The sequence below is a fragment of the Xanthomonas sp. NCPPB 1062 genome, assembly GCF_041481705.2.
Lineage (GTDB): Bacteria > Pseudomonadota > Gammaproteobacteria > Xanthomonadales > Xanthomonadaceae > Xanthomonas > Xanthomonas euvesicatoria.
Map to the genome: position 1 here is coordinate 2451655 of NZ_CM192987.1, position 113067 is coordinate 2564721.

The window sequence follows — 113067 nt, forward strand, 5'->3', positions numbered from 1 at the left end:
CGGTGCAGGTCATGGCCGTGTCGGGTCGCGATGTCTGGATCGGCGGCGAAAAAGGCCTCGCTCGTTTCGATGGCAAGCGGTTTCACTCGGTACTCAACAGCGAAGGACTTCGGTTCGGCAGCATCGCCGGGCTCATCCAGCGGGCAGGGGGGGAACTGTGGTTGAACACCAGCGATGGCGCGGTCTTCATCGATGCAAATGAAGTTCGCAATATCGTGGCAAACCCGGCACATCTGGCAAGGTCCAGGCTGTTCGACCACAACGATGGCTTTCCAGGTGCCGTACAGCTCCTGAGCACATGGCCAACTGCCATCGAAAGTACTGATGGACGGTTGTGGTTCACGACCTCCAGCGGCGTGGTTACGCTTGCGCCGGGGCCACTGCCACGCAATATGGTGACGCCCAACGTCTACCTAAAATCCATCACGGTGGATGGCCAGCGCACCAGTATCGAAGGACAGAGTCGCTCACTGATAGCGCTGCCTACCAAGCCGCGGGTGATTCAGCTCGCCTATACCGCACCCAGTTTCACCATGCCCGAACGCGTGCAGTTCCGCTATCGCCTAAAAGGATCGGCCATGGGCTGGGAAGACGTAGGCACCAGGCGCGAGGTCTTTTTCACCGGTCTGCGCCCCGGGAACTATCGTTTCGAGGTTGTTGCAGCAAACGAATCGGGGGTTTGGAACAACGCTGGCGCAAGCGTGGACTTTGTCGTTCCGCCCACCTTCGTGCAGTCACGCACCTTCCTGGCCCTGTGCATTGCAGCGATCGCCTGCGCCCTATGGGTGCTGTTTTTCCTGCGCATGCGCCAGGTCAAGGCAAAGCTACAATGGCGAAGTGAGGCGCGATTGTTGGAACGCGAGCGCATCGCACGCGATTTGCACGAAACGTTTCTGCAGGGCGTGCAAGGGCTGATGCTGAGATTCCAATCGGCTGCCGAACGGATACCGGACGGAGAGCGCGCACGCGAACTGATGGAAGATGCGTTGGATCGCGCGGACAGAATTCTGGCCGATGGTCGCGACAAGGTGGCCGAATTGCGCACTTCGGTCTGCATGGACCTGCCGGATGCATTGGCGATGTCCGGAAGCGAACTGGCGCGCGATTATGGCGTGGCCTTCCAGGCCTCGGTGGAGGGCAGCCGACGCGCACTGGATCCGCTGGTTCTGGATGAAGCCTTCCATATCGGCAGCGAAGCGATGGCCAATGCCTTCCGCCATGCGCGTGCCACCCGCGTGCAGGTCGTCACCGTTTTCGGGCGCCGGCAACTTGAGATACGCGTCAGCGACGATGGATCTGGCTTCGATCTATCGGGAGTCAAGGATGGGCACTGGGGCCTGAAAGGCTTGCGCGAGCGTGCCGCCAGGGTGCGCGGCAATCTCAGCATTTCGAGCAAACCGGGTGTTGGGAGCACCGTGCAATTGCAGCTGCCTGGCAGCTGGGCGTATAAAGACGCCCGAAGACGGCGCTGGAACTGGCGCAAGCTCCTTGGCATGCATCAGGAGGACCCGACGTGAATCGGGCTAGAGACACCTGGCCAGCGTTGATTACCGTCATGGCCGTTGACGACCATCCGCTGCTGCTCGACGGCATCAAGGCCGCGTTGAGCGAGCAGCCGGACATCGCCTTGATCGCCGAGGCCACAAACGGCCGCGAGGCGATCGAACAGTTTCGCGTGCATGGGCCGGACGTCACGCTGATGGATCTGCAGATGCCTGGCATGGGCGGGCTGGAAGCGCTGCGCGGCATCCTCAGCGAATGGCCGGAAGCGCGCATCGTGATTCTGACCACCTACCGCGGCGACGCGCAGGCGATGAGCGCGCTCAAGAGTGGAGCCAGGGGCTTCATGCTCAAGGGAATGATGCGCAAGGAATTGCGCGATACGATCCGCGCAGTCCACGCAGGGCGGCGTGTGGTGCCTGCGGAAATCGCTATGGAACTGGCACAGCATGCCGGCGAGGACGACCTGTCACCACGCGAGATGGAAGTCTTGCGAGAGCTGGCGCGTGGCAACGCGAATCGGGAAATCGCCGAAAGCCTCAGCGTCACCGAGGGCACGGTGAAAGCGCATATGAAGCGCATCCTGTCCAAGCTTGGTGCCAAGGACCGTACGCACGCGGTGTTACTCGCCCTCAAACGCGGCATTCTCGAGGTGTGAATCGGGGCGATCTTGCGTCGCCTGCAACCCATCGGTCACCAGAACAAGATGGAGGCAAGGCGAAGGGGCCTTGCTCTGCAAGACGACTCCACCTAGGCGTGAGGGCGGCGCCTGACGGTCAAAGGCATAAGGAAAGATCATGGCGCTGCGTTGGTTATTGCTACTGCCGATCCTCTTGGGCGGCTTTCTCATTGCCGGCGTCCTCGGCAGTCTGTCGACCGCAGTGGTTGGCGTCTGGCATCTTCCTGGCGCAGGCTTCAGCGCCGCGCTGGCGGTTGTCATTCTTGCCTATGTCGCTGCGCCTGCAGTCAAGCTGCAGACCGCGCTCTGCGCGCTGCTGCTCGGCGGCGGCGTCGCCTGGTGGTTGCTGGAACCCTCGTTTTATCCAGAAAGCTACCGCGATCGGGGGGCCTATATGCCGACGCATCTGCCTCTGCTGGCGACCTGCCTTGGCGGACTGCTTGGACTGTTTACCGTGCTTGTCCATCACCAGCGGCGCCGTGTCGCGCATCGAACGCCAGGCTGATCAGGGCCATTCAATGCGCCCCCATGTCGACCAGGGCGAGGTGGACATGCCTACCTACGGAGAGTCCGGTCACGTCGGCATGCTTTGCTTTGAATTACAACGCATCTGACACTGCTTCGCCAACGTTGAGGCGGTGAACCACGCACATGCCAGGTGATAAACGATTGAGCTGGAGATGGTCGACCATGCCCGACTCACTGGCTTTACACGGGTAACTCTTGCAATCTTGCAATGCGCTTGAGCTTGCTATCAAGTCAAGGGCTTTGGGTGATATCACGTAATCCGGCGGCATGAGATACAGTCACGCAGCCCGTGACGCACAGAAGCGCTTTGGCCATCACCGCGATCGACGTGAGAGGCCAGGGCTGCAGAACGCTCTCCGATTCGGAGTGGGCCTGGTCTATCCACCCTGAGATAGGAGATGGCGGCGTTGCGTCGTCTGACACCCTTATGGATGCGCTTCATCCTGCACTGCTGCATCGCGGGTGCAGGATTGCTGTTTGCGCTAAATGCGCATGCGCTCGACCGCGAGCGCAACCTCGCGCAGCTGCATCACACCGCCTGGACTGCGCGCGATGGCGCGCCGAGTCAGGTACGTGCGCTTGCCCAGACCAGTGATGGCTACCTGTGGATCGGTGGAGCAACCGGCTTGTTCCGCTTCGATGGCGTGACCTTCGAACGCTACGACAGCATTGGCGGCTCGCAGCTGCCGTCGCCCAATGTCACCGCGCTGCTGGCGACCCGAGAGGGCGATCTCTGGATCGGCTTTCGCAATGGCGCAGTGGCCTGTCTCCGAGACAAGACCTTGCAGGTGTATTCGGGCAAAGATGAGCTCCCACCCGACATCGTGTTCGGATTCGCACAAGATCATGACGGGGCTATCTGGGCCGGCACCGCGCGTGGTTTGGCTGTCCGCGAGGGCAAACGCTGGAAGACGGTCGGCGTAGTGCAGGGCTTTCCGGAAGGCGAGCGCGCGCGGGTGCTGGGCGTCGATCGGACGGGCACGCTGTGGGCCGCCGGCATCGAGAAGCTGCTGTTCCTGCCGCGCGGCGAGCAGGTCTTCCGGGATACGGGCCAGCGATTGAATGATGCCGCTCAAATCGCTCAGGACGCAGCGGGACGCCACTGGATTGCCGAGACAGCGCGCGCGGTGCGGCCGCTCGCGTTGGCAAGCAGCGGCCGTGTCGGCAAGGACGAAGAAATCTGGGTGGGGTCGCAGGCCATCACGTTCGACCGAGATGGCGGGCTGTGGATCGCCACCGTGGGTGACGGCCTGCGCAGGATCAGCCACCCCGAACAACCCAAACCGGCTTCCAGGGTCGAGGTGTTTACGCAAGCAAACGGACTCAGTTCGGATTTGCTGATTGCCGCCCTGGAGGATCGCGAAGGCAATCTTTGGTTTGGCAGCGATAAGGGAGTCGATCGTTTCCGCCATGGCGATGTTGTACCGGTGAGCATACCTGGCGGACACGCCGGGTTCACCCTGATGGCGGGAGAGGGCGGTGATATCTGGGCTGCCAGCTTCTCGGCCAGACCTCTGCTGCAAATCCGCGGCAACGCAGTGATTCCGCATGCGCAGGTCGTCAATATCGACAGTGCCTATCGTGATCCCGTCGGTGCCATTTGGTGGCCAGGATATGTTGGTCTCTGGCGCTACTATCAAGACCGTTTCGTGCTGATGCCCTGGCCCGCTGGTGTGCGTGGAGGCGATTGGTTCTTGCACACGCTTCACGGCGATGGCAGTGGAGGACTGTGGGCCGACATCGGAGGCCATGGGTTCAAGCACTTCCGCGACGGCAAATGGGAAGACACCACACCGGGCGGATATCCTGCAGGCGCCACAAGTGCGGTATTCGAAGATACCCAGGGGCGCGTCTGGCTGAGCACGCTGCCCGATCGCTTGCACCGCATCGAAGGTGGCAAAACCCATACCTATACGAGCGAACAGGGGCCTCAGGTGGGCCGGGTGATGGCGATCGGTGGCCGCGGACCTCATCTTTGGGTTGCCGGCGAACTCGGACTGGCGCTGTACCACCAAGGGCGCTTTTCCAAGATTGTTTCCGCAAAAAATGACACGTTGGGCAGCATTTCTGGCCTGGTCGAAACTGCCTCTGGCGACCTATGGCTCAGCGATGTGCAAGGGGCGATTCGCATACCGGCTGCAGAAGTCTCGCAGGTGCTCGCTAATCCGACACATCCGGTGCGTTACCGAAGGTTCGACTATCTCGATGGCTTGCCTGGCGCCCCGCAGATGGCGCCGACCAACTTCACCGTAGCCGAAGCCAGCGATGGGCGGGTGTGGTTCGCCACCGACAACGGTTTGGCCTGGATCGATCCCAACCGCTTGCACCACAATCCGTTGCCACCGCCGGTATATCTGCATGCTGTGGAGGTGGATGGTCGTACGTTCTTGCCCGGAGCGTTGCTGCAATTGCCCGTCGGTGCACAACAGTTACGCATTGCCTACGCCGCGCTGAGCCTTTCGATTCCAGAACGGGTGCGGTTTCGCTATCGGCTCGAAGGCGTCGATCAGGGTTGGCAAGACGCCGGCACGCGGCGCGAGGCGATCTATACCAATCTGCGTCCTGGCCACTATAGATTTCGCGTTCTTGCCGCCAACGAGGACGGGGTCTGGAACACGCAGGGTGCAGCGATGGAGATCCAGATTCCACCGCCCTTCTATCTGACGAGCTGGTTCTTGACGTTATGCGTGCTCGTTGGAACCGGGCTGCTTTGGCTCATTTACCTGCGCCGACTGCGGGTTATGGAGGCACGCTTGCAGGCGCGGCTGGCCGAGCGCCATCTCGAACGCGAACGGATCGCGCGCGAACTGCACGACACCTTGTTGCAGGGTATCCAAAGCCTGATCCTGCGCTTCCAGGCGGCGATCGAAAAACTCCCCGTGAAGGAGCCGGCACGCATTGCGATGGAGGGCGCGCTCGAGCGTGCCGATGATGTGCTGAGCGAAGGGCGTGATCGCGTGCAAGGGTTGCGCGCCGCTGCCGCGCCGGTCAGCGACTTTCCGCAGGCGTTGGCCAGCGTGGGCGCCGACCTGATGCACGACGCTGCACCGAACTTCCAGATGCGCGTCGAAGGTACGCAGAGACCGCTCGATCCACTGGTACATGACGAGATGTTCGGCATCGGACGCGAGGCCCTCATCAATGCGTTCAACCATGCACAGGCGGGCACCGTAACGCTCGAACTGCATTACGGCGCCAAGGCGTTGCGCCTGTGTATCAGTGATGATGGCCGCGGCATCGCGACCGAAGTGCTTGCCGCGGGCGTGCGGCCCGGTCACTGGGGATTGGCCGGCATGCGCGAGCGCGCTGCACGCATCGGTGCCACGCTCGCATTTCGAAATGGCGTTGCCACCGGTACCGAAGTGGAACTACAGGTTCCTGCAAAAATTGCGTATCGGCCTGCGGTGGCCGGCTGGCGAGGTTGGTTTGGCCGCATGGGTAAAGACCAATAGTTCCATTTTGGAGACAGGATAAACATCCTGCTCAAGAAAAAATCCAGCTCCTCTCGCAAGGGCCGCAATGAGGCTTTGCGCTGTTGAATTGCGAGAAAAACTAGGGTGATAACCCTTTTCGACCGGAAGCGCATGACGGGCCCTACTTCCAGGCGATCAGCCAAGAGTGGAGGGGCGACGCGACGAATACCTTGCTTGGCGCCGCGCTCCGCCTCGACGGCGGCGGCCTCGCGAACAGCGGATGCTGACGGCGAAGGGGATTAGGGATGTTTATTTGGGGTAGGGAAGGGTAGCTTCTGGGCTACCCCTGATATCTCGGACACCCAAAAGCGAGGACAATCCTCGCACGGAGGTGTTCGATGCAGAAGCGTCAGCAATTCACTGCCGAGTTCAAGCGCGAAGCCGTTCGACTGCTTAGGGCCGGCGATCGACCAGCAGCCGTGATCGCGCGTGAGCTGGGGATTCCGCGTAACCGGCTCTACAAGTGGGCTACTGATCTCGATGCGAAAGGGGCCTCGGCGTTTGCTGGGAGTGGGCGCCCCAAGGCAAGTCAGGACGAGTTGGCCGTGCTGCAGCGCGAGTTGGCTCGCCTGCGTGAAGAGAACGAGATCTTAAAAAAAGCGGCGGCGTATTTCGCGCGAGCACTGCCATGAAGTACGCCTGGATCCGTGAGCAAGGCGAATACCGGGTGCGTCGGCTCTGCCACGCACTGGGGGTATCTCCGAGCGGCTATTACGCGTGGCGCGGACGTCGTCCTGGAACGCGTGTGCAAGAGAACGCGCGGCTATTGGAGCGGATCAAAGACATGCACCTGCAGACGTATCAAGCCTATGGTGCCCTGCGCATGTGGCAAGCCCTGCGCCAGCAAGGTGAAACCTGTGGCCGGCATCGGGTAGAGCGACTGCGTCGAGCGCACGGCATCCGCAGCAAGCGCCGTCAGCGCTATCTGCGCACGCGTAGCACCTACCAACGCACCATCGTGGCGCCGAACCGCTTGGCATGGCCCTTCGTCAGCCCTGGACGCGATCGGGTCTGGGTCGCCGATATCACCTTCGTGCCCACCCGCGGCGGTTGGCTGTACCTGGCAGCGATACTGGACATGCACAGCCGTCACCTTGCGGGCTGGGCGATGGGCGCTCGTGCCGACCAGGCCCTGGCCAGTGCGGCGTTGGAGATGGCACTACAACGCCGTCGACCATCAAAGGGCACCATCCATCACAGCGATCAGGGCTCGCAGTACACCAGCGGCGCGTATCAGCGGCAGTTGCAGGCGGCGGGCTTGGTGGCAAGCATGAGCCGCAAAGGCATGCCGTACGACAACGCAGTGATGGAAAGCTTCTTCAGTTCGCTCAAGCAGGAGCTGACGCACCACGAGCAGTTTGGAAGCCTCGACGAGGCACGCGCAAAGCTATTCACATACATCGAGGTGTTCTACAACCGCCAGCGCCTGCACAGTGCTTTGGGCTATCGCTCGCCGGTCGAGTTTGAAAGGACGGATGTTCCTTAATTAACCTGTCCGAGAAATCGGGGATGGTCCATTCCGACCCCAAGCAGAATCTAGCAGGCAAGTTGATCTGAAGACGACGTTATTTGGTCGTGGCCGTGGCCGTGTCGGACCCATGCCTTCGTGACGCTTGAGCGGTGCGTTCCTGCCGACGCTCACAGGCCTGCTTATGCCGGCGCGCCAAAACGTCAGTGCAAGTGGCTCCGGGCAAGCTCGCGAGCTGCGCATGACCGGCGCGGGTCAGCACGATCGCCGCGCCGCTGCTCGGCCGATTGGGGGCTCAAGGTCAGTCCCCAGCGAGGGATGGCTCTAGCGTCGGCTGGTGAGCAGTGCGAATGAATCTGTATCTCAAAGCGCCAACGTCTTGTCCTGCGATCTTGCCGAAGTGCTGCTCTCGCCATTCGCCAAGATCCACCACGACGACCTTGACCAATGAATGCTGAACCGCTTTTCGTTTGGCGTTCCGCCTACGCACCGAAGCCCGGATGTCGGTGGCATTCGCATGCCAGAGCAATCCGCGCAGCCGGCGTTCTGGGATCCGTTCGCCGCTCGGTGCAACCAGATCGCGGCCAGCCAATCGCCAGCCCGCCCAGAGGCCGGTCAGTTCTACATGGTTCGTGACCCCGCGCCGATGTAGATCTGCCGCGCAGCTGTTTGGGCATTGCTCGCCAACAGCCAGCATGGTGGGCGACGGTCTAGATTGTAGGTGTCAGTCATGCGGCGAGTTCCGTTTCGCTAGGGGAACGGCTCGGCAGGCAAGTCTTGATCCAAAGCCAGATCCAGCGGAGCGGCAACCGCACCGCCCTCAATGTCATTTCGCATAATGTATAGAAGGTGCGGCGTTATTAGCCTCCAAAGCGTGATGCAGTGCCGCTTCTGCACGGCCTGGTAGGGCGGCGCTTATGCACACCACTAGTGCCATGGCTGCCATGCCGAGCCGCTTGTAGAGCTTCGCCCATTCTCTGCCTAGCTCACCCTGATCTTGTTCGGAGTGGATCAGCAGTAGCCACTCGCCTGGGTCCTGACCTGCGATTTTTGCGATTTGCTGTATCCGCTCGTCCGGCACTGGCTTCTTGCCGTCGCGCCATTCGTACAGCACTCCGTGGGCTATCCCCATACGTTCAGCTAGGGCACGCACACTCTTCCTGTCTAGACGCTGAACGGCCAGCCCAATGAGTGCTTTTATGTACATCTGTTGTCTCCATTCGGTGGACAGTTGTCTCTGTTAAGAGTACATTTAGAACTGTCTCCTAATAGAGACAGCCCGCCCCCGGCCCCGCCCGGTGCCGGTGTGGCGGGATCTACCGGGCACCGGGCAGGGGATACACCGTGAAAGCATTTATCCAGTTTTGCCGTGAACTCGGCCCGCTTGTCTGCATGGCATGTGCTACCGGGTTTGGCATCGGCGGATTCGCTGGCTTTATCGCTGGCACAGGCGCTGCAAGTAGTGTTGAACATCAGGTTCAGCGCGATGAGGCGCTTCAGCAGCTTTGCATCGACGGTAACGAAGGCGCCTGCCGCGTTATGGAGTTCCGCAGATGAGCCGCCCAACCGACACCGAACGCGGCGCACGCATTGCTTATGAAGAAGCCGTGCTTTCCTTGCAGCCTGATTTATTCGGTTATATCAATGGTGATGACGGTCCCTTGGACCAGATCAATGCCATGTGGTGGGGTATTTATCACGCCGCCATTGATCAGCTTGCCGAATGCAAGGCATTACGCGAGGCCCGCGCATGAATCCGGGCGAATTGAAATTCTGGCAGCTGATCGAGCTGAAAAAGAAAGCCGAAACCGACGACGAACGCGCCGAGCTAGACCGACTGATAGAGGAACGCATCAGGTGGGTAGGCTCGGGGCAGGGCGATGAGCCATGAAGACGCAGCCGTCCAGGCTAGCCCATTACCCGAACAGCCCTTGCTATCAGTGCGGGGGAGCGCAGTTTCAGACGTTGAACGCGTGGGATGCGAAGTTGACGGTCTGCACCGATTGCGGCGTGCTGATCTCGAAGCGCAGGGATATGCAGAGCTCTTACAGCGCATGCAGTGGCAACAGTTCTGGACCCTCACCTTTCGCATCGAAGAAGCCGGCCGCACCGGTGGTGTCCATCCGGAAAAGGCTGATAAAGCGTTCCGATTCTTCGCCAGCTGCATCAACCGGGAGATATACGGACCGAAGTGGAGTACCAAATCGCACGGCGGCATCCAGTGGGCACGGGGGCAAGAGTTCCACAAAGACGGTCGATTGCATTTCCACGCCGTCGCAGCTGCACCTACCGATGATTTAAACCGGCTAATGAGCCGCTATCAGTGGCATGAGTTTTGGTTCAAGGAATTCGGACGTAATCGCATAGAGGCACCACGCAGCCAGCTGGATATAACCGGTTACGTGTCGAAGTACGTAACGAAGGGGGGAGTGGTGGACGTGTCGAAAAACTTCGGCGCCTGGACACCACCACCGATCGACTACACGCGCCGCCCTGTGCAGCCCGAGTTCGATCAAACAACGCGCAAGGGGAGTATCGACGCATTGGACCGGGGTGTAGGGGCGGCGCCCCTACGGACTGGTCAACGAAACCGCCGGTGATCGCTCACCGGGACATGCAATACCGCCCCCGGTCTGGGAGGCACCGAAGCCGCAGCCTGTTCGCCTACGCGCAACCAGCACGGCAACGTCAGGAATCCACCCCTGAAGACCCGCCTTCGAACGCAGGCGACCTAAAGCGACCGGTAGGCAGACACCGTGACAGTCAGCCCCCGGCGGTCTGATGCAAGCATCGCGCAAGGGTCCTTGCTACGGCACCACACACCCCCCGCATGGGGGGTAAGGGGGGCCTTAGCTTGACCCCACAGTACCGCCCGAATTTCGCAGTAACCCAACCGACGCAAGCCCAACCACAGAGAGAACGAAGACCATGAGCAACGCACCGAAGATCACGATCAATAGCGCCGTCGAGACCCGCACCGTCACCACCTCGAAGGGCATGCCGAAGGCCATTTACAGCCAGCGCGCTACGCTCGAAACCGAAGCGATGCGCATCCAGATCGAAGTCGAATGTGATGGCCCGGATAAGGGCTACCCGGTCGGCACGGTTAAGGAATGGGATTTGGTCACCGATCTTGTGCCGGGCCGTTTCGGTGTCGAACTGGCGCGCCGCATGACGCTGGTCGATCCGCAGAGCGGCAAGCCGCAGCAGCGGCAGGCGGCATAACCGATGGCCGTGCTGATCCCCGCATGCCTGGAGGCCGACTTGGACACGGCATCGGGGACGTGCACGGCCGTTATCTGGATCCCTCAGCCGTCATTGCTGCCGGAACTGCCGGTTGAGGGTGCCCAGGCCATTGGCAGTGCAATCGCGCTGCTGTGGGCCACGGCGTATGTGTTCCGGCTCATCCGCAAGAAAATTCAACAGTCCTAGGAGGACATGCAATGCGCAAGCTCAAGACCCTGTTCAAGAACAAAACCGCTGCACTGGCCGCTGTCGGTTCGGCCGCTTTCGTCTCCGCTCCGGCCTTCGCAAGTGGCGGCGGCGGTGTGGATGTCGGCGACGTGGTTGCTGCTATCCAGGGCGCCGCAGCGCCGATTGCCGCCATCGGTGGCGCAGTGCTGACCGTGATGGTCGGCATCAAGGTCTACAAGTGGGTGCGTCGCGCCATGTAACGACCGCCGGCGGACAGGGCCAATACCCTCCCGCCGGTCTTTGATGGGCATAGGGCAGGGGAACGGGCGATGGAAGGGTGGATTTGGTTAGGCGCGTGGCTGGTGGCCTGCGCGATTGTGTTTGTGGATTTCGAGTGATGCGTTGGCTAGTGCGCGTGTTTGCCTCCGCGATAGCCCGTCGAGTGGCCTACGTGATTGTGGCGCTCATTTTTTCAGCGATTGGGATCAGCAACGCACGTGCAGCTGACCAGGCGACGACATACGCGCAGTGCCTGAAAGATGGCGACGCGATGGTCAAAAGCGCTCCGCAACAGTGGCGCAACCCGCGTTGTGTTGCGTACGCCGGCCGGCGTGTTTATCAAGGTCGCATTGATCGCAATTTTTCTGACGGCTGGGCGATGACTACCTACGGCGATTACCCGTGGGATGAGGGTCAAGGGTGTGATGCTCGGCCGGACTACAACGGTCCGTTTCCAAGTGTGTACGGTACGCCTCGCAACGGGTCAGTGCAGTGTTTCAGCGGCTGTCAAATGGCGTGGTACGACAACGGCGATGGAACCTTCAACGGCAAGTACACATCAGTGCCCGCCGCCTGTGGCCCTGATGATTTGGGTGACGATGCTGATTGCAAGGCGAAGTTCGGCAACAGCTACTACTACAACGGTGCGCTCGGTGTATGCGAGCCGGAACCGCCTAAGGAGTGTCCAGCAGGACAGGTGAAAGACGCCAAGGGCAATTGCCAGCCGAACACCTGCCCTGAAGGCATGACGCAACAGCAGGATGGTACGTGTAAGCCCAGTGAGAACGAGTGCCCGGCCGGTCAAATCAAGTCGCCTGCCGGTGGTTGTCTGCCCGGCGAAGGCCAATGCGCAGAAGGCGAGGCGAAGGGTAAGGACGGTACGTGCAAACGTGACGCCGATGGTGACGGTAAACCCGATGAGGGCGAAGACGATGGCGAGACGAAGCCCACGTTCTCCGGTGGCGATAGCTGCGATGCGCCGCCAGCCTGTAGTGGCGACGTCATCATGTGCGGACAGGCGCGTATTCAATGGCGCATTGATTGCAATACCCGCCGCAATGTCAACATTCAAGGCGGCTCATGCGGCGCAGCGCCTGTATGTGTTGGCAAAGACTGCAAGGCGATGGAGTACTCCCAGCTGCTCATGCAGTGGCGCACGGCGTGTGCGTTGGAGAAGGCCGCAGGCAAGCCCGGCACAGGTGGTGACAACGCTGATGTAAAAGCGATTCGCGATGCCATCACTGGCACCAATGGGCAGGCAAACATTGGCGAGGAGGGCAGCAATGCAGGCGCGTTTTCCGACGAATCCGGTTACGGCCAGGGCGGCATGCCTGATGGCAAGTTGGATACGTCAGGGTTCGGCTATAGCCGCAGCTGTCCCACGATTCCCGACGTTGCCGTATTCGGCCAGACACTCCACTTTGATACCTCTCGGTTTTGTCAGTGGATGGTGTTAGGTGGGCAAATTGTGTTGGTGATGGCCGCGCTGCTGTCGCTGCGTCTGATGAGTCAAGGGGGAAGCACCTGATGCCGTTTCTAATTGCACAACTTGTTACCGCTCTCGCGTGGCTGTTTAAGTCCCGCATCGGCCTGTGGATCATGACCGCGCTTGTGTGGCTTGGCATCAACTTCGGGACTATCAAGATGGTTGTCGAGCCGGCCATTGATCTGCTCAAGAACTACGCCCAAAGCATGGGTAATGGCAATGGCCAGCTCGGCGCAGATGCAATGGCATGGTTCGGCGTCTTGCAGTTCGACAAGGCACTCACGATGGTGATCTCTGCCATTGCGGCTAAGCACGCGATCATGCAGGGCCGCCTGTTCCTGTTTAAGCGTGGATTCGGAGCCAAGCCCTAATGCCAATCGAGCTATACACCGGGCAACCCGGCAACGGTAAAACGGCGCTCATGATGGAGCGTCTGGTCGAAGAATCGAAGCGCGCCGATCGACCGATTTTTGCAGCTGGCATCGCAGGGTTGCAGGATGGCCTAGCAACTACGCTCGAAGATCCACGTCACTGGAACGCGGTCAAGGGCGGCGAGGTCTGCACCTGCAACGACACGTCTGTGCAAGCCGAGTGCACGGCCCATGTCGTGCCAAATGGCTCTCTGATCTTCGTCGATGAGGCCTGGAAGTGGTTCGGCCATCTGCACGACGCAACGCGGCAGCAGACGCCGCTACACGTTTTGCAACTTGCTGAGCATCGGCATCGCGGTCTCGACTTCGTGTGGACCACACAGCAACCCAACCAGCTCTATCCGTTCGTGCGTGGCCTCATCGGTGCACACACGCATGTCGTGCGTCGCTTCGGTACGAAGATGATCGATGTGTTCCGCTGGGGTGAGTTGAACGAGGAAATCAAGTCGTCTGCGAAACGCGATCTTGCCCAACGTACGACCCGGTTACTGCCTGCATCGATCTTCGGCGCGTACAAGTCGGCAGAGGTCCACACGATCAAGCCGCGCATTCCGTGGAAAGTGTTGGCGCTGCCGGGATTGGTCATCCTGGCCATCGTGCTTGGATGGCTCGCCTACACGATGCTTAAGCCCAGCGCGATGGCCGCGAAGGCAACCGTAAAGGGGACGCAATCGGCGTCAGCCGATGCGGCCCCTGGCGCATCCGCGAACACCGCAAAGCGCGATGCACCGCGCTGGGAATCCCCCACGCAATATGCCCAGCAACACCTTCCCCGGTTCGGCACCATGCCGTGGACAGCGCCGATTTTCGATGATCGTTCGCCCACTGCTGACCCGCTGTTGGTGTGCATGTCTTCGCCTGGCGGGCGCGATGCGCAGGGCGATTACAAGGCGGCATCCTGCACTTGCCTGACAGAGCAGGGCACGTTGTACGACCTCGATCAGCCGCAGTGCCGCACGCTTGCGAAGCGTGGCCCCGTCTACAACCCATATCGCGAGCGGCAGCACGACGCCCAGCAGCAGCCACAGCAGCAGCAGGCCGCGCCGGGGCAGGGCGCACCTACCCCGATAGCAGGCACTGTTGTCGGCCGCAGCACACGCGCACAGGGCACGTTCCCAGAGCATCCGCAGGGCAGCACAAGTACGACCGTGCCGTCGACGACCTTGGAGATGTGACATGACCAGCAGCGGCCGTGAGGCATTGAAGTGGATTGCGCTGGTGTTGATGACCGGCGATCACGTGGCGAAGGTTTTGTTCGGCGGGTACGTGCCGGTCCTATCCGAACTGGGGCGGATCGCGTTCCCGGTGTTCGCGTTGGTCATGGCCTACAACCTTGCACAGCCACGGGCCGATTATGCGAAATCGGTGTTGCGTCTTGCCGGCTGGGGGTTGCTGGCGCAGCCATTCCACGTATGGGCGTTCGGCTACTGGTTGCCGCTCAACGTGCTGCTGACCTTCGCGCTCGCTGCGCTTCTGGTCTGGACGTTGCACGCTCGGCATTGGCTTTACGTGGTCGTGTTCGGCGTCATTGCACCGTTGGCTGTCGATTACCAGTGGTCGGGCGTCTGGTTGGTGCTGGCGGCCTGGGGCTGGTTCCGTACTGGTCGTTTGGAATGTTTCGCCGGCGTGCTGGCCAGCATTGCCGCGCTGTGTTGGTACAACGGCAACGTCTGGGCGTTGGCGGCGTTGCCTGTCCTGGCGCTCGGTTACGTGTGGTGGCCACTCCCGCGGCTGCGCTGGGCGTTCTACGGCTATTACGTTGGCCACCTCGGCCTGCTGGTGCTCATCGCGTCGCTGCCGGCGTTTCAGCAGCACCTCGCGTAGGTAGATGACGTTGTTTCCTGCAGAAATGCGAGAGCCTGGAACCCTTGTGGCAGTAGGCGTTCCCGGTAGGTTTCGCCGGCAGTGCCTTTCGGTGGCCATGAGCAAAGACCACTCACGTGCGATGCAGCAGGTTAGCGACCAGAACCTCATATCGCACGGCTCGATGGTCTTGCCTTCAGGCGTAAAGAAGTGGTGGCCCTGGAAACCAAAACCGGCCCAAGGGCCGGCAAGGTCTACGCGGTCGTAGGTGTCGATCACGCTGCGATTTCCGTATCAGAAGGACCCCGGGACGGTAGCAACGAGGTGATCCACAGCCAGACAAGGCGCGCCCGCATCTTGATCGCCGCCACAGCCGATTTCGCATAATGTATATTATGTAAAATCCCATGACTGGTCTGAAGCCGTCACAAGCTAGATTTCCGCCACATCCGCGGCGAGTGCCCCACTTGCGCCTTGAATGCACGCGAAAGCGCTGCCTCGCCGGCGTAGCCCACCTCGTCGGCCAGTTGCTTGAGCGGCCGGCCCTGGCGCAGGCCGCGTTGCACCAGCGCGATGCGCCAATCCTGCAGGTACTGGCCTGGAGTGCAGCCCACCGTGTCGTGAAAGCTGCGGGCAAAGGCGCTGCGCGACATGCCGGCACGGGCGGCCAGCGACTCCAGCGACCAGGGCTGGGCGGGATGTTCGTGGATGCCGACCAGGGCCAGGCGCAGCCGCGCGTCGGCCATGCCGGCCAACATGCCGCCCTTGGCGTGGCCTTGCTCCATCAGTTCGCGGATCACGTGCACCAGCACCACTTCGAAGAGCCGGTTGAGCACTGCCTGCCGCCCGCAGTGCTGTGCGAAGGCTTCTTCGAACAAGGCATGCACCAGCACCGCACCTTGGCGCAGCGCTTCCAGCGGCAGGCAAATGCACGCAGGCAGTGCGCGCACCAATGGATTGGCCGCGCCGCCGCTGAAACTCAGGTGCGCGCAGGCAAAGTCGGCCCCGTGCACCGGGTCGGTGTCGAAGCGGTGCGCAAGTGCGCGCGGATACAACAGCAAACTGGGCCGGTCGATCTGCAGGTGGCTGCCGTCGCCGTTGTGGACCACCACCGCGCCCTGGCGAATCAGGTGCAGCTGGCCCCGGTCACCACTGTCGAGCTGGTTGATGCCGCACAGCGCGCCGGCATGGAAGACCTCGGCGGTTACCGAGAAATGGCTCAGCAAGGCGGCCAGACGGTCGACCATCTTGGACTCCAGGTAAAGTTTCATGGACGATTTGCGGCCTATCGTATCGCCTTGACGCGCAAAGTCACTCCTGTCGCCGGCACCCTGCCCGGCTTGTCCAGGAACCGCATCATGAAGACTCCCCTCGCCCTTATTGCCACCACGCTGCTGGCGGCATCGATTGGCACTGCTGTCGCGGCCGCACCCAGCGACCAGCCGGCGCCATTGCGCCCGGTCGCAGACTTCCTCAAGGCGCTCAACAGCGGTGGCGGCACGCCGATCGAGCAGCTGAGCCCCGCGCAGGCGCGTCAGGTGCTGACCAACGCCCAGGCCAATACACCCCTGCCGGCGGCCGATGTAAGCCCCAAGACCATCCAGGCCAACGGCAAGCCGCTGAACCTGGTGATCGTGCGGCCGCCGCATAGCACTGGCCAGGTGCTGCCGGCTTTCATGTTCTTCCATGGCGGCGGCTGGGTGCTGGGCGACTTCCCGACCCACGAACGCCTGATCCGCGACCTGGTCAATGCCTCCGGCGCAGCGGCGGTCTACGTCGATTACACGCCCTCGCCGGAGGCGCACTACCCGGTGGCGATCCATCAGGCCTATGCCGCCACGCGTTGGGTTGCCGAACACGGCATGGAGATCGGCGTGGATGGCCAACGCCTGGCACTGGCCGGCAACAGCGTCGGTGGCAACACGGTGGCGGCAGTGGCGCTGCAGGCCAAGGCAGCAGGCACGCCGGCACTGCGCTACAACCTGATGCTGTGGCCGGTCACCGACGCCGCGTTCGACAATGACTCGTACCAGCGCTACCAGAGCGGCTACTTCCTCAGCCGCAACATGATGACCTGGTTCTGGGACAACTACACCACCGACCCCAAGGCCCGCGCCGAGATCACTGCTTCGCCCCTGCGTGCTACCGCCGCCCAGCTGGAAGGCTTGCCGCCGACCCAGATTCAGACGGCGGAGCTGGACGTACTGCGCGATGAGGGCGAAGCCTTCGGTCGCACGCTAGATCAAGCAGGTGTCGAGGTGACCGTGACGCGCTACAACGGGCTGATCCACGATTACGGCCTGCTCAATGCGCTTCGGGACGTATCGGCAGTCCGTGATGCGATTCGCCAAGCCGGCGATGGATTACGCGAACACCTGAAGTAAGCGCGATAGCGGAATGGCTCTGTGGCCGCCGCATCCGCAGTTGGCCCGGCCGGTAGACGATGGCAAGGAACCGTTGAACTGTCAGGAAGGAAACCGTGACTGAGCCGTGCCACGTTTCAACGTGCCAACTCGTCCAGGGCGCGGATGACCCGTGCCGAGTGCAAGCTGGTGTGGATTCAACTTCATCGATCCGCGATTGCAGTCATCGTTGATGTTGAAGGTGCGGAAGCGGCGGCCAGGCCATGAGGCGGCGTCGGACATGAAGTCTGCCTGCCAGGTGTGGTTCGCCGCTTGCGGGATCTCCAGCGGCGCGGATGCGATCAGGTCGCCGACGCTTGCCGCGACATGGAAGAGTGAGGTTCAGCGCGGTCTGGACCCGCCAGGCACGGTTTTTGCCCCGACCCCGCGACCGCCACGCCGACTCCATAGGCAGGTCAAATCCGTGTCCGGGGTCGTCCGTCAGATGCGCCTGGATTACGGCGATGAGCTAGCCAGCGTCGCGCGGCGCGGACGGCAATGCTGCGCAGATCGGAGCAGCTGCATCCATAGCGCATTACTCAGGGACGCGATCGCCATGGTCATCCTCCGCACAAAAGATCGCATGCATGGCGCTCAGCAAGGCTGCCACTTTTGGGTCGGCCAAACGATAAATGATGGATCGAGATTCGCGGCGAGTCAGGACCAACTGCCGCTGACGCAGGTCGGCCAGTTGCTGGGACAAGGCAGGCTGCCGAATGCCTGTCGTCGCTTCCAGGCCACTGACGGTGGATTCGCCTTGCGATAACTGGCACAGCAACAGCAGGCGTGACGGTGTGGCCATGAAACGGAGCAGCTCGGCCACGTCTGGCACGCGCTCCTTCATGGCGGCAAGAGCATCGGTGGAGAAAGCAGATTCGGTCACGAGGCGTGGGGACTGCGGATCAGGAATGTAGAGGGTAACGGCTAGGCACTGCGGCTGAACGAAAACGGCCAGCGCCAATTTGATATTTGCACAGTATATGTAACTATGAGATTTTTTCCTTACTCCTCTCGACGCTGCCATCGTGAGTCATCCAACACGCGACACCTGCCTGGCAGCGGCCTGCGCTGTCGTGGAAGACACCCGCTCCGGTCGCATGAGCGCGCCGCACGTGGCGACATTCTTCGACCCGGTGACCTTTACCGCCAGCCACGTGGTCCGAGACCCTGGCTCGTCGGCCTGCGCCATCATCGACAGCGTGCTCGACTTGGACATGGCGTCAGGCCGAACTGCGACCGGCTCCGCTGAAGCGCTTGCGCACTACGTGCGTGACGAGGCGTTACAGGTGCAATGGCACCTCGAAACACACGCCCATGCCGACCACCTGTCGGCTGCGCCGTGGCTGCAGCAGCAGGTGGGCGGACAGCTCGCCATCGGCGAGCGCATCACGGCCGTGCAGCAGACCTTTGGCAGCCTTTTCAACGCCGGCAAGGAATTCAGCCGGGACGGCAGCCAGTTCGATCATCTGTTCGCCGACGGCGCAGCATTCACGATCGGGCATCTGCACGCAGTGGCGCTGCATGTTCCCGGACATACGCCCGCATGCATGGCTTACCTCATCGGCGATGCGCTGTTTTTTCAGGCGATACGTTGTTCATGCCGGACTACGGCACGGCGCGCTGCGATTTTCCGGGCTGCTCGGCACGCCAGCTCTATCGCTCCATCCACCGGCTGCTGAAACTGCCCGATGCCACGCGTGTCTTCGTCTGCCACGACTACAAGGCCGCAGGCCGGGACCATTTCGCATGGGAAACCACGATTGGCGCGCAACGCAGCGCGAATGTGCATCTGCATGCAGGCGTTTCCGAAGCGGACTTCGTGAAGATGCGCGAGACACGCGACGCCACGCTTCCCATGCCGCGCCTGCTGCTTCCATCGGTGCAAGTCAACATGCGCGCCGGTCATCTGCCCACGCCGGAAGACAACGGCGTGCGTTATCTGAAACTGCCATTGGACGTGCTATGACGCTCCCGCACCTCGCCTGGTATTGGCCGCTGATTGGTGGGCTGATGATCGGCACCGCCTCTGGCGCGTATTTACTGCTGGTCGGCCGCATCGCCGGCATCTCCGGCCTGCTCGCCGATGCGCTCGGTCTGCACGCGGGCGGCGCGCGCTCGCTGTCCATCCTGTTTCTGGCCGGGCTTCTGACAAGCGCAGGTGTGGCATTGGCGCTCAAGCCCATCACGCTCGCGCCGCTGAGCGGCACCAGCATGCCGGTGCTGATCGTGGCCGGCGTGCTGGTGGGCTATGGAACCCGTCTGGGTGCCGGCTGCACCAGCGGGCACGGAGTGAGCGGCCTGGCAAGACTGTCGCCGCGCTCGATCGTCGCCACCACCGTGTTCATGCTGCTGGGCATGGCAACAGTGACGGCCGTGCGGGCTGTCGCTGGAGCGGGCGCATGATCCGCGTGGCGGCTTTTCTCTGCGGCGCCTTGTTCGGGTTGGGCCTGGTGATTTCGGACATGGCCAATCCTGCACGCGTGCTTGCCTTCCTCGATGTCACCGGTGCCTGGGATGATTCGCTGGCCCTGGTGATGGCAGGCGCGCTGATCCCTTCGGCCATCGCCTACCGATGGGCGCGCGCACGCCGCACTCCCTTGCTCGCCCCGACATTGCAGCTGCCGCAGCAGCGGCGAATCGACCGCAAGCTGGTAATCGGTGCGGCGCTGTTTGGCATTGGCTGGGGTCTGGCCGGAGTCTGCCCTGGTCCCGCCATCGCGCTGTTGGCGACCGGCCAGGCGTTCGCCTTGGTGTTCGCTGCCTCGCTGGTGGCAGGCGTCTTCCTCCACAGCTTTCTCCATCGCGCCGGCGCGGGAAAACACGTCGCATGAAACTGCGATCGCTTTCGCCTGCCCTGCTGGTGGCCGGCCAATTGTTGCCTGCCGATCTTCCTGCCCTTGCCAGCCTGGGTGTCGCCAGCGTTGTCTGCAACAGGCCAGACAACGAGCAGCCGGATCAACCCGATCATCTGACCATGCAATCGGCCTGCGCGCAGGCGGGCATGCGTTTCGCTTATCTGCCCGTTGTCGCCGGCGCCATTTCGGAGGACGACGTGCAGCAATTTTGCGAAATGCTGGAGCAACTGCCCGCGCCCGTCGTCGCGTATTGCAGGACGGGAACGCGCTCGACGTCGTTGTGGGCGCTGGCACAAGTCCGCACCCTCGGGCTCACCACAGACCAGGTTCTGTCGATCGCCGCCGGCGCAGGTTACGACCTTTCCTCACTCGCTCCGCGTCTCATTCGCGACGCGCCATCCAGTCCTGAGTAAATACCGGTCATGCAAACCCTTTCATTGCTGCAGCTCGTGCTGGGCGGGCTTTCCGGCGTGTTGGTCGGCTTCGTGCTGGGACTGGTCGGTGGCGGCGGCTCCATTCTCGCTGTCCCGCTGATGCTGTATCTGGTCGGTGTGGATAATCCGCATGTGGCCATCGGGACCAGTGCATTGGCCGTCGCTGCCAATGCGCTGTCCAACCTGTTCGTGCATGCCCGCCGTGGCAATGTCAGGTGGCCGTGCGCCTCGCTCTTCGCCCTGGCCGGCGTTGCCGGCGCCTACCTTGGTTCGAGTCTGGGTAAGGCCGTCGACGGACAACGGTTGCTGGCGCTGTTTGCGGGATTGATGGTGGTGATTGGCCTGCTGATGCTGCGCAAGCGCAACGCGCAAGAGAATGCGGCTGCGCGCATCAGCAAGGAAAATGCACCCGCGTTGGTCGGGCTGGGAACGCTCGCTGGCGGATTTTCCGGCTTCTTCGGCATCGGCGGCGGTTTCCTGATCGTGCCGGGCTTGATGACCGCCACCGGGATGCCAATGTTGGCCGCGGTAGGCAGCTCGCTGGTGGCGGTGTCTGCCTTCGGTCTGACCACCGCGGTGAACTACGCGTACTCCGGGTTGGTGAACTGGCCACTGGCTGCCGCGTTCATCGTTGCCGGCAGCGTAGGTGGCATGGCGGGAGCACGTGCTGCAGCGGCGCTAGCCGGGCATCGGGGATTGCTCAATAGCGCATTTGCATGCCTGATCTTCCTCACTGCGGGCTACATGTTGTGGCGGGTGGTCTGACCGGTTGTCGTCTCATCTGACAGCCCCACGCAGCTTCACCATCGGTTCGAGAGCGGCCACCGACGATCTGCCCCGCCCTCGCCAATTGCACGGGGATTTGCTTGGATAAGACATGCGGCGGACAGTTGGGCAATGCACGTGCTTGCCGCTGCACAGCGCCGCCCGCCTCAGCCGGCGATGGTGAATACCGAGCCCGAGTCCACGCGCACGCCGGCGCCGTTGATGAAACTGGCGCGCTCCGAGCACAGGAATGCGACGACGGACGCCACTTCCTCTGGCCGGCCGCGCCGCTTCAGCACCATGCCGGGGCGTTCTTCATCCAGGAACGAGGCGATGGCTTCTTCGACACTGGTTCCGTTTTCTTGCGCGCGCTTTTGCATCATCTTGTCGGTCATCGGTGTTGCGATGAAGGCAGGCGACACCGTGTTGACCAGCACATTGTCGGCGCCATAGGCCTTTGACAGCCCCTTGGCCAGGCTCAGGATGCCGGCCTTGGACGCGCAGTAGGCCAACTCATCCACGTACGGCTGCACTGCATCTTCGGACGCGAACAACACAATTCGCCCCCACTGCTTGCGACGCATGGCAGGAATGGCCTGGCGGCACATGCGCACCGCGCCCATCAGGTTGATGTCCAGCGTTTCGAGCCAGCCGGCATCGCTGACCTCCAGGAAATCGCCGGTGGCGCCGGTCACGCCGGCGGCGTTGACGTAGATATCCGGTTCCCCCAGTTGCGCGCGCACCTGGGTCCAGATGTGGGCGACATCCTGTTCCTGCGTCACATCGCCTTCGACGGCGATGATCTCGCCCAGGCCGGACAGCTCGGCCACTGCCTGGTCGAGCGTGCCATTGGGAAGATCGGTGATCGCCACGCGCACGCCGGCTTCGAGCAGCTGGCGCGCAGTCTCCTTGCCCATGCCGGAGTCGCCGCCGCTGATGAGGGCGATCCGCTGTTTGATTCCGAGATCCATGTTGAGCTCCTGGTCGTTGAATACGTGATGGCGCAGTGCTGGCGCAGCTACCGCTAGCGCGCAAGGAAACGTTCTGCGGTGCGCAGCGCGAGTGCCATCTGGGTCAGTGCCGGATTGGCTGCCAGTGCGCTGGGAAACACCGAGTTGTCGCAGATGTAGAGGTTCGGCACGTCGAAGGTGCGGCCATCGGGATCGACCACGGCCTGTGCAGGATCGGTCCCCATGCGGCAGGTCCCGAGCGTGTGGGCCGAGCGCGCAGCCGCAAAGATGTTGCGGGCGCCAGCGGCTTGCCAGATCGATCCAAGCACTGCGCGCGCATGGGCGTCGATGGCCTGCTCATTGGGGCCGTAACTGAAATCGATGCGCGCCTTGCGCTGCCCGAAGGCGTCCCGTTCGTCGGACAAGGTCAGGCGATTGGCGTCCTGCGGCAGGCATTCGCCATTGATGCCGATACCGGCCAGGCGGTTGTAGCGCCGCAGCGTGGCGACCAGGTCCCTGCCCCACAGGCCGGCACCACGCGCCAGCGTGTTCGCCAGCGTGATCGGCTGCACGCCCAGGCTCTGCACCAGATAGCCGCCAATGAAGTTGGCGTCGGCCGGGCGCAGCATGTCTTCGCTAATGAGCGAAGACGGGTAGCCGCGATTCATGCGCATGTCTGTGTCGAACTCGCCCCACACCTGGGTTGCCACATGCGCCATGAAATTGCGGCCCACCTGCCCGCTGGAGTTGGCCAGCGCCAGGTTGAGCAACAAGCGCGGTGTCTCCACACCCCCTGCGCACAGGAAGACGGTGCTGCAGCGCTGGCGATACTCCTGCCCATGCTGGCGGTAGATCACCGCGGTCACCGCGCTGCGGCCGTCGCATTCAAGATCGACCACCCGGCTGTCAGTGCGCAATTGCGCACCATGCGCCCTGGCCAGCGGGAGCCATGTGGTGTCCACGCTCACCTTGGCGGCGTTGCTGCAGCCCTGGTGACAGGCACCACAGTTGTTGCACGCCGCACGTTGGCCCCAATGCGCCTGCTGATGCGGCCTGGTGACCAACGCGGCGGGTGCATCGGTGGTCCGGATGCCAAGCGCGCCGCAACCGTGCGCCATGGCCGTGGCCGACGCATTGCGTTGTGGTGGCCGATACGCATAGCTGCGCTCGGGGTCCCACGGGTAGTGCACGGGACCGGAGACCCCGATGAAGGTCTCCACGCGACGAACGTAAGCGACCAACTCATGGTGCGGGATCGGCCAATCGGCGCCCTGCCCGGTCTGGGTCAGAAGGCTGAAATCGCGCTTGTCCGGCCGCGGGCAGAACGCGCCCCAATGCAACGTCGAACCGCCCAGTCCGCAGCCCGAATTGTTCGGCCCGAACGCAGTGGGCGTTTGCCCACCGCTCAGACGCTCCTCCATCCAATAGATGCCGGTGGTCAACTCATCGGGAATATGCGAATCCGGCGTAAATGCCGCGCCGGCTTCCAGCACGACAACCGAGACGCCGGCTCGCGCAAGCCGCGCCGCAAGCGGGCCGCCCCCCGCTCCGCTGCCGACCACCACCACATCGACGCTGTCCTGGCCACCCGCGTTGCTCATTGGGCAGTCTCGGGCGCACGCAATTGCCAGTGCTCATCCCGGCCCGCTGCCGTCTCTACATAGCCGACGGGGCCACTGCCCGTGTCGTTGCCGACCGCAAAACCGTCGTAGCCCAGCGCAGCCATGGTGGCGGGAAGGCTGGTCCAGGTGCGCACCACATCCGCACGTACATCCTCGAACCAATGCGCGAATTGCCCCGCATCCAGGCCGTGCGCAGAGGTATTGCCCACCACCGAGTGCGCGATCTCCTGCAGCCAGCGGTCCTGGTCCTTGGCCGACTGTTCGGCAAAGCCGCCGGCCAATGCATCGAGTGCATCCAGGCCAAGCGCCATCGCCAGGCGATCGTCTGGCAAGTCTGCGTACCGCCAGCCATCTCCCGTGCCTTCTGCAAGCTGCAGGTCGATGCGCCGCGCAATCTGCGCCGCATCGCCCGCGCCATCCAGCACGCGTGCAGCCACGGCGGCGAGCACGTTCAACTGCCGCGGGTTCAACACGCCCTCGCCCGAGGCCGGCGGCCCCGCGTGCCGCGCGAGCAAGGTCTTGCGCATGCGCGGCGCAACGCGCTCGGAGTTCAGCAAGGCAATGAAGTCCTCAGGCAGGCAGTTCTCAATGCAGCGGTCTACATGCGTTGCGATCAACCGCGCCAGTTCCTGCGGCTGTTCATAGGGAATCAGATGCGCGGCGTCGGCCACGATGGCGAACTGCGCATGCGCATAGTGCGGCGCATTCAGGCGCCGCTGCGCAGCCTCACCTAGATCACCATCCTGGCTGCCCGCGACAATCAGTGCCGGCACGCCGATGCATCCGGTCTGCGCCGTGCAGTCTTCGCGACTGCCGTGTGTGAGCCATGCCATCCATGCACTGGGTGCGGTGCGCAGAACGTCGTTGATCGCAGCGTCCCTGATTTCATCAGGCAGCGGGCAGGCGCAGTTGGCATCCACGAACTGCGCTGCCTCCACGCGCGCAGGCTGCCCTGTTTCGAACCAGGCAAGCATGGTGCGCCGTCGCGGTTCCTGCATCGGTTCGGGGGCTGGCGGTGACGCGGCAACCAGCACCACGCCAGCCAGCCCGGCAAGGCCCGCCACACCGTCGCGTGCCCGGGCCGCCGTCAAGGTAGCGATCTTTCCGCCCATGCTATGCCCCACTGCAAACCAGCATGCTGGTTGCCGCCTGATGACTTCAGCGCTAAACCAGTCAACAAGCGCGTTCGTGTCGAAGTGGTCCAGCGCAGGTGCATCGCCGAATCCTGGGATGTCCAGGGCAATACAGTCGAAGCGGCTACCCAACTGCGCGATGACATGGCTCCACTCCTGTCGGCTGGCGCCGAGCGCATGCAGGAAGAACAGCGTTGGCTTGGCCATGTCGCACCTTGTGAGTCGGTTCGGCATGGTGGCGTACGCTTCGTCCACGCCCCGTGCAGATGAGGTCGACAGCCGGTCAGCAGGTGTCAGGCGCTGGGCCGCGACATGCCGTGGTTCGACTGCGGCGATGCCGCGGATGCGCTTCAAGTCGCTGGTCTTGCCTGGCCGTAGCCCTGCAGTCGTTGAAGCAAAGACACGTTTTAGCTAAAGCGCATCTGCTTGGCGAATCGAAGACATGCGGTATGGCTATGACATCTTGCAAAGACGGCTCAAAGCGTTGCGTTACCGACTACGCAGGCACGCAGGTCGAGGCTTCCAGCTGCTTCAAAAAATCCGAGAATCCGCCAATTGCCCGTGCCTGCCTGCGGGCACTGGTCCACACCACCGAGCGTGGCGACCAGGCGATGGACGCGTTGATCGCCTGCAGCGCGTGGACCAGCGCAACGTCTTCGCTGCAGGTCAACGCAGAGAACCCACCGCATTGTTGATAGAGGGCGGTGCTCACACCGAGGTTGGCGCCGTGAATGCGGCCATGACCTTGCCCAGTTGCCTGGGTCTGTTCGAACCTGCAACGCATTTCATCGGAATAATCCAGCCAATCCTCCACCTGCACGACACCGCAGAACACGTCCGCGTCGGCCCTGCGCTGTTCCACCAGCCAATCGGCCGGGACGCGCGAATCAGCGTCGGTCACGGCCAGCCAATCGGCGCCCAGTGCAATGGCCTTTGAGGCCGCGGCGGCCCGTGCGATGCCGACGCCGCCGGGCACGGGTACGTCGATCACGTGCGCGCCCAACGCCAGTGCCAGCTCTGCTGTTGCATCCGTGCAACGGTCCACCGCGACGATCACCTCCACAGCCTCGTGCAGTTCGGGGTGCGATGCGGCGAGAAACACCGATGCAAGGCAGGCGGCCATGCACTCGGCCTCGTTATGTGCCGGAATGATGACGGCGATCATCGCAAGCCTTCGTGCTGTGCTACCGACAATGGCTGCGCGGTCCACGCTTCCAGCAGAAAATCGCTGTCTTCATAGCGATAACTCAGCGGCAAGGTGAGCCGTCGGGCAATACAGGCATGGACCGCGATGCCATCTTGCTGTGCCTGTTCGAAAGGATGCTTCCAGTGGCAGGCCACCAGCAGTCCCTCCGGCGTAAGCGCCTGCTGCAGACGCGCGATCAGCTCGTCGAGTTCGGGGGCGGCGAGGTAGTAGCCGATCTCGCTCAGCACGATCAGATCGAAACTTCCCACCGGCCAGTGCTGCGGATGGCAAGCCTGCACGATTTCGACATTGCTGCGCTCCCCCACGCGTTGCTTGGCGTGGTGTACCGCGGCGGCGGACATATCGGTTGCCAGCAAGCGCTCGCAGCGGGCAGCGAGCCCACAGGTTGCTTCGCCGTTGGAACACCCCAGCTCCCATCCCCGTGCAAATCCCTGCCGAGGCAAGGTTGCCAGCAGGATGTCGCGTTTGCGTTTTTCGTACCAACGTGTCCCATAGCCGAAGGGATCTTGCTGCTGGTAGATGCTGTCGAAATAATCGGCGTTGGCCTGGGCGTTCATGGGAGATAGACCTCGAAGTCGCGCCGAAACCTCGCCAGCGCCCAGTCGGGAAGGATGGGGTTGCGCAGCGCAGGCGTGACGTGGCCGGTCTGCGTCTTGAACGCGGACATCGCCTGCAGCTTTGCAACGTGAGCATCGGCAGAAAGCACCAGACGCGTGGCCGATGCCAGCATCTGACTGTGGTCGGGGTCGTCCCAATGCCATGCCCATATCGGAAACTGGATCAACCGCGCTCCGCATCGTGCAACTGCGGCACTCGCTGCATCTGCGCAGGCTTCGTGATCGGGGTGGCCATCGCGCGCATACGTCACCAGCACCACGTCGCGTGGTTGCAGCAGGTCGGCCAGCCGTGTACCAAGTGCGTCAATTCCGGCACGTACCTGGCCATCTCCCGCATCCAGCCTGACGATGCTGGATGGATCGATACCCAGGCACGCCAGCGCGTCACGCAACTCCTCACGACGCGCAGCTGCCAGCCGCGCGGGCGGCCATGCGTCGTCCTGCGGATAGGCGGCTTCGCCATCGGTCACGGAGATGATCAGGACCTGCCTTCCCGATGCGATCGCCATCGCAAGCAGCCCGCCACACCCCAGCACCTCGTCATCCGGATGCGGGGAAACCACCACGACACGTGTGGCGGTGCCCAGTAGCTGGTCGAGGCTGCTGGTGAGCAGCGCATTCAACTGGCTCGATGCACGCCAGCGCTGTTCGCTGATGCCTTGCCCTGCGATCTGCTCGCCCCTCACAGCCGCCATGGGTTGACCTCGCGTGCATGCAGTTGTTCCCCCAGCCACTGCTCGTCTTTTTCCCCGTGGGATTGGCGGATGAAGGCAGCCAGGTCGGCGCACCGTTGCGCGTGCCCGGCATCGCAGCACAGCGAGGCAGGCCCCAGGGCCAAGGCGGCGCGTTCGATCACGTCCCGGCAGACGCGATCCATCACGCTACGTAACCGAATGACAGGCAGTTGATGGCTTTGGGTTGGAGCGTCGTCGATCGTTTTGGCCAGGTCCTGCAGCATCAGCCGTGCACCCGTCAGCCGTTCGTCGATTGCGCCCAGGTGTGCTGCGGCAAAAGGATTGTTTGCCACTCGTGGCGAGCGGCGGACATGCTCGGCAATGGCTGCGGCGGCGCCATACCAGCAGGCCGCGATGCCCGCCCCGCCATGCCAAAAACCCGGCCGCTGCAAATAGAATCCCGGCTCACCCAGCAAACGTGCCGGCGCATTCGCGAAATGGCCGTTGCCAGTTGGAATGCCGAGCATGCCTGGTCCGTGCCACTGACTTGCATCAAGCTCGAAGCATCCTTGCCTCAGCGTCACCGCGGCAAGCGGCTGCCGATCGCCGTTTCGGACGGTCACCAAGGCGTGCGTCACAACGTCCAACTCCGCGCTGCACCACGGCTTGATACCGGACACCGTGCTTGAGCTCGCTTCATACGCCACGGTGTCACGCGGCCCGCCCGCTGCCCACACAGCCCACACCGCTCCATTGGAAGCTAATGGCTGGCCGGCCTCGGAAAAAATCGACACCGCGTCGTAATGCGCTTCCAGCACCTTGGCAAGCGGCAAGCTCGCAGCCCCCAGCTTGCTCAGCGCCTGCCATCGCGCGTACGTGCGCCCTGCGCCAGGATTGGGAAGTTGCGGCGTCAGTCGCAGGTACTCACGCACGCATTGCGCGAGCGCTGGATTTGGCGATAGCAAAGGTGTACCCGGCAGATCGTCGCGGGCGAGTGCTGATTGATACATACGTCAATCTAGGCGATGGCTCGTCAAACTCAAGTGAGCCAACGGCCAAGTGCCTCACCGCGACGGCAGCTGGATAAAGAACAATGCTTTGCCGCTTGACGATGGGCGCAAGTCGTCGATGCAAGCCTGGCTTCGCCAATCAACACCGATCGCAATGCCACGCGTCAGGAATGTCACGCCGTGTTTGCGTCCGTTCAAAGGCGGAACAGAGTTTTGGTCAAGCGTTGTAACCGGACTCAGCCGATGCGAAGAATCAGTCGTGCTACCGAATGTCACTTCAAGCCGGAAAGAATCGACGGCCCGAACGCTCAGCAGAATAGGCGTGCATCAGCCTCAGTTGGAATCGTCGGGCGCTAGCCGCTGCGCAAACGCCGCTAGCGATTCAGTCTGCGACGCGCACTGCCATGAACTGTCCGTTGCCGACTGGCACCTCGCTGCATCGGAAGGACATGTCGGCACGGACAGCCTGCATGAAATCTGCCATCTCCGTCGCGTGCGAGGTGGCGTTGTCCACCACCATCAGGCCGGTGCCGCGCTTGAGCACGCGGCGCAGCTGCGGCCACCACCGTGCATAGGCGCTGCGGTCCGAGTCCAAAAACAGCAGATCGACGCTGCCATCGTCGGCGGTCTCCAACCACGTGCCTGCATCGCCCAGCACCTGCGTGATGTGCGCCTGTAGTCCGGCACGCACGAAGTTCGCCGCCGCCAGGGCGGCCTTGTCTTCGGCATGTTCCAGCGTGATGACGTGTCCACCGACGGCGATGACAGCTTCGGCCAGCCACAGCGTGGAGTAGCCATTGGAAGTACCCACCTCTAGCACCTGCCGTGCCCGCGTCGCGTGTACCAGCAGGGCGAGCAGTTCGCCGGTTTCGGGGGTGATATTCAGCATGCGTTTGCCACGTGCGGTTTCTACCGCATCGTTGTTGGCCCCAAAGCGCGACAGCTCCTCTTTCAGATCCTGCAACGTGCTCATGCCTTGAGTGCCTGTTGATTGCTGCAATGTGGGCAATGACCCTGGCATCGCCCTTCAGTGCCTGGTGCGCTGCGCCGTGATGCGAGCGAATCGGATGCTCGATGCGCCTGCCTGATACAGCGTGCTCGCTATTTGCCATTCGCCATTCGCCATTCGCTCTTCGCCGAAAAGAACGCTCTACGTCGCTTTCGATATCGCTTGCATCAAGAGGACTGAAGGCATGGCGGACACAAATCGGTCGCGGGGGCCTCCCAGGCTGGCGCCCTAGCGATGCAGTAGACGTTCACGCTCGCCTGGTCATACATCAGCTGTCGGCGGCATGGCGCCCTCCCAGAACTCCAGCAACCGGGACACAGGCTCCGGCTTATTTCCCGCAGACCACAACGCAAGGCGTGTGCGCGACCAGCGTTGTGCGCTGAGCTCGACGATCGACCCGGGAAGCACCTTGCGGCACGCCATCTGCCAGTCGGGAAAGTAACGCTCGACGATGGAGCCGTTGTAGACCTCTGCGATCACGTGATGGCGCGCAGACTGCTTGATGCGATCGTAGGTATGCTGCACCCCGGCAGGTGGGCCCTCGAAATACTGAAAAAATCGAGCGCCGTCGTAGAGCAGGACGCCGGTGATGGCGGCCAGCGCGTTGTGTGCACTGGAAGAGACAAGCAGCCGGTCGACCTCCCCCATCGACATGGGACGACGCACCTCGCTCACGTAAGCGATGGCCTGCAACGGTGGATTTGCCAAGAACTCATCCCGATAGGTGATCTGCTCCAACGTCCATTTCTGCAGAGTCGTCAGCGCCGGCTCCTCCTGAGATCGCTGCGAGCGCAGTATCAGGGTGTGATGCACCAATTAGCAATGCAGGCATTACAATTTGATTATACAGGGCGGCAACGCGCGTTCATGGTCAGCACGCTCAAGCCGCCTCGGCGCGGCGGTGCCATGCTGGCAGGTCAGTCGATCCGCTGCCCGGTGAGCGAAGACGCTGACGCGTCGCAGTGGCTGGCCGAAGACGTGGTTCGGGATCTCATCTAAAGGACGTCGATCAATGCGCGCATCGCTCCAAAGCCACCCGCAACCTCAATCGTGCCAGGCGAGGACTGCCGGCAAGCATGACCTTCATCGCGCCCCTTTACTGTCTCTGGCAGTGCTCGCCGTCATGTCGCTTGGAGGATGCGCCACCACGCCCCCGGCGACGGGTCATCTCATTGAAGGCCCTGTGCGCCTAGGCGAGATGGCAGCGGTCGATGGTCCCAGGGTACGGCCCGACCGAGTCGTCGAAGACAGCCGTTGCCCTACTGATGTTCAATGCATCGTGGAAGGCCGACTGATCGTACGTGCGACGGTGCTGGGTGGTGGCTGGTCCAGACAGGTTGACCTTACGTTAGGCATTCCGGTGCCTATTGCCGATGGCATGTTGACGCTGGTGGAGGCCACGCCCGTGCCCATCGCCCCGCAAACCGCCGACCGCTCTGCGGCGCGCTTCACCTTTACATTTCAAGGCGGTCGCTAGCCAAGCATGTCCTCAGGCTAACGATCCGCCTCTTGCATCAGCCGCCACGTCCCGCTGGCTCGAAGTTGTCCGCCCTCCCTTCGCTAAATAGCTCATCGCAGCCGAATGCACTGGATTGCCGCTGCAAAGCCCAATCAGCTAGTCGGACTCGATAAGATCCCGCAACCATTACCGCAGCGATTGAAAGGTGTCTCGGAGGTGGTCGACAAATGCCGGCGGATTTTCCATCGCAGCAAAATGCCCGCCCCGCTCTGCCTCTGCAAAAAAGCGCAGATCTGCAAAGCGTCGTTCTGCCCAGCGCCGCGAAATGCGTACTTGTTCTCCGGGAAACATGCTGATCCCGGTTGGCGTGGGCATCGGGTGCATGGGCATCGCTGTCCCAGCTTCCTGCGCAGCTTCCCAGTAAAAACGCACCGAGCTGGGCCCGGCATTGGGGAGCCAGTACAGCATGATGTCGTCGATGAGATGGTCCAGCGCGATCACGTTTTCCGGTTCGCCGCCGCTTTGGGAAACATCCTGGAAGAGCGCATAGATCCATGCGGCAATGCCGGCTGGAGAATCAGCCAGGCTAAACCCCACCGACTGCGGTCGCGTGCTTTGCAGGTGCATGTAGCCTGAAAATTCTCTCTGATAGCGCTTGGCATCGTCGAGCATCCGCTGCTCTGCTGGCGTGGCGTTGGCAATTTCTTCGGCGCTCGGGTCGAACATCACCATGTTCAGATGGATGCCCACCAAGCCGGGCGGCTGCATGAACCCAAGCGCGGTCGTGATCGCGCTGCCCCAATCGCCGCCCTGGGCGGTCCAGCGTTCGCCATAACCCAGGCGGCGCATCAGTTCGACCCATGCCGCAGCCGTTCGCCCCACTCCCCAGCCGCGGAAGGTGGGTTTCCCAGAGAAACCAAAGCCGGGCAACGATGGGATCACCAGATGAAACGCATCCGACGCCTTCCCGCCGTAGGCCACCGGGTCAGTCAGTGGGCCGATCACGTCGCGAAATTCCAGAATTGATCCCGGCCATCCATGCGTCAACAGCAATGGAAGCGCGCCCGGCTCTGGTGAACGCACATGCAGGAAATGGATATCCAGCCCGTCAATAGCCGTGCGACTGCTATTCCAGCCATTAAGCAATCGCTCGGTGGCGCGCCAGTCGTAGCCCGTCCGCCAGCGCTCGACCAGGCGTCGAATGCGCGCCGATTTTGGGCCCTGGCTGTGATCACGCACGGTTTCCTGACTGGGCCAACGCGTGTGCCCAAGACGTTGGTTGAGATCATCCAGCTCAGCCTGCGCGATGTTGATCCGAAACGGTGTCATGCCGTCAGTCATCTCAAGCCTCCGGTGCGTAGGTGTTCGCCAAGGTCTGGCGAGCTGACTGCCACGCGCGCGCGCCGTAGCGATCATTATCCAGATGGATCAACTTGCCGCGTCCACTCATCATGTCGCGCAGGTATTGCATGCCTTGCCAGGGTGGGAACGGGTCATCGCTGGTCGGCGTCAATGCGCGCACGACGCGGATGATTGCCGACATCGTGCCGATTCCGCCTGGCCTGAGGGTGCGATATCGCTCGCCCGTGAGCTCGGTGAGCAGGTGTGCGATGTCGTTGGGCGAAATGCTGTTGCCGGCAATCCGCAGATCGCGTGGAGCATTGGGATCCAGCGCCGCCGCTGCCGTGTAGCGGGCGACATCGTCTTTGGCAGTGAAATCGAGTTTCTGGTCTGCGTCGCCAAAATGCAGGACCCGGCGGCCCGGTACAACCAGGCGCGCACTGCCCTCAAGCAATTCCAGAAAGCCGCCACACAGAATCGATGTGGCCGAAATGGGCGTGGCGTTCAGTTGCTCTCTGAAGCGGCGCCGCAGGTCCAGATTGCGATTGTCGCCTGGCCGCGTCTTCGTGTAGTCCAGCGAGAAATCGGACGGAACAAAACGCGGGACGCCCGCAGAAACCGCTGCATGCAACAGGTTTCCCTGTTGACCCAACATGACCTCTTCCAAGCCGTTCAGTGCGCAAACCACACAGTCCGCGCCCATGAGCGCCTCGCGTAACCGCTCGGCGTCGTCGAGCTCAACATGTCGAACCTGGATGCCCTGCCCCTCCAACGACGCGACGCAGCTCTTCCCTGCCCCGTGCCGCACCAGTGCAACCACGGCCGCGCCCTGATCTTTCAGGGCCACCGCGATCCGGTAACCGAGATCGCCGGTGGCTCCAGCAACAACGACCTGCGAACTCGTCTGTGTGTTCACCACGTGCTTCTCGCTTGAGTCTTCGGGTGCCGAAAGCGGCGGGCAGCCAACGCACCAGGGGGGCAGCAGCGCCCTGTTACATCGGCTCTCATGCATCGTGCTGGCGGGAAAGACCATGCAGCGAACAACTGAACGATATCGTTCAGTTGTTGAAAGCACAAGTGGCGTGTAACGTTTCGTCGATGAAGGCGGTCAAGCAAAAATCCAAAGGCGGCAGGCCGCCACCCGATAAAGCCGGCGATGTCGATCGGCGGCTTCTGGATGCGGCACTACAGCTCTTCCTGGAACGCGGCTTCGAGCACACCTCATGCGACGACATCGCGCGACTGGCAGGTGCCGGCAAGGCCAGCCTCTACGCGCGCTATGCCAACAAGGACGCCATTTTCGAGGCAGTGATTCGCCGTGATGTGCAGACCCAGCCCCTGCCAGCCGCTCCCAGCGCCCCGCTGGATCTTGAGGGGCGGCTAAGGCTCGCAGGTCGAGGAATACTTGCGCACGCGCTGCAGCCGCAGACCGTGGCAATGATGCGCTTGGTCGTCGGCACCTCCATCCGGGCGCCGGAGCTTGCTGCGGAGGTCAACCGCATCGGCTGGGAAGGCGGGCTGCAACGTGTGCGCATGGCGATCCTCGATGGCCAAGATCAACCCGCCGATCCCTCTGCGTTAGCAGGCCACTTCGTCGATCTGGTGTTTGCGCCGCATCAACTTCGTGCGCTGCTGGGAGAACACCCGGCACGCCTGATCGACTCCGCAGCAGAGCGCGTGGAGTGGGCGCTGGGACTGCTCAGCGCTGCGGGCCAGCTAAAGACGAAACGTCCGCGCTGAGACGCGCTCAGCGCCCGCAAACAGGCCCAGGGCTTTGGAGCGCCTGCCGGTCGATTGCTGGCGCCGTCAGGTCGGCACGAACGCTATCGCGATTACTGCCGCCCTCTTCTCACGATCGACCGATGCCGCATGCAGTTGCCCGGCATGATCATGTGGAGGGCTCCGCCGGGTTTGCAGCTGCACTCCTGCGGGCAGCCACATACGCCATCACCCAGGTAAAAAAGATCGGGGTGAACACGACACCAAGCGTACTGGCCGCCAGCATGCCGCCGATCACGCCGGTACCCAACGCATTCTGGCTCGCTGCACCCGCACCGCGTGCGATCACCAGCGGAATCACGCCGAGAATGAAGGCCAGCGACGTCATCACAATCGGGCGAAAGCGCAGCCTGGCCGCCTGCATTGCAGCGTCCGGCACGCGCGCGCCCTGCGCATGCAGTTCCTTGGCGAATTCCACGATCAAAATCGCATTCTTGGCGGCCAGGCCGATGATGGTGATCAGGCCGACCTTGAAGTACACATCGTTGGAAAGGCCGGCCACCCACACCGCGGCGGTTGCGCCAATCGCGCCGATCGGCACGATCAGCATCACCGAAAACGGAATCGCCCAACTCTCGTACAGCGCGACCAGCAGCAGAAACACCACCAGCAAGGCCAGGCCGAGCAGCAGTGGCGCCTGTGTGCCGGCAGCTTTTTCTTGATACGACAGTGCAGACCATTCGTAGCCGATGCCCTGGGGAAGCGCAGTCGCCAGGCGTTCCATTTCCGCCAGCGCGTCGCCTGAGCTGATGCCTGGCGCAGCCTCGCCGGTGAGATTGACCGACGCATAGCCGTTGTAGCGGGCAATCTGCACCGGCCCCTGCTCCCACCGTTGCGTGGTGAACGCCGTCAACGGCACCTGCTTGCCGGTGCTGCTGGTGACAGACAGCGTGTCCAGTGATTGGGGCGTGGCGCGATCGCTTGCATTGCCCTGTACCACCACCCGTTGCAGACGACCGCGGTTGACGAAATCGTTGACGATCGTCGAGCCGAACGCGCTGGACAGCACCTCCATCGCACTCTGAAAGCTCACGCCCAGCGCTTCGGCCTTGCCGCGATCCACTTCCAGGCGCAGCTGCGGCGCATCGGCAAGACCTTCCACCATCGCGTATGCCAGCTTGGGCGACTGATTGGCCGCATGCAGCAACTGGTTCACCGACTGCATCAGCGCGTCGCGCCCAAGATTGCCGCGGTCCTGCACGCGCAGCGAGAAACCGCCGGAATTGCCCAGGCCTTCGATCGGTGGCGGCATCACGGCCATGATGGTCGCGTCGCTGATGCGTCCCAGCGCCGCGTTGGCGGCCGCCACTTCGCTGGCCACCGATTCGCTGTCGCCGCGTTCGCTCCAGTCTTTCAGTGACGGAAAGGCCATGGCCGCATTGGCGCCGCTTCCGGAGAAACTGAAACCGTACACCAGCGTCACGTCCTGCATGCTCGGCCGCGCGGCGAGGTAATCGTTGACCTGTTGCCCGGCCGCGCGCGTACGGCTGTAGCTGGCGCCGGGCGGCAACTGCATGTCCACGATCATGTAGCCCTCGTCTTCCTGCGGTACGAAGGCCTCCGGCAGCCGCACGTATGCCAGCCCAAGCGCGCAAAGCAGCACGGCGTACACCAGCATGTAGCGTCCGGCACGGCGCACCAGGCGATGGTTCAACTGATCGAAACGCGACGTCAGCACGCTGAAGTTGCGGTCGAACCAAGCGAAGAATCCCTTCTTCTCATGGCGGCCGTCGATGGGTACCAGGAACGTCGCGCACAGCGCCGGTGTCATGGTCAGCGCCAGGAAACCGGAAAACAGGATCGAGACGGCGAGCACTGCGGAGAACTGTCGGTAGATCACGCCGACCGAACCGCTCATAAAGGCGAGCGGCAAAAACACCGCGGTGAGCACCAGGGTGATGCCGACGATCGCACCGCCCACCTGCGTCATCGCCTTGATCGAGGCATCGCGCGGCGACAGGCCTTCCACGGCCATCAGGCGCTCGACGTTCTCAACCACCACAATCGCATCGTCCACCAGGATGCCGATCGCCAGCACCATCGCGAACATGCTCATCATGTTCACCGAGAAACCCAGCAGCTTCATCATCGCGAACGTGCCCAACAGGCACACCGGCACCACGATCGCCGGGATCAAGGTGTAGCGGATGTTCTGCAGGAACACGAACATCACCAGAAACACCAGCGCCATCGCTTCGAGCAAGGTGTGAAGCACCTTCCTGATTGCCACATTGACGAAGGTCGAACTATCGAAGGGCACCGAGTAGGTGATGTCTGCCGGAAAACGCTGCGAGAGTTCTTGCAGGCGCTGGCGCACCGCCGCCACGGTGGCGACGGCATTGCCGCCTGGCGCCAGCTGCACTGCCGCGCCGGCGGCCGCGCCACCGTTTTCCTGCACATCGAACTGGTAGTTCTCCAATCCAAGTTCCAGCTTCGCCACGTCCGACAGATGCACCACCGCGCCATTGGTCTGGGCACGCAGGATGATCTGGCCAAATTCCTGCGGCGATTCCATCAGGCCGCGCACCACCAGCGTGGTGGTCAATTCCTGATCATGCGCGCCTGGGCGTTCGCCCAGGCTACCGGCTGCCACTTGCAGGTTTTGCGCACGGATCGCGTTATTGACGTCGACAATGCTCAGCCCATAGCCGCGCAATGCCTGGGTGTCCACCCACACCCGCATCGCCGCTTCGGCGCCGAAGAACTGCACGCGTCCCACGCCGGGAACACGGCGGATCTCGTCGTTGACCACTCTGGCCGCGTAGTCGTTCAGGCGCACCACGTCCTGCGCGGCGGTCGCATCCTTGTAGACCAGCGAATACAGCATCAGGAAGCCGGCAGTGGTCTGTTCGACCTGCAAGCCAAGTTGCGTCACCGCTGCCGGCAGTCGCGATTCGGATTGACGAATGCGGTTCTGCACGTCCACCTGGGCGATGTTGGGATCGGTGCCGGGCTGGAACGTGATGGTGATCTGCGCACTGCCGTTGGAGCTGCTGGAGTCGTAATACAGCATGTCGCGCGCGCCGTTGAGCTCCTGCTCGATGACACTGGTCACCGCGTCGTTGACGACCTGGGCCGACGCGCCGGGATAGGTGGCAGAAATGCTGATCTGCGGCGGCGCCACTTCCGGATATTTTTCGACCGGCAAGGTGCGCAAGGCCAGCAGGCCGGCGAGCGAGATGAAAATCGCAACCACCCACGCGAAGTTGGGGCGGTCGATAAAGAATCGGGACATGGACGGTCACCGGGGCGCCACGCGCCCGCACAGGCGGAATGAAGGAGTGGTTCAGTGCGCGGCGTTCAACACGGCACCAGGCTGGATCCGCGTCGCGCCTGAGGCGATGTAGCGCTCACCGGCCTTCAGGCCTTCGAGTATCTGCCAGTCGGTGCCGACCATCGCGCCGGTTCGGACATCGCGCAGTTCGGCCCTGCCGTCGGCGCCCACGACCATCACCGCAGCGCTGCCGCCCGGTCGCCGCTGAATCGCCCGCTGCGGCACGTAGACCGCGTCGCTGGCGGTACCGTTCGGCGTGCGCACGCGCACGAACATCCCCGGCAGCAACAGGTTGTCGCGATTGTCGAATTGCGCCCGCAGCGACACCGTATCGGTTGTTTCGTCCACCCGCATGTCCGCGAACAGCAGGTCGCCCTCGCGTGTTTCGCCGAGCTCAGGAATGTCGATGACGACCTTGAGCGGCGCCTCGCCTTTGCGGGCGCGACCGCGCAACTTCAGCGCTTCGGCGACCGGACGATTGAAGTCGGCGAAGATCGGATCGAGCTGTTGTATCAGCGCCATGTCTGTCGCCTCGCCCCCCTGCCCGACCAGCGCGCCCTCGGTGACCAGCGCCCGCCCGATGCGGCCGTCGATCGGCGCACGCACCGTGGCGAAGCCCAGCTCCAGTTGCGCGGTTTTCAGCGCCGCACGCGCCGACGCCACGGCTGCCTGGGTGCTTTTGAAATTGCTGCGGGCGGTGTCGAAATCCTGCCGGCTGATCACCTGCCGCTGCACCAGTTGCTGGCTGCGTTCGAACTGGGCGGCGGCATTTTCCAGCTCGGCGTCGCTACGCCTCAGCTCCCCGCGTGCGCGTGCCACCGCGGCCTCGAACGGCGCGGGGTCGATCTGAAACAACACCTGCCCTGCCCTGACGTCCGAACCTTCTTCGAACCGGCGTGCCAGCACCACGCCGGCCACGCGCGCACGAACCTGTGCTACGCGCATCGGCGAAACACGGCCGGGCAGATCGGTGGTCTGCAACACCTTGCGCGCCTGCGCGGTGGCGATTTCCACCGCTGGTGCAACCGAAGACTCAGCGGGTGGAGCGGCTTTGCCGCAGGCGGCCAGTGCGAACGGGAGAAAGGCGCACAGCGGAAAGAAACGGTAAGCGCGTTGGGGTGTCACAGCGCGGGGTCCAATGGATGACGCGGGAATGATGCGCCATAGATCCTTATGAATCAAATATGATTCATAAGGATCATTTCCACAGAACCTGTATCATCCCTGCTTCACTCGTTTTTCAAGCGTATGAGCCAGGACGACCAACGCCTTATCCGCCTGCTGGCCGCAACGCTGACCCGCCGCCCACGCAGCAATCTCACCGAGCTGGCCGCTGGCGCGGGGATCAGCCGCGCGACGCTGTACCGCTTTGCCCCGACCCGCGCGGCAATCGTGGAGAAGGTCACCGCCGAAGCGTGGCTGCGTCTGCAGGCGGCCCTGCCCGACGACGACGCCCTGCCCGATCCCATGGCAAGCCTGCGACGCATGACGCACGCCTTGGTGGAAGACCTGGATCTGGTCATCTACATCGTCAACGAGATGGGCATGGAGGGCGCCGAACGCGGCAACACCTATTACGCCGCGCCGGAGTGGGAGTCGTTCCAGGCGCATCTGGATGCTTTCTTCTTGCACGGCCAGCAGCGCGGCGTGTTCGGTATCGAAATGCCGGCGTCCTGGTGGAGCGACTTCTACCTCTCGTGCCTGTTCGGAGCCGGTTGGGCAGTGGCCACCGGCCGTCTGGCACAGGCATCGGTCGTGCGTGCGGTCCTGACCTCGTTCCTGGAAGGCGCACGTTCCGGTTCGAGAGTGCAATCTCCCTAGCCGCGAGCCGCTGGCGCCACCGTCACCGCCAGCCGGAACACCACGCGATGTATCGCGTTTCCGCAGGTTGAGCGATCGGTTTTATCGAGGCGGCAAACCGGTTCGCCGGTGGCCGGCACGGTCTGCAGCCGATGGACGAGCGTCCCCCCGCATCATGCGCTCTCGGCGGCTGATGCAGACAATGCATTTCCACGCGCCCGGAGGCGCGCAAGCGCACCGTGAAGCGAAGGGGCGCAGGGCTGATCTGTGCATTCGGGCAGACATCGCCGCACCTCATCGCGCGTCACGCTTACCCGCCGTTATGGGGCAGCGCGCCCTTGTCTTCCTGCAACTCACGCTTGAACGGCACGTCCGGCGGTGGGCGTGCGGTAGCCGGTTGATCGTTGAGATTGGGGTCGCTCAGGCCGCAACCGCCGCCGAATTGCAGCAGGGACACCACGCAACTGATCTTGGTGGTCGTGCCCGGAATCGGAATCTCGATCTTCTTCAGGCCGCGCCGCACCCATTCCTGCAGCAGCGTCTGGTTCGGCATCCAGTACTTGTCCAGCGATGTCGGCGTGTAGCCGTACGGCGGACGTTTAAGCCAGGTGCCGCCCTGGGCAATCTGGTCGCGGGTCCAGGTATCGGTCTCGCTGCCTGGTGGTCCGCGGTCACCTGCACCCTGGCCGGCATCACCGGCTCCGGTGGCCACCTTGATGCTGCCATCGGCATTGAACATGCCGTTGCGCTGGGTGTTGCCACCTGTCGTGTCGCCTTGCCGATTGCGGTCGGACTTGCTCCAGTCGTCGGCGTTGGCGGCCACGTCCCACCCGCCGCTGCGATCGGCAGGCGCCGGGCCGGCATGACCGCTGGCGGCTGGCTTGGCGGGCGACGATGCAGCGGCTGGCGCGCTGCTGGAACGTTCGGACCGGGCAGGACTGGCCTGCGACTGTGCAGGTTGCGCGGCTGCTTGCGCGGCTGGCGCCGCCACGGTGGCCGGCGGTGGGTCGGGAGTCGCAGGCGTTGCTGGCACGACAGGCGTCGCCGCCACTGGCGCAGGCGCCGGATCCGGCACGTTCGGCAGCTCTGCGGGACGCACCGCAACGTCAGGCATGCGCACGGTCGGCGAGATCTCACGCAGGCGCGCGGCCGGCGCGGCGATTTGCGGGCGCTCGGGGATGACGATGTCGCGCTCGCGCACTGTTGGCGCAGCGGCAGAGCGCACCGCCACATCCGTGGCCGGACGCTGCAGTTCGCGCACCTGCGGGCGTTCGGTCACCGTCTGGATGTCGCGTTGACGCACTTGGACCTGCGGCGCCGCCCGCTCGATCGCACGCGGCGTCAGCGTGATCGTTGGCGGCGGTGGGACGACGAAGTCGTTAGCGACAGGGGTTTCGGTAACCTGCAGCGGCGATTCGATCGTCACCGGCGGCACCTGCACCGTCACCTGCGGAATATCCGCGGTGACGGGTTCGCTGGCCGCTTGCACCGGTTCCGGCGCATGTTCCAATACCTGGGCCGTATCGGGGCGCTCGACAGGATCGGCAGCTGGCGGCACTGGCGTCGGTGTCGGTGCCGGCGATGCAGCTGGTTCGCTCTTCGCCGCCGATGCACCCGCGTGCGCTGGTGAAGACGCCGCAGCTGCAGCCGGCTGCGTCGATGCCTCAGACGTGGGTTGAGCTTCCCCGCCGCCCTGCGCTTCAGCCCCATCGCCGATCAAGGTCATGCGCACCCGCGATTCGTCGCCGGGCTTGGTTTCTTCCGGCGCCCAGCGCACGGTGACCACCCAGATGAGCAGCGCACCAAAACCGAGGTGGATGAGAAAACTGCCGAGCACCGCCAGCCAGTGCTGCCGGCGCTGATCCTTCGGCCGCGGGTCCCAGTGTTGCCACCACAGGCTGCGGAATGCCTGGAATGGCGACAGCACAGAGACGCCGGTCACCGCACCCCATGTCGGCTGCCCACGCGCCAACAGCACATCCATGACATGGTCATCGTTGAATGGCGCAGCCGCGTGCTTGCGGTTGCCCATCCAGATGCCCCAGCCATACGGAAGGCCGGTGCGCCGATCCAGAATGAGCTTGCCGGGCATGCGCGCGCGCAGTGCCTGCAGCAGATCGGCAGCCGTTGTCACCGGTGGCGCGGAATCAGGCCGCGCTGTCGCGCGGAATGTAGGGAGCGTCGCCGGTGGCGTGGTCGGTCGCATCGCGCACCGCAGTCACGCCGGGCACGCGCCCCATCAAGGTCTTTTCGATGCCCTGCTTCAAGGTCACGTCGGCCATGCCGCAGCCGTGGCAACCGCCGCCGAAGCGCAGCAACACCACGCCGTCGGCAGAGACTTCCTGCACGGCCACGCGCCCGCCATGCGATGCCAACTGCGGGTTGATTTCGTTTTCCACCACCCAGCGCACGCGCTCCACCATCGAAGCCGACTCTGCGGGCGCTTCGCCCTTGATCTTGGGCGCCTTGATGGTGAGCTGCTGGTTGCCGGTAGACTGGGTGACGTAGTCGATTTCGGCCCCGTCCATCCACGGCACGCTGGCAGCGACGACATACAAGGTGAAACCATCGCAGTCGATCGCCCATTCGTCGCCGCTCAGGTCCGCCGGTTCGGCGAACTCAAGCCGGGCGTCGGCACGTGGGGTACCCGCATCCACCGCGCTCAGGCGCACGCCCATGCCGGGCACGCCCTCGCGTTCGATGAGCTTGCGGAAATAGGTCTGGGCTTTGTCGGATATCTGGATCATGCGGGTTATTCTACCGCCCAAAGCGCCCTCGCTCATGGAACACCGTGATCCTGGTGGGCGCGCCGTCCGCCACCCCTGCGAGACCGTCATGACCGATCTGATTCCCCTGGAGCAGGCCCACTGCCTCCCGCGCAAAGGCAGCGACCACAAGCTGGGCGAGGCGCGCCTGGCCGAGCTGCTGCCGCAGGTGCCCGGCTGGGAGCTGGCCGAGGCCGGCATGGCGCTCACGCGCACGTTCCGCTTCGCCGACTATTACCGCACCCTGGCCTTTGTGAATGCGCTGGCCTGGATCGCCCATCGCGAAGACCACCACCCCGACCTGGGCGTGCATTACGACCGCGTCGTGGTGCGCTATTCCACCCATGACGTGGGCGGACTGAGCGAAAACGACTTCATCTGCGCGGCCAAGACCGCGCAGCTCTACGATCAGGGAATCACTGCATGAACATGTATCGCGCCGCGTTCGCCGGCCTCGTCGTCGCCACCGGCCTTGCTGGCTGCGGCAAGTCGCCACAGCAGGCCGCCGCGCCCACCGTCGCGCCCACCGAGCTGGCCGCCCTGAAGACGCCACCGCCGGAATATTCGCCGCAGCTGGCCTGCGCCGGTGTGGGCGGCACGACCGTGCTGCGGGTCGTGGTCGGCACCCAGGGCACGCCGACCGATGTTTCGGTGGCACAGAGCAGCGGTCAGCCCGTGCTCGACGAAGCGGCCCTGACGCGCGTGCGCGAGTGGCAGTTCAAGGCCGCCACCCGCAATGGCCAGGCCGTGCCGCAGACCATCCAGGTGCCGGTCTCGTTCAAGCCGCCGGTGCCGCGTCCGAACGAATGTTTCGCCATCGAGGAACGCTCACGCCGCGGCGGCTGAGGACCGCGCAGGTCGGTGACGCCTTATTTCCGCACGGCACAAGCGCATCGACACCAGCGCATGAGCAACAGCGCCTTGTTCGCGCGCTTGAGTGTCGCCCCTGCCTGACGCTGGCGCAGAGGCGCTGCTTTTCGTCTTCGACACCACGTCTTCGTCATCGCGGCATGGCCATCCTGCTTCCGCGGAGGGGTGTGCGTATCTGGCGAGCTGCAGTTGCCACGCTCTCCGCAGGAAGTTCTTCATTCCACGAGGACGTCGCGCCACATGCTTGCAGTGTCATCACACAATCTCTGGATCGCGCTTGCGGTCACGCTAGCGGCCGGGCTGGCAACCGGGCTCGGCAGCCTCATGGTGGTGTTCGCCAAAAAGCCCAATCCGCGGCTGTTGGCATTCGGCCTGGCCTTCGCCGGCGGCGCCATGGTGTACGTGTCGCTCACCGAGATCCTCAACAAGTCGATCGCCGCGTTTTCCCATGCCTACAACGACAAGCTCGGCTTTACCTTCGGTACCCTGACCTTTCTGGGCGGCATGCTGCTGATCATGGTGATCGACCGCCTGGTGCCGAATCCGCACCAGAGCTTGTCCAGCGACGATCCGCAGTTTCGCGAAGACAACCGGGCCTATATCCGCCGGGTTGGCCTGATGACCGCCGTCGCGATCACTGCGCACAATTTCCCGGAAGGATTGGCGACTTTCTTCGCCACGCTTGAAAGCCCGGCGGTCGGCATGCCGCTGGCGTTCGCGATCGCCATCCACAATATTCCCGAAGGCATCGCGATCGCGGTGCCGGTGTATTTCGCCACGCGCAACAAGTTCTATGCGGTGGGCGCCAGCCTGCTCAGCGGGTTGGCCGAACCGGTCGGTGCAGGCATCGGATATCTGGCCTTGTCCAGCGTGCTCTCGGATGCGGTCTTCGGCACCGTGTTCGGGCTGATCTCCGGGGTCATGGTGTTTCTGGCGCTGGACGAATTACTACCGGCTGCCAAGCGCTACGCCCAAGGTCACGAGACCGTGTATGGCCTGGTCTCGGGCATGGGAACGCTGGCGATCAGCCTGGTGTTGTTCCGTTTCGCAACGCCGTGAAGCGCGTTATGCGCGGGCTTCACCACTCGTGATGGACTGGCGCGAAGTCTGTTGCAGCAAGTGCAGACAATGCCGCTCCAGCAGCCCGATCGCTGTGTTGCCCGTGACGAGCCGATGCGCCCGCCCGCCTGAAATCTACCGCATGCCACGCAGCGCACCTGCGTGGCATGCGGTTTCCCGCACGTCTGCTGAACACCGTCGCGCCTGGTCGACTGAAGCCATGTTCTAGAAAGGTTCCAGACATTCAAGCCGGCGCATGGTACGCGCGTCATCAACGCACACACAGCGAGGTGCCGTATGCAACGCACATGGTCACAAGGGCGCCTTGCCTTGGCGCTGTCGATCGCATCCACTGGCCTGATTGCACTCGGCGGCTGCCAACGCACCGACGCACCGGCGCCGGCCGCCGCCGAGCCTCCGCCTCCTCCCAGCGCGATGGCAGCGCCGGCTTACACGCCGCCCACGGCGGACCAGCTTTACCAACTGGTCGCGCCGATTGCGCTGTTTCCAGACAAGTTGCTGGCGCAAACCTTGGCGGCGTCGGTGTATCCCGATCAAGTGGTCACCGCACAGGAATGGCTACGCAGCAATAGCGGTTTGAGCGCTGCAGATCGCGCGCAGGCCACGGTGTCGCAATCGTGGGACCCGAGCATCAAGGCACTGACCGCCTTTCCCGACGTGGTGGCCCAACTGGCTGGCAATCTGGATTGGACGCGTGCGCTCGGCGATGCCTACGCCCACGATCCCAACGATGTGCTCAACGCGGTGCAGATCATGCGCCAACGCGCCCAGGCCAGCGGCCATCTGCACAGTACGCCGCAACAGCAAGTGCAGGTGGCGCGCCACGTGGTGGTGACGCCCATTCTGGATGAGGGCCGCATCCCGCCGCCCTCGCAGGTGATCACCATCGAACCAGCGCAACCGGATGTGGTGTACGTGCCGCGCTACGATCCCGGCGTGGTCTACGGCGCGCCGGTCGATGTCTACAGGGAGTATCGCTACCGCCCGGTCCGCTGGTACGACGAAGGCGACGTCGTCACCACCGGCCTGGTGTCCTTCGGCGTCGGCGTATTGGTGGGCGGCGCACTCGAGCACCATCACGGTTGGTTCGGCTGGGCCGAGCCGGCACCTGTCTGGCACCGCTGGGGCTGGAACAGCTGGGGTGTGGATTGGAACGCGCCGCCGGCCGCACCGCATTATGTGGTCTACCAGAACCATGTCTATGCGCCGCGTACCACCATCATCAACAACCGAAATACGTATGTCGATTCACGCTCCTACGTGAATCAGGATCAGCGCCATTGGTCCACTTCGACATCCGCGCCTGTGGCCGGGATGTCCCCAGCCAACTTCCATGCGGCGCAGGCGGCCGCTCTACCGGCAGCAGTCGCCAGCGCACGTGGGCTTGGTGCGTTTGCAGGAGCGGCCACGCCAGCGCCTTCGCCCGCCCAACTGCATCGCCCGCCCGACTATGCGCATCTGGCCACACCGCATTTCAATGCACAGATGCTGCAACCAGGCCGCCCGGTAACGCTGAACGCATCGCCATCGCCATCGCCGCATGCTGCGCCGCTGACAACTGCGGGCCATCCGATGCAGCCATTGCCCTCCGGGATGCGTTCGCCGCGCGTGCAAGCACCGGCATTCGCCTCGGCTGCAACGCCTGCACGGGTGAATGACTTGCAGGCCGCACAGCAGCACATGGCGCAGATGCACGCACAGTCGCGGGCAGCGCAAGAGCAGGCAGCTGCAGCCAACCGCGCACATGCCGGCATGCCGCCGCGCGATGCATTTGCGAGCCGCGACGCCCGCGACAGCCAGTTCCGAGCCCAAGCCCAACCTGCGCAATGGAAGCCGCCCGTGCAAGAGCAGCGGCAGCTGGCGCCTCACCAGCAGTTTGCATCCGCGGCAGTGCCGCGTGTCGAACGTGCGCAGCCGTCGCAGCCGCGTGACGAACCGCGCCCGGTCATGAAGATAGAGCCGCAGCAGCGCATGCAGCGGATGGCGTCCTTCGCCCCGCCGCGTGCCGCTCCGACCCATCAGGCCGATATGCACCAGCAACGCCCGCATCCGTCGGCGCAGCCGCAACATCACGACCATCGCCACGAAGGCTGAGCCAGCCGCGCTGGCGCAGCCGCCATGGCTGCGTCAGCGACCGAGCTGGTCTAGGGCCTCGGCGAGCTCTGGCGCCAATGGCGCGCTCAACACGTACGGCGTCTTGCCGGCATCCAGTGCGAATTCCAGCGATGCGGCATGCAGGAACAGCCGCTTCAAACCAAGCTGGTCGCGTAGGCGCTTGTTGACGTCTGCCTCACCGTATTTCTCGTCGCCGGCCACCGGGTGCCCCAGGTGCTGGGCATGCACGCGAATCTGGTGGGTGCGACCGGTCTCGATGCGCACTTCGCAATAGGAATGGCCGCCGCGCCGTTCCAGCAACTTGAAATGGCTCAGCGACGGCTTGCCGATCGCATTCACCTGCACATGCCGCTCCCCTCCCTGGCGCAGGCCGATGTGCAGCGGCGCGTCCACGGTCATCACGCCGTCGGGCATGCGGCCCACCAGCAGGGTCAGGTAGCGCTTGGTGATGCCGCGCCCTTCGACGCGATCGTCTTCGCGCATCAGGGCCTGCAGCTCGGTCAGCGCCGAGCGCTTCTTGGCCACGATCAATAGGCCGGACGTATCGCGATCAAGCCGGTGCACCAGTTCCAGGCTCTGGTTCGGCCGCAGCGCCCGCAGCGTTTCAATGGCGCCAAAGCTGATCCCGCTGCCGCCATGGCTGGCAACCCCGGACGGCTTGTTCAGGGCAAGCAGGCGCGCATCCTCGAACACGATTGCCGCTTCCAGCCGCGCCATGAATGATGACGGCGGCGCGGCCTTGTCGCCCTCTTCGTTGATGCGCACCGGCGGAATCCGCACTTCTTCGCCGCCCTCGAGCTTGCGTTCGGCCTTGGCACGCCCGCCATTCACGCGCACCTGGCCGCTGCGCACCAGCTTGTAGATCAGGCTACGCGGAGCGCCCTTGAGCTGGCCAAGCAGGAAATTGTCCAGCCGCTGCCCAGCACGGTCTTCCGGAACTTTGAGAATGCGCACGCCGACGCGGTCGGCCGGCGGCTTGGGGGGCTGGGGGTCGGTCATCTGGCTCTTTATTCTGTTACACTCGGCGAGCGAGATAAGGGTTTGATTTTGTTGGAAGTTGATTGGCCAGAAGCCTGACTTCCGATGATTCCGGCACAGTGCGCGACCACCGCCCCCGGGGCGGCCATGTTAGCGGCTCACCGGCCTACCCGGCCATCGCCAGCGGTTTTTGACCGCTGCGCTGAACATGTCCCGTGCGCTGCCCCGGTTCGTCCGGACGCGGCTGCCGGCCCTGAAACACCTATAAAACTTAAACAAGCGCTCCCGCGGCCTGCCGTGGTGTTGCAGCGCTGGAAACTCTGGTCAGGCCTGTCCGCGCGTTGCGCGAAGGGCCGACAAGCTGTTCCAGAGGCGAAACGTCACGGCGTTCCGCGCGGTAGAGCGCGTGAGGAACGCAACAATGAAGCGAATGCTGATCAACGCAACGCAGGCCGAAGAGCTGCGCGTGGCGATTGTGGACGGCCAGACCCTGTACGACATCGACATCGAACAGCCGTCCAAGGAACAAAAGAAGTCCAACATCTACAAGGGCCGTATCACCCGGCTCGAGCCTTCCCTGGAAGCGGCGTTCGTGGACTATGGCGCCGAGCGTCATGGCTTCCTGCCGCTGAAGGAAATTTCCCGCGATTATTTCCAGGCCGGCGTCGACCATAACAAGTCGACCATTCGCGAGCTGCTGCGCGAAGGCCAGGAAATCGTCGTGCAGGTGGACAAGGAAGAGCGTGGCAACAAGGGCGCCGCCCTGACCACGTTCATCTCGCTGGCCGGCCGCTACATGGTGCTGATGCCCAATTCGCCGAGCGCCGGTGGCGTTTCGCGCCGCATCGAGGGCGAAGACCGTGCCGCGTTGAAGGAAGCGCTGGACAAGCTCGACATTCCTGACGACATGGGCGTGATCATCCGCACTGCCGGCGTGGGCCGCGATGCCGAAGAACTGCAGTGGGATCTGGACTACCTGCTGCAGACCTGGAAGGCGATTGCCGAAGCTGCGCTGAGCAAGCCGGCCGCGTTCCTGATCTACCAGGAATCGCGCCTGATCATCCGCGCCCTGCGCGACTACCTGCGCGCCGATATCGGCGAGATCCTGGTCGATACGCCGGAGCTCTACGCCGACGCCCAGGAATTCATGAAGCAGGTGATGCCGCAGAGCCTGCGCAAGCTCAAGCACTACACCGACGATATCCCGCTGTTCAATCGCTTCCAGATCGAATCGCAGATCGAAGGCGCCTATGAGCGCAACGTGCGCCTGCCCTCGGGTGGCTCGATCGTGGTGGACCAGACCGAAGCGCTGACCGCCGTCGACGTGAACTCCTCGCGCGCCACCAAGGGCAGCGATATCGAAGAAACCGCGTTCCAGACCAATCTGGAAGCGGCCGAAGAAGTCGCACGCCAGCTGCGCCTGCGTGACCTGGGTGGCCTGGTGGTCATCGACTTCATCGACATGGCCTCGTCCAAGCACCAGCGCGAAGTTGAAAACAGGCTGCAGAACGCACTCAAGTACGACCGCGCACGCGTGCAGCTGGGCCGTATCTCGCGTTTCGGCCTGATGGAAATGAGCCGCCAGCGGCTGCGACCGAGCCTGGGCGAATCCAGCCAGATCGTCTGCCCGCGTTGCGATGGCCATGGCCGCATGCGCAGCGTCGAGTCGCTGTCGCTGTCGATCATCCGCGTGGCAGAAGAGCACGCTATGAAGGAAAACACCGGGCAGGTGCTGGTCCAGGCGCCGGTGGAAATCGCCAACTACCTGCTCAACGAAAAGCGCAGCGCACTGCGTGAAATCGAGCAGCGCCACGAGTCGCCGATCATCATCGTCGCCGACGAGCAACTGCACACCCCGCACTACGAAGTCACGCGCCTGCGCGAGAACGAGCTGGGCGAAGAGAGCGGCAAGCCGAGCTACCAGCGCGGCACCCCGCGCAAGCTGCCGGTGCATGCACTGACCAAGGCGCAGTTGAATATTCCCGCAGCCCCGGCGGTCACGTCGATCAAGCCGAGCCAACCGGCACCGGTTCGCGAAGAAGCCCCTGCCCCGGTCGCGCCCGTCGCTGCGCCGGCGCCAGTGGTGACCGTGCCCATTCCGGCACCGGTCACCGGTGTTGTGGGCTGGCTGAAGCGGATCTTCGGCGGGGTCGAGCCCGTCGCCCCGGCCCCGGAGTCGACCCCGCGTCCGCGCCAGAACGATGCCGGCCGCAATAACCGTGGCGAACGCGGCGAGCGTGGCGGTCAGCGCCGCGATGGTCGCGATGCCCGTAATGGCGGCAATGGTGGCAACCAGCAACGCGGCAATGGCGGCAATGGCAACGGCGCCAATAAGGAACGCCGTGACGAGCGTCGCCAGCCTGCCAGCGCCCAGGGCGCGCAGAATGGCGCACAGGCACAGCAGCAGGTGCAGGCGCCTAAGCCGCCGCGCAATGAAACGCAGGCGCCAAAGCAGCAGCAACCGCAGCAGCAGAAGTCCAAGCCGCAGAACCAGAGCCCACGCCCGCCACGTGCGCCTGCACAGCAGGACGGCGCGCCAGCCGAGCGGCAGCCGCGTCCGGCACGCCAGGAAGAGGGTACGGCAGCGGCGCAAACCGTGACCTCCACTGCCGCAACGGCCACCACGTCGAGCGTGGTGGCCGCCATTGCCGACGCCGCTGCACCCAGCAATGCGCAGACCAACGCCAATGAAGCGGCGCAGGCGCATCCTGTCGATGTCATGGTGAGCGAATCCACCGCTGATCGTGGCGCCGACGCAAATGCAACTGCACCGGCCCAGGATGCCGCAGGCGACGATGCAGCCAATGGCGAAGGCGGGAGCCGTCGCCGCCGCGGCCGTCGTGGTGGCCGTCGTCGTCGTCGTGGCGCCGGTGCCAACGGAGAAGGTGGTACCAGCGTCGATGGCCTGGAAGGCGACGATCTGGACAGCGATGCCGACAACGATCTCGATGGCGACAGCGAAGGCGACGACGCCGGTGCTCATGCGCATGTATCGGGCGCACCGCGCGCCGGCCAGCCGGAGTTCGATTTCGACGATGAGGCACCGGCACCGGCGGTGCGCGCCAAGTCGGAATCCGCTGCCCAGGCAACCGCCAAGCCGCGTCCGGTTCCCAAGGAGCGCGCAGAGCCACAGGGCGGCAGTGACACAGCTTCGACCACCGCGCCGGTTTCCAATACCGTGCCGGCATCGCAGCCTTCGGCAGCACCCGTTGCCGAAGCCGCCCGCGAGCGCCCTGCTGCGCCCGTCGCTGCTACCGACGCACCAGCCAAACCCGGGCCGGCTGTCACAGCGTCGACGGCTGCCAGCACCGAGGGTGTTGCAGCGCAGGCTGCAGAACAGCGCCCCGCGCCGGTCGCACAGCAGGCATCCGCTAGCCCGGCTCCGCTTGCCGCCCCCACACCAGTGGCATCCACGCCGGCACCTGCAGCGGCTCCCGCTGCCGGGACTGCACCGACGGCAGCGGTGGCGGCTGCCGCGGCTTCGGCACCGGCTGTTGCATCGCCTGTGACCAACGATGCGGCGACAAGCAGCCAGCACCAACCTGCGCCCTCGGCGCCGGCAAGTGCGGCTGTACCTGCCGCCGACGCCGAGGCCGCGAAGGCCGACCACCAGCAGCGCGCTGTGTCGGCGGACGTGGCAGCGCCTTCGGTGCAGGCAGCTTCGGTGCAGCCGGCACGGGCAACGCCCGCTGAGGACCTGCCGGCACCTGCGGCGCCTACGCCGGCATCGCAGGCCGCAGTGGTCACGGTCACGTCGCCGCACGCCGAGCAGTCTGCTTCGCAGGCGCCATCGGCCGAGGTGGCAATGACCTCGACCTCGACGGTTGTGCAGGCAAGCCCAAGTGCGGACACCGCGCCCGCACGCAAGCCGTATGCTCCGGTGCAGACCACCATGCTCGATGCGTTGAGCCCGAACGATGCTGCGCCAGCAGCCTCCTCGGCCAGCAAGCCTCCGGCAGACCCTGCAGCAGCGCAGGAGCCGCAGGAGTTGCAGGCAGGCAAGCCCAAACCGACGGTGGTTGTGTCCGAAGCAGTCAAGCCGGTTGCTCCATCGGCCGAAGCCGACCAGGTGCAGGATGACGACAGCAACAAGCCGCGTGGCGATCGCTGATCGCCAGGTGACTTGATTGGGTGGCCTGTTGGGATAACAGGCCACGTCAACATCGAAACAGCGGCCTTCGGGCCGCTGTTTTTTTGTGCAACGCCTGCACTAACGCCAAACCGCATCCGCCGGTTGTGATCCCGGCGAGACATCGACGCTCCACGTTCTTCCACATGAGCGGCGACGTTTGTCGTCACTCGTGGTCAGTGGGTGCAAAGACCCTTCGATCGGCAAGTGCGGCGAGGCCAGGCCTTGCTGGCACATGACGACAATCAGCGCGGAAAGCTCCTAGTACCCGGCGTGTCGTTACGCTCCCCCCCCGGGCGCCCTGACGCCCGGGTCTTGTTCGACATACCGCGCGCCTCTAGAAGGTCGGGCTAGTTCCCCCACTCACGCGTTGACGCAATCCAGCAACCGCTTCTGAGGGCGAGACACGTCATTTCTAGGCACGTGATGAGCTTTCTCTACGCGATGTTGTGCGCCCTGGCCTTGCGATGCAGCGCAGCCACTGCACTGCACTCAAGGCAACGGTTCACAGCACCCTGGAGGGATCGGTCAGACCGTATTGATTGGCTAGCCGCGCCAGCGCAATGTTGTCCTGGATGCCGACCTTCTCGAACAGGCGTGCCTTGTGCGTGTTGATGGTCTTGGCGCTGAGGTTCAGGCGCTTGGCGATGTCTTCCTGGCGCAGGCCCTGGGTCAGCAGCAAGGCCACTTCCAGCTCACGGGGCGACAATGCATCAAACGGTGAACCGCCACCTTCCAGATTGGACAGAGCCAGGTTCTGCGCGATCGTATTGCCGAGATAACGCCGTCCCAGTGCGACTTCACGCACCGCGCGCAGCAACTCGTGCGCGTCACCACCCTTTCCCACATAGCCGGAGGCGCCTGCCTCGAGCAAACGCTTGGGCAATGGGCCGTCTTCGAGCACGGAGACGATGATGACCCGCGTACCGTAGTCGCCCTTGACGATGCGCTCGGTAATTTCCAGGCCGCTGACGCCGGGCAAATGCAGATCGCACAGCACGATGTCCGGTTTGAGTTGACGAATCTGCGGCAATGCGGCTTCGCCACTCTCTGCTTCACCCACCACATCGACGTCCACTTCCTTGGACAGAATCATCTTCATGCCTGTACGCACGAGTGCATGATCGTCGATCAGAAAAACTCTGATGGTCATCCTTGTTGTCCTCGCTAGCGGCTGGCTGGTGCAGCCTATCTCCGTGAATAATTCAGGGCAAGCTCGATGCGACGTATTACGCCCAAGTTAGAGCGTTATGACACGTCACTAGAGCATGCATGACGTGCGCATGGCGCGATGTCTCTAGGCAAGATGTTGCAACGTGTGCCGATGATGCGGGCGCCAGGCCGACCGGTGACATCGGGCAATGCAGTCGCGCTCGGTCAGATTTTCACTGGCTAGGCGGTACGGTCGGCGTCCACCAAGGGCTTTAATTCGGGATCCAGCGCAACGCGTTCGTCGAAGACGAAGCAGCGGCCCTCGTAGCCTTCGCCACCGACCTCTTCGAAGTAGCCGAGGATTCCTCCCTCCAGTTGCAGCACGTTGTCCATGCCATCGGCCTGCATCCACAGCGCGGCCTTTTCGCAACGGATGCCACCGGTGCAGAAGCTGACCACCGTGGCATCGGCCAACGCGCCACGATGCGGTTCCAGCGCGCCAGGCAAGTCGGTGAACTTGTCGATCGGCAGCGTCAATGCACCCTGGAAGGTCCCGTATGCCACTTCCTGCGCATTGCGCGTGTCCAGCAACACCAGCGGACGGCCGCGATCATCCTGCCCGTTCCGCAGCCACTCGCGCAGCACGGCAGGCGTCACCGACGGTGCACGACCTTGCAGCGGCGATGCATCGTCGCGCCGAAAACTGATGATCTCCGGCTTGATCTTGACCTTGAGCCGCGCAAACGGCTGATGCGCGCTTTCGCTGAACTTGATGCGCATCTGCGCAAACCGCGCGTCGGCCTGCAGCCAGGCATAGAACGCGCCGATCTGCTCGGCAGCCCCTGCCAGGAACAGGTTGATGCCCTCTTCGGCCACCAGCACCGATCCTTTCAGCGCATGCTGCTCGGCTTGCGCGCGCACGCCGTCGGCAAGTGTCTGCGGATCCTGGATGGTGACGAACTGGTAGGCGGCGGTATTGATCATCATGCGGCTATTTTAGGGCCGCGGGCAGCCCCTAGCGAGCGCCGTGGATGGGACGTCCAGCACGGTGCAGCAGCGTGCCTGCAAGCGCGTCATGCCGCGCACTCAGCCGCGCAACAGCACAAACGGCAGCAACACCAGCGAGGCGACGACCAGCATGCCGATCAGCGTCACGAGCACGAAGACCGGTCGCCTGCGCAGCAACGCGCCAAAGGTCTCCGCAGTGCCGGCTGCAAGTTCCTCCTGGCGCTGGGCACGCGCAATCGCGCCGCGCTGTGCCTGGTAGGCATCCATCGCCGCCTTGGCGCGTGGATAGTCGGCATCGTCGCTGAGCCAGATACCGCCAGCGGAAATCCCCCAGTTGCTGGGGCGCGTTTCATAGATCTGCACGCGCTGCTCGCGCATCAGCGCCCGCACCTCATCGGCTTCGTCGTCGGGAACATTTCGCAGATTGAGCAGCAGCTTGGCCATGCCGCGATGATACCGGGAGCCAGGTGCGATAATGGCGGCCTTTCTCCATGGACCCTGCCATGCGCCTTTTGTTGACGCTCGTTGTCGCCCTGTTGCTCGCAAGCTGCGCGCCCGCCCTGCCGCCCTCCGGCGGCACCATCGCCAGTTTCGAGCGGATCGACCGCACCGTGGGGACCGGTGCAGAGGCCACACCAGGCGCCATGGTCACCGTGCACTACACCGGCTGGCTGTACGACGAAAAAGCCGCCGACAAGCACGGCAAGAAGTTCGACAGCTCGCTGGATCGCGCCGAGCCGTTCCAATTCGTACTAGGCGGCCACCAGGTCATCCGCGGCTGGGACGATGGCGTGGCCGGCATGCGTGTCGGCGGCAAGCGCACCTTGATGATTCCGCCCGATTACGGCTATGGCGACAACGGCGCCGGTGGCGTGATACCGCCCGGTGCATCGCTGGTGTTCGATGTGGAATTGCTGGGCGTGCAGCCGCGCTGAGTGCCTGACGATGACTGATCTGAGCAGGCAGCGGCTGGCAGTGATCGGCGGTGGGCCGGCCGGTTTGATGGCGGCGGAAGTGGCCTGCGCGTCAGGCTTGGCGGTGGATCTGTACGAAGCCAAGGGCTCGGTGGGACGCAAGTTCCTGATCGCTGGCAAAGGCGGCTTGAACCTCACGCATTCCGATTCGATGCCGCTGTTTGCGCAACGCTATCGCCAACGTCAGCAACCGGTTTCCGCATGGTTGCAGGACTTCGATGCTGATGCGCTGCGCGATTGGGCGCGAGAGCTCGGTGTCGAGACCTACGTCGGCAGTTCCGGCCGTGTCTTTCCAATGGACCGCAAGGCCGCACCCTTGCTGCGCGGCTGGGTGCGCCGGCTCAAGGAACAGGGTGTCACGTTTCATGTGCAGCACCGCTGGCTGGGCTGGACTGAAAACGGCGCACTCCGTTTCGACGCACCCACCGGTGCTGTGGAGTGCAGTGCAGAGGCAGTCGTGCTGGCGCTGGGTGGCGGCAGCTGGCCGCAGCTTGGTTCCGACGGCCAGTGGCAAGCAACACTGCAGCAACGCGGTATCGCGGTAGCGCCCCTGGTGCCGGCCAACTGCGGCTTCGATATCGATTGGAGTGCGCACTTCGTGCAGCGCCATGCAGGTGCACCGCTGAAACCGGTCGTTGCGCATTGGCAGGATGGCAACGGCATGCAGCATGCATTGCAGGGGGAATGCGTGGCCACAGCGAATGGCATCGAGGGCAGCTTGATCTATGCCTTGGCCGCGGACCTGCGCGAGCAGATCGACGCCCATGGCGTCGCCGAACTCGTGCTGGATCTGGTTCCCGGCCGCTCGCTCGAACGCGTGCATGCCGAACTGGCCCAACCGCGCAAGGGGCGCAGTTTCAGCGAACATCTGCGCCGCCAGGTCGGCATCGATGGTGTCAAGGCGGCCCTGCTCTACGAAGAACTCGGCAAGCAGGCGGGCGACGACGTGGCGTTGGTCGCACGCACGCTCAAGCAGTTGCCGCTGCGACTGTTGCGGCCACGTCCGCTTGCCGAAGCAATCAGTTCTGCAGGCGGCGTGCGGCTGGAGGCGCTGGACGATCAGCTGATGGCGCAGTCGCAACCAGGGGTGTTTTGCGCTGGCGAAATGCTCGATTGGGAAGCGCCAACCGGCGGCTATCTGCTCACCGCCTGCTTCGCCAGCGGCCGACGCGCCGCACGCGGCGCTGTGCAGTGGCTAGCGCAGCACAACGCAGACGCTACAGACGATCGCTGACTGCCGCACGCGGCCACACCGATTTGACGTCGTACACCACCGCGCCCGGCTTGCCGAGCGCGGCGATCTGCGCGACGTCGTAGTCGCGATACTGCGCGTGCGCCACTGCCAGCACCACGGCATCGTAGGCGCCCTCTTCCGGGGTCTGGCTTAAATGCACACCGCCGTGCTGCAGCGCTTCAGCCGGGTCTGCCCACGGGTCGCAAGTGTCCACCTGCACACCCACGGCCTGCAGCAACTGCACCAATTCCAGGGCGCGGCTGTTGCGCAGATCCGGGCAGTTTTCCTTGAATGTGGCGCCCAGTACCAGCACCCTCGCCTGCGCAAGCGCGACGCCACGCATGGCCAACATGCCGCACACGCGCTCGGCCACATGTCGGCCGACCCGATTGTTGACCTGCCGCGCGGTGTGGATCAGGTCCGGGTGATAGCCCACGCTTTCGGACTTGTGCATCAGGTAGTACGGATCCACGCCGATGCAATGCCCACCGACCAGGCCAGGACGAAACGGCAGGAAATTCCACTTGGTTCCTGCGGCCTCGAGCACATCCAGGGTGTCGATTCCCAACTTGTCGAAAATCAACGCCAACTCATTGACCAGTGCGATATTGACGTCGCGCTGGATGTTTTCGACCACCTTTGCCGCTTCGGCCACGCGCATCGACCGAGCGCGCCAGGTGCCGGCAGTGATGATGCTGGTATACAGCGCGTCGACTGCATCAGCGGCGTCCGCCGTCGAGCCCGCGGTGATCTTGCGAATGTCGCGCAGACGCCGCTGGCGATCGCCGGGATTGACACGCTCGGGGCTGTAACCGCAAAAGAAGTCGTGGTTGAAACGCAACCCGGAGCCTGCTTCGAGCAAGGGCACGCAAACTTCTTCGGTGGTTCCTGGATAGACCGTGGATTCGTAGATCACCAGGTCGCCGGGCTTGAGGGCGGCGGCGATCAAGGCCGTGGCGCTACGCAACGGCTCCAGATCCGGTTGCTCGAAGCTGTCGATCGGCGTTGGCACGGTCACGATGAAAATGCGACACGCGGCCAGATCCGCAGCGTTTGCGCTATAGCGCAACTGTGTTGCGGCAGCCAATTCGGCATCGTCCAGTTCCAGCGTGGCATCGTGGCCATCGCGCAATTGCGCAACGCGCTGCGCATCGATGTCAAAGCCCAGGGTGTCGCGCTGCTCCCCGAATGCAACCGCCAACGGCAGGCCGACATAACCCAAGCCGATGACGGCGATGCGCCCCTGTGGGGGGGCGAGAAGCGTGATGCCGGACATGCGGTTCCTTAAAATGGTGCGCAGCCCGTGGCGGCCCGCTATGCGGCGGCAGCATAACGCAGGCCGCAGGCGCCAGGCAGTGCAGGAAGGACGCAGCAAAGATTCACAATCGCCGCGCAATCAGGCACGCTATCGCAATGCCCGGGTGGCGAAATTGGTAGACGCAAGGGACTTAAAATCCCTCAGCCGCAAGGCTATGCGGGTTCGACCCCCGCCCCGGGCACACGATATATAAGGTAATCGAGTCGGCGCACACGCAATCGTCTGCGCGCCGCTTACCGGCTGATGTCCATGCACGACCATCCGCATCATGCAGCCAACGCGCTGGTCACCTGGCCCGGATGCGTTTCGATTACGCGTGCCCGCGACATCGCGTTGCGCCATTCCTCCAACGCAATCAGTCAAACCCACGTGTCCAAGTGTCCAAGCACAGGTGTGCGCACTGGCACATGCGCTCATTACCGGACACCGCAGCACCACCGCTCATATTTCGCAGCCGCCGCGTAGTGCGTGGACGCCCCCGGCAATAACACGCGACCAATAAAAAAACCCTGGATATCGATCGATATCCAGGGTTCGAATTTGGAGCGGGAAACGAGACTCGAACTCGCGACCTCAACCTTGGCAAGGTTGCGCTCTACCAACTGAGCTATTCCCGCGTGGAGCAAAATTGTACAGCGTGTTACTTCGTTGCGCCAGCCCTGTCGTCGTTATCGATGGCAGGAAGACCGCATGCGATGTGGAGGCCTGGGCCGGAATTGAACCGGCGTACGCGGATTTGCAGTCCGCTGCATAACCACTCTACCACCAGGCCGAAACATCAAACCCAAGGCATCCTGCCTTGAAACGACGAGACCCCTGACGCGGGGTCCTGTCTACATCTGGAGCGGGAAACGAGACTCGAACTCGCGACCTCAACCTTGGCAAGGTTGCGCTCTACCAACTGAGCTATTCCCGCTTGGGAGGCGAAATTCTACAGCGAACAGGATAGCTGTCAACTGTTGCTTTCGATTTTTTTCGGCTTGTTGCTGATCGCTGCTTTTTCGTCGGCGCGCAGGCTTGGCCATGCAGCCTGCAGATACTGAAACCCCGACCACAGCGTCAGCAAGGCCGCAATGGCGAGTGTCCAGTAGCCTGCACGAAATATCAGGTTGCCCAGCCAGATTTCATGCGTGGGCATTTGCCCAGGCGTGACCGAATACAACAGGCACAGCAAGGCCATCATTTGTGCCGTGGTCTTGATCTTGCCGATGGCCGCCACGCGTACCTTGGCGCGCTGGCCGATCTCGGCCATCCATTCGCGGAGTGCAGAGACGGCAATCTCGCGTCCGACGATGACTGCAGCCCAGAACGCCATCCACGGCGTGGGGTGGCCCTGCACAATCAGGAACAGCGCCACGGCGACCATCAACTTGTCGGCGACCGGGTCCAGAAATGCGCCGAACGCGGAATATTGGTGATAACGCCGCGCGACCCAGCCATCCAGCCAGTCGGTGATGGCGGCCAGCGCAAACACGCCGGCGGACGCGAAATTCGTCCACGTGTACGGCAGGTAGAACACCACGACCAACACCGGGATCATCACGATCCTGAGCAGTGTCAGCCACGTGGGGATGGTCAACTTCATTGCGGACTTGCCTCGCCTGCCGCATCGGGAAGCGCCAGCCCGTGCAGGTTAGCGTAGATTCGCGCGGCAAGTGCGGCATTGACCCCCTCCACTCGTGCAATCTCGGCCTCGCCGGCGGCCTTGAGCCCGACCAGCCCGCCGAAGTGCTTGAGCAGACTCGCGCGGCGCCGAGGGCCGATGCCGGGGATATCCTCGAGCTTGCTGGTCATGCGCGCCTTCTGGCGGCGACCGCGGTGGCCGGTGATCGCAAAGCGGTGCGCTTCGTCACGCACCTGCTGGATGAATTGCAGCGCAGGCGACGCCGCGCCCGGCCGCAGCTCGCGGCCGTCGGCCATGATCAACGCTTCATGCCCGGCCCGGCGCTCTTCGCCCTTGGCCACGCCGACCAGCAACACGTTCTCGACCCCGAGATCGGCCAGCGCGGCCTGCGCCTGTGCCAGCTGGCCTGCGCCACCGTCGATCAACAGTACGTCGGGGAGCACGCCGTTCTCTTCCACGGCGCGACGGAAGCGGCGCTCGATCGCCTGCCGCATGGCTGCGTAGTCGTCGCCCGGCGTGATGCCGGAAATATTGAAGCGCCGGTACTGGCCACGCACCGGGCCACTGGCGTCGAATACCACGCACGAGGCGACGGTCGCCTCGCCCATGGTGTGACTGATGTCGAAACACTCCACGCGCTTGACCGGCTCGGCAAGTCCAAGCATCTCGCGCAAGGCTTCGCTGCGTGCGTGCTGCGCGCTCTGGCTGGTGAGCTCGGTGACAAGGGTCAGCTGCGCATTGCGCGTGGCCAGCAGCAGATAGCCGGCACGCTCGCCGCGCACGTTCCACTTCAGCGCCACCTTGTGCTCGGCCGCCGTACTGAGCGCCGCTTCGATCAGCTCGGCTTCCGGGATCTCGCGGTCGAGCAGGATTTCGCGCGGCGGAGAGTGCTCGGCGTAGTACTGCGATACGAACGCACCAAGAATTTCGTCGGCACTGTCTTCCCCGTTGGTCTTGGGAAAGAACGAGCGCGTGCCGAGATTGCGGCCGTCGCGAAAACTCAGCAACAAGACGCAAGCCTGGCTGGATTGCGTGGCGCAGGCCAGCACGTCCAGATCCGCTGCACGCCCGTCGACGTATTGACGGTTCTGCATGCTGCGCAGCGACGAGAGCAAATCGCGCAAACGCGCAGCACGCTCGAATTCCAGCGCCTCGCTGGCCTGCTGCATCGAGTGCATGATCTCTTCGCCGAGCTGATCGCTCTTGCCTTCGAGAAACATGGTGGCGCGGCGTACCGATTCGGCGTAATCCGGAGCCGCCACCAAGTCCACGCACGGACCGCTGCAACGCCCGATCTGGTATTGCAGGCATGGCCGCGAACGGTTGCGGAATACGCTGTCCTCGCAACTGCGCAGCTTGAAGAGCTTGTGCATCAAGCTGAGCGTCTCGCGTACACCGGTGACGCCCGTGTAAGGGCCGAAATAACGCCCTTGCACCGCACGCGGACCGCGGTGCAAGGCAATCCGGGGCCATTGTTCGCGGGTCAGCAACACGTATGGGTAGCTTTTGTCGTCGCGCAACGAGACGTTGTAGCGCGGCGACAGCGATTTGATCAGCTGGTTTTCCAGCAGTAGCGCTTCGGCTTCGCTGCGGGTGACGGTGACGTCCATGCGCGCGACCTGCGACAGCATCGAGGTCAACCGGGCGTTCTTCGGTGTCCCGTTGAAATAGCTGCCCACACGCTTGCGCAACGCGCCGGCCTTGCCGACGTACAGCAAGGTATCGTCGCCCGCATACATGCGATAGACGCCAGGCGCGGTGCTCAGTTGCGCAGCAAACGCTTTTCCATCGAAATCGTTGTGGGGCCTGACGCTCATTCGTCTATCGAAACATCACTCAGTGCGCCGCTTGCAAGGTCGTACCGCAAGATGGCATGTGCATCGGTTTCTGCGATCCAGACCGCACCGGCGGTGACCGCCAGACCGGCCGGGCCATGCAGACGACGCGGCAGCGCGACCGTGGTCAATTCACCGCCGCCCAGGCGCAGGCAGCGCAGGCGGCCATTGCCGGTGTCGGCGATCCACAGCAACGGCGAATCGGCCGCCAGTGCAATGGCCTGTGGGAACTGCAGGCGTGCCGTGCTGCGTGGGCCGTCCTGATCTCCAAACTGCCAGGTGCCCTGCCCGCCGACCAAGGTCTGTACCAGATCGCCGCGTAGTTGCATGGTGCGGATTGACGAGCCCAGCCCGTCGCAGACATAGGCCACCTGCTGCACGGACGCCAAGCCGGCCGGCTGTGCGAAAGCAGCGAGATGGCCGCTGCCGTCGCGAATTTCAAGGGCACCGGTGCCTGCGCGCGCGGTCAGCGCGGCGCGGCCCAGGTGATAACTCCAGATCCGGTTATCGCCGGCCATGGCGATCAACACCTGGTTGTCGGCGATGGCCAGACCTTGCGGGTAGTTCAGCGCAGAGGCACCGGGCGACGCCAGCGGGCCTTCGACCGGCTCGCCGGAACGGCCGGTGCCGCACAAGGTATCCACCTGCCCGCTGCGCAGGTTGATACGACGTAGCGCATGGTTGCCGGTATCGGCGACATACAGCTGATCGCGTTCCAACGCCAAACCTTGCGGGCGCCGGAATGCCGCTTCGCCGACACCGCCGTCGATGAGATCAGCATTGCCATGCCCGAATTGGCGCAGTACGCGTCCGCTGTGCGTGCACTCGAGCACGCGGTGATGGCCGGTATCGGCGACATACAACCGGTCTTCGGTCGCGGCCAGGCCGGTAGGAAAACGCAACGCCAGGTGCGGCTCGGGCTCGCGCTCGGCCACGCCGTGCAGGTCGGCGTCCGAGGGCGGCTGCTGGCCCTCGCACAGGGCAGTCAGCGCCTTGTCCAGATCGCCGGTGACGCCCACCAGGCGCTGCCGCTCGCGGCCGTAGGCATCCAGCAGCACCAGCGTGGGCCAGGATTCGATACCGAAGCGACGCCAGGTTTCCCAGTCCTTGTCGAGCAGGATCGGCGCACTCACGCCGTGTCCGCGCAGTTGTTTAAGCGAGCGTTGCGGCAGGCGCTCGCTGTCGAAACGCGGCACCTGCACCACGATCACCTGGAGCCGGCCAGGGCTGCGCGCCTGCCAGTGGGCAAGCTCGGCCAGGCGTTCGGCGCACCACACCGAACTGGCGTTGACGAACGCCAGCACCAGCGCACGGCCGCGATGCTCCTGCAAGGTGGAGGGCCTGGCATTGAGCCAGGTGGGAAATTCCGGCAGTTCCTGGGTGAGCTGGGCGTTCATGCGGTGATTATGCCCAAGCGCGATTAGCCGCGGGTGAGTCTGGCCACGGTGAGGCGCGCGGCAGTGTCGACCAGCTGCCATACCTGCTCGAAGTCATGCATGCTGCCGGTATACGGGTCGGGGATTTCATCGCGCGCGTCGATGCCGGCCCAGGGCAGCCACAAGGCGAGCTTGTCGCGCTGCGCCGCCGGGGCGAGCCGCTGCAGATCGCGCAGATTGCTGGCGTCTGCGCACAACAGCCAATCGAAATGCTCGAAATCCGAGTGCTTCACCTGGCGCGCGCGGAGGCCGGAAATATCCACGCCGTGACCGCGCGCGCAGCGGATGGCGCGCGGGTCCGGCGCCTCGCCGGCATGCCAGTCGCCGGTACCGGCCGAATCGACCTGGATGCGCCGCGACAAACGGGCTTCATCCAGCCGCGCACGCAACGCACCCTCGCCCATCGGTGAGCGGCAGATATTGCCCAGGCAGACGACCAGCACCTTCATGGCGATGCCACCCGCACCTGTGCGCGGACGAGATCGTCCGGGGTATCGATGCCCGGCGGAAACGGCTCGGGCGTCACCGCCACGGCGATGCGATAACCGGCTTCCATCACGCGCAGTTGTTCCAGCGATTCGATGCGCTCCAGCATGCCAGGCGGCATGGCCGCGAAGCGTTGCAGGAAGCCTGCGCGATAGGCGTAGATGCCGATGTGGCGCAGCCACTGACCTTCTGCAGGCACGCTATCGCGCTGGCTGGCGAAGCTGTCGCGGTGCCAGGGAATCGGCGCGCGGCTGAAATACAGCGCATCGCCGCCGGCTGTGCGCACCAGCTTCACCACGTTGGGATCGAACAGGTCGTGCGCGCTGTCCACCGGCGCGGCCAGCGTGGCCATCTGGGCACCGGAGTGCTGCAGCAGATCGGCAACGGCACGGATGCCTGCAGCCGGCGCAAACGGTTCGTCGCCCTGCAGATTGACCACGCAGGTCTGGTCGTCCCATCCGGCAATGCGTGCGCATTCGGCAAGGCGGTCGGTACCGGACAGATGCGCGGCGCCGGTCATTGCCACGTGCACTCCTGGCAGATGTTCGATCGCCGCTGCGATGCGCGCGTCGTCGGTGGCCACCCATACCTCGCGCGCACCCGCCAGCAACGCACGCTCGGCCACATGCTGGATCATCGGGCGATCGCCGATCCGTTGCAGTGGTTTACCCGGCAGCCGCGTAGAGGCGTAACGGGCGGGAATGGCGACGACGAAATCGGCAGGCGTGGTGGGTGTCATACGTGCGCGCTCTGGATGCAGTGGGGAAACGAGAGAACCGAATCGCTTGATGCCGATGTGTGATTGAGCGAAGTGGCTGTATTCAGTGGGAGCTGCGCTGCACGACATCAGCACTCAAAAACGCGCTGCATGCCCTGCTCGCAGCCATGCGCACCGATATTTCAGGGCAGACCTCTGCCCGAGTGTTGCGAAACTTCATGCAGCCTGGATGCCACATCACAGCAGCAAGCGCGTCCTCGACGCCTGGCTCGCGATGGTTGGCCAGCAACGTCCAGCTGCATGCTCACCATGGCCCGTGATGCACTCACACGCCCTGCCGGCTGGCCAATTTGTTCAGGCGGTCCAGCAGACTCACCCAGAACGCGGCCGGCAGCTCCGCCTTCAGTGGCACGCTGTACAACCACTCGTCGGCGAACGGACGGCATTTCACCGCATCCTTTTCGGTCATCAGCACCGGCAGGCGGCTTCCGAAGCTGAAATCCGCGGCGCGGTAGACGTGATGATCCGGAAACGCGTGCGGCACCACGCCAATGCCGCGCGCGCGCAGCATGGCGAAGAAACGTTCCGGATGCGCGATGCCCGCTACCGCATGCACGCGCTGCCCGGCAAGCATGCTCAAGGGCTGCGCACGCTTGCCATCCATCGGCTGCACGCTGTCGATGCTCAAACGCATCTGCCACTCGCCGAAACCGGCATCATCGGGCACCTGCGGTGCGGCAGTCGCACTGGCCTGGCCGAGATTGACCACGCGGAAATCGCAATCGCGCGCGCGCGCGGCCGGTTCGCGCAGCGGCCCAGCGGGCAACAGGCGTCCGTTGCCGTAGCGCCGCTGGCCATCGACCACTTCGATCTCGACATCGCGCGCCAGACGGTAATGCTGCAGCCCGTCGTCGCAGATCACGATGTCGCAGCCCGCTTCGACCAGCGCCCGTGCAGCGGCGAGCCGGTCGCTGTCGACACGCACGCGTGCACCGGTTTTCCAGGCGATCAACACCGGCTCATCGCCGCCGAGCGCCACCGGCGTGTCCGCTTCGACCCACCGCGCGGTACCTGCGTCATCGCGGCCGTAGCCACGGCTGGCGACGCCAGGCGTCCAGCCGGCTTCCTGCAGCTTTGCGACCAAGGCGATCGTCAGCGGCGTCTTGCCGGTGCCGCCGGCGGTGACATTGCCAACCACGATCACCGGCACCGGTACCCGGTGGCGCCGGCGCCAACCGCGGCGATACAGCGCCCGCCGCAATGCGATGGCAGCGCCGTAGACCGGCGCCAGGATGCGCGCCGGCAAGGGGATCGGCGTGTTGTCGTACCAGTAACCCGGGGTGCGGGTGCCGCGCTTGCTCATGCCTGGCGTTCGCGGAATTGCATGCCGTGCAGATGCGAATACAAGCCGCCCTGCGCCAGCAATTGGTGATGCGTACCGCGCTCGACGATCCGCCCCTGGTCCATCACCAGCACCTGATCGGCATGCTCGATGGTGGACAGGCGATGCGCGATGACCAGCGTGGTGCGGTCCGGCATCAGCTTGTGCAGGGCGTCCTGTACCAAGCGCTCGGATTCGTTGTCCAGCGCTGCGGTGGCCTCGTCCAGGATCAGGACCGGCGCGTCCTTGAGCATGGCGCGTGCGATCGCCAGACGCTGGCGCTGGCCACCGGACAGGCGCCCGCCCTTGGTGCCGACATGCGACTGCAGCCCCTCGGGCAGTTGCGCGACAAATTCCATTGCGTTTGCGCCCAGAATCGCCCGCTCCAACTGGCCGGCATCGGCGTTGCGCATTTCACCGAACGCCACGTTGTCGGCGATGCTGCCGTCGAACAACATCACCTGCTGGCCCACCAGCGCAATCTGCCTGCGCAGATCCGCCAGGGCATACGCTTGCACCGGATGACCGTCGAGCAGAATCTGCCCGGCCTCGGCTTCGTAAAAACGCGGGATCAACTTGATCAGACTGGACTTGCCGCTTCCGGAACGCCCGACGATGGCAGTGACGGTGCCCGGTTGCGCAACGAAACTGACATCGGCCAGCGCCGGATTTACCTGGCCGGGGTAGCGCGCCGTGACATCGCGAAATTCGATCAAGCCCTTGGCACGCGTCAGCGGCACGGTACCTTGATCCGGCTCGTCCGGGCTGTCCAGCACCGAAAACAGGCGCTCGGCCGATGCCAGGCCGCGCTGCACCATGTTCTGCACATTGGTGAGCTGCTTGAGGCCCGGGATGATCGTCAGCATCGAGGTCATCAGCACGACGAAATCGCCGGCCGTCAGGCGCCCGGCCAAGGCCTGCGCACCGGCCACGAACAGCAGGGCCGACAGGCCGATCGCGCCGATCATCTGCACGGTGGCAGTGGAAATGCCGCGGGTGGATTCGACCTTCATCGCCAGGCGCAGGTTGCGATTGGCCAGCGCGCCATAGCGCTCCATTTCGGTCTGCTGGGCCCCGTAGATCTTGACCTCCTGATGGCTGGACAAGGTCTGGTCGGCAGCCTGCAGCAGCTGCGCACCGCTTTCCTGGATGCTGTGGCTGATACGGCGGTAGCGCCGCGCTACCTTGTCCATCACCCAGGCCAGCACCGGGGCGAGCACCAGGATGGTCAACGTCACCTGCCAGCTATGCCACAGCATCAGTGCCAGCGCACCGATCACCTGCAGCGATTGCTGGATCATGACCTTGACCGCATCCACTGCGGCCTGCGCAACCTGGTCCGAATCCGAGCCCAGGCGTATCAGCATCGAGGGCACCGGCTCCGAATCGAAGCGTGACCCCGGCAGGCGCAGATACTTGGCCATCACCTTGATACGCAGGTCGCGCGCGATGCTGCGTGCGGACTTGCCCATGGCCATGTCGGTGATGTAGCCGGCGACGCCGCGCACCACGAACAGCAGGATGATCTGCACCGGCAGCCAACGACTGACCTCGGCGTTCTTGTAGATGAAGGTCTCGTCGGTGATCGGCTTCATCAACGCCAGAAACCCGGTGGTGCCGGCCGCTTCGATCAACGCGGCGATCAACGCGGCCACCAGCAACAAGCGATATGGCTTGGCAAACGCCAGCAGGCGACGGTACGTGCGCCAGGAAGACACTGGCGCCGGGCGGTCGGTGGAGATGGTCACTGGCGGGTTCCGTTGGTGCTTGTCTTGCCGGTCGTACCGGTGGCGCTGGCCGGGGGCGCGGTGGCGATGGCAATGCGCCGGAAGCCGAGCTGGCCCAGCGCATCCTGCGCGGTCACCACGGCCTGATACGGGGTCCGCGCATCGGCGCGCATCAGCACGGTCTGTTCGCGGTCATCGCTGGCGATCTGGGCGATGGTCTGCTTGAGCGAATCCACATCCGAGCGCAGTACTTCCTGATCGTTGATGAAATAACGCCCATCGGCGTTGACCAGCACGCTCAACGAACGCGGCGGCGCACTGGTGTGCTGGTCGCTGGCGGTCGGCAACTGCAGCTGCAGCGTGGAGCGTGCGTCGAAGGTCGTGGTCACCACGAAAAAGATGATGAGGACGAGGATGACGTCAATCAATGGCACCAGGTCGATATGCGGCTCGTCCTGGCTTCGGTCGCTGCCGATGCGCATCCGTCAACCCTTCGCCGTGACAGGCCTGGCGCCCGCTGCGGCCGGCGCGACGGCTGCCGGCACGACTCGGCCATCGATGGTGTCCAGCAACAAGGTGGCTTCCTGCTCCATCTCGATGATGTAACCGGCGATGCGCCCCTTGAAGAAGCGATGCGCCATCAATGCCGGAACAGCGATGATCATGCCGGTGGCAGTGCACACCAGCGCTTTGCCGATGCCGCCGGCGAGCTGATTCACATCGCCGACGCCGTGATCGAGGATGCCCAGGAACATCTGGATCATGCCGACCACGGTACCAAGCAGACCCAACAACGGCCCGGCCGAAGCGATCGTGCCCAACGCATTCAGGTAGCGCTCCATGCGATGCACCACATGCCGGCCGGTGTCTTCGATACGTTCGCGAATCATGTCGCGCGGGCGGCCGCGCACATCCAGTGCAGCGGCCAGCAAGGCGCCCAACGGCGAATTGCGGCGCAGCGATTCGATGTGGGTGGAATCCAGATTGCCGCGCGCGGCCCACTGACGGACCTCTTCGCCCAGGCCCGGCGGCGTCACCTCATTGCGGCGCAGGCTCCACAGACGCTCCAGCACGATCGCCAGGGCGATCACGCCCAGCAACAGCAACGGCACCATCGGCCAACCGCCTGCCTTGACCAGCTCCAACACGATTCGATTCCTCCGGCAACACGGCCGCCTGTTCGCTGACCGATAGGATAGCAGCCGACCGCCGCCGTTCCGCAGCATCCCATAGCCGCGGCTGCCAGCGCCGCCGCTCGCGCAGTTGCAGGACCGCGGCACCGAGCCAAACCCGTATCGCTCCCGCCTGGGCAGTGTCCAGCACTTCTGCTCCGCCCGACTTCCAGCGTTGCACGACCTCGGCGCGCGGATGCCCGAATCTGTTGCCATGACCGGACGACACCAGCGCCAGGCGTGCGCCGGTCGCGGCGATGAAGCCGGCCTGCGAGCCGTCGGCGCTGCCGTGGTGCGGCACGATCACCAGGTCCGCACGCAGATCCGCGGCGCGCCCGCGCAGCAGGCGGCGCTCGACGATTTCGCCAATATCGCCCGGCAACAGTGCGCTCGCAGACGCGGTCTCGACCCGCAGCACGCAGCTGGATTGATTGCGTAGATAAGGAAACCCAACACCGGGATGCAGGAAGCGGAAGCGCACACCGTCCCACTCCCACTGCTGCCCGGCGCGGCAACGTGCGGTGACGTCCAACGGCGCACCCGGTGGCGCAGCCGTGCGTGCCACCGGCAGCCCCGTGCGCACCGCGGCATAGCCACCGGCATGATCGGCGTCGGCGTGGCTGAGCACGATGGCATCCAGCCGGCGTACGCCAAGCGCGCGCAACGCCGGCAGCACGACGCGCTCGCCGGCATCGAACCCGTCGCGCACCGCCGGACCGGTATCGAACAACAGCGCATGGCGTTGCGTGCGCACCAGCACCGCCAAGCCCTGGCCCACATCCAGCACCTGCACTTCCGCCTCGCCTGCGGCGGGTAGCTCGCGATCCGGCCAGAGCAGCGGCAACCACAGCAGCGCCGCCAACGATTTACCCGGCGTCGCGCGCGGCAGCAACAGCCAGAACGCACCGAGCAAGGCGGCGATCAGGGCAACCCCATCGGACTCGGGCACCCACCACAACGCCACCGCGGTGTGCCCAAGCCAGACGAACCCCGGCCAGGTCAGCTCAAAGCACCAGCCCGCAAGCTGCCATGCCCATACGCCGGTCCCTGGATAGATCGCTTCGAGCGCGGTCCCCAACAGGCACAGCGGCACCACCACGAAAGTCCACCAGGGAATGGCGACCAAATTGGCGAATGGCCCGACCAGCGACGCCTGCCCGAACAGGCTGACCGTCAACGGCAGCAGGCCAACGGTGGCCACGGTCTGCGCAGACAGGAAGCCGCGCACGATGGCGCGATCGTCAGACGGCAGGCACCAGACCAGCCATGCCACGCCGGCGAAGCTGAGCCAGAAGCCAGCCACCAGCACGCTGAGCGGATCCCACAGCAACACCGCCAACAAGGCGAGCGAGAGGACGTGCGCGGTCGAGGCGCGTCGCCGCAGTACCCTGGCGAGGGCCACCACCGCAATCATCAACACGGTGCGTACCGTCGGCAGCGCCAGGCCAGCCAATAGCGCGTAGGCGGCGGCGCCGAGTAGCGCGGCAATCGATGCCGCATGCAGACGCGGCATGAAGGTGCCCAGTCGCGGCTGCCAGCGCCATATGCCAGCGACCAGCAGCGCGAAGAATGCCCCGACCAGCCCGACATGAAATCCAGAGATGGCGATCAGATGGCTGAGCCCGGTCGCGCGCAACGTTGCCCATGCCATATCGTCCAGCCCGCGGGTATCTCCGAGCGCGAGCGCCCGCAGGTACGGCGCAGAAGGGCCGCCGACACGCTCGGCGATGCGTTGCGACATCCGTTCGCGCCACGCATCCACGCCTTGCGGCGGCGCGATCTGGCGTGCGGTTGCAGGCATGCGCACATAGCCCGTCGCAGCGATGCGCTGCGCCAGTGCCTGGCGCTCGGCATCGAAGCCTCCGGGATTGCGCAAGCCGCGTGGCGCACGCAGCTTGAGCCGCAGCTGCCAACGCGCACCTGCATGCAGCGCTGCGCGCGGGCCGATGCGCTCGGCGCCAAAGTCGTCGTACCAGGCCAGTTGCAGGAGCTTCCCGCGCAGTGCCTCCGGCTGCGCCGGCGCTTGGTCCACGCGCAGCTGAAAGCGGGTACGGCGTTGCTCGGCGGTCGGCAGGCCGACAATCTGTCCGCGCACGGTGACATCGCGTGTTTCATCCTGCGGAAGCAGTTGCGACTGCAGGGCATCGGTCACCTGCCACCCCATCGTCCCGAATCCAAAGAGTGCCGCCGCCCCTGCCAGCAATAGCGCACTCCGGGGCGGGCGCAGCCACACCGTCGCGCCGCTGCCCAGCAATGCAACACACACGCAGCCGACGTAAACCATGCGCGCAAGCAGTGTGGGCGACCAGGCGCAGGCCACCACGCCCAGCAATAACGCGGCCGCAATGGCCACCGCCGATCTCATCTGCGGCGGCGCTGCCTGCGCTGACACCTCCATGCTGTCGGTCGCCATCCCGCACCCTATCGATCAACGTCTTCACCTTAGATCGCGGCACCTTCCACGCACAGCGGAGATCTGCCCAAGGCTGGGTAGGAAGAACACTGCGCGGCGCTCGCCGATCGCGAATACGGAAGAGGTACTGCAGCCCGCAACCGCTAGATGCAGTGCGTAGGACAGTGCACACCTGACGATGCATGCCGCAGCAAATGGAGCGATCAACGGCGCAGCACGCGCTCTGGCCCAGCATTCGCCCCGATTTCATGGTGTCGCCGCTAAGGTGAAATCCGTTTTCCAGGAGTCTCCCCCATGCGTAAAGGCATTGCATTGATCGTCGGTGTGACCGGCATCTCCGGTTACAACCTTGCCAACGTGCTGCTCGCCGACGGCTGGACCGTGTACGGCCTTGCACGCCGGCCACTGCCCCACGACGGTGTCATTCCGGTCGCGGCAGATCTACTGGACGCCGACAGCACCAACAGCGCGTTACGTGGCCTACCGATTACCCACGTGTTCTTCTGCACCTGGACCCGCCGCGATACCGAACGCGAGAACGTCCAGGCCAACGGCGCGATGATGCGGCACCTGTGCGATGCACTCAGCGATGCGCCGCTGCAGCACATGGCGCTGGTCACCGGCACCAAGCACTACCTGGGCGCCTTCGAGAATTACGGCAGCGGCAAGGCCGAGACGCCGTTTCGCGAAAGCGAGCCGCGCCAGCCGGGCGAAAACTTCTACTACACGCTGGAAGACCTGCTGTTTGCGCATGCGCAGCAGCACGGTTTCGGCTGGAGCGTACATCGCTCGCACACCATGATCGGCATGGCCAACGGCAGCAACGCCATGAACATGGGCGTGACGCTGGCGGTGTATGCATCGCTGTGCAAGCACACCGGGCAACCGTTCGTGTTCCCAGGGTCGCAAGCGCAGTGGAACAGCCTCACCGACCTCACCGATGCCGGGCTGCTCGGCCGCCAACTGGCCTGGGCCGGGCTTAGCCCCGCAGCGCGCAATCAGGCCTTCAACACCGTCAATGGCGATGTGTTCCGCTGGCGCTGGATGTGGGGCGAGATTGCGAAGTTCTTCGATCTCGATGCTGCGCCCTGCCCCGCTGTGCCTGAACCGCTGGAACCACGCATGAGCCAGACCGCACCTGCCCTGTGGGCTGAGGTGGCCGCGCAACACCAGCTGGTAGAGTCCGACGTCAATCGGCTTGCATCGTGGTGGCATACAGATGCCGACCTAGGCCGCGAGATCGAGTGCGTCAATGACATGACCAAGAGCCGCGAACTGGGTTTCCTCGACTTCTACGACAGCCGCGCCTCGTTCTTCGAACTGTTTACCCGCCTGCGGGCACTGCGCATCATTCCTTGACCGATGCCATGGCATCGCCGCAGGCTGCATTGGCCTGCGGCGACCAGGCGGCTAATGCCCTGGCGGTTGGGGTGCATGCGATCGTGCGCTGCCACTGCACTTCAAAATTCGCCACCATTTCGGCTAACGGGCACAGCACCGGTGACCGCTGAAGATTCCACGCTCATACACGACGCGATCGGTCTGCCAACCGACCGCTTCGCCATGCGCTTACACCGCAGACGGCGCCAATTCGCGCAGCTTGCCCTGGTGTAGCTCCAGCACGCGGTCCAGGCGCCGTGCCAAGCCGCGGTCGTGCGTCACCAACACCAGGCTGGTGCGCTGGGCGCGGTTGAGCTCAAGCATCAGCTCGAACACGGTGCCCGCGGTCTTGTCGTCCAGATTGCCGGTGGGCTCGTCGCCCAATACGCAACCCGGCTTGTTGACCAATGCACGCGCCACCGCACAGCGCTGACGTTCGCCCCCGGAGAGTTCGCTGGGCTTATGTTCGACGCGATGCCCAAGCCCAACCGATTCCAGCAGTTGCAGTGCCTGACCCTTGGCGACGGCCACATCCTTGCCGGACAACAGCACCGGCATCATCACGTTCTCCAACGCGGTGAATTCGGGCAACAAGTGATGGAACTGGTAGACGAAGCCAAGCGCCTGGTTACGCAGCTTGCCGCGCTGCGCGTCGGACAGCGCCGACATGCGCTCGCCGGCCACATACACCTCGCCGGAGGTCGGAATATCCAGCCCGCCGAGCAGATGCAGCAAGGTGCTCTTGCCGGCGCCGGAGGCACCGACGATCGCTACGGTTTCGCCGGTGGCCACCGAGAGATCCAGGCCATCGAATACCGGCGTGCGCATCTTGCCTTCGGCGTAGGTCTTGGCCAGCGCTTCGGCGCGGATCACCGCAGTTGCCTGTTCTGGTGTTTGCACGGCCGCTTCCCGGATCTCATTCATAACGCAGCGCCTCCGCCGGCTGGGTGCGCGAAGCGCGCCACGCCGGGTACAAGGTCGCCAGGAAACTCATCACCAATGCCACCACGGTGATCACTACCACGTCCTGGGTTTGCATATCGGTCGGCAGGCCGGTGATGTAGTACACGTCTTCGGGTAGCAACTTGACGCTGAAAATCGTTTCGATCACGCCGAGGATGCGTTCGAGGTTGAACGTCAGCACGATGCCGCCGATCACGCCCATGAAGGTACCCATGAAGCCGATCAACGAGCCCTGCACCATGAATACCTGCATCACCCCGCCCGGCGACAGCCCGAGCGTGCGCAAGATGGCGATATCGGCCTGTTTGTCGGTCACCAGCATCACTTGCGAGGACACCAGGTTGAACGCCCCCATCGCCACGATCAGCGACAGCAGGATGCCCATCACCGTCTTTTCCATCTTCAAGGAGTGGTACAGGTTGGCGTTTTCCTGGGTCCAGTCGCTGACCCGATACGGGCCGTGCAACTTCACCGCCAGATCGCGCGCCACCGGCCAGGCCTGATCCATGTCATGCAGGCGCAGGCGCACGCCGGTGACGCCATCCATGCGCAGCACGCGCGCAAGGTCCTGCATGTTCACCACGGCCAGGCCGCGGTCGATCTCGTTGTATCCGGCCTCGAAAATACCGCTCACGGTAAAGCGCTTGAGCCGCGGCATCGCGCCCAGCGGCGTTGCCTGGGTGTCGCTGAGCAACACGACGATGCTGTCGCCGACATCCACGCCAAGCCACAACGCCAGCTCCTTGCCGATGACGATGTTGTACGAGCCAGGGGTCAGGCTGTCGACCGAGCCCTGCTGCATCTTCTTGGCCAGCACCGACACCTTGCCTTCTTCGGCAGGAATCACGCCGCGCACGATGGCCGGCTGCTTACGCGGGCCCTGCAATAAGGATTCGGTTTCGATGTAGGGCGCGGCACCGGCCACGCGCGGATCGGACATGGCGACCTCGACCGCATGCTGCCAGTCGCGCATCGGCGCGCCTTCTGCACTGACGGTCGCGTGGGCAGCCATCTGCAGCAGGCGGTCGCGGATTTCCTTCTGGAAACCGCTCATCACTGCAAGCGTGGTGATCAGCACGGTCACGCCCAGGGCGATGCCCAGGATCGACGCCATCGAAATAAACGATATGAAGCCATTGCGCCGCTTGGCACGCAGATAGCGCAAGCCGATGGCAACCGGGATAGGTTTGAACATGCGGTTCAACCGGGAAAGGGACGCTATGGTGCCACTAGCGGCCGCCCCGACGAAATGGCGTGGGCCTGAGCGGCCAGACGCAGTTCACGTCGTTGCGGCGCCGGCAAGGTGTCCGGCCAGAAATGCAGGCGCTCGCGCCGGCCATCCGCTCGCCTCCACGACACCACCGCAAGCGGTCCGCGCCAACGGACCTGCAGCCCTTCTACCTGCATACCGTCAATGCTGGCGGGCGTTTGCGTCCATGGCACCAGCAACTGCCTCACTGGCGAACGCAACAGCTGGCGCACTGCTCGCCCGCCTGCAAGCACCGCGTACGCCGACAACAACACGGCCAGCCACGGTGGTACGCCACTGCGCCACACCGCCCACACGGCCAGCGCTACCAACACGCTCAATGCGCAAATCAACCAGCGCGAGGGGCGCCACTCAAGCCGGCAAGGCGCGAATATCGGCGATGAGTGCGGCGTTGGCGGCATCGGGGCAAGCCTCGTATCCCATGAACCAGCGCCACAACTTATCGTCTTCGCAATCCAGTAGCTGTAGGAAAACCGCGCGCTCGGCGTCAGGAGCCTGCGCCCAGCGTTGATCAAGGTAGCGCCCGAATAATTGGTCGAGTTCGCGCATGCCGCGTCGGCAACGCCAGCGCAGTTTTTTCAGCAGGGTTTGTTCGTCCATTCTCACTCTCCACCGCACCGCATGGCGGGCCAAAAACGACAGCGGCACCTGACCCAAGGGCCGGTGCCGCTGCGAACCACATCCCCGTGGTGGGGAATCAATGCCGTGCAATCAGGCGCGACGCGCCATCATCAGCTTCTTGATTTCGGCGATCGCCAGCGCCGGGTTCAAGCCCTTCGGGCAGGTCCGTGCGCAGTTCATGATGGTGTGGCAGCGATACAGCTTGAACGGGTCTTCCAGATCGTCCAGACGCGCACCGGTGTCTTCGTCGCGCGAATCGATGATCCAACGGTAGGCCTGCAGCAGGATCGCCGGGCCCAGATACCGCTCGCCATTCCACCAGTAGCTTGGGCAACTGGTCGAGCAGCATGCGCACAGAATGCATTCGTACAATCCGTCGAGCTTGCGACGGTCCTCCGGCGACTGCAGGCGCTCGCGGTCCGGCGGCGGCGGGGTCTGGGTACGGATCCACGGCTTGATCGACGCGTACTGCGCGTAGAAATGCGTCAGATCCGGCACCAGGTCCTTGATCACGCTCATGTGCGGCAGCGGATAGATCGGTACCTCGGACTTGCCGCATGCGGCAATCGCCTTGGTGCAGGCCAGCGTGTTGGTGCCATCGATGTTCATCGCGCACGAGCCACAAATGCCCTCGCGGCAGGAGCGACGGAACGCCAGCGTCGGGTCGATCTCGTTCTTGATCTTGATCAGCGCGTCCAACACCATCGGACCGCATTTATCCAGATCGATCTCGTAACTGTCGGTACGCGGGTTGGCGTCGACGTCCGGATCCCAGCGGTAGACCTTGAAGGTGCGCGTGTTCTTGGCGCCCTTTGCAGGGTAATGCTTGCCCTTGCCGATCTTTGAATTCTTGGGGAGGGTGAACTCTGCCATAGCTGCTCTCGTTGGCTCAGGCGATGCGCGGTGCGGACGACAACCGCACCGTGCGCATGAAGGTAAAGATGACGGATGCCACTGCCGAAGCAGTCGCGCAGCGGCCGGCCATGTGCCGGCGCTGCTCCAGCGTCATGCCACGACCACACTGCTGCACCGACTCGCTGCCACGCGCCGAGGCGATGGCAAGCGATGACAAGGCAACGGTGGGTCGCTGCATGCGCATCGATCAGTAAACGCGCGGCTTCGGCGGGACCACGTCCACGTCCTTGCTCAGCGTGTACATGTGCACAGGGCGGTAATCGAATTCGCACTTGCCCTTGTCGTCGACGGTCACCAGCGTGTGCTTTTGCCAGTTGACGTCGTCGCGGTCCGGGAAGTCTTCGTGCGAATGCGCGCCGCGGCTTTCCTTGCGCTGTTCGGCCGAATTGATCGTCGCCACCGCGTTGAGCAGCAGGTTGTTCAATTCATAGGTCTCGATCAGGTCCGAATTCCACACCAGCGAACGGTCAGACACCTTGACGTCTTCGAAGGTGGCGAAGATCTCGGCCATCTTGTCCACGCCCTCTTTCAGCGTCTTGCTGGTGCGGAACACGGCGGCGTCCGACTGCATGGTGCGCTGCATGTTGTCGCGGATCACGGCCGTCGGCGTGGAGCCGTTGGCGTGACGCAGCTTGTCCAGCAGGCCCAAGGCCTTGTCGCAGGCATCGGACGGCAGCGTCTTGTGCGGCTGATTGGGCTTGACCGTCTCGGCACAGCGATTGGCAACCGCGCGGCCGAACACCACCAGGTCCAGCAGCGAGTTCGAACCCAGACGGTTTGCACCATGGACCGAGACGCATGCCGCCTCGCCGATGGCATACAGGCCCGGCACCACGGCATCCGCATCGTCGCCTTGCTTGCGCACGACCTCGCCGTAGAAGTTGGTCGGAATGCCGCCCATGTTGTAGTGCACGGTCGGCAGCACCGGGATCGGCTGCTTGGTCACGTCCACGCCGGCGAAGATGTGCGCGCTTTCGGCGATGCCGGGCAGCTTTTCGTTGATCACTTCCGGACCAAGGTGGGTCAGGTCGAGCAGGATGTGATCCTTGTGCTCGCCCACGCCACGGCCTTCGCGAATTTCCACCGTCATCGAACGCGACACCACGTCGCGCGACGCCAGATCCTTGTAATGCGGTGCGTAGCGCTCCATGAAGCGCTCGCCATTGCTGTTGCGCAGAATGCCGCCTTCACCGCGCACGCCCTCGGTGATCAGGCAGCCCGCACCGTAGATGCCGGTGGGGTGGAACTGCACGAATTCCATGTCCTGCACGGGCAGGCCGGCACGCATCACCAGGCCGCCGCCGTCACCGGTACAGGTGTGTGCGGAGGTGGCGCTGAAGTAGGCACGGCCGTAACCGCCGGTCGCCAGCACCACGCCGTGGGCGCGGAACAGATGTAGCGAGCCTTCTGCCATGTCCAGTGCGAGCACGCCACGGCAGACGCCTTCTTCGTCGAAGATCAGATCGAGCGCGAAGTACTCGATCATGAAGCGTGCGTTGTGCGCCAGCGACTGCTGATACAGCGTATGCAGCATGGCGTGGCCGGTCCGGTCGGCTGCGGCGCAGGTACGCTGCGCTGACGGGCCTTCGCCATACTTGGTGGTCATGCCGCCGAACGGGCGCTGGTAGATCTTGCCCTCTTCGGTACGCGAGAACGGCACGCCGTAGTGTTCGAGCTCGATGATGGCCGGAATCGCTTCACGACACATGTACTCGATCGCGTCCTGGTCACCCAGCCAATCGGAGCCCTTGATGGTGTCGTAAAAGTGATAACGCCAGTCGTCTTCGCCCATGTTGCCCAGCGCCGCGGAAATACCGCCCTGCGCTGCCACGGTGTGCGAACGGGTCGGGAAGACCTTGGTCAGGCAGACCGTCTGCAGGCCCTTCTGGGCCAGGCCGAACGTGGCGCGCAGGCCGGCGCCACCGGCGCCCACCACGACCATGTCGTACTTGTGTTCTGTGATCTTGTAAGCGGACATCGAATTATGGGTTCCTGTTTGGTCGCTGACGACTCAGCTCATGCCCAGCGCGATACGCGCCACGGCAAACACGCTGACGATGGCGCCCAGCACGGCAACAAAACGCACGAGGGTCTGCGCAATCAGTGCGAGCAGCGAGTCGTGCACGTAGTCTTCCAGTACCACCTGCATGCCAAGCTGGGCATGCCAGAACGAGGCAATGAGGAAAGCGACAAGCAAAATCGCATTCCACGGCTTGGCCACTGCGGCGGTGGCGGCGGCGTGATCGGCACCGATCAAGCTCAGCACGAAGATCAGGAACCAGATCGACAGCGGCACCAGTGCGGCCGCGGTCAGGCGCTGGATCACGAAATGTTCGGTACCGGTCTTGGCGGCGCCCAGGCCGCGCACATTCTTCAGCGGGGTACGGTAGCGGCTCATACGGCACCTCCGGACAGCAGTACGTAAGCCCAGATGGCGATAGTCAGCACAAGGCTCAGAACCACCGACAACCAACCCATGCTGATGAACGAGCGCACGGCGTAGCCTTGCCCGAAGTCCTGCAGCATGTGGCGCAAGCCACCGAACAGGTGGAAGGCGAAAGACCAGGTCCAGCCGAACAGGAATACCTGCCCATACCAGGTGGCAGCCTGATCGCGGAAACAATTCCAATGGTCGGGGCCAAGCATCAAGGTGAGCAAGGCAGCGGCAATTCCCAGTGCGCCGACGGACAGTACGATGCCGGTGGCTCGATTGAGAATCGAGGTCACCATCTGTATCTGCCAACGGTATACCTGGAGATGCGGGGAGAGAGGACGTTCGCGGATCGCCATTCGCTGGGCTCGTTTTCTCGGCTGGGCGGCACTAGGCCGCTGTGGCTAAAAGCTGCTCAAAAATCGATGCAGCGTCCATTTTTTTCCCAGTCGCCGTAGCGCGTTGGCTCGGGGCCGTCGCGCCCACCAATCTCCTTCGGCAGTGGCTTTTTCTCGGGAATATGCTCCTGAGAAGAAGGCTGCGTCTCGGAATCCTGCGCTGGGGTGGGGGTTGGATGGCCTATCATAGTGCTCTCACAACTTGGCGATTTTAGTCCTCCCCTTCCGTGGCTGACAACCTGAATCTTATTCCGCAGGGTTTTGGCTCCCTGCACGACATGCAATACGTCCGATTGGCCGGTACGGATGCAGTGGCGTTTGCGCATGCCCAATTTGCCAATGATGTACAGGCGCTGGCGGTTGGGCAGTGGCAGTGGAACGCGTGGCTGACGGCGAAGGGGCGCGTGATTGCCATCTTCGCACTCCTGCGTGAGGACGACGCACACCTGCTGATGCTGTTGCCGGACGGCAACGCGGCCGAGATCGCCGCGCAACTCAGCCGTTTCGTGTTCCGCCGCAAGCTGAAAATCAGCGCTGCCGCGCTGCTCGCCTACGGCGGCTTCGTAGCGCCGGAACACGCGCATGCCGCGCAAGCCCATATCGGAACCCAGCGTATCGAGCTGGATCTGGGTAGCGCAGCGCTGCCGCGCACGCTATTGCTCTACAGCCCGGATGCATTGGCGATGCCTATCGAACTGCCGAGCGCACAGGCGCAGTGGCGGACGACCGATCTGCAACTGGGGCTCGCCCGCCTGGTCGAGAGCCAGCGCGAACAGTGGACGCCGCAGCAGTTGGCACTGGACCGCCTGCAGGCGTACAGCGTCAAGAAAGGCTGCTACCCGGGCCAGGAAATCGTGGCGCGGACGCACTTCCTGGGCAAGGCCAAGCGCGTCTTGCAGCTGCTTGAAACGGATGCGGCCGTGGATGCAGGCGATGCCGTCGCATTGGACGGTAGCGCGATCGGCACGGTGGTGAGCGTGGCCGGCAACCTCGCGCTGGCGGTATTGCCGTTGGAGCTGACGCTGGACCCCGGTACCGCGTTGCAGGCAGGCACGCATGGCGCCCGCCCACGCGCACTCACGACGGGGCTGGAGCGTTAGCGGCAAAAAAACGCAGCGAGCCGTGCCAGGCGGGCGTGGGCATCGCGCAGCACGCAGTGGCCCAACGACACCCGCCAATTCCGAGCGCCGGCCGTGCCCGTCTGGCGGCTGCGTCGCTGTTGACCAGTTTGCCTAAGCCGCCTCCAGCCGCTGGCCAGTAGCTGGATCGAAAAAGTGCAAGGCCTCGCTGCGCAATGCCAGGCGCAATGGCTGGCCCACCGCCGGCAAGCTCTGCGGCGGGACACGGATCACCAGCGGCTGACCGCCACGGTCGAGATTGAGGAAGATCTCGTTGCCGACCGGCTCGATCACATCGACCCGCGCATCGAAGCCCAGGACCGCATCGTCGGACGGCTGCAAGTGCTCCGGGCGCACACCGACGATCACGTCCTGGCCGAACCAAGCCGCATCGACCCGCGCCGCACCCAGCGGCACGCGCCAGCCATCGGCCATGACCAGGTGCAGGCCGTCCTGCGCGTCCAGACGCCCCTGCAGCACGTTCATCGCCGGGCTGCCGAGGAACCCGGCCACGAACAGATTGGCCGGACGGTCGTACAGCGCCATCGGACTGTCGATCTGCTGGATCACGCCATCCTTGAGCACCACGATACGCTGGCCAAGCGTCATCGCTTCGACCTGATCGTGGGTGACGTAGATCATGGTGGTGCCAAGCTTGCGGTGCAGCTGCGCGATCTCGGTGCGCACGCTGTGGCGCAACTTGGCGTCAAGGTTGGACAGCGGCTCGTCGAGCAGGAACACCGAGGATTCGCGCACCATCGCCCGGCCCAGCGCCACGCGCTGACGCTGACCGCCGGACATCGCCTTGGGCAGCTTGTCCAACATCGGCGTCAGGCCCAACAGCTCTGCGGCGTTGTTGACGCGTTCGGCGATGACCTGCTTCGGATGCCCGCGCAGCTTGAGCCCGAACGCCAGGTTTTCGGCCACGGTCATGTGCGGATACAGCGCGTAGCTCTGGAACACCATGGCGATGTCGCGATCCTTCGGCGCCACGTCGTTGACCACGCGCTCGCCGATCTTCAGCGTGCCGGCGCTGACGTCTTCAAGCCCGGCGATCATGCGCAACAGGGTCGATTTGCCGCAGCCGGACGGCCCGACCAGCACCATCAGCTCGCCGTCGGCCACTTCGAAACTTGCGCCCTGCACCGCCACCTGGCCATTGTCGTAGACCTTGCGGACACCTTCCAACTGCACTTTCGCCATCGTTCGGCCTCAACGTAAGTTGTGCGCCCTGCCCTCGGCCCTCCCGATGGCGGTGACGCCGCATGCGCTTGCGAGGAATTCCCTGCAAACGAATGCATTGGTTTATTCTGACATGTAATCGTTTTCACATGGCAACATCGATCTCTGGAGGACCATGCCGCCACGCAGGTATGACGCATTGCCTGCAGTGCAGCTCGCCGCACAACGCATGGCATGCCATCACGCAGGTGCAGCTATGCCGCCATGGCGCTAACCGCTGATCGCCAGTTGCTGCAACAATCCGGGACTGGGTGTCAGCGTCCATCCCCCGCTGCGCGCACGCAAGTGTCGCTCAGGAACAGACGTACCGACCGCCGGACGACCGGCGCCTTTCCGACAAGCTGCTGATAACGATGTCTCCAGAATCTGAAACGCGGTCCATGCACAACACCCTGATCCTGTTTGGCGCCACCGGCGATCTTGCCCAGCGCTATCTCTTTCCTTCCCTGCTGCGCCTGTTCATCGACGGCCTGCTGCCAGAGGACTTCCGCATCCGTGCGCTGGCGCTGTCGCCCCACGACACCGATGCATTTCGCGAAGTACTGCGGCCGCGCCTGACCGAAGCACTGCCGATCGCGACCGCCGAACAGATCGACACGCTGCTGCAGCGAATCGATTACCGCTCGGTGGATCTGCGCGATGCCGAGTCGGTGGCCAATGCGGTCCGCGAGCTGGCCAGCCGCCGCTGTGTGAGCTACCTGGCGATCCCGCCGGGCCTGTACATCAGCACCTGCCAGGGCCTGGCGCTGGGGGGCGCGCTGGCGGCACCGCATCGCTTGATGCTGGAAAAACCGATCGGCCACGACTCCGACAGCGCCCGCGACATCCTGCAGTCGATCGGCGCGCTGATCGACGAGGACCGCGTGTTCCGCCTGGACCACTACTTGGGCAAGGCGGCGGTGCAGAACCTGATCGCGCTGCGCTTCGGCAACACGCTGCTGGAGGCGGTCTGGAACCGCACCTACATCGAGTCGGTGCAGATCCTGGTCGCCGAAAGCGAAGGCGTCGACGGGCGCGACGCCTACTACGCCCGCTCCGGCGCACTGCGCGACATGGTGCAGAGCCATATCCTGCAGCTGTTGTGCCTGGTGGCAATGGAGCCGCCGGCCTCGCTGGAAGCCGACCGCATCCGCGATGAGAAGGTCAAGGTGCTGCGCGCCCTGCGTCCGATGACCGCCGAGCACGCCGCGCATGACTGCGTGCGCGGCCGCTACACCGCCGGCAGCATCAACGGACAGCCGGCGCAGGCCTACCACCCGCCGGAAGGCAGCGACGTGGAAACCTTTGTCGCCGTCACCGCGCATATCGACAATTGGCGTTGGGCCGGCGTGCCGTTCCACCTGTGCACCGGCAAGCGGCTGGCCGAGCGCTCCACCCGCATCGTGGTGACGCTCAAGCCGGTGACGCATTGGCTGTTCGAACGCCCCGACCGCCAGAATGCGGTGCCGAACCGCCTGACCTTCCAGTTGCAGCCGCAGGAAAACATCGAACTCGGCCTGATGAGCAGCCTGGCTGGCCCGGAATGGGGCGCGATCGAACTGCAGCCGCTGGAACTGGAACTGTCGGTGCCGACTGGCCTGCACCGTCGTATCGCCTACGAACGTCTGTTTGTGGACGCCTTCAACGGCAACCCCGCGCTGTTCGTGCGCGACGACGAGGTCAAGGCGGCGTGGTCGTGGATCGACAGCGTCAGCGACGCCTGGAAAGACGCCGCGCTGCCGCTGCAGCCCTACCCGGCCGGCAGCTGGGGGCCCGAATCTGCCGCCCACTTCCTGCCCCCGGCCACCGACGCACAGGGAAACAACGCATGACCGCTCCTTCCAAGCCGGTGCTGGTTGCCGATATCGGCGGAACCAATGCGCGCTTCGCGCTGGCCGATGTCGACGCTTCGGTGCCGTTGCTGGATGACACCTCGCGCGAATTTGCCGTGGTGGACTTCGGTTCGCTGGGCGAAGCCGCGCGCTATTACCTCGACCAGATCGGCGTGCAGGCCACCCAGGGCGTGTTCGCCGTGGCAGGCCGCGTGGATGGCGACGAGGCGCGCATCACCAACCATCCCTGGGTGATCTCGCGCTCGCGCACCGCCACCATGTTGGGTTTCAGTACCTTGCATCTGATCAACGACTTTGCCGCGCAGGCCATGGCCATCAGCCTGCTGCGCCCGCAGGACGTGGTGCAGGTGGGCGGCGCCAGCTGGCGGCCGGCGCCGATCGATCAAGCGCGCAACTATGGCGTGATCGGCCCGGGCACCGGCCTGGGCGTGGGTGGCCTGATCATTCGCAACGGGCGCTGCTTTCCGCTGGAAACCGAAGGCGGCCATGTCAGCTTCCCGCCCGGCACGCCGGAAGAAATCCGCATCCTGGAAATCCTGTCCGAGCAGTTCGGCCGGGTCTCCAACGAGCGGCTGATCTGCGGCCCTGGCCTGGTCAACATCCATCGCGCGCTCAGCGAGATCGCCGGCGTCGATCCCGGCCCGCTGCAACCCAAGGACATCACCGCGCGCGCGGCCGCGGGCGACCCGCGGTCCTCGCGCACCATCGACCTGTTCTGCGCCATTTTCGGTGCGATCGCCGGCGACATGGTGCTGATGCAGGGCGCCTGGGACGGCGTGTTCCTCACCGGCGGGCTGGTGCCCAAGGTGCTGGATTCGCTCCAGCATTCCGGCTTTCGCCAGCGCTTCGAGCACAAGGGCCGTTTCTCCGCGATCATGTCGAAGGTGCCATCGCTGGCGGTCATGCACCCGCATGCCGGCCTGCTGGGCGCCGCCGCATACGCGGTGGATGCACAACGTCAGCACCCCGGGGAGCAGCGATGAACCTGCAGGACAACCCGCGCATCGCCCTGGTGCGCTACGCCGACCCGGCCGAGTGGACCGAGGCGGTGGCCAGCGAAATGGCCGACCTGCTGGAGCAGGAAATCTCCCGGCGCGGCCAGGCACGCATGCTGTTGTCCGGCGGTACCACGCCTGCGCCAGTGTACGAGTCCCTCGCCCACCGGCCGCTGGACTGGTCGCGGGTGGAAGTGGGCCTGGTCGATGAGCGCTGGTTGTCGCCGCAGGATCAGGACAGCAATGCCTGGCTGGTGAATCACAGCTTCCTGACCCACGCACCGGCCGCGACCTTCATCCCGCTGGTTCGCCCAGGTAAGCAATTGCCCGAATGCGTGCACACCGCCAACCTGCAGGCCAAGCATGCCGAACCGGCCTGCCTGGCGGTGCTCGGCATGGGCGGCGACGGGCATACCGCGTCGTTGTTCCCGGGGGCCACCGACCTGCCCAAGGCGCTGGCCAGCCCGCAGCCGTATGCCTCGCTGGATGCCACCGGCTGCCCGGGCTCGAACCAATGGCCGTTACGCATCACCCTCACACCTGCAGGGCTTGCCAGCATTCCGACGCGCCTGCTGCTGTTGCGCGGCAAGCAGAAGCTGGACGTGCTGCAGGCTGCGCTGGCAGGCGACGATGTCAACGAATATCCCATCCGCGTGGCGCTGCAGCAGCCTGGTCCGCGGTTGCGGGTGCATTGGTGTGCTTGAATGCGAGTGGTTTGATGCGAATCCTTCGCAACAGCCGATGCGATGCGAGTTCCTCGCAAAAACCCGCACATCCATGTGCGGGGAATTAAAAGAGCATTTTCTTCCCCCCTGTTTCTCATAGCCGGTAGCCAATGAGCCTGCATCCGAATATCCAAGCCGTCACCGACCGTATCCGCAAGCGCAGCGCTCCCTCGCGCGCAGCGTATCTGGCCGGTCTCGATGCTGCCCTGCGTGAGGGTCCGTTCCGTAGCCGCTTGAGCTGCGGCAATCTTGCGCATGGCTTCGCTGCGTCCGAGCCGGGCGACAAATCGCGCCTGCGTGGTGCGGCCACGCCGAACCTGGGCATCATCACTGCCTATAACGACATGTTGTCGGCACATCAGCCGTTCGAACACTACCCGCAGCTGATCCGCGAGACTGCCCGCGCGCTCGGTGCCACCGCACAGGTGGCCGGTGGCGTGCCGGCGATGTGCGACGGCGTGACCCAGGGCCGCGCCGGCATGGAGCTGTCGCTGTTTTCGCGCGACAACATCGCCCAGGCGACAGCCATCGGCCTGAGCCACGACATGTTCGACAGCGTGGTGTACCTGGGCGTCTGCGACAAGATCGTGCCGGGCCTGCTGATCGGTGCGCTGGCGTTCGGCCATTTGCCGGCGATTTTCATGCCGGCCGGGCCGATGACGCCGGGCATTCCGAACAAGCAGAAGGCCGAAGTGCGCGAACGCTACGCCGCTGGCGAAGCCACGCGCGCCGAGCTGCTGGAAGCCGAGGCCTCGTCCTACCACTCGCCGGGCACCTGCACCTTCTACGGCACTGCCAACTCCAACCAGGTCTTGCTCGAAGCGATGGGCGTGCAGCTGCCCGGCGCCTCGTTCGTCAATCCGGAGCTGCCGTTGCGTGATGCGTTGACCCGCGAAGGCACCGCGCGCGCATTGGCAATCTCGGCGTTGGGCGAAGATTTCCGCCCATTCGGTCGCCTGATCGACGAGCGCGCCATCGTCAACGCCGTGGTCGCGCTGATGGCGACCGGTGGCTCGACCAACCACACCATCCACTGGATCGCAGTGGCGCGTGCGGCCGGTATCGTGCTGACCTGGGACGACATGGACCTGATCTCGCAGACGGTGCCGCTGCTGACGCGCATCTACCCGAACGGCGAAGCCGACGTGAATCGCTTCCAGGCCGCGGGCGGCACGGCATTCGTGTTCCGCGAGCTGATGGACGCCGGCTACATGCACGACGACCTACCCACCGTGGTGGAAGGCGGCATGCGCGCCTACATCAATGAGCCGCGCCTGCAGGACGGCAAGGTGACCTACGTGCCGGGCACTCCCACCACCGCCGACGACAGCGTGGCGCGTCCGGTCGGCGATGCCTTCGAATCGCAAGGCGGGCTGCGCCTGCTGCGCGGCAATCTCGGTCGCTCGTTGATCAAGCTGTCGGCAGTCAAGCCGCAGCATCGCAGCATCCAGGCGCCGGCCGTGGTGATCGATACGCCGCAGGTGCTCAACAAACTGCATGCCGCCGGCGTGTTGCCGCACGATTTCGTGGTGGTGTTGCGCTACCAGGGCCCGCGCGCAAACGGCATGCCGGAGCTGCATTCGATGGCGCCGCTGCTGGGCCTGCTGCAGAACCAGGGCCGGCGCGTGGCATTGGTGACCGACGGCCGCCTGTCCGGTGCCTCGGGCAAGTTCCCGGCCGCAATCCACCTGACGCCCGAAGCGGCACGCGGCGGCCCGATCGGGCGCGTACGCGAAGGCGACATCGTGCGCCTGGACGGCGAAGCCGGCACCCTGGAAGTGCTGGTCTCGGCCGAAGAATGGGCATCGCGCGAGGTTGCGCCCAATACGTCCGTTGCCGGCAATGACCTGGGCCGCAATCTGTTCGCCATTAACCGCCAGGTCGTCGGCCCCGCCGACCAGGGCGCGATTTCGATTTCCTGCGGCCCGACCCATCCGGACGGTGCGCTGTGGAGCTACGACGCCGAGTACGAACTCGGTGCCGATGCTGCCGCTGCGGCAGCACCGCACGAGTCCAAGGACGCCTGACCCCCTTCCCTCTCTGCGGCCGCTCCGGCGGTCGCCGTCACCCGGAGTTGCAATGACGATTGCCCAGACCCAGAACACCGCCGAACAGTTGCTGCGCGATGCCGGCATCCTGCCGGTGGTCACCGTGGACACGCTGGACCAGGCGCGCCGCGTCGCCGATGCGCTGCTCGAAGGCGGTCTGCCCGCGATCGAGCTGACCCTGCGCACGCCGGTTGCCATCGATGCGCTGGCGATGCTCAAGCGCGAGCTGCCCAACATCGTGATCGGCGCCGGCACGGTGCTCAGCGAGCTGCAACTGCGCCAGTCGGTGGATGCCGGTGCAGACTTTCTGGTGACCCCCGGCACGCCGGCGCCGCTGGCGCGCCTGCTGGCGGATGCACCGATCCCGGCGGTTCCAGGCGCGGCCACCCCGACCGAGCTGCTGACGTTGATGGGCCTGGGCTTTCGCGTCTGCAAGCTGTTCCCGGCCACCGCCGTGGGCGGTCTGCAGATGCTCAAGGGCCTGGCTGGCCCGTTGTCCGAGCTCAAGCTCTGCCCCACCGGCGGCATCAGCGAGTCCAACGCCGCCGAGTTCCTGGCGCAGCCGAACGTGCTGTGCATCGGCGGCTCGTGGATGGTGCCCAAGGACTGGCTGGCGCAGGGCCAGTGGGACAAGGTCAAGGAAAGTTCGGCCAAGGCGGCGGCGATCGTGCGGCAGGTGCGTGCAGGCTGACGCGCTGACGCCATCTCCAGCGGGTTGATCGTTGGATGACTTCGAATCTGTACGTCGATACAGATGTACGGATTCGCTAAGGACGGCATTGGAGATCGAGTGATCCTGCATGACGGCGATCACTGCAGTGTTCGCCCGTAGGCCGAAAAAAATCTTTCGAAGCATCCTTGAGCGCGTGGCTTTTCTGCTCAAGGTCATGGCGATGGCACACCGATCTGCTCGAAGCCACGGCAATGACATACCGAAGCGGCAGCGCGGCCGGGGATCGGCGGAGAGCGGCGCACGGAGGTGTCGCGACGGCGCGTCAGACAGGATGTCTGTCGCTCCGAAGAGCCGATCCCCGGCTGCGCTGTCGCCCCTTACCGGAGCCGCTGATTGGCGGTCAGGTGCTTTGGTTGTCGTACGAACCGAAGGAAGCAACCGTACCCTCACCCCAACCCCTCTCCCGGGGGGGGGAGAGGGGCTTAACGCCTTACCTCGTTCACGATTCCAACGCAGCGCTCGACCGCCTCGCCTTCGGCACACCACGCGCACGCTGTACCAGCGCAGCCGCACCGCTGCTCATGTCGTCGAGGATCGCGTAGATCGTCGGCAGGAACAGCAGGCTCACCACCGTCGAAAACGCCAGGCCGCCGGCGATGGCGCGCGCCATCGGGAAGTACGGTGGGCCGTCGCTGAACATCGTGGTGCTGGTCAGCGAGATCGGCACCATCGCCAGGATCGCGGTGCCCATGGTCATCATGATGGGCCGCAAACGCTCGCGTGAGCCTTCGACCAGCGCCTGCGTCCGCCCCATGCCGCGGCGGCGCAGATTGTTGATGTGCTCGATCATCACGATGCCGTTGTTCACCACCACGCCCATCAGCACCAGAATGCCGATGAAGGACATGATGCCGAACGAGGTACCGGTGATCCAGAACAGCCAGAACACCCCGAAGATCGAGAACAGCACCCCGCTCATGATCGCCGCCGGGAACAGCAGCGACTCGAACACCGCGGCCATCACCACATAGATCATCACCAGCGCGATCACCAAATTGAACACCATCTGGTTCATCGCCTCGCCGTCGTTCTGGTAATCGCCGCCGTCGAAGGTGTAGCTGTAACCGGCCGGGAAACTCATCGCCTTGAGCGGCGCTTCCATCGCTGCGCGCGCCTCGGGCATGGTGACCTTCTCGGCGAGATTGGCCTTGATCGTCAGCGTCGTCTGCCGATTGGTGCGCCCGATCTGGGTGGCGGCCGGACGGATCTGCACCTCCACCAGACTCAGCAACGGTACGCTGCGGCCGTCCTTGGTGCGCACGGTGAAGCTGGCCAGATCTTCCGGCTTGCTCTGCTCGGCGCCGGCAAACCGTACCCACACCGGCACCTCGTTGTCGCCCCGGCGGAACTCGCGCAGCGGTGTGCCGCGCAATGCCAACCCGACAAAACTGGCCACCTGCTCGGCACTGAATCCGAAGGCAGCCGCGCGCTCGCGATCGACACGAATCGCCAGCTCGCTGGTGCGGTCGCCCGTATCCACATGCACATCGCGCAGCTCCTTGCGCTGCGCCAGCAGTGGAATCACATCGTCGGCCAGCGCTTTCAGTGCATCAGTCGAATCGCCGACCAACTGCACCTGCACGCCCTGGTTGCCATTGCCGCCATCGCCCTGATTACCGATGCTGTAATCGGCACGCGCAGAGCGCGGCAGCTCCTTGCGGATCTTTTCCAGCAGCGGCGGCAGGTCCTTGACCTTGCTCGCATCGAAGGTCACCACCGTATTGCTGCCTTCCACTTCGCTGAACCACGAATAGATCTGCGTGATGTGGTACCTGGCGCGATTGGCTTGGAGATAGTTTTCGACACGGCCGATTTCTTCGCCCAACTGCTCACGTGTGTACGAACCTTTCCACTGATACTGGATAAAGGCTTCGTTGCCCCCGTCGCCACCGAACATGTCGACCTTGGTCAACTTCATGGGCACCAGGCTGATCGCGCTGACCAGGATGATGCCGGTCACGCTCCAGCCGCGGTGCGCCAACGTCCACGCCAGCACCTTGGCGTAACGGCGCTGCAGCCGCGCAATCACGCCGTGCTCGGAGGTCACCATCGGCGGCGTTTTCATGCGTGCCGACAACATCGGAATCAAGCTGATCGCCACCAGCCACGACGCCAGCAACGACACCGAGATGGTGATGGCGATCTGCGCCATGAAAATGCTGATGTTGTTGGTTTCGCCGAACAAATTCGGCACGAACACGATGCAATGGCACAAGGTGCCGGCGCTGAGCGCAATGGCCACGCTGCGCGTTCCCAGCAGCGCGGCAAGCTGCGGTTGATCGGGCATGCGCTCGCGTTCCTGGTAGATGCTTTCCACCACCACCACCGCGTTGTCCACCAGCATGCCCACTGCCAGCAGCAACCCCATCATGGTCAGGATGTTGAGCGTGACCCCGACGAAATACATGAAGCCCAAGGTGATGGCGAAGCAGATCGGGATCGCCAACGTCACCATCAGCGTCGATGGCCAATGCCGCAGGAAGAAGAACAACACCGTGATCGAGAGCAATAGGCCCACCGCGCCGGCTTCGGCCAGTTCGGCCAGCGACGAGGTCACCGCCTTGCCCTGGTTGTCGATCACCTTGACCTGCACATCGCGCAGTGCCGGTTGGGCGCGGATGTCTTCGACCTCTTTCAACGCCGCCTTCGACACCTCCACCAGATTGGCGCTGCGTTCCTTGTAGACATCCAGGCCGATGGCCGGGCGCCCATCCAGGCGCCGCCCGTAATTCATGCGCGTCGGCTTGAGCCGCACCTCGGCGATGTCGCCCAGCCGCACACCTTTGGCATTGAGTACCAGCTCGCGCAATTCCTGCAGGTCGCGCAGTTCGCCGATTGGCTGCACCCGGATACGCTGGCCGTTGTCGTCGATCTGGCCTGCAGACACCGAGAAATTGAGCTTGCCCAAGCGCTCGCTCAGATCGTTGAGGCTGAGGTCGTGCGCGGTGAGCCGATCCGGTGCGATCGCGATCTCGACCTCGTTCGGCGGCGCACCGGAAATCTCCACCTTGGCCACGCCGGGGATGCGCTCGATGCGCCGCTTGAACTCGCGGTCGAGCATGTCGTACGCGCCGGTCAGATCGGTCTGGCTGGCCAGGCGCACCTTGAGCACCGGCTCGTCGCTGCTGGACCACTTGAAGACGTGGAAGCGCTGCAGATCCTCCGGGAAATCGTCGCGCACCGCATCCAGTCGCTCGCGCGCATCGGATGCGGCGATGGCGATATCGCGGTCCCAGTCGGAGAATTCGATGAAGATGTTCGCGCCGTCTGCGGTGGCGGTCGAGCGCATGCGCTTGATACCGGTCATCGTTGCCAGCGCTTCCTCGGCCGGCCGCACCAGGTTGCGCTCCACCTCGTCCGGCGTGGAGCCGGTGTAGGGCAATTGCACGAACAGGAATGGCGCGGAAATATCCGGCAGCGCCTCCAAGGGCAGCCGGAACGCGGCGATCAAGCCCACCACCACCAGCGACACGAAGCACATGATGGTGGTGACCGGGCGACGGATGCTGAAGGCGGCAACGCTCATAGCGCCCCCAGTCCGTCGGCATTGCTCGCCGCCTGTGCACGTTGCCCGGCCATGCGCCGGCCGCGCTCCAGGTAGTACGCATCGGCACGGCGATCCAGCAGGTCGTACACCACCGGGATGACCAGCAAGGTCAGCAAGGTCGACACCAGCAACCCGCCGATCACGGTGATCGCCATCGGTGCACGCACTTCAGCGCCCTCGCCCATCGCCACCGCCAGCGGCAGGAAGCCGAACAAGGTGCACAAGGTGGTCATGATGATCGGCCGCAGGCGCGAGCGCGCACCTTCGATCAGCGCCTCGCGCTTGGGCACGCCGTCTTCGCGCAGCTGGTTGACCTTGTCGATCAGGATGATCGCGTTCTTGGTCACCAAGCCCACCAGCAGGATCAGGCCGATGAACACCACCACCGAGATCGGCTTGCCGGTCATCAGCAGGGCCAGCACCGCACCGACCATTGCCAACGGAATGGTGAACAGAATGACGAATGGATGCAGCAGCGACTCGAACTGCGAAGCCATCACCAAATAGACCAGGAAGATCGCCAGGCCGAACGCGAACAGCAGCGACTTCACCGATTGCGCCAGCTCCTCGCCCTGCCCGCCGATGTGCATGCCCACGCCGGCAGCGAGCGGGTCGTTGCGCACCATCGTTTCCACTTCGCGTACCGCGCCGCCCAGGTCGATGTCCTTCAGGCTGGCCGACACGATCGCCACGCGGGTCTGGTCGGCACGATGGATCTCGCTCGGCCCCGTCGTCGCCAACACCTCGGCAACGGCCGCCAGGCGCACCGGCCGGCTGCTGCCCGGGTTGACGATCAGCTGACGGATCGCATCGACACTGGCACGGTCGGCTTGTTGGGCACGCACCAGCACATCGATCTTGCGGTCACGGAAGCTGTAGCGCGTGGCCACATCGCCACGTACCTTCTTGACGATGACATCGGCGATCTGCCGCGTGGTCAGCCCCAAGGCACCAGCGCGCTCCTGGTCGAAACGGATCTGGATCTCCGGGAAGCCCTCTTCCACCGTCGATTTGACGTCGGCGTAGTGGCCGTTGGCGCGCAGCATCGCGGCCAACTTCTGCCCGGCGCGTTCCAGCTCGCCCAGATCCTGGCCGCGCAGTTCCACTTCCAGCGGTGTCGAAAAACTGAACAACGCCGGCCGCGCGAAATCCACCTGTGCGCCCGGGTGCCCGACCATGCTGCTGCGCAGCCGCTCGGTCGCCGCCGCTTCCACTGCCGGGCTGCCGCCACCGGCCATCACCACGGTGAGCTTGCCGATGTTCTCGCCGCTCTCGGTGGGGTTGGCATCCAAGCGCGTGCCGCTACCGCTGACGCCGTACAGCGAGGCGACGCCCGGGTCCTTGTCGTGCGCCAGCTGCAACTCGCGCACCACTGCATCGGTCTGCGCCAGCGGCGTGCCGGAAGGCAGTTTGACGGTCATTTCGAAGCGATCCTGCGCCAGCTGCGGAATCAGATCCGCGCCCAGCATCGGCACCAGAAACACTGTCCCGATGAACGCCGCCGCGGCCAGCCCCAGCACCAACCAGGGACGCCGCAGCGCCGCCGGCAACATCCCCAGATAGCCACGCTCGGCACGGGCATACGGCGCCATCGCCAGGTCGCTGGCCTTGCGCATCACCGGCCCCACCACGCGGCTCAACCCGCGCCACACCTTCACCACCGCCCACGCCGCACCGAAGAATGCATAACGCACGCTCGCACCGGCGCCGCGCCGCCCGGCCGCCACCGGCTTGAGCCAGCGCTGCTCGGGCCGCCAATCCGGATGGCTCGGCTCGTCCGGGAACGCCATCGGCGGCGCGCCCTTGAGCGAGCTCAGCATCGGAATCAGCGTCATCGACACCACCAGCGAAATCGCAATCGCGATCGCCACCGTCAATGCCTGATCGCGGAACAACTGCCCGGCGATGCCTTCGACGAACACCAACGGCAGGAATACCGCAATGGTGGTCAACGTGGACGCCATCACCGCCATGCTCACTTCGCGGGTGCCGGCGATGGCCGCGTCCAGTACGCTCAGGCCACGCTCGCGTGCCTTGGCGATGCTCTCCAGCACCACGATCGAATCGTCCACCACCAGGCCGGTGGCCAACGCCAGCCCGCCCAGCGACATCACGTTGAGGCTCAACCCCAGCTGGCCCATGAAGAAGAACGTGGTGATGATCGACACCGGCAACGACAGGCTGATCACGAACGTGCTCCAGCCATCGCGCAGGAACAGGAAGATGATCAGGATCGCCAGCACGCCGCCAATCACCGCATCTTTTTTGACATCGCTGATCGCATGCTCGATGAAGTGCGATTGGTCCTCGATCGTGGTGATTTCCACATCGCCCGGCACCGTCGCCTTGAGTTGCTCCAGGCGCTTGCGCAGCGCCGCGGCGGTGGACACGGTGTTGGCATCGCCTTCCTTGTAGATCGCCAGCTCCACCGCTTCCTTGCCGCCCAGGCGGATGATCGCCTCGCGTTCCTTGTAGCCCTGGCGCACCTGCGCCACATCCTTCAGCCGCACCGGCATGCCGCCGGCGATGCTGCTGCTGGACGAGGAGGAGGTGCTCTGCACTTCGGCCGCTGCCGCCAGCGCCGCCTGCGAACCGGTGGACGCCGCAATGGCGTACATCTGCTGCATCGCCGCTTCGGCCGCGCTGCCACTGCTGCTTTGGGTGGTCACCAGCATGTTGCGGATCTCGTCCAGATCCACGAACTGGTTGACCGTACGCACCAGGTAACGCTGCGAGCCTTCTTCCAGCCGACCGCCGGAGATGTTGACGTTCTCCTCCTTAAGCCGGGCGATCACGTTGTCGATCGGCAGATTGAGCTGCGCCAGCTTCTGCTGATCGATGTCGACCTGGATCTCGTCTTCCAGCCCGCCGCCGACCTTCACCGCTGCCACGCCGGCCACCGGTTCGAGCTTCTTTTTCAGGTCTTCGTCGGCATAGCGACGCAAGCCGGTGAGCTGGCGGATCGCATCGGTATCGGAGGCCGGCGCCTGCTTGGGCGACAACGCCAGCCGCATGATCGGCTCGGTGGAAGGATTGAAGCGCAGCAGTACCGGCGGCTTGGTTTCCAGCGGCAGCGACAAGGCCTCCATCTTGTCGCGTACCTCCAGGCTGGCCTGGTCCATATTGGTGCCCCAGGCAAACTCCAGCACCACATCGCTCTGCCCTGTGCGCGAGATCGACTTGAGCTTGCGCAGGTTCTTGACCACGCCGACCGCTTCTTCCACCGGCTCGGTCACCAGCGTTTCGATTTCCGCCGGCGCTGCGCCGGTGTACTCGGTGCGTACGGTGAGCGTGGGATAGCTCAGGTCGGGCAGCAGATTGACCTTGAGGCTGCGTAACGCGATCAGTCCGAACAGCAGCATCGTTACGGTGATCATGGCGATGGTCACACGCCGCCGCGTGGCGAAGGCCACCAGGCCACCGCCGCCAGGCACTGGTGCGTGCGGATCATGCACGGGTCCGTGCGGTTTGCCGTTCTCGCTCATGCGTGCGTCTCATCATGTGCGGGCGCAGCGGCCTTGGTCGCGACCGGCTTGCGATCGGGTTGGCCGATCACCTGCACCGCAGTGCCGTCGCGCAGCGCCACCTTGCCGGCAGTCACCACCTGGTCGCCTTCCTTCAGGCCCTGCCGCACTTCCAGCCACGGCCCCTCGGCGTAGCCCAGTTTCACCGGCACCCGGCTGGCCTTGCCGTTGCGCACTACGAACACTGCCGGTTCGCCATCGTCCAATAACGCCAGGCGCGGGATCACCAATGCGTCCTTGCGCTGGTCGTAATCGATGCGGATGCGCCCGAACATGCCCGGCTGCAACGCTTCGGCCCCCTGGCCGAATGCGCAGACCACGCGAAACGTGCCGCTGCCCGAGTCCACCACCGGCGCGATGCGATCCACCTTGCCGACGAATTGTTGGCCCGGTAGCGCATCGGCCAGCAAGGTCACCGGCTGGCCCGACTTGAGCGTGGCCAATTCGCGTTCGGGCACGTTGAGCGTGGCCTCCAGCTGCGCATCGTCGACGATGCGGAAGATCGGCGTATTGATCTGCACGAAGTTGCCGGTCTTGATCGAGCGCGATGCGATCACGCCGGAGATCGGCGCCTGCACCGTGGTGTACGACAGCTCCAACGATGCAAGCCGGTGCTGCGCACGGCTGTTTTCGACATCGAATTTGAGCTGGTCCACATCCGCGGCGCTGACCAACTGCTGCCCTACCAACTGGGTGGCGCGGCGATAGCTGTTTTCCAGCTTGCGCAGCTGGGCTTCGCTCTGCGCCACCGCCAGGTGTGCGCGATCCGGATCCAGACGCACCAGTGCCTGGCCCGCCGACACCTTCTGCCCCTCTTCCACCATCACCGACAGCGCAACGCCCGAGGTCTTGGCCACCACTTGCGCCTCGGCACGTGGCTCCAGCGCAGCGGTGCCGGTGTAACTGGCGGCTACCGCACGGCGCGCGGCCTTGGCGATTTCCACCGGCACCGCATCGACGGCCTTCTTTTCCTCGGCGGTCTTGGCCTGGCCCTCTCCTGCCTTGCAACCCCCCAGCAGCAGGCTCGTGGTGATCAACAATGCAGCGGCGCAGGTTCCGCTGCGACCCGGCAAGAAGGAGAGTGGCGACATCGTCGTGTCCTAGTGGATGCGTGAACAGGTGTTGTAGGCAAGTAGACCACCCAGATGCACATGCCGCCAATGCGCCAAAGGTCATGGTCTATTCAACTTTGCCTATTCACCCGGTTTGCGCCGCGCCAAATCGCAGGCATACTCGGTCCGGTTCCGTCACGCCCCCACGTGCGGACGCTCAATCAGTCTTCCGGATACGAAACCATGCGCCCGCAGCCGCTCGCCGCTTGTCTCGCTCTGGTCGTCTTCCTGCCGTTTGGGGGCGCATCAGCAACACCGCAAGCCACACCCGCAGCTCCGGCCCCCCCGGCACCTGCTGCCGCGGTGGCAACCCCTGCCGCGCCGACCGGCAACCCGTCGAATGGGCGCTTGCTCGCCTATACCTGCCAGGGTTGCCACGGCGTCACCGGCTATAAGAACGCCTACCCCAGTTATCGCGTGCCCAAGATTGGCGGCCAGACCAGCCAGTATCTGACCCAGGCGTTGACCGAATATCGCCAGGGCAAGCGCAAGCATCCAACCATGCAGGCACAGGCGCAGAGCTTTTCCGAGCAGGACATCGCCGACATCTCCGCCTTTCTGTCCACCCTCAAATAAGCGCCCACATGCCGAACGCCCTGCACGCTCCGCGTCTAGCCATCGTCCTGGTCGCTGCCCTGATGATGGCGGCCTGTTCCCAATCCCAGGTTGAGTCCACCGACGATTCCGCTGGCGACCCCGGCCACGCCAGCGGCGAGCACGGCTCCGGCTCGTCGGCAGGTCTGCCCACCGGCCGCGCCGACGCCGGCGACAAACTCGCCCATGCCAAGGGCAAGGCGACCGGCCAGAGCTGCGTGGACTGCCACGGTGCCGATGGCAATGCGCCGATCGATCCCAGCTATCCCAAAGTGGGCGGCCAATACGGCGACTATCTTGCGCATGCGCTGCAGGCCTACCGTAGCGGCGACCGTCAGCATCCGTTGATGACCGCCCAGGCCACGGCGCTGAGCGATCAGGACATCGCCGACCTGGCGGCGTACTTCGGCGCGCGTCAGACGCAGTTGCGCGATCTGCACGGCGTCAACTGAGTGCGATGCGAACGTCGCACCGTCTCATTCGGAATGAAAAAGCGCTTGCGCGAACATTAACAGGCCGCTATCATTTCGTTCTCAGTTTCGTGGGGCCATAGCTCAGCTGGGAGAGCGCCTGCATGGCATGCAGGAGGTCGGCGGTTCGATCCCGCCTGGCTCCACCACTTCAGACATTAGGCCGTCTCAAGTGGACAACGAGGTTTTGATATGCGTCCCCATCGTCTAGAGGCCTAGGACACCACCCTTTCACGGTGGACACCGGGGTTCGAATCCCCGTGGGGACGCCAATCATCCAAAAGCCCCGGCACTGCCGGGGCTTTTTTTTGTCTGTCACCAGGCCGAATCCGGTTCTGAGCGACGTTGGGCATGATGCCTCGGTTCATCGCCATGATGCAGCGGACAGAAAGAGTTGAATCTCTGCCGCGGATGGCACAGCGCTTGGTGTGCACATCGATACGCACGCACTGCTGTTCGGCAGGCCACTACTGCTGCCAACACCCGCTCGATCCAAGCGCTTGACGAGTTTCGGCACGACTCAAGCGTATGCGTATGCGCATTCGCGCGCGCACATAATTTTGCTGTCGATGTCCCTGCCCGCCTTGCGGTTGTCACGTTGCCAGAAGCGTCGCGACAGATTGCCGCGCCAAAAACGCAATGTGCGCGATGGTCGCGCTCACGCATGCCGTGATGACGGCGAGCACGGGACGCGAATCCGGTGTTGCTTGTAGACGAGATGCAGCGGACTTGACGCGCGACCCGGCGCGGCAGTTGCTCGCGAATCGATCGCTGTCGAAGTGAGTGCAAACTCACATCGGCGCATCCAGCGCGCCGATATCGTCGTCGCTGCAATCCACTGCACGCCCCGAACACCGTGGACTTATGGCGCTTCATGCACTCCAGCTGCGCCGTTGCTGTTCAATCGCCGCGCTCGACGCATGCGGCCCGGCAGTTCGCCCGGCGGCTGCGCCCTTACTACAACTTTTTTGCCCAGACCACTTCCCATCGCGCGGCGATGTCGCTATGATTGCCGGCTCGCAGCAACGCGGGGCCATAGCTCAGCTGGGAGAGCGCCTGCATGGCATGCAGGAGGTCGGCGGTTCGATCCCGCCTGGCTCCACCACTTCAGACATTAGGCCGTCTCAAGTGGACAACGAGGTTTTGATACGCGTCCCCATCGTCTAGAGGCCTAGGACACCACCCTTTCACGGTGGACACCGGGGTTCGAATCCCCGTGGGGACGCCAATCATCCAAAGCCCCGGCACTGCCGGGGCTTTTTCTTGTCTGTCCCTAACCTTCGTCTCAGACGTATTTCGAGGCCATTGCGGGCTGGGACCAGTGGCGCGCAAATGCATTTCACTGGCGAGCCTTGTATTCAACTCCCCGCTACGCACTCGCAAGCCATTACATCGCTGACCAATCGTCTCGCCACCTCGCAATGCGTTCGGGGCGTGTCGCAGGCCCCATCGCACGCTAATGCGATGAGTAAAACCTCCGTCCGATCTCAAGGCCAGCCACGCAGTGCACGGTGCGAAACACCTCAGGTCTGCCCACTATCCAGCGCCTTGCGGCCCTCGTGCGTCAGGTCGATGTCGCCATCTTCAGCTTGCGTGGCATAGCCGGCGCGTACCGCCCAGTTTCCCTCTTCGTCGGCCACCGGCTTGGTGTCGTGGATGTCGCGCAGGATGCGCAGCTGTTGCGAAGCATCGAAGTCCATGGGGTCACCCGCTCAAAAGAGACTCCCACGGTACGCAAGCAGCGTGATGGTCGCGTGCCTGCAACGTCATCCATTACCTGCGCACTGCACGGCGCGCGGCAGTTGCGTGCCTGATGCGTGGCGTGCCGATGGACGAACTCGGGCGATCAGCATCTGCGCCACGCAGATGCACTGCAAACAAATTGCTCCTGACGCCAGTCGTGCATCGCGCGCCAACCACGCCGTCGCTTCGCGCTCCGTTCGACCGCACTGACGGCCACCAGCCTCGCTGGTCGCGCCGCATCAACGAAGCCCCACGCCCTGCCGAACGGCACACAGCAAAAAGCCCCACCGGACTTCTCCAGAAGGGCTTTCGCTGGTACTGCAACAACCTGGTGCCGAAGGTGGGACTCGAACCCACACGCTTTTAAGGGCGGCGGATTTTGAGTCCGCTGCGTCTACCGATTCCGCCACTTCGGCGTGGCCGCGCAGTATAGCGACTTGTTGTTGAAACGAACAGTGTCAGTTTGCGCCTGACGAATTCAGGTGCAAGCGGGGTCTGCAGCGCTGTGTCCAGGCAGTCCCGATATACTGGCCGACTCAGTGAAGGAGTAAGCAATGTCGGTGTTGCGTGGAGTTCGGGTACTCGTGGTCGAAAACGATGACATGAATGCCATGCTGCTCGACCTGCAGCTTGTTCAGGCGGGTGCCGTCGTCATCGGCCCGGTCGGCGAAGTGCGCGATGCCCTGCAGCTGATCAGCGCCGAGCCACCGGATATCGCAGTGCTGGACTATCGCCTGGGTAACGGCGAAACCAGCGAACCGGTCGCACGCCTGTTGTCGGAGCGCGGTATCCCGTTCGTGCTGGCAACCGGCGTGGCCATCGGCAGCATCCCGAGTGGATTCGAACGTGGTGTCATCCTGATCAAGCCCTATCTGTCCGAAGAACTGATCGGTGCATTGTCCAAAGCGCGCGAGTTGCGCGGCGCTGAGGGCTGAGCCGCAGGACCGGGCGCCCTGCCGGTGCCACTGCCAGGTGCGGCACGCCTGCCCTCTCTCTAACACCTTATCCTTCTGCCACAGACGCATTGTGTTGCCATGTGCCGGCAGCGATTAGCTGAATCGCCGGTTCCGCGGCGCTGCCGGTGCAGGCCGGTTGCTACTAGAATTTGCCATCGAAGAATGACGGGCGGGTCGCTGGATGGATATCGCCGTGTCGCCGTTTGCCGGCTTGCTGCCGGAGACGAGCGAAACTGCAGCATTGCTGGCCGCTTCCGTGCACGCTGCGGACGCGCTGTTGGGCGACAGCCCCGCGCTGCGCACAGCACTCTCGATCTGCCTGCATGCGCAAGTTCCGATGCTGCTCGTATGGGGCCGCGACGAGCGCTGTATCTACAACGATGCCTGCATTGCACGACTGGGACCGCACCACCCGGCGGCATTCGGGCAGCCGCGTGCGGCGCTGACATATGCATCCAATCACGATGGCGATGACGAACCAGCCGCGGCAATGGCCCTGGAGCTGGAGCGCTGGTCATGCAGCCCAGTGCTGCAAACGGGCGAGCAGGTAGGCGCGCTCTACATCGGCGTTGCGGATTCGACCGCTGACGTCAGCGAACAACGTCGCAGCGATAGTCGCGACAGTTTTCTATTGATGCTGGAAGACGCACTGCAGCACGTGTCCGATCCGCGGCAGATCATCGACACCAGCGTGCGCCTGCTTGGCGAGCATCTGCAGGCGAACCGTTGCGCATTCGGTCTGGTCGCTGCCGATGGCAGCACCATGCATGTCATCAGCGACCATGTGCAGGACATGCCGAGCCTGCAAGGCGACTTCCCACTGGAGGCCGCACAGGGCCTGCGCGATGCGCTGCTGGCGAACCGCCCCTGGTTCACGACCGATGCGATGGCGCCGGGTGCGCCGGACTATGTGGCCGAGCAGTACCGCCGCTCCGGCTTGCGCGCCTCGCTGGCCATTCCGCTGCACAAGCACGACCGCTTGGTGGCCGCGATCGGCGTCCATCAGCGCGCACCGCGGCGCTGGCTGTCGGCGGAGATCGAACTGGTGCGATTGGTCGTGGCACGCTGCTGGGAATCGATGCAACGGGCCAAGGCGCAGCAGCAACTCGCGGCCAACGAAGCGCGCCTGCGCCGCCTCGCCGATACGATGCCGCAGATCATCTTCATTGCCGATCCGGACGGACGACCGCACTACTTCAACCAGCGCTGGTACGAGTACACCGGCCTGGATCCTTCCAGCAACGAAGATGCCGCCTGGCACCGCGCGCACACCGCCGATGGTCTGCGCCTGTCCGAGCAGGCGTGGAGCCTGGCATTGAAAGGCCAGCGCGCTCTCGAGGTGGAGTGCGAACTGCTGCGTCACGACGGGCAATCGCGCTGGCACCTGGTGCGCGCGCTCCCGGTGCGCGGCGACGATGGCAGCATCAGCGAGTGGATCGGTACCTACACCGACATTCATGACCGGCGCGCATTCGAGCAGCAATTGCGCGAAAGCGAAGTGCGCTTCCGTGCGCTCTGCGAGACGGTGCCAGCGATGATCTGGATGGCCGACGCGCAAGGCGATTGCGTGTACTGGAATCCGCGCTGGTACAACTTCACCGGACAGGGGGAAGACCAGGCACTGGATCAGGGCTGGTGGGATGTGATGCATCCGGACGATGCAGCACGCGTGCGGCATGCCTTTGAACAGGCACTCGAGCAACGCGGCGAATTCCTCGCCGAATACCGCGTGCGCCGCCACGACGGGCAATACCGCTGGTGCATCGACACCGCATCCCCGCACTTCGCCAGCGACGGACGGTTTCTGGGGCACATCGGCTCGCTCACCGACATCTCCGAACGCAAGCACATCGAAGATGCCACCGCTTCGGACCGCGCAATCCTGAGTTTGATCACCACCGGCGCACCATTGCCGGTGGTGCTGGATGCGATCGCATTGAGTGTGGAGGCACGCGGTGAAATCCCGTTGTACTGCTCGGTGATGGTGCGCGATGAGGTCCGCCACACCTTGAGTTTCGGCTCGGCACCGCATTTTCCGATCGAGTACCGCGGGCACTTCGAGCCATCGCCGATCGGGCCGGAGGGGCCGCCGTGCGCCCTGTCGGCGCACCTGGGTCGTCAGGTGATCTGCAGCGATCTCCAGGCCGATGCAAGCTTCAGCAGCCACCATGCGATCTCGGCAACGATGGGCATCGCCGCGTGTTGCGTTACCCCGATCCTGGCCAGCAACGGGCAGGTATTGGGCACGCTCAATATCTACTACGACCGCCCTCACCTACCGTCCTTGCGCGAGCAGGCGATGGCGCGCTCGGCCTCGCACCTGGCCGGCATCGTGATCGAACGCACCCGGGTGGATGCCAAGCTCAAGCTGTCGTTGCAGGCGGAAACCGCCGCGCGCGCGCAGGCCGAGCATGCCAACCGGGTCAAGGACGAATTCCTGGCCACGCTCAGCCATGAGTTGCGCACACCCCTCAACGCGATCCTGGGTTGGTCGCGGTTGATGCAATCGGACATCGCCGATCCGGCCAATCTGGGCCGGGGCCTGGTGATCATCGAACGCAGTGCGCGCGCGCAGACGCAGATCATCGACGACCTGCTGGATATGAGCGCGATCCTGTCCGGCAAGATCCGCCTGCAGGCCGAGCATTTCGATATCGCCGGGTTCGTGCGCAGCGTGCTGGAACTCATGCAGCCGACCGCATTGGCGCGCAAGATCGCAATGGAGCTGGATGCGCCTTGCGATGGCGAGCTGTGGTTCTTCGGCGATGCCGGGCGGCTGCAGCAGGTGCTGACCAACCTGCTCAGCAATGCGCTCAAGTTCACCCCTGCCGGCGGTACGGTGCGAGTGGCGATGGATGTCGAAGACGAGCGCCTGCGCCTGTGCGTGCAGGACACCGGGATCGGCATTGCGGCGGATTTCCTGCCGCATGTGTTCGACCGTTTTCGTCAGGCCGATGCAGGCACTACACGGCGCGTGGGCGGCCTGGGGTTGGGCCTGTCGATCTCGCGTCAGTTGGTGGACCTGCATGGCGGCAGTCTGGGCGCCTCCAGCGCGGGCGAAGGCCAGGGCGCGCTATTTACCATCGTGTTGCCGTTCCAGCACGGGGTCAGCGATCTGCGGCCTGCCTCGGCAGACACTACCCACGTGGGCGCGCTGCCGGACGAGTGCCGCGACCGCCTGGCTGGCGTGCGCGTCCTGCTGGTCGACGACGATCAGGATTCGCGCGAAGCGGTGATGCAGTTCCTGATGCTGGCCGGGGCGCAGGTGCAGGCTGCCGGGTCGGTGGACGCGGCCGAGCACTGCTTGGTGAACGCGCACTTCGATGTATTGGTCAGCGATATCGCGATGCCCTTACGCGATGGCTACGACTTGATCCGCACCGTGCGTTCGGGCCGCGCCGATCTGCCGCGGCATATTCCGGCCATCGCCCTGACCGCCTATGTCCGCGAAGAAAACCGCGACCGCGCGGTAGTAGCCGGCTTCGATGCGCACATGGGCAAGCCGGTGGAACCACCCGGCCTGGTCGACCTGATCGAACGCTTGATCTTGCCCACGCGCAAGGACCCTGCAGCCAAGCCGCCGATCACCCCCATGACGTTAGGCGGCGTGCCAGCCGCCAAGGAAACCAACCAGAGTTGCTTGCTACCGATCCCGTCATGATCTGCGGCCAACACAGTTAAGCCAAACCGCAGACTAATCCACCGCCACATTCGATCCGCGCCACGCCACTCAACCACGCCGATCAACCGACAGATCAAAAGCGCGACTTAGCTACGTTTGGCACGCGCGAATGCGGCAGCCAGCGCATTGTCCGCCGGCGGCGCGGTGATCCGCGGTTTGCTATTGGCTTGCGCCTGACCGCGCCCACCACCGTCGCGCCTGCCCTGCCCCGGACCGCCGCTGCCACGGGCTTCGCGCGGTTGCGCTGCGCCATCCGCCGCTGGCGGCGTGTCGGACAGACGACAGGTCAGCGCGATGCGCTTGCGCGCCACATCCACCTCCAGCACCTTGACCTTGACGATGTCGCCGGCCTTGACCACATCGCGCGGATCCTTGACGAAGGTCTCCGACAACGCCGAGATGTGCACCAATCCATCCTGATGCACGCCGATATCGACGAACGCACCGAACGCGGCCACATTGCTGACCACACCTTCGAGCACCATGCCCGGCTTGAGGTGCTTGATGTCCTCGATGCCTTCGGCGAACTGCGCTGCCTTGAACTCCGGGCGCGGATCGCGGCCGGGTTTTTCCAGCTCTTTCAGGATGTCGCGCACGGTCGGCACACCGAATTGGTCGTCGGTGAACATCTCCGGCTTCAGGCCACGCAGAAAACTGCCGTCGCCCAGCAATGCCTTGATCGGCTTGCCGGTGCTGCTCACGATGCGTTCCACCACCGGATACGCTTCCGGATGCACCGCCGACACATCCAGCGGCTCCTCGCCATCGGCAATGCGCAGGAAACCGGCGCATTGCTCGAAGGTCTTCTCGCCCAGCCGCGGCACCTTGAGCAGGTCCTTGCGTCGCTTGAACGGGCCATTGTCGTCGCGGTGACGCACGATATTTTCCGCCACCGTGCCCGACAGCCCGGACACGCGCGACAACAACGCCGCCGAGGCCGTATTGACGTAGACACCGACCGCGTTGACGCAGTCTTCCACCCGCGCTTCCAATGCCTTGGCCAGACGGTATTGATCCACATCGTGCTGGTACTGGCCCACGCCGATCGCCTTGGGCTCGATCTTCACCAGTTCGGCCAATGGATCCTGCAGACGGCGCGCGATCGACACGGCACCACGCAGCGACACATCCAGATTCGGGAATTCCTTGGCCGCGAACTCCGAGGCCGAATACACCGATGCGCCCGCCTCGCTCACCACCACCTTCTGTACCTTGGCAGCGCCGCACAGCGCAATCGCCTCACCGGCCAGCTTGTCGGTCTCGCGGCTGGCAGTGCCGTTGCCGATCGCGATCAGCTCCACGTTGTGCTGCATGCACAACTTTTTGATGGTCTGCAGCGACTGATCCCACTGCCGCTTGGGTTCGTGCGGATAAATCGTTTCGGTAGCCACCAGCTTGCCGGTGGCATCGACCACGGCGATCTTGCAACCGGTACGGATGCCCGGATCCAGCCCAAGCACCACCCGCGGACCGGCCGGCGCTGCCAGCATCAGGTCCTTGAGGTTGTCGCCGAATACCGCGATCGCTTCGGCCTCGGCCTTTTCGCGCGCCTGGTTGAACAGGTCCAACAGCAAGTGCATATGCAGCTTGGCGCGCCATGTCAGCCGGCACGCGTCCAGCAACCAGCGATCGGCTGGACGGCCTTCGTTGGAGATACCGGCATTGCGCGCCACACGGCCTTCGGCGTACTGGTGGCCAGCCTCGGCATCGCTGCCCGGATCCAGATCCAGATACAGGATTTCTTCGCGGCGTGCGCGAAACAGCGCCAGCAAGCGGTGCGAAGGAATCTTCGCCAATGTTTCGGCGTGATCGAAGTAGTCGCGGTACTTGGCACCGGCCTCTTCCTTGCCCTCGGCGACCCGTGCGCGGATCACGCCATTGTCGCTCAGCCAACTGCGCAGCTCACCGACCAGCGCCGCATCTTCACCCCAGCGCTCCATCAGGATGGCGCGCGCGCCTTCCAGCGCCGCCTTGCTGTCGGCAACGCCTTTCTCGGCATCGACGAAGGCTTCCGCGGCTACTTCCGGAGATTGCGTCGGGTCCGCCAACAGGCCATCGGCCAGTGGCTCCAGCCCGGCTTCGCGCGCGATCTGCGCGCGGGTGCGGCGCTTGGGCTTGTAGGGCAGGTACAGGTCTTCCAGCCGCGACTTGGTGTCGGCCGCCACGATCTCGTTGCGCAATTCGTCGCTGAGCTTGCCCTGCTCGCCGATGCTGGACAGGATCGCCGCGCGGCGCTCTTCCAGCTCGCGCAGATAGGTCAGTCGCGTTTCCAGGTTGCGTAGCTGCGTGTCGTCCAGCCCGCCCGTGACTTCCTTGCGGTAGCGGGCGATGAAGGGGACGCTGGCGCCTTCGTCGAGCAAGGCGATGGCGGCGTGCGCCTGGGCGGGCTGGGCACCGATCTCATCGGCGATGGTGCGAGCAATCTGCTGGGCGAGCTGGCTATCGTGCATGACGGCGCGGGGTGACCCGCTTCACTGAAAAACGCATTTTCGCAGTGCCGGCCCGCCACGGAAACCCGTTGACAACGCCGCCGTAAACCTATGCTGCCGCGCTCAGCTGACCTGACGAGCGTAATGGGTGGCGGCACGTTCGACCAGAATGCTTTCGTGCAGCGACTCCAGCGCCATCACGCGGATCTTGCCGACATCCTTCAGCGGCACCATGCGTTCGACATACACCTCAGGGCCAGCATCGGTCATCGCACGCGACTTGCTGAAACCGTAAGGCACCACGCCCTTGTCGCCATCTTTGCTGCCACCGACGTACAGGACAATCGACATACCCACACCCTCTTCTGCTGCTGTTGCTGCGTTGTGGCGGCAGGATAACCAGCACGCCGTGAGGAGCTTTCCACGCACGTTAACGCTGGCTGTTTGCCGTTTGGTGACGGCGGCAAGGCCGGGCTCGCCTCACGGCCGCTTCACCCCGCTTGGCGGTCAATCGCCGTCCATCCGCTCGCTGCTCGACACCGCATGGACCTCAAAAGTGGCTACCCGTTCTGGTCGATCCGCAACGGGTTGATGCGCGCGTACCCGCGCCTGGAGCAAGACACCGTCTGCGAAGTGGCCATCGTCGGTGGTGGGGTGACCGCCGCGCTGATTGCCCACGAATTGGTGCGCCATGGGCACGAAGTCGCGGTAGTCGAACAGCGCGACATCGGCTGGGGCAGCACCTCGGCCAGCACCGCATTGCTCCAGTACGAAATCGATACACCGATGATCGAACTGGCCAGACAGCACGGTATGCAGGCAGCGGCACTGGCCTATGGGGCGTGCGCGCAAGCCATCCTCGACCTGCAGGGCCTGTGCAATACCTTCGGCGGCACCGACTTCACGCGCCAGGACAGCCTGTACTACGCCAGCCGCTCGCGCGATATAAAAGACCTGCGCAGCGAGCTGGAGACCCGCCAGGCGCAGAGACTGCCGGTGGAGTGGATCGAACGCGAGCCGCTCTGGCACAACTACGGCGTGCATTCGGATGGCGCGATTCTGAGCCGCCTGGCCGCCAGCGTAGACCCGTACCGCCTGTGCTACCGCCTGTTTTCCGAGTGCGAGCAATACGGCGCACGCATCTATGACCGCACCGCCATTGCCTCGATCGATCCGCACGACCCGCATGTCGACCTGCGCACCGAAGACGGTGTGAGCGTGCGTGCCCGGCACGTGATCCTGGCAGCCGGCTATGGCAACCAGCGCTGGCTCTCGCAGCCGGTGGCGCGCAATCGCAGCAGCTACGCCTTCGTGACCGACCCCCTGCACGACAGCGAAATGGGCGCGCTCAAGCACACCATGATGTGGGAAACCGCGCGCCCGTATCTGTACCTGCGCAGCACACCAGACGGGCGCGTGGTCGCGGGTGGCGAAGACGACAACATCGACATTCCCCCTCGCCGCGACGCACGCGTGCAGGGCAAGCTCAGGACGTTGCTGAAGAAAATTGGCAAGACCATGCCCGATATGCGCCTGCGCCCGGCGTTCGCATGGGCTGGCACCTTCGCAGAGACTGCCGATGGATTGCCGTTCTTCGGGCCGCATGCCGAACTGGGGCCACGTGTATCGTTTGCGATGGCCTATGGCGGCAACGGCATTACCTATAGCGCCATTGGCGCAGGCTTGTTGCGTGCACAACTAGAGGGCACGCCTCACCCGCTGTCCGAATTGTTCGGCTTCGCGCGCCTGCGTTGAATCCCCCACGGCCACCAACCGTGGCCGTGCATCGCATAGGTATCGGCAGCCCGCTCCAGCGGATTGCGCACGTGGATGCCGCCGCACAGAACATACATGGGCAGGAACAGCGGCCCAAGCAGCATGTACTGATAGACATGCGCGCGCTCGTGGTCGCCCAGGCGCACCGGCGGATGCTGGCAACGGCCTGCGGCGTGCGCGTAGGTGCTGCACTGCAGGTCCAGCGATGCACCTTTCAGCAGGATCACGTTGCCCAACGTCATTGCGCCCCCCGGACCCCACGGCCACGCGTGAAAGGCCACGGCATGTTCCCGCGGCGACCAGACGGGACGCGCGCCGAAACACCAGCCGGCCGCGCCGATCGCGAGCCCGATCAAGGTATTGGGCAGCGTCCACAACGCGCCCAGCACCTGCAGTGCAGGCAGGCCGCGCATTACCGGCTTCAATCGGCCTGGTTGGGGATCAGCAGCCACAGAATCAGATACACCAGGATGCCGGGAAACGCGGCCGAGGCAATCGACACGATGACGAACAACACACGCAGCAGCGTCGAGCTCCAGCCAAAACGACGCGCAATGCCGCCAACGACACCGGCGATCATGCGGTCGTTGAGGGAGCGGGACAACGTGGTGGTAGACATGGCAGGACTCCTGCAAGACGTAGCCAACAGTCTAGAAAACGCGGCCGCTGCACATCGTGATGGCCGCCCGGCCTGCTTGGCGCAGCATCACCTGCGCGGCGTGCAGGCAGCCATCTCAGGCATTGCCGCCGCGTTCCTGCAACCAGCGATGGATTGCCACCGGCACCTCGCGCTGCGCACGCCCGGAGACGTAGATTCCGATGTGCCCGCCACGGAAGCTCAATTCGCTGTAGTCGTCGCTGCCGACCAGCCCTCCTAGCGCCCGTGAGGCATCCGGCGGCACCAAGTGGTCGTGTTCGGCGTAGATATTCAGCACCGGCATGTCGAGCACCTGCAGATCGACTGCCTGTCCCCCGATGCTCACCTGCCCGGTGACCAACCCGTTGCGCTGATAGAACAACGTGACGAATTCGCGGAAGGCCTCACCGGCCAGGTCGGGCGAATCGAAGATCCACTTTTCCATGCGCAGGAAATCCTCCAGCGCCTGCTTGTCGTCGAGGATGTCGAGCAGGCCCACGTATTTCTGCAGATTCAGCCGGAACGGCTTGAGCATCAGGTAACTGGCGTTCATCAGGTCTGCCGGCACATTGCCCATCGTGTCCACGAACAGATCCACATCGACCATCCGCGCCCAGTTGGACAGCATGTTGTCGGGAGTATGGAAATCCACCGGCGTTACCATGGTGATCAGGTTGCGCACCTTGTCGCGTTGCAGCGCGGCGTAGCACAACGAAAACGTGCCGCCCTGACAGATGCCGAGCACATCGACCGCTTCCAGCCCCGACTGCGCCCGCAGGTGATCCACCGCACCGTCGATATAGCGCAGCAAATAATCTTCCAGCGTGAGGTAGCGCTCGGATCGGTCCGGGTAGCCCCAATCCAGCACGTAGACATCCTGGCCGTGACTCAATAGCCCCTTCACCAGCGAGCGATCCGCCTGCAGATCGACCATGTAGGGGCGATTGACCAATGCATAGACAATCAGCAGCGGCGTCTTCGCCACCGGTGCCTGCTCGCCGATGAAGCGGTATAGCACCACCTTGCCATCGCGCCAGATTTCTTCGCGCTCGGTGACGCCGTAATCCACATCGTCCACGCCCGGCAGCAACTTGAGCCCTTCGCGCAACTTGCGTTGCATCGACAAGGTTTCCTGCATCAGGTCTTCGGCACTGAATCCCAACGGACCTTTCATGCCTGCGCTCCACGTTTTTTACCTGCAGCGGGTTTACGGTCCGCAGGCTTGGGCGGGGATTTCGCCCCACCGCGCTTCTTGACCGAGGTCGTTTTCGTCGACTTGGAGACCGCTGGCGCCTGTTTCGGAGCCGCCTTTTTCGTCGCGGTCCTGTCGACGGACGCCTTCTTGGATGCACCCGGCTTGACTGCCCGTGCTGCCTCCGCCGGCCGCGCTGCCGCCGCACTGGCGCTGGCGGACGACGCGCGCTTGCCCGCCGCCGATGTCACCGTTTCAGGCTGCGGCGCCGCAGCGGGCTCGCTTGCCGGTGAAGCTGCGTTACGCAGCATCCGCCTGACCAGGCGTTCCAGTTCGGCAATGCGCCGATGCGCGGCGTCCATCTCCGAACGTGTGGGCATGCCGAAGCGTTCGCTGAGTTGCTCGACCTCTTCCTGCAGCGCAGCGCGCAGACGCATGTGCGCATTGGCAAAACCGCCGTACACCTTGCGGAACTGCTCCGACAAGGCGACATCGGCATAGGACTCTTCGGCCGCCTCGATCCACAAATCGAACAGGGCGCGGGCGCTGGTCAGCTGGCTACCGCTGCTCTCGTGCTCGCTCAGCTTGGACGCGAAGCGCGCGAACGCCTGCTCGATCGCCGCCTTGAGTTGCTCGCCATAGGCCTCCGACTGGGCCTGGAACTCCTGCTGTGCGCGTGCCAGTTTCTGCAGGCGCGACTGGTGATTGCGGTTCAATCCGAACGCCGGCATGTCCAGCCAGGGCGCATTTTCCTCGCGCCACTTCTGCAGCGCCTGCGCCGCGTCCTGCAGCCACGGGTCGAACCCGCCCGGGCTGCCGCCGCGCAGCGAACCCAAGGTCCACTGCATCAGCTGTTCGCCCTGCCCTTGTACGGCCTGGCGCCAGGCCTCGGCCACTTCATTGGCCGAGGTGTCGCGCCCGGCAAACTGCGCGGCCACCTGCTGCATGGTCCCGAACCAGTCGCCGGCCTGGGTGCGGAAGCGGTCGATGGCCTCCTGCGCCTGCGGGGCGGCCTGGGTGGGCAGCAACTGCGACCACCAATCCACGGCCTTGCGCCAATCCTGCGGAGCATCGCTACCGGACGCGGGCGGTGGTTGTTGCGCGGCGGCGCCGGCCTGGCCGTGGCGCATGGCATCTCCCCAGGCAGCCCAATACTGGCGCGCCTTGTCGTCGAAGTTGCCGTTGTCCGAACCGCTGCTTGCCATCATCCCGTCCAGTGACCTTTACCCAGCCATCCTACCGCGTGCGTGGCGGTGTGCCGCTCAGGGCTTGGGGATACGCAGCGTCTTGCTGATCATCAGCGAGCCGGACACCGCAAACAGCAGCACCAGCGGATGGAACTGCCACGGCCCCAGTTGCCATTGCCCCCACCACAAGGTGTCGCCGATATGCCCGCTGCTGGCGGCAACGGCGAGCAGGATCACCAAAACCAGGCTGGTCGGAATGGGCGTGCCTTCGAAATACGGCACCTTGTCGGCCTCGCCAGCGATCTCTTCGGCGGTGACGTTGTAGCGGGCCAGGCGGCTGACCCCGCAGCAGACGAAGTAGCTCAGCACCAGCCAGTCCCAACCGCCGCGCATGCCGCAGGCGTAGCCCAGCGCCGCCGGCGCCACGCCGAAGGAGATCACGTCTGCCAGCGAATCCAGTTCGCGGCCCAGCGTGGAAGACGCTTTGCGCCAGCGCGCCACATGCCCGTCCAGCGCATCGAACACGAACGCCAGCGGGATCAAGGCCATGCCAAGCAGCAAATCGCCGCGATGCCCCTCTTGCAGGAACCGCATGGCCGCAAACACCGCGCCGGTGCCGCAGAACGCGTTGGCAAGCGTGAACCAGTCCGCGAGTTGGAAATCGCGCAGCATCGAAAAATGGCGTTTCATGCGGAGCCTGAGGTGAGCAAGGCGCAAAGGGTAACGCGCGCGCGCCATGCAGGCGACCGTTTCGCTGCACTCGGCTAGGCTGGCGATCCGCGTGACCGCTCCCGGCCGCGCACCACTTCACGAGGACATCCGATGCGCAGCATCCTGATCACCGGCGCGGGCAGCGGCATTGGCGCCGGTATCGCCAGCCAACTGGCGGCCGATGGTCATCATCTGCTCGTCAGCGATGTGCAGCTGGCGGACGCCGAGCGCACGGCCGAGGCGTTGCGCAAAGCAGGCGGCTCGGCCGAGGCGCTGGCGTTGGACGTGACCGATGCAGACAGCATTGCGCAGGCACTGGCCAACGCATCACGCGCCCCGCAGGTACTGGTGAACAATGCCGGCCTGCAGCATGTGGCCACACTGGAGGAGTTCCCGATGCAGCAGTGGGCGCTGCTGGTGGATGTCATGCTCACCGGCGCCGCACGCCTCAGTCGCGCCGTGCTGCCCAGCATGCGTGCAGCCGGCTATGGCCGCATCCTCAATATCGGCAGCATCCACTCGCTGGTGGCCAGCCCATACAAAAGTGCGTATGTCGCCGCCAAGCATGGCCTGGTCGGCCTGGCCAAGGTCATCGCGCTGGAAACCGCCGATTGCGACATCACCGTCAACACGCTCTGCCCCAGCTATGTGCGCACACCGCTGGTGGAGCGGCAGATTGCCGATCAGGCGCGCACCCGCGGCATCGCCGAGGACGCGGTGGTGCGCGATGTGATGCTCAAGCCGATGCCCAAGGGCGCCTTCATCGAGTACGACGAGCTAGCCGGCACGGTGGCGTTTCTGATGTCGCATGCCGCGCGCAACATCACCGGGCAAGCCATCGCCATCGACGGCGGCTGGACGGCCCAATGATCACGCTGGCGAAATTTTGACCAGCCCTCGCGCATGCCGGATGGCGCAAGGGGTGCGCGGACTTGTCCACAGACTTGCGCAGCGTCCATCCACAGGGGGTGTGGAGAACTGGGTGAGGCCTGCCGTTCTCGATAGCGTCGAAAAGCTCCCCGCGATTAATGTCAGACAGCGCACGGTTGAGCCTGGCTGGAATTGGTGCTGCGCCGCGAGCCGGCACGGCTCGCCGATCGGAGGGGAAGCGCTGCTCCGCTGCCCCGTCGCACGTCGAGGACATCGCCCTACAACAGTCGGGCTCGGTTGGGCAGCTGCCGGAACGGTGTCGGCGTCACGTCCCCATCGCGTTGTGCACGCGCAGCGATCAGATCCGCGAATACGTCCACGACTGCATGCGCCCGTCGCGATACGGCATGACGCCGTGGAACGGGCGCGGGTCGCCATCGAACACCAGCGGCAGGAAATGGCGGTCGCCTTCCCACATTGGCACCTGGTCCATCCGCTCGATCGCGATCCACTCCAGCGTCCCTTCCGGATTGGAGGTGTGGGGCGTGCCGTCGAAGCTGTGGATCAGGAACACGAAGCCCAGCCAATCTTCGCCCTGCTTGCCGAAGCCGGGCCAGCTGATGGTGCCGCGCAGCTGCATCTGCCCGCAGTCGACGCCGGCTTCCTCGCGTATCTCGCGGCGCATGCAGGCCAGCACGTCTTCGTCCGGCTCCATCTTGCCGCCCAGGCCGTTGTATTTGCCCAGATGCTGGTCGCCGGGACGGGCATTGCGATGGATCATCAGCACCTGGGTGCCGTCCGGCGACAACAGGTAGCCGAGCGTGGCGACAATCGGGGTATAGGGCATGGCATGCGATCTGACACGAAGCGCATCAGTATGACTGAAGCGGCACGCCGCACGCGGCGGTAACGCCGGCTCAGCCGACGGCGGCCTGCGGATTCGGGCGCGGCGGTGCCACGTGATCGGTATCCAGGCGCAGGGTCGCAACGCCGTGGCCGCGTTCGGCCAGGTACTCCAGCCACTTGCCCAGGAACGTATTCATGCGCATGCGGTGGCTGATCAGCTCGGCCGGCGGCGGGAACATGCCCATCACGTCCTGCCAGCGCCGACCGACATAGCAATGCGTGGTCTCGGCCTGGCGCGCATCGCGGTACAGCCGCACATACGCCGATGGGTCCGGCTCGCCGGTAACCGGGTCGCACAGGTCGTAGGTCAGGCGCAGCTCCACCGTGTAGCGGTGGCATTCGATCACGTCCAGCCGCAGGTTCAGGCCATCGCCGATCGAGGACACGTACGAGCCCGGCGCAAGATCGGCCGGGGCGAACAGCCGGGTCAGATGTTGGAAGTTTTCTGCATACAAGCCCATCAGCCAGCCGAAGCGGCTCAGTTTGGGAATGCGTTCGAGTTTGCTCAGTGCTTGCGCCATGGACCGATCCTACACGCTGCGCCGCCGCACGGGCAGCATTGACGAGGGCCCAACGGCAGGCCTACCTTGGCGGAGCACTGCCCCGCCCGCTTTGCTCCAACAGCCGCCGCCGCAAGCGCACCGGTCGCTCTCCGTCCGATGCGCACGCTCGCAAGACCGGCGGGCCGGCGACCACGCCTGATCCCCATTCCCGATCAAAACATCTCGCGCTGCAGGCCCAGGGTGGACAACACCTTGCTGGAGATTTCTTCGATCGAGGTATTGGTGGTGCTGAGCGAGGGAATGCGCTCCATCTGGAACATGCGCTCGGCGATCGCGACTTCGCGCCGGCAGGTCTCTGCCGCGCTGTAGCGCGAATTGGCGCGCCGCTCCTGACGAATTTGCTGCAACCGCTCAGGGTCAATGGTCAAACCGAACAACTTGCTGCGGTAGTTACGCAACCGCGGCGGCAACTGCTCGTTTTCCAGATCTTCGTCGGTCAGCGGATAGTTGGCGGCGCGGATGCCGTAATGCAAGGCCAGATAGATGCAGGTAGGGGTCTTGCCCGCGCGCGACACTGCCACCAGGATCACATCGGCCTCGTCGTAATTGAGTGCAATGCCATCGTCGTGACTGAGCGCGAAGTTCATCGCGTTGATGCGGCGGTGATAGGTTTCGAAGTCGACCATGCCATGCGCGCGGCCCACACGCGAATGACGCGGCGCATTGAGCTCGCGCTCCAGCGGCTCGATG

At 64.2% G+C, this 113067-nt stretch carries 104 protein-coding genes, 9 tRNA genes and 3 pseudogenes (2 of these 116 cut by a window edge); 52 read left to right on the forward strand and 64 right to left on the reverse strand.

Annotated elements, in window-relative coordinates; translation table 11 throughout:
• The 6 genes from ACCQ16_RS10720 to ACCQ16_RS10745 all read left to right on the forward strand — a co-directional run.
• Positions 1-1517, forward strand: the 3' portion of a protein-coding gene (locus tag ACCQ16_RS10720; RefSeq protein WP_506175335.1) for a sensor histidine kinase. It extends 1561 nt beyond the left edge of the window; the window shows 1517 of its 3078 coding nt (coding positions 1562-3078); the start codon falls outside the window, past its left edge; its stop codon occupies positions 1515-1517.
• 38 nt (positions 1518-1555) lie between these two features.
• Positions 1556-2158: a response regulator gene (locus tag ACCQ16_RS10725; RefSeq protein ID WP_031422732.1), complete on the forward strand. Its 603-nt coding sequence runs from the start codon at positions 1556-1558 to the stop codon at positions 2156-2158.
• 139 nt (positions 2159-2297) lie between these two features.
• On the forward strand, positions 2298-2684 hold the full coding sequence (locus ACCQ16_RS10730; RefSeq protein WP_008575730.1) for a hypothetical protein: 387 nt from the start codon (positions 2298-2300) through the stop codon (positions 2682-2684).
• A gap of 421 nt (positions 2685-3105) precedes the next feature.
• On the forward strand, positions 3106-6159 hold the full coding sequence (locus ACCQ16_RS10735; protein WP_031422736.1) for a sensor histidine kinase: 3054 nt from the start codon (positions 3106-3108) through the stop codon (positions 6157-6159).
• A 359-nt stretch (positions 6160-6518) separates the two neighbouring features.
• Positions 6519-6812 carry a transposase gene (locus tag ACCQ16_RS10740; RefSeq protein ID WP_011346252.1) on the forward strand — a complete coding sequence of 98 codons (294 nt, stop codon included), beginning with the start codon at positions 6519-6521 and terminating at the stop codon, positions 6810-6812.
• Complete coding sequence (locus tag ACCQ16_RS10745; protein ID WP_218533069.1) at positions 6809-7666, forward strand: IS3 family transposase; 858 nt, start codon at positions 6809-6811, stop codon at positions 7664-7666. The genes ACCQ16_RS10740 and ACCQ16_RS10745 overlap by 4 nt, the downstream gene beginning before the upstream one ends.
• A 283-nt stretch (positions 7667-7949) precedes the next feature.
• On the opposite strand, the gene ACCQ16_RS10750 is transcribed toward ACCQ16_RS10745, so the two are convergent.
• Positions 7950-8345 (reverse strand): hypothetical protein, encoded by a 396-nt coding sequence (locus tag ACCQ16_RS10750; protein ID WP_174555058.1) that lies wholly within the window; start codon positions 8343-8345, stop codon positions 7950-7952.
• Positions 8346-8474: 129 nt separating this feature from the next.
• Positions 8475-8855, reverse strand: a complete 381-nt coding sequence (locus tag ACCQ16_RS10755) for a DUF3693 domain-containing protein (RefSeq protein WP_372379943.1) — start codon at positions 8853-8855, stop codon at positions 8475-8477.
• Between the two features lie 137 nt (positions 8856-8992).
• Between ACCQ16_RS10755 and ACCQ16_RS10760 the strand changes: the two genes are divergently transcribed.
• The 11 genes from ACCQ16_RS10760 (at position 8993) to ACCQ16_RS10810 (ending at position 15082) form a co-directional block, all read left to right on the forward strand.
• The gene (locus tag ACCQ16_RS10760; protein ID WP_241238081.1) at positions 8993-9205 is read left to right on the forward strand and encodes a hypothetical protein; all 213 of its coding nucleotides are present in this window, start codon (positions 8993-8995) and stop codon (positions 9203-9205) included.
• Positions 9202-9402, forward strand: a complete 201-nt coding sequence (locus ACCQ16_RS10765) for a hypothetical protein (RefSeq protein ID WP_127166225.1) — start codon at positions 9202-9204, stop codon at positions 9400-9402. The genes ACCQ16_RS10760 and ACCQ16_RS10765 overlap by 4 nt, the downstream gene beginning before the upstream one ends.
• Entirely contained in the window at positions 9399-9539 is a 141-nt protein-coding gene (locus ACCQ16_RS10770) for a hypothetical protein (RefSeq protein ID WP_164738694.1), read from the forward strand. Before ACCQ16_RS10765 ends, ACCQ16_RS10770 begins: the two co-directional genes overlap by 4 nt.
• A complete protein-coding gene (locus tag ACCQ16_RS10775; protein ID WP_206516331.1) occupies positions 9529-10248 on the forward strand; it encodes a rolling circle replication-associated protein in 720 nt (239 codons plus the stop codon). Before ACCQ16_RS10770 ends, ACCQ16_RS10775 begins: the two co-directional genes overlap by 11 nt.
• Positions 10249-10576: 328 nt before the next feature.
• Positions 10577-10873, forward strand: a complete 297-nt coding sequence (locus ACCQ16_RS10780; protein ID WP_127166223.1) for a hypothetical protein — start codon at positions 10577-10579, stop codon at positions 10871-10873.
• Positions 10874-10876: 3 nt separating this feature from the next.
• Complete coding sequence (locus ACCQ16_RS10785) at positions 10877-11080, forward strand: hypothetical protein (RefSeq protein ID WP_127166221.1); 204 nt, start codon at positions 10877-10879, stop codon at positions 11078-11080.
• Positions 11081-11091: 11 nt separating this feature from the next.
• Complete coding sequence (locus tag ACCQ16_RS10790; protein WP_127166219.1) at positions 11092-11322, forward strand: major capsid protein; 231 nt, start codon at positions 11092-11094, stop codon at positions 11320-11322.
• Between the two features lie 182 nt (positions 11323-11504).
• Positions 11505-12869 carry a hypothetical protein gene (locus ACCQ16_RS10795; protein ID WP_372379944.1) on the forward strand — a complete coding sequence of 455 codons (1365 nt, stop codon included), beginning with the start codon at positions 11505-11507 and terminating at the stop codon, positions 12867-12869.
• The gene (locus tag ACCQ16_RS10800) at positions 12869-13198 is read left to right on the forward strand and encodes a DUF2523 domain-containing protein (RefSeq protein ID WP_127166215.1); all 330 of its coding nucleotides are present in this window, start codon (positions 12869-12871) and stop codon (positions 13196-13198) included. The genes ACCQ16_RS10795 and ACCQ16_RS10800 overlap by 1 nt, the downstream gene beginning before the upstream one ends.
• Positions 13198-14433, forward strand: a complete 1236-nt coding sequence (locus ACCQ16_RS10805; RefSeq protein WP_127166213.1) for a zonular occludens toxin domain-containing protein — start codon at positions 13198-13200, stop codon at positions 14431-14433. The genes ACCQ16_RS10800 and ACCQ16_RS10805 overlap by 1 nt, the downstream gene beginning before the upstream one ends.
• A gap of 1 nt (position 14434) precedes the next feature.
• Positions 14435-15082, forward strand: a complete 648-nt coding sequence (locus ACCQ16_RS10810; protein ID WP_127166211.1) for a TraX family protein — start codon at positions 14435-14437, stop codon at positions 15080-15082.
• On the opposite strand, the pseudogene ACCQ16_RS10815 reads toward ACCQ16_RS10810, so the two are convergent.
• Positions 14984-15340 (reverse strand): annotated as a pseudogene (locus tag ACCQ16_RS10815) (DUF3653 domain-containing protein); the annotation flags it as partial. The gene ACCQ16_RS10810 and the pseudogene ACCQ16_RS10815 sit on opposite strands and share 99 nt — an antisense overlap.
• A 146-nt stretch (positions 15341-15486) precedes the next feature.
• Entirely contained in the window at positions 15487-16308 is an 822-nt protein-coding gene (locus ACCQ16_RS10820) for an AraC family transcriptional regulator (protein WP_039417975.1), read from the reverse strand.
• Positions 16309-16419: 111 nt separating this feature from the next.
• Between ACCQ16_RS10820 and ACCQ16_RS10825 the strand changes: the two genes are divergently transcribed.
• Positions 16420-17445 (forward strand): alpha/beta hydrolase, encoded by a 1026-nt coding sequence (locus ACCQ16_RS10825; protein ID WP_372379945.1) that lies wholly within the window; start codon positions 16420-16422, stop codon positions 17443-17445.
• A 553-nt stretch (positions 17446-17998) separates the two neighbouring features.
• On the opposite strand, the gene ACCQ16_RS10830 is transcribed toward ACCQ16_RS10825, so the two are convergent.
• Positions 17999-18307, reverse strand: a complete 309-nt coding sequence (locus tag ACCQ16_RS10830) for an ArsR/SmtB family transcription factor (protein WP_033479010.1) — start codon at positions 18305-18307, stop codon at positions 17999-18001.
• A gap of 253 nt (positions 18308-18560) precedes the next feature.
• Here ACCQ16_RS10830 and ACCQ16_RS10835 point away from each other — a divergent pair.
• From ACCQ16_RS10835 to ACCQ16_RS10855, 5 genes and pseudogenes are all read left to right on the forward strand, one after another.
• Positions 18561-19429 (forward strand): annotated as a pseudogene (locus ACCQ16_RS10835) (MBL fold metallo-hydrolase).
• A complete protein-coding gene (locus ACCQ16_RS10840) occupies positions 19426-19866 on the forward strand; it encodes a YeeE/YedE family protein (RefSeq protein WP_008575717.1) in 441 nt (146 codons plus the stop codon). Before ACCQ16_RS10835 ends, ACCQ16_RS10840 begins: the two are co-directional and overlap by 4 nt.
• Complete coding sequence (locus ACCQ16_RS10845) at positions 19863-20294, forward strand: DUF6691 family protein (protein WP_109291479.1); 432 nt, start codon at positions 19863-19865, stop codon at positions 20292-20294. Before ACCQ16_RS10840 ends, ACCQ16_RS10845 begins: the two co-directional genes overlap by 4 nt.
• Positions 20291-20731, forward strand: coding sequence for a protein tyrosine phosphatase family protein (locus ACCQ16_RS10850; protein ID WP_109291476.1), 441 nt, complete (start codon positions 20291-20293; stop codon positions 20729-20731). Before ACCQ16_RS10845 ends, ACCQ16_RS10850 begins: the two co-directional genes overlap by 4 nt.
• Before the next feature lie 24 nt (positions 20732-20755).
• On the forward strand, positions 20756-21517 hold the full coding sequence (locus ACCQ16_RS10855; RefSeq protein WP_277572795.1) for a sulfite exporter TauE/SafE family protein: 762 nt from the start codon (positions 20756-20758) through the stop codon (positions 21515-21517).
• A 167-nt stretch (positions 21518-21684) separates the two neighbouring features.
• On the opposite strand, the gene ACCQ16_RS10860 is transcribed toward ACCQ16_RS10855, so the two are convergent.
• The 9 genes from ACCQ16_RS10860 to ACCQ16_RS10900 all read right to left on the reverse strand — a co-directional run bounded on the left by ACCQ16_RS10860 (position 21685) and on the right by ACCQ16_RS10900 (position 30477).
• Positions 21685-22488 (reverse strand): SDR family NAD(P)-dependent oxidoreductase, encoded by an 804-nt coding sequence (locus ACCQ16_RS10860; protein ID WP_057681763.1) that lies wholly within the window; start codon positions 22486-22488, stop codon positions 21685-21687.
• 53 nt (positions 22489-22541) lie between these two features.
• A complete protein-coding gene (locus ACCQ16_RS10865; RefSeq protein WP_277572756.1) occupies positions 22542-24068 on the reverse strand; it encodes a GMC family oxidoreductase in 1527 nt (508 codons plus the stop codon).
• A complete protein-coding gene (locus tag ACCQ16_RS10870) occupies positions 24065-25429 on the reverse strand; it encodes an alpha/beta hydrolase (RefSeq protein ID WP_029819472.1) in 1365 nt (454 codons plus the stop codon). The genes ACCQ16_RS10865 and ACCQ16_RS10870 overlap by 4 nt, the downstream gene beginning before the upstream one ends.
• Positions 25430-25718: 289 nt before the next feature.
• Positions 25719-26387 (reverse strand): glycosyltransferase family 2 protein, encoded by a 669-nt coding sequence (locus ACCQ16_RS10875; RefSeq protein WP_029819473.1) that lies wholly within the window; start codon positions 26385-26387, stop codon positions 25719-25721.
• Positions 26384-26986, reverse strand: coding sequence for a class I SAM-dependent methyltransferase (locus tag ACCQ16_RS10880; RefSeq protein ID WP_127166174.1), 603 nt, complete (start codon positions 26984-26986; stop codon positions 26384-26386). The genes ACCQ16_RS10875 and ACCQ16_RS10880 overlap by 4 nt, the downstream gene beginning before the upstream one ends.
• Positions 26983-27741, reverse strand: a complete 759-nt coding sequence (locus ACCQ16_RS10885) for a PIG-L deacetylase family protein (RefSeq protein WP_029819476.1) — start codon at positions 27739-27741, stop codon at positions 26983-26985. The genes ACCQ16_RS10880 and ACCQ16_RS10885 overlap by 4 nt, the downstream gene beginning before the upstream one ends.
• The gene (locus tag ACCQ16_RS10890; RefSeq protein WP_127166282.1) at positions 27729-28247 is read right to left on the reverse strand and encodes an acyl-CoA dehydrogenase family protein; all 519 of its coding nucleotides are present in this window, start codon (positions 28245-28247) and stop codon (positions 27729-27731) included. The genes ACCQ16_RS10885 and ACCQ16_RS10890 overlap by 13 nt, the downstream gene beginning before the upstream one ends.
• Before the next feature lie 865 nt (positions 28248-29112).
• Positions 29113-29703: an O-methyltransferase gene (locus tag ACCQ16_RS10895; protein WP_008575693.1), complete on the reverse strand. Its 591-nt coding sequence runs from the start codon at positions 29701-29703 to the stop codon at positions 29113-29115.
• Positions 29704-30000: 297 nt separating this feature from the next.
• Positions 30001-30477 (reverse strand): BLUF domain-containing protein, encoded by a 477-nt coding sequence (locus ACCQ16_RS10900; RefSeq protein ID WP_031422802.1) that lies wholly within the window; start codon positions 30475-30477, stop codon positions 30001-30003.
• 129 nt (positions 30478-30606) lie between these two features.
• On the opposite strand from ACCQ16_RS10900, the gene ACCQ16_RS10905 reads away from it, so the two are divergent.
• Both ACCQ16_RS10905 and ACCQ16_RS10910 read left to right on the forward strand, forming a co-directional pair.
• Complete coding sequence (locus tag ACCQ16_RS10905) at positions 30607-30738, forward strand: hypothetical protein (protein WP_256127251.1); 132 nt, start codon at positions 30607-30609, stop codon at positions 30736-30738.
• 13 nt (positions 30739-30751) lie between these two features.
• Complete coding sequence (locus ACCQ16_RS10910; RefSeq protein ID WP_031422804.1) at positions 30752-31216, forward strand: hypothetical protein; 465 nt, start codon at positions 30752-30754, stop codon at positions 31214-31216.
• Positions 31217-31384: 168 nt separating this feature from the next.
• On the opposite strand, the gene ACCQ16_RS10915 is transcribed toward ACCQ16_RS10910, so the two are convergent.
• Both ACCQ16_RS10915 and ACCQ16_RS10920 read right to left on the reverse strand, forming a co-directional pair.
• Positions 31385-32539: an epoxide hydrolase family protein gene (locus ACCQ16_RS10915; RefSeq protein WP_277572755.1), complete on the reverse strand. Its 1155-nt coding sequence runs from the start codon at positions 32537-32539 to the stop codon at positions 31385-31387.
• Between the two features lies 1 nt (position 32540).
• Entirely contained in the window at positions 32541-33455 is a 915-nt protein-coding gene (locus tag ACCQ16_RS10920; RefSeq protein WP_372379946.1) for an NmrA family NAD(P)-binding protein, read from the reverse strand.
• 182 nt (positions 33456-33637) lie between these two features.
• Here ACCQ16_RS10920 and ACCQ16_RS10925 point away from each other — a divergent pair, with 182 nt between their 5' ends.
• Complete coding sequence (locus ACCQ16_RS10925; RefSeq protein WP_008575681.1) at positions 33638-34279, forward strand: TetR/AcrR family transcriptional regulator; 642 nt, start codon at positions 33638-33640, stop codon at positions 34277-34279.
• Positions 34280-34427: 148 nt separating this feature from the next.
• Here the strand turns inward: ACCQ16_RS10925 and ACCQ16_RS10930 are convergent, their stop codons facing one another.
• Both ACCQ16_RS10930 and ACCQ16_RS10935 read right to left on the reverse strand, forming a co-directional pair.
• Complete coding sequence (locus tag ACCQ16_RS10930; RefSeq protein ID WP_372379947.1) at positions 34428-37553, reverse strand: multidrug efflux RND transporter permease subunit; 3126 nt, start codon at positions 37551-37553, stop codon at positions 34428-34430.
• Between the two features lie 51 nt (positions 37554-37604).
• Positions 37605-38717: an efflux RND transporter periplasmic adaptor subunit gene (locus tag ACCQ16_RS10935; RefSeq protein WP_277572753.1), complete on the reverse strand. Its 1113-nt coding sequence runs from the start codon at positions 38715-38717 to the stop codon at positions 37605-37607.
• Positions 38718-38840: 123 nt separating this feature from the next.
• Between ACCQ16_RS10935 and ACCQ16_RS10940 the strand changes: the two genes are divergently transcribed.
• Complete coding sequence (locus tag ACCQ16_RS10940; protein WP_008575676.1) at positions 38841-39413, forward strand: TetR/AcrR family transcriptional regulator; 573 nt, start codon at positions 38841-38843, stop codon at positions 39411-39413.
• A gap of 289 nt (positions 39414-39702) precedes the next feature.
• Here ACCQ16_RS10940 and ACCQ16_RS10945 read toward each other — a convergent pair whose 3' ends face one another.
• Together ACCQ16_RS10945 and ACCQ16_RS10950 are read right to left on the reverse strand one after the other, a co-directional pair.
• Positions 39703-41526, reverse strand: coding sequence for a transmembrane repetitive protein (locus tag ACCQ16_RS10945; protein ID WP_277572752.1), 1824 nt, complete (start codon positions 41524-41526; stop codon positions 39703-39705).
• Positions 41527-41539: 13 nt separating this feature from the next.
• Entirely contained in the window at positions 41540-42139 is a 600-nt protein-coding gene (locus tag ACCQ16_RS10950) for an NfuA family Fe-S biogenesis protein (RefSeq protein ID WP_008575672.1), read from the reverse strand.
• 88 nt (positions 42140-42227) lie between these two features.
• Between ACCQ16_RS10950 and ACCQ16_RS10955 the strand changes: the two genes are divergently transcribed.
• The 4 genes from ACCQ16_RS10955 (at position 42228) to ACCQ16_RS10970 (ending at position 46201) form a co-directional block, all read left to right on the forward strand.
• Positions 42228-42584: a 4a-hydroxytetrahydrobiopterin dehydratase gene (locus tag ACCQ16_RS10955; RefSeq protein ID WP_003489213.1), complete on the forward strand. Its 357-nt coding sequence runs from the start codon at positions 42228-42230 to the stop codon at positions 42582-42584.
• Positions 42581-43003, forward strand: a complete 423-nt coding sequence (locus ACCQ16_RS10960) for an energy transducer TonB (protein WP_277572751.1) — start codon at positions 42581-42583, stop codon at positions 43001-43003. Before ACCQ16_RS10955 ends, ACCQ16_RS10960 begins: the two co-directional genes overlap by 4 nt.
• 264 nt (positions 43004-43267) lie before the next feature.
• The gene (gene zupT / locus ACCQ16_RS10965) at positions 43268-44086 is read left to right on the forward strand and encodes a zinc transporter ZupT (RefSeq protein ID WP_057681739.1); all 819 of its coding nucleotides are present in this window, start codon (positions 43268-43270) and stop codon (positions 44084-44086) included.
• A gap of 297 nt (positions 44087-44383) precedes the next feature.
• Positions 44384-46201 carry a DUF3300 domain-containing protein gene (locus tag ACCQ16_RS10970; protein ID WP_372379948.1) on the forward strand — a complete coding sequence of 606 codons (1818 nt, stop codon included), beginning with the start codon at positions 44384-44386 and terminating at the stop codon, positions 46199-46201.
• Positions 46202-46234: 33 nt separating this feature from the next.
• Here the strand turns inward: ACCQ16_RS10970 and ACCQ16_RS10975 are convergent, their stop codons facing one another.
• A complete protein-coding gene (locus ACCQ16_RS10975; protein WP_008575665.1) occupies positions 46235-47221 on the reverse strand; it encodes an RluA family pseudouridine synthase in 987 nt (328 codons plus the stop codon).
• Between the two features lie 409 nt (positions 47222-47630).
• Between ACCQ16_RS10975 and ACCQ16_RS10980 the strand changes: the two genes are divergently transcribed.
• Positions 47631-51311, forward strand: coding sequence for an Rne/Rng family ribonuclease (locus ACCQ16_RS10980; protein WP_277572794.1), 3681 nt, complete (start codon positions 47631-47633; stop codon positions 51309-51311).
• A 523-nt stretch (positions 51312-51834) separates the two neighbouring features.
• On the opposite strand, the gene ACCQ16_RS10985 is transcribed toward ACCQ16_RS10980, so the two are convergent.
• The 3 genes from ACCQ16_RS10985 to ACCQ16_RS10995 all read right to left on the reverse strand — a co-directional run bounded on the left by ACCQ16_RS10985 (position 51835) and on the right by ACCQ16_RS10995 (position 53933).
• Positions 51835-52482 (reverse strand): response regulator, encoded by a 648-nt coding sequence (locus ACCQ16_RS10985; protein ID WP_003489223.1) that lies wholly within the window; start codon positions 52480-52482, stop codon positions 51835-51837.
• 239 nt (positions 52483-52721) lie between these two features.
• A complete protein-coding gene (locus tag ACCQ16_RS10990) occupies positions 52722-53468 on the reverse strand; it encodes a sulfurtransferase (protein ID WP_277572749.1) in 747 nt (248 codons plus the stop codon).
• Between the two features lie 99 nt (positions 53469-53567).
• Positions 53568-53933, reverse strand: coding sequence for a DUF6164 family protein (locus tag ACCQ16_RS10995; RefSeq protein ID WP_008575660.1), 366 nt, complete (start codon positions 53931-53933; stop codon positions 53568-53570).
• Positions 53934-53992: 59 nt separating this feature from the next.
• Between ACCQ16_RS10995 and ACCQ16_RS11000 the strand changes: the two genes are divergently transcribed.
• Both ACCQ16_RS11000 and ACCQ16_RS11005 read left to right on the forward strand, forming a co-directional pair.
• Positions 53993-54424 (forward strand): FKBP-type peptidyl-prolyl cis-trans isomerase, encoded by a 432-nt coding sequence (locus ACCQ16_RS11000; RefSeq protein ID WP_014090254.1) that lies wholly within the window; start codon positions 53993-53995, stop codon positions 54422-54424.
• A gap of 10 nt (positions 54425-54434) precedes the next feature.
• On the forward strand, positions 54435-55697 hold the full coding sequence (locus tag ACCQ16_RS11005; RefSeq protein ID WP_136732587.1) for a TIGR03862 family flavoprotein: 1263 nt from the start codon (positions 54435-54437) through the stop codon (positions 55695-55697).
• Here ACCQ16_RS11005 and ACCQ16_RS11010 read toward each other — a convergent pair.
• Complete coding sequence (locus ACCQ16_RS11010) at positions 55681-56973, reverse strand: nucleotide sugar dehydrogenase (RefSeq protein ID WP_218550521.1); 1293 nt, start codon at positions 56971-56973, stop codon at positions 55681-55683. The genes ACCQ16_RS11005 and ACCQ16_RS11010 overlap by 17 nt on opposite strands.
• A gap of 139 nt (positions 56974-57112) precedes the next feature.
• Between ACCQ16_RS11010 and ACCQ16_RS11015 the strand changes: the two genes are divergently transcribed.
• A tRNA-Leu gene (locus ACCQ16_RS11015) sits at positions 57113-57196 on the forward strand.
• A gap of 360 nt (positions 57197-57556) precedes the next feature.
• On the opposite strand, the gene ACCQ16_RS11020 is transcribed toward ACCQ16_RS11015, so the two are convergent.
• From ACCQ16_RS11020 to ACCQ16_RS11080, 13 genes are all read right to left on the reverse strand, one after another.
• A tRNA-Gly gene (locus tag ACCQ16_RS11020) sits at positions 57557-57632 on the reverse strand.
• Between the two features lie 81 nt (positions 57633-57713).
• Positions 57714-57787, reverse strand: a tRNA-Cys gene (locus ACCQ16_RS11025).
• 68 nt (positions 57788-57855) lie between these two features.
• Positions 57856-57931 (reverse strand) — tRNA-Gly (locus tag ACCQ16_RS11030).
• Between the two features lie 36 nt (positions 57932-57967).
• Complete coding sequence (pgsA, locus tag ACCQ16_RS11035) at positions 57968-58600, reverse strand: CDP-diacylglycerol--glycerol-3-phosphate 3-phosphatidyltransferase (protein WP_277572747.1); 633 nt, start codon at positions 58598-58600, stop codon at positions 57968-57970.
• Positions 58597-60456 (reverse strand): excinuclease ABC subunit UvrC, encoded by a 1860-nt coding sequence (uvrC, locus tag ACCQ16_RS11040; protein ID WP_008574530.1) that lies wholly within the window; start codon positions 60454-60456, stop codon positions 58597-58599. The genes pgsA and uvrC overlap by 4 nt, the downstream gene beginning before the upstream one ends.
• Positions 60453-61871: an NHL repeat-containing thioredoxin family protein gene (locus tag ACCQ16_RS11045; protein ID WP_005916709.1), complete on the reverse strand. Its 1419-nt coding sequence runs from the start codon at positions 61869-61871 to the stop codon at positions 60453-60455. Before ACCQ16_RS11045 ends, uvrC begins: the two co-directional genes overlap by 4 nt.
• Before the next feature lie 23 nt (positions 61872-61894).
• Positions 61895-62359, reverse strand: coding sequence for a low molecular weight protein-tyrosine-phosphatase (locus ACCQ16_RS11050; protein WP_011347459.1), 465 nt, complete (start codon positions 62357-62359; stop codon positions 61895-61897).
• Positions 62356-63135 carry a 3-deoxy-manno-octulosonate cytidylyltransferase gene (gene kdsB, locus ACCQ16_RS11055; RefSeq protein WP_218491495.1) on the reverse strand — a complete coding sequence of 260 codons (780 nt, stop codon included), beginning with the start codon at positions 63133-63135 and terminating at the stop codon, positions 62356-62358. Before kdsB ends, ACCQ16_RS11050 begins: the two co-directional genes overlap by 4 nt.
• Before the next feature lie 304 nt (positions 63136-63439).
• Positions 63440-64477 (reverse strand): tetraacyldisaccharide 4'-kinase, encoded by a 1038-nt coding sequence (gene lpxK, locus ACCQ16_RS11060; protein ID WP_008576646.1) that lies wholly within the window; start codon positions 64475-64477, stop codon positions 63440-63442.
• On the reverse strand, positions 64474-66243 hold the full coding sequence (msbA, locus tag ACCQ16_RS11065) for a lipid A export permease/ATP-binding protein MsbA (RefSeq protein WP_011347456.1): 1770 nt from the start codon (positions 66241-66243) through the stop codon (positions 64474-64476). Before msbA ends, lpxK begins: the two co-directional genes overlap by 4 nt.
• Positions 66240-66704, reverse strand: a complete 465-nt coding sequence (locus ACCQ16_RS11070; protein WP_277572746.1) for an ExbD/TolR family protein — start codon at positions 66702-66704, stop codon at positions 66240-66242. Before ACCQ16_RS11070 ends, msbA begins: the two co-directional genes overlap by 4 nt.
• Before the next feature lie 3 nt (positions 66705-66707).
• A complete protein-coding gene (locus tag ACCQ16_RS11075; RefSeq protein ID WP_372379950.1) occupies positions 66708-67370 on the reverse strand; it encodes a MotA/TolQ/ExbB proton channel family protein in 663 nt (220 codons plus the stop codon).
• Positions 67261-69807, reverse strand: coding sequence for a DNA internalization-related competence protein ComEC/Rec2 (locus ACCQ16_RS11080; protein ID WP_372379951.1), 2547 nt, complete (start codon positions 69805-69807; stop codon positions 67261-67263). Before ACCQ16_RS11080 ends, ACCQ16_RS11075 begins: the two co-directional genes overlap by 110 nt.
• Before the next feature lie 294 nt (positions 69808-70101).
• Here ACCQ16_RS11080 and ACCQ16_RS11085 point away from each other — a divergent pair, with 294 nt between their 5' ends.
• A complete protein-coding gene (locus tag ACCQ16_RS11085) occupies positions 70102-71166 on the forward strand; it encodes an SDR family oxidoreductase (RefSeq protein WP_014090247.1) in 1065 nt (354 codons plus the stop codon).
• 210 nt (positions 71167-71376) lie between these two features.
• Here ACCQ16_RS11085 and lolD read toward each other — a convergent pair whose 3' ends face one another.
• The 10 genes from lolD to ACCQ16_RS11135 all read right to left on the reverse strand — a co-directional run bounded on the left by lolD (position 71377) and on the right by ACCQ16_RS11135 (position 78111).
• Complete coding sequence (gene lolD / locus ACCQ16_RS11090; protein WP_057682212.1) at positions 71377-72111, reverse strand: lipoprotein-releasing ABC transporter ATP-binding protein LolD; 735 nt, start codon at positions 72109-72111, stop codon at positions 71377-71379.
• Positions 72104-73345, reverse strand: coding sequence for a lipoprotein-releasing ABC transporter permease subunit (locus ACCQ16_RS11095; protein ID WP_008576657.1), 1242 nt, complete (start codon positions 73343-73345; stop codon positions 72104-72106). The genes lolD and ACCQ16_RS11095 overlap by 8 nt, the downstream gene beginning before the upstream one ends.
• Positions 73346-73368: 23 nt before the next feature.
• A complete protein-coding gene (locus ACCQ16_RS11100; protein ID WP_014090244.1) occupies positions 73369-73821 on the reverse strand; it encodes a YgfX family protein in 453 nt (150 codons plus the stop codon).
• The gene (locus ACCQ16_RS11105) at positions 73772-74020 is read right to left on the reverse strand and encodes an FAD assembly factor SdhE (protein ID WP_003482785.1); all 249 of its coding nucleotides are present in this window, start codon (positions 74018-74020) and stop codon (positions 73772-73774) included. The genes ACCQ16_RS11100 and ACCQ16_RS11105 overlap by 50 nt, the downstream gene beginning before the upstream one ends.
• Positions 74021-74131: 111 nt before the next feature.
• On the reverse strand, positions 74132-74914 hold the full coding sequence (locus ACCQ16_RS11110) for a succinate dehydrogenase iron-sulfur subunit (protein WP_003482787.1): 783 nt from the start codon (positions 74912-74914) through the stop codon (positions 74132-74134).
• Between the two features lie 16 nt (positions 74915-74930).
• Positions 74931-75134, reverse strand: a complete 204-nt coding sequence (locus tag ACCQ16_RS11115; protein ID WP_014090243.1) for a hypothetical protein — start codon at positions 75132-75134, stop codon at positions 74931-74933.
• A 9-nt stretch (positions 75135-75143) separates the two neighbouring features.
• A complete protein-coding gene (sdhA, locus tag ACCQ16_RS11120) occupies positions 75144-76934 on the reverse strand; it encodes a succinate dehydrogenase flavoprotein subunit (protein ID WP_005916748.1) in 1791 nt (596 codons plus the stop codon).
• Between the two features lie 33 nt (positions 76935-76967).
• On the reverse strand, positions 76968-77354 hold the full coding sequence (sdhD, locus tag ACCQ16_RS11125; RefSeq protein ID WP_008576669.1) for a succinate dehydrogenase, hydrophobic membrane anchor protein: 387 nt from the start codon (positions 77352-77354) through the stop codon (positions 76968-76970).
• A complete protein-coding gene (gene sdhC / locus ACCQ16_RS11130; protein WP_029819501.1) occupies positions 77351-77746 on the reverse strand; it encodes a succinate dehydrogenase, cytochrome b556 subunit in 396 nt (131 codons plus the stop codon). The genes sdhD and sdhC overlap by 4 nt, the downstream gene beginning before the upstream one ends.
• A 56-nt stretch (positions 77747-77802) precedes the next feature.
• A complete protein-coding gene (locus ACCQ16_RS11135; protein ID WP_014090240.1) occupies positions 77803-78111 on the reverse strand; it encodes a DUF1674 domain-containing protein in 309 nt (102 codons plus the stop codon).
• On the opposite strand from ACCQ16_RS11135, the gene ygfZ reads away from it, so the two are divergent.
• Positions 78013-78885: a CAF17-like 4Fe-4S cluster assembly/insertion protein YgfZ gene (ygfZ, locus tag ACCQ16_RS11140; RefSeq protein WP_029819502.1), complete on the forward strand. Its 873-nt coding sequence runs from the start codon at positions 78013-78015 to the stop codon at positions 78883-78885. The two genes, ACCQ16_RS11135 and ygfZ, sit on opposite strands and share 99 nt — an antisense overlap.
• Positions 78886-79017: 132 nt before the next feature.
• Here the strand turns inward: ygfZ and ACCQ16_RS11145 are convergent, their stop codons facing one another.
• A complete protein-coding gene (locus ACCQ16_RS11145) occupies positions 79018-80106 on the reverse strand; it encodes an ABC transporter ATP-binding protein (protein ID WP_277572744.1) in 1089 nt (362 codons plus the stop codon).
• Positions 80107-80525: 419 nt separating this feature from the next.
• On the opposite strand from ACCQ16_RS11145, the gene zwf reads away from it, so the two are divergent.
• From zwf to ACCQ16_RS11170, 5 genes are all read left to right on the forward strand, one after another.
• Positions 80526-81956, forward strand: a complete 1431-nt coding sequence (gene zwf, locus ACCQ16_RS11150; RefSeq protein ID WP_029819504.1) for a glucose-6-phosphate dehydrogenase — start codon at positions 80526-80528, stop codon at positions 81954-81956.
• Complete coding sequence (gene glk, locus ACCQ16_RS11155; protein WP_005929801.1) at positions 81953-82960, forward strand: glucokinase; 1008 nt, start codon at positions 81953-81955, stop codon at positions 82958-82960. The genes zwf and glk overlap by 4 nt, the downstream gene beginning before the upstream one ends.
• The gene (gene pgl / locus ACCQ16_RS11160; RefSeq protein WP_014090237.1) at positions 82957-83676 is read left to right on the forward strand and encodes a 6-phosphogluconolactonase; all 720 of its coding nucleotides are present in this window, start codon (positions 82957-82959) and stop codon (positions 83674-83676) included. The genes glk and pgl overlap by 4 nt, the downstream gene beginning before the upstream one ends.
• Positions 83677-83807: 131 nt before the next feature.
• Positions 83808-85724, forward strand: coding sequence for a phosphogluconate dehydratase (edd, locus tag ACCQ16_RS11165; protein ID WP_008576679.1), 1917 nt, complete (start codon positions 83808-83810; stop codon positions 85722-85724).
• A 52-nt stretch (positions 85725-85776) separates the two neighbouring features.
• Positions 85777-86436: a bifunctional 4-hydroxy-2-oxoglutarate aldolase/2-dehydro-3-deoxy-phosphogluconate aldolase gene (locus ACCQ16_RS11170; RefSeq protein ID WP_008576680.1), complete on the forward strand. Its 660-nt coding sequence runs from the start codon at positions 85777-85779 to the stop codon at positions 86434-86436.
• 481 nt (positions 86437-86917) lie between these two features.
• Here the strand turns inward: ACCQ16_RS11170 and ACCQ16_RS11175 are convergent, their stop codons facing one another.
• The 3 genes from ACCQ16_RS11175 to ACCQ16_RS11185 are packed head-to-tail and all read right to left on the reverse strand — an operon-like array spanning position 86918 to position 94640.
• Positions 86918-90004: an efflux RND transporter permease subunit gene (locus ACCQ16_RS11175; protein WP_031422859.1), complete on the reverse strand. Its 3087-nt coding sequence runs from the start codon at positions 90002-90004 to the stop codon at positions 86918-86920.
• Positions 90001-93510, reverse strand: coding sequence for an efflux RND transporter permease subunit (locus ACCQ16_RS11180; RefSeq protein WP_372379953.1), 3510 nt, complete (start codon positions 93508-93510; stop codon positions 90001-90003). Before ACCQ16_RS11180 ends, ACCQ16_RS11175 begins: the two co-directional genes overlap by 4 nt.
• A complete protein-coding gene (locus ACCQ16_RS11185; RefSeq protein WP_372379954.1) occupies positions 93507-94640 on the reverse strand; it encodes an efflux RND transporter periplasmic adaptor subunit in 1134 nt (377 codons plus the stop codon). Before ACCQ16_RS11185 ends, ACCQ16_RS11180 begins: the two co-directional genes overlap by 4 nt.
• 204 nt (positions 94641-94844) lie before the next feature.
• Between ACCQ16_RS11185 and ACCQ16_RS11190 the strand changes: the two genes are divergently transcribed.
• The 6 genes from ACCQ16_RS11190 (at position 94845) to ACCQ16_RS11215 (ending at position 96953) form a co-directional block, all read left to right on the forward strand.
• Entirely contained in the window at positions 94845-95237 is a 393-nt protein-coding gene (locus ACCQ16_RS11190; protein WP_033479153.1) for a c-type cytochrome, read from the forward strand.
• An 8-nt stretch (positions 95238-95245) separates the two neighbouring features.
• On the forward strand, positions 95246-95707 hold the full coding sequence (locus tag ACCQ16_RS11195; RefSeq protein ID WP_372379955.1) for a c-type cytochrome: 462 nt from the start codon (positions 95246-95248) through the stop codon (positions 95705-95707).
• A gap of 91 nt (positions 95708-95798) precedes the next feature.
• Positions 95799-95874: transfer RNA gene (locus ACCQ16_RS11200), tRNA-Ala, on the forward strand.
• A 47-nt stretch (positions 95875-95921) separates the two neighbouring features.
• A tRNA-Glu gene (locus tag ACCQ16_RS11205) sits at positions 95922-95997 on the forward strand.
• A gap of 757 nt (positions 95998-96754) precedes the next feature.
• Positions 96755-96830 (forward strand) — tRNA-Ala (locus tag ACCQ16_RS11210).
• A gap of 47 nt (positions 96831-96877) precedes the next feature.
• A tRNA-Glu gene (locus ACCQ16_RS11215) sits at positions 96878-96953 on the forward strand.
• Positions 96954-97248: 295 nt separating this feature from the next.
• Here the strand turns inward: ACCQ16_RS11215 and ACCQ16_RS11220 are convergent.
• Together ACCQ16_RS11220 and ACCQ16_RS11225 are read right to left on the reverse strand one after the other, a co-directional pair.
• Positions 97249-97425, reverse strand: coding sequence for a hypothetical protein (locus ACCQ16_RS11220; RefSeq protein ID WP_003482805.1), 177 nt, complete (start codon positions 97423-97425; stop codon positions 97249-97251).
• A 372-nt stretch (positions 97426-97797) separates the two neighbouring features.
• Positions 97798-97884 (reverse strand) — tRNA-Leu (locus tag ACCQ16_RS11225).
• A gap of 138 nt (positions 97885-98022) precedes the next feature.
• Between ACCQ16_RS11225 and ACCQ16_RS11230 the strand changes: the two genes are divergently transcribed.
• Positions 98023-98403, forward strand: coding sequence for a response regulator (locus ACCQ16_RS11230; RefSeq protein ID WP_011347430.1), 381 nt, complete (start codon positions 98023-98025; stop codon positions 98401-98403).
• Between the two features lie 202 nt (positions 98404-98605).
• A pseudogene (locus tag ACCQ16_RS11235) lies at positions 98606-101998 on the forward strand (PAS domain S-box protein); the annotation flags it as partial.
• 194 nt (positions 101999-102192) lie between these two features.
• Here ACCQ16_RS11235 and ACCQ16_RS11240 read toward each other — a convergent pair.
• Both ACCQ16_RS11240 and ACCQ16_RS11245 read right to left on the reverse strand, forming a co-directional pair.
• Positions 102193-104556 carry a Tex family protein gene (locus ACCQ16_RS11240; protein ID WP_014090230.1) on the reverse strand — a complete coding sequence of 788 codons (2364 nt, stop codon included), beginning with the start codon at positions 104554-104556 and terminating at the stop codon, positions 102193-102195.
• Between the two features lie 102 nt (positions 104557-104658).
• The gene (locus tag ACCQ16_RS11245) at positions 104659-104886 is read right to left on the reverse strand and encodes a hypothetical protein (protein WP_008573245.1); all 228 of its coding nucleotides are present in this window, start codon (positions 104884-104886) and stop codon (positions 104659-104661) included.
• Positions 104887-105078: 192 nt separating this feature from the next.
• Between ACCQ16_RS11245 and ACCQ16_RS11250 the strand changes: the two genes are divergently transcribed.
• Entirely contained in the window at positions 105079-106290 is a 1212-nt protein-coding gene (locus ACCQ16_RS11250) for an NAD(P)/FAD-dependent oxidoreductase (RefSeq protein WP_277572741.1), read from the forward strand.
• Here ACCQ16_RS11250 and ACCQ16_RS11255 read toward each other — a convergent pair.
• The 5 genes from ACCQ16_RS11255 to ACCQ16_RS11275 all read right to left on the reverse strand — a co-directional run bounded on the left by ACCQ16_RS11255 (position 106248) and on the right by ACCQ16_RS11275 (position 110065).
• Positions 106248-106724, reverse strand: a complete 477-nt coding sequence (locus ACCQ16_RS11255) for a hypothetical protein (RefSeq protein WP_014090228.1) — start codon at positions 106722-106724, stop codon at positions 106248-106250. The two genes, ACCQ16_RS11250 and ACCQ16_RS11255, sit on opposite strands and share 43 nt — an antisense overlap.
• Positions 106725-106732: 8 nt before the next feature.
• Positions 106733-106930 (reverse strand): PspC domain-containing protein, encoded by a 198-nt coding sequence (locus tag ACCQ16_RS11260; protein WP_011347425.1) that lies wholly within the window; start codon positions 106928-106930, stop codon positions 106733-106735.
• 115 nt (positions 106931-107045) lie between these two features.
• On the reverse strand, positions 107046-108122 hold the full coding sequence (locus tag ACCQ16_RS11265) for a class III poly(R)-hydroxyalkanoic acid synthase subunit PhaC (RefSeq protein WP_011347424.1): 1077 nt from the start codon (positions 108120-108122) through the stop codon (positions 107046-107048).
• Positions 108119-109348 carry a class III poly(R)-hydroxyalkanoic acid synthase subunit PhaE gene (phaE, locus tag ACCQ16_RS11270; protein WP_277572740.1) on the reverse strand — a complete coding sequence of 410 codons (1230 nt, stop codon included), beginning with the start codon at positions 109346-109348 and terminating at the stop codon, positions 108119-108121. Before phaE ends, ACCQ16_RS11265 begins: the two co-directional genes overlap by 4 nt.
• A gap of 54 nt (positions 109349-109402) precedes the next feature.
• A complete protein-coding gene (locus ACCQ16_RS11275) occupies positions 109403-110065 on the reverse strand; it encodes a CDP-alcohol phosphatidyltransferase family protein (protein WP_011347422.1) in 663 nt (220 codons plus the stop codon).
• Between the two features lie 84 nt (positions 110066-110149).
• Between ACCQ16_RS11275 and ACCQ16_RS11280 the strand changes: the two genes are divergently transcribed.
• Positions 110150-110908, forward strand: a complete 759-nt coding sequence (locus ACCQ16_RS11280) for a 3-hydroxybutyrate dehydrogenase (protein WP_014090226.1) — start codon at positions 110150-110152, stop codon at positions 110906-110908.
• A gap of 358 nt (positions 110909-111266) precedes the next feature.
• Here ACCQ16_RS11280 and ACCQ16_RS11285 read toward each other — a convergent pair whose 3' ends face one another.
• From ACCQ16_RS11285 to ppsR, 3 genes are all read right to left on the reverse strand, one after another.
• Positions 111267-111755, reverse strand: a complete 489-nt coding sequence (locus ACCQ16_RS11285) for an NUDIX hydrolase (protein ID WP_008573201.1) — start codon at positions 111753-111755, stop codon at positions 111267-111269.
• Positions 111756-111825: 70 nt separating this feature from the next.
• Positions 111826-112335, reverse strand: a complete 510-nt coding sequence (locus ACCQ16_RS11290) for a DUF1249 domain-containing protein (RefSeq protein WP_008573198.1) — start codon at positions 112333-112335, stop codon at positions 111826-111828.
• Between the two features lie 194 nt (positions 112336-112529).
• On the reverse strand, positions 112530-113067 hold the 3' portion of the coding sequence (gene ppsR, locus ACCQ16_RS11295; RefSeq protein WP_003482830.1) for a posphoenolpyruvate synthetase regulatory kinase/phosphorylase PpsR. Its footprint extends 284 nt past the window's final position; the window shows 538 of its 822 coding nt (coding positions 285-822); the start codon falls outside the window, past its right edge — the gene reads right to left on this strand; the stop codon is at positions 112530-112532.

Coding starts and splice junctions, on each gene's coding strand:
- sdhA (WP_005916748.1), bottom strand. CDS start 76,934: ATGTCCGCTTACAAGATCACAGAACACAAGTACGACATGGTCGTGGTG.
- ACCQ16_RS10950 (WP_008575672.1), bottom strand. CDS start 42,139: ATGATCCAGATATCCGACAAAGCCCAGACCTATTTCCGCAAGCTCATC.
- ACCQ16_RS11045 (WP_005916709.1), bottom strand. CDS start 61,871: ATGAACGCCCAGCTCACCCAGGAACTGCCGGAATTTCCCACCTGGCTC.
- ACCQ16_RS10940 (WP_008575676.1), top strand. CDS start 38,841: ATGAGCCAGGACGACCAACGCCTTATCCGCCTGCTGGCCGCAACGCTG.
- ACCQ16_RS10740 (WP_011346252.1), top strand. CDS start 6,519: ATGCAGAAGCGTCAGCAATTCACTGCCGAGTTCAAGCGCGAAGCCGTT.
- ACCQ16_RS10820 (WP_039417975.1), bottom strand. CDS start 16,308: ATGGTCGACCGTCTGGCCGCCTTGCTGAGCCATTTCTCGGTAACCGCC.
- edd (WP_008576679.1), top strand. CDS start 83,808: ATGAGCCTGCATCCGAATATCCAAGCCGTCACCGACCGTATCCGCAAG.
- zwf (WP_029819504.1), top strand. CDS start 80,526: ATGCACAACACCCTGATCCTGTTTGGCGCCACCGGCGATCTTGCCCAG.
- ACCQ16_RS11085 (WP_014090247.1), top strand. CDS start 70,102: ATGCGTAAAGGCATTGCATTGATCGTCGGTGTGACCGGCATCTCCGGT.
- ACCQ16_RS11105 (WP_003482785.1), bottom strand. CDS start 74,020: ATGGACGAACAAACCCTGCTGAAAAAACTGCGCTGGCGTTGCCGACGC.
- ACCQ16_RS10975 (WP_008575665.1), bottom strand. CDS start 47,221: ATGACCGACCCCCAGCCCCCCAAGCCGCCGGCCGACCGCGTCGGCGTG.
- ACCQ16_RS10800 (WP_127166215.1), top strand. CDS start 12,869: ATGCCGTTTCTAATTGCACAACTTGTTACCGCTCTCGCGTGGCTGTTT.
- ACCQ16_RS10995 (WP_008575660.1), bottom strand. CDS start 53,933: ATGGCCAAGCTGCTGCTCAATCTGCGAAATGTTCCCGACGACGAAGCC.
- ACCQ16_RS11240 (WP_014090230.1), bottom strand. CDS start 104,556: ATGCACGATAGCCAGCTCGCCCAGCAGATTGCTCGCACCATCGCCGAT.
- ACCQ16_RS11010 (WP_218550521.1), bottom strand. CDS start 56,973: ATGTCCGGCATCACGCTTCTCGCCCCCCCACAGGGGCGCATCGCCGTC.
- ACCQ16_RS11115 (WP_014090243.1), bottom strand. CDS start 75,134: ATGCAGCGACCCACCGTTGCCTTGTCATCGCTTGCCATCGCCTCGGCG.
- ACCQ16_RS10960 (WP_277572751.1), top strand. CDS start 42,581: ATGAACATGTATCGCGCCGCGTTCGCCGGCCTCGTCGTCGCCACCGGC.
- ACCQ16_RS10775 (WP_206516331.1), top strand. CDS start 9,529: ATGAGCCATGAAGACGCAGCCGTCCAGGCTAGCCCATTACCCGAACAG.
- ACCQ16_RS10770 (WP_164738694.1), top strand. CDS start 9,399: ATGAATCCGGGCGAATTGAAATTCTGGCAGCTGATCGAGCTGAAAAAG.
- ACCQ16_RS11265 (WP_011347424.1), bottom strand. CDS start 108,122: ATGAAAGGTCCGTTGGGATTCAGTGCCGAAGACCTGATGCAGGAAACC.
- glk (WP_005929801.1), top strand. CDS start 81,953: ATGACCGCTCCTTCCAAGCCGGTGCTGGTTGCCGATATCGGCGGAACC.
- ACCQ16_RS11175 (WP_031422859.1), bottom strand. CDS start 90,004: ATGAGCGTTGCCGCCTTCAGCATCCGTCGCCCGGTCACCACCATCATG.
- zupT (WP_057681739.1), top strand. CDS start 43,268: ATGCTTGCAGTGTCATCACACAATCTCTGGATCGCGCTTGCGGTCACG.
- ACCQ16_RS10880 (WP_127166174.1), bottom strand. CDS start 26,986: ATGAACGCCCAGGCCAACGCCGATTATTTCGACAGCATCTACCAGCAG.
- ACCQ16_RS11005 (WP_136732587.1), top strand. CDS start 54,435: ATGACTGATCTGAGCAGGCAGCGGCTGGCAGTGATCGGCGGTGGGCCG.
- kdsB (WP_218491495.1), bottom strand. CDS start 63,135: ATGACACCCACCACGCCTGCCGATTTCGTCGTCGCCATTCCCGCCCGT.
- lolD (WP_057682212.1), bottom strand. CDS start 72,111: ATGAATGAGATCCGGGAAGCGGCCGTGCAAACACCAGAACAGGCAACT.
- ACCQ16_RS10860 (WP_057681763.1), bottom strand. CDS start 22,488: ATGGATCTCGGAATCAAACAGCGGATCGCCCTCATCAGCGGCGGCGAC.
- ACCQ16_RS11180 (WP_372379953.1), bottom strand. CDS start 93,510: ATGAGCGAGAACGGCAAACCGCACGGACCCGTGCATGATCCGCACGCA.
- ACCQ16_RS11195 (WP_372379955.1), top strand. CDS start 95,246: ATGCCGAACGCCCTGCACGCTCCGCGTCTAGCCATCGTCCTGGTCGCT.
- pgsA (WP_277572747.1), bottom strand. CDS start 58,600: ATGAAGTTGACCATCCCCACGTGGCTGACACTGCTCAGGATCGTGATG.
- ACCQ16_RS11260 (WP_011347425.1), bottom strand. CDS start 106,930: ATGTCTACCACCACGTTGTCCCGCTCCCTCAACGACCGCATGATCGCC.
- ACCQ16_RS11185 (WP_372379954.1), bottom strand. CDS start 94,640: ATGTCGCCACTCTCCTTCTTGCCGGGTCGCAGCGGAACCTGCGCCGCT.
- ACCQ16_RS10980 (WP_277572794.1), top strand. CDS start 47,631: ATGCTGATCAACGCAACGCAGGCCGAAGAGCTGCGCGTGGCGATTGTG.
- ACCQ16_RS11110 (WP_003482787.1), bottom strand. CDS start 74,914: ATGGCAGAGTTCACCCTCCCCAAGAATTCAAAGATCGGCAAGGGCAAG.
- ACCQ16_RS10790 (WP_127166219.1), top strand. CDS start 11,092: ATGCGCAAGCTCAAGACCCTGTTCAAGAACAAAACCGCTGCACTGGCC.
- ACCQ16_RS10745 (WP_218533069.1), top strand. CDS start 6,809: ATGAAGTACGCCTGGATCCGTGAGCAAGGCGAATACCGGGTGCGTCGG.
- ACCQ16_RS11290 (WP_008573198.1), bottom strand. CDS start 112,335: ATGGCGCAAGCACTGAGCAAACTCGAACGCATTCCCAAACTGAGCCGC.
- ACCQ16_RS11145 (WP_277572744.1), bottom strand. CDS start 80,106: ATGGCGAAAGTGCAGTTGGAAGGTGTCCGCAAGGTCTACGACAATGGC.
- ACCQ16_RS11100 (WP_014090244.1), bottom strand. CDS start 73,821: ATGCCGCCAACGCCGCACTCATCGCCGATATTCGCGCCTTGCCGGCTT.
- ACCQ16_RS11170 (WP_008576680.1), top strand. CDS start 85,777: ATGACGATTGCCCAGACCCAGAACACCGCCGAACAGTTGCTGCGCGAT.
- ACCQ16_RS10985 (WP_003489223.1), bottom strand. CDS start 52,482: ATGACCATCAGAGTTTTTCTGATCGACGATCATGCACTCGTGCGTACA.
- ACCQ16_RS11220 (WP_003482805.1), bottom strand. CDS start 97,425: ATGGACTTCGATGCTTCGCAACAGCTGCGCATCCTGCGCGACATCCAC.
- ACCQ16_RS10825 (WP_372379945.1), top strand. CDS start 16,420: ATGAAGACTCCCCTCGCCCTTATTGCCACCACGCTGCTGGCGGCATCG.
- ACCQ16_RS10765 (WP_127166225.1), top strand. CDS start 9,202: ATGAGCCGCCCAACCGACACCGAACGCGGCGCACGCATTGCTTATGAA.
- ACCQ16_RS10840 (WP_008575717.1), top strand. CDS start 19,426: ATGACGCTCCCGCACCTCGCCTGGTATTGGCCGCTGATTGGTGGGCTG.
- ACCQ16_RS11080 (WP_372379951.1), bottom strand. CDS start 69,807: ATGGCGACCGACAGCATGGAGGTGTCAGCGCAGGCAGCGCCGCCGCAG.
- ACCQ16_RS10955 (WP_003489213.1), top strand. CDS start 42,228: ATGACCGATCTGATTCCCCTGGAGCAGGCCCACTGCCTCCCGCGCAAA.
- ACCQ16_RS11280 (WP_014090226.1), top strand. CDS start 110,150: ATGCGCAGCATCCTGATCACCGGCGCGGGCAGCGGCATTGGCGCCGGT.
- ACCQ16_RS10750 (WP_174555058.1), bottom strand. CDS start 8,345: ATGCTGGCTGTTGGCGAGCAATGCCCAAACAGCTGCGCGGCAGATCTA.
- ACCQ16_RS11000 (WP_014090254.1), top strand. CDS start 53,993: ATGCGCCTTTTGTTGACGCTCGTTGTCGCCCTGTTGCTCGCAAGCTGC.
- ACCQ16_RS11275 (WP_011347422.1), bottom strand. CDS start 110,065: ATGGCGCGCGCGCGTTACCCTTTGCGCCTTGCTCACCTCAGGCTCCGC.
- ACCQ16_RS10970 (WP_372379948.1), top strand. CDS start 44,384: ATGCAACGCACATGGTCACAAGGGCGCCTTGCCTTGGCGCTGTCGATC.
- ACCQ16_RS11285 (WP_008573201.1), bottom strand. CDS start 111,755: ATGCCCTATACCCCGATTGTCGCCACGCTCGGCTACCTGTTGTCGCCG.
- ACCQ16_RS10905 (WP_256127251.1), top strand. CDS start 30,607: ATGGTCAGCACGCTCAAGCCGCCTCGGCGCGGCGGTGCCATGCTGGCA.
- ACCQ16_RS10805 (WP_127166213.1), top strand. CDS start 13,198: ATGCCAATCGAGCTATACACCGGGCAACCCGGCAACGGTAAAACGGCG.
- ACCQ16_RS10915 (WP_277572755.1), bottom strand. CDS start 32,539: ATGACTGACGGCATGACACCGTTTCGGATCAACATCGCGCAGGCTGAG.
- ACCQ16_RS11095 (WP_008576657.1), bottom strand. CDS start 73,345: ATGTTCAAACCTATCCCGGTTGCCATCGGCTTGCGCTATCTGCGTGCC.
- ACCQ16_RS10930 (WP_372379947.1), bottom strand. CDS start 37,553: ATGTCCCGATTCTTTATCGACCGCCCCAACTTCGCGTGGGTGGTTGCG.
- sdhC (WP_029819501.1), bottom strand. CDS start 77,746: ATGGCGATCCGCGAACGTCCTCTCTCCCCGCATCTCCAGGTATACCGT.
- ACCQ16_RS10735 (WP_031422736.1), top strand. CDS start 3,106: ATGGCGGCGTTGCGTCGTCTGACACCCTTATGGATGCGCTTCATCCTG.
- ACCQ16_RS11230 (WP_011347430.1), top strand. CDS start 98,023: ATGTCGGTGTTGCGTGGAGTTCGGGTACTCGTGGTCGAAAACGATGAC.
- ACCQ16_RS10785 (WP_127166221.1), top strand. CDS start 10,877: ATGGCCGTGCTGATCCCCGCATGCCTGGAGGCCGACTTGGACACGGCA.
- ACCQ16_RS10925 (WP_008575681.1), top strand. CDS start 33,638: ATGAAGGCGGTCAAGCAAAAATCCAAAGGCGGCAGGCCGCCACCCGAT.
- ACCQ16_RS11050 (WP_011347459.1), bottom strand. CDS start 62,359: ATGAAGGTGCTGGTCGTCTGCCTGGGCAATATCTGCCGCTCACCGATG.
- phaE (WP_277572740.1), bottom strand. CDS start 109,348: ATGATGGCAAGCAGCGGTTCGGACAACGGCAACTTCGACGACAAGGCG.
- ACCQ16_RS10830 (WP_033479010.1), bottom strand. CDS start 18,307: ATGAAGGAGCGCGTGCCAGACGTGGCCGAGCTGCTCCGTTTCATGGCC.
- ACCQ16_RS11250 (WP_277572741.1), top strand. CDS start 105,079: ATGGACCTCAAAAGTGGCTACCCGTTCTGGTCGATCCGCAACGGGTTG.
- ACCQ16_RS10895 (WP_008575693.1), bottom strand. CDS start 29,703: ATGAGCACGTTGCAGGATCTGAAAGAGGAGCTGTCGCGCTTTGGGGCC.
- ACCQ16_RS10910 (WP_031422804.1), top strand. CDS start 30,752: ATGCGCGCATCGCTCCAAAGCCACCCGCAACCTCAATCGTGCCAGGCG.
- ACCQ16_RS10810 (WP_127166211.1), top strand. CDS start 14,435: ATGACCAGCAGCGGCCGTGAGGCATTGAAGTGGATTGCGCTGGTGTTG.
- ACCQ16_RS10850 (WP_109291476.1), top strand. CDS start 20,291: ATGAAACTGCGATCGCTTTCGCCTGCCCTGCTGGTGGCCGGCCAATTG.
- ACCQ16_RS10755 (WP_372379943.1), bottom strand. CDS start 8,855: ATGTACATAAAAGCACTCATTGGGCTGGCCGTTCAGCGTCTAGACAGG.
- ACCQ16_RS10845 (WP_109291479.1), top strand. CDS start 19,863: ATGATCCGCGTGGCGGCTTTTCTCTGCGGCGCCTTGTTCGGGTTGGGC.
- lpxK (WP_008576646.1), bottom strand. CDS start 64,477: ATGAGCAAGCGCGGCACCCGCACCCCGGGTTACTGGTACGACAACACG.
- ACCQ16_RS10780 (WP_127166223.1), top strand. CDS start 10,577: ATGAGCAACGCACCGAAGATCACGATCAATAGCGCCGTCGAGACCCGC.
- uvrC (WP_008574530.1), bottom strand. CDS start 60,456: ATGAGCGTCAGGCCCCACAACGATTTCGATGGAAAAGCGTTTGCTGCG.
- ACCQ16_RS10870 (WP_029819472.1), bottom strand. CDS start 25,429: ATGGCCAAGCCAACGCTGTTCTTCCTGCATGCGCTCGGCGCCAGCCGA.
- ACCQ16_RS11135 (WP_014090240.1), bottom strand. CDS start 78,111: ATGCGCAAACGCCACTGCATCCGTACCGGCCAATCGGACGTATTGCAT.
- ACCQ16_RS10890 (WP_127166282.1), bottom strand. CDS start 28,247: ATGCTCGGCATTCCAACTGGCAACGGCCATTTCGCGAATGCGCCGGCA.
- ACCQ16_RS10885 (WP_029819476.1), bottom strand. CDS start 27,741: ATGGCGGCTGTGAGGGGCGAGCAGATCGCAGGGCAAGGCATCAGCGAA.
- pgl (WP_014090237.1), top strand. CDS start 82,957: ATGAACCTGCAGGACAACCCGCGCATCGCCCTGGTGCGCTACGCCGAC.
- ACCQ16_RS11245 (WP_008573245.1), bottom strand. CDS start 104,886: ATGTCGATTGTCCTGTACGTCGGTGGCAGCAAAGATGGCGACAAGGGC.
- sdhD (WP_008576669.1), bottom strand. CDS start 77,354: ATGAGCCGCTACCGTACCCCGCTGAAGAATGTGCGCGGCCTGGGCGCC.
- ACCQ16_RS11070 (WP_277572746.1), bottom strand. CDS start 66,704: ATGCGCATCGGCAGCGACCGAAGCCAGGACGAGCCGCATATCGACCTG.
- ACCQ16_RS10875 (WP_029819473.1), bottom strand. CDS start 26,387: ATGATCGCCGTCATCATTCCGGCACATAACGAGGCCGAGTGCATGGCC.
- ACCQ16_RS10865 (WP_277572756.1), bottom strand. CDS start 24,068: ATGAGCAACGCGGGTGGCCAGGACAGCGTCGATGTGGTGGTGGTCGGC.
- ACCQ16_RS11255 (WP_014090228.1), bottom strand. CDS start 106,724: ATGCGCGGCCTGCCTGCACTGCAGGTGCTGGGCGCGTTGTGGACGCTG.
- ACCQ16_RS10725 (WP_031422732.1), top strand. CDS start 1,556: ATGGCCGTTGACGACCATCCGCTGCTGCTCGACGGCATCAAGGCCGCG.
- ACCQ16_RS10730 (WP_008575730.1), top strand. CDS start 2,298: ATGGCGCTGCGTTGGTTATTGCTACTGCCGATCCTCTTGGGCGGCTTT.
- ACCQ16_RS10990 (WP_277572749.1), bottom strand. CDS start 53,468: ATGATGATCAATACCGCCGCCTACCAGTTCGTCACCATCCAGGATCCG.
- ACCQ16_RS11190 (WP_033479153.1), top strand. CDS start 94,845: ATGCGCCCGCAGCCGCTCGCCGCTTGTCTCGCTCTGGTCGTCTTCCTG.